This is a genomic window from Burkholderia sp. 22PA0106 (assembly GCF_047497155.1).
GTDB lineage: Bacteria > Pseudomonadota > Gammaproteobacteria > Burkholderiales > Burkholderiaceae > Burkholderia.
This window is the reverse complement of sequence record NZ_CP163162.1, coordinates 1,606,640-1,720,134: the sequence shown is the minus strand read 5'-3', so window position 1 is coordinate 1,720,134 and position 113,495 is coordinate 1,606,640. Positions and strand designations below refer to the sequence as shown.

106 protein-coding genes and 2 pseudogenes (2 of these 108 running past the window's edge) are annotated in these 113,495 nt (G+C 66.9%); 34 read left to right on the top strand and 74 right to left on the bottom strand.

Annotation, left to right across the window (positions count from 1 at the left end; translation table 11 throughout):
* The 4 genes in view from AB4850_RS07375 to AB4850_RS07360 are tightly spaced (at most 7 nt apart) and all read right to left on the bottom strand, a layout consistent with a single transcriptional unit that may run on beyond the window.
* Positions 1-728, bottom strand: partial view of an ABC transporter ATP-binding protein gene (locus tag AB4850_RS07375; protein ID WP_414439168.1) — the 5' portion only. The gene continues 286 nt to the left of window position 1, outside the view; only the first 728 of its 1,014 coding nucleotides appear in the window; it begins with the start codon at positions 726-728; its stop codon lies beyond the left edge, outside the window.
* Positions 725-1,702: an ABC transporter ATP-binding protein gene (locus AB4850_RS07370; protein WP_414439167.1), complete on the bottom strand. Its 978-nt coding sequence runs from the start codon at positions 1,700-1,702 to the stop codon at positions 725-727. Before AB4850_RS07370 ends, AB4850_RS07375 begins: the two co-directional genes overlap by 4 nt.
* Before the next feature lie 7 nt (positions 1,703-1,709).
* Positions 1,710-2,660: an ABC transporter permease gene (locus tag AB4850_RS07365; RefSeq protein WP_414439166.1), complete on the bottom strand. Its 951-nt coding sequence runs from the start codon at positions 2,658-2,660 to the stop codon at positions 1,710-1,712.
* Entirely contained in the window at positions 2,657-3,628 is a 972-nt protein-coding gene (locus AB4850_RS07360) for an ABC transporter permease (protein WP_414439165.1), read from the bottom strand. The genes AB4850_RS07365 and AB4850_RS07360 overlap by 4 nt, the downstream gene beginning before the upstream one ends.
* Before the next feature lie 136 nt (positions 3,629-3,764).
* On the opposite strand from AB4850_RS07360, the gene AB4850_RS07355 reads away from it, so the two are divergent.
* Positions 3,765-4,739 carry a LysR family transcriptional regulator gene (locus AB4850_RS07355; RefSeq protein ID WP_414439164.1) on the top strand — a complete coding sequence of 325 codons (975 nt, stop codon included), beginning with the start codon at positions 3,765-3,767 and terminating at the stop codon, positions 4,737-4,739.
* Here the strand turns inward: AB4850_RS07355 and AB4850_RS07350 are convergent.
* The 10 genes from AB4850_RS07350 to AB4850_RS07305 all read right to left on the bottom strand — a co-directional run bounded on the left by AB4850_RS07350 (position 4,710) and on the right by AB4850_RS07305 (position 13,269).
* Complete coding sequence (locus AB4850_RS07350) at positions 4,710-5,588, bottom strand: ABC transporter ATP-binding protein (protein ID WP_414439163.1); 879 nt, start codon at positions 5,586-5,588, stop codon at positions 4,710-4,712. The genes AB4850_RS07355 and AB4850_RS07350 overlap by 30 nt on opposite strands.
* Positions 5,585-6,649 (bottom strand): ABC transporter substrate-binding protein, encoded by a 1,065-nt coding sequence (locus AB4850_RS07345; RefSeq protein ID WP_414439162.1) that lies wholly within the window; start codon positions 6,647-6,649, stop codon positions 5,585-5,587. Before AB4850_RS07345 ends, AB4850_RS07350 begins: the two co-directional genes overlap by 4 nt.
* Positions 6,650-6,659: 10 nt before the next feature.
* Positions 6,660-7,652, bottom strand: a complete 993-nt coding sequence (locus AB4850_RS07340) for a FecCD family ABC transporter permease (protein ID WP_414439161.1) — start codon at positions 7,650-7,652, stop codon at positions 6,660-6,662.
* Positions 7,649-8,674, bottom strand: coding sequence for a FecCD family ABC transporter permease (locus AB4850_RS07335; RefSeq protein ID WP_414439160.1), 1,026 nt, complete (start codon positions 8,672-8,674; stop codon positions 7,649-7,651). Before AB4850_RS07335 ends, AB4850_RS07340 begins: the two co-directional genes overlap by 4 nt.
* A gap of 244 nt (positions 8,675-8,918) precedes the next feature.
* Positions 8,919-9,335, bottom strand: coding sequence for a RidA family protein (locus tag AB4850_RS07330; RefSeq protein ID WP_414439159.1), 417 nt, complete (start codon positions 9,333-9,335; stop codon positions 8,919-8,921).
* 2 nt (positions 9,336-9,337) lie between these two features.
* The gene (locus AB4850_RS07325) at positions 9,338-10,084 is read right to left on the bottom strand and encodes an amino acid ABC transporter ATP-binding protein (protein ID WP_414439158.1); all 747 of its coding nucleotides are present in this window, start codon (positions 10,082-10,084) and stop codon (positions 9,338-9,340) included.
* Positions 10,081-11,040 (bottom strand): agmatinase, encoded by a 960-nt coding sequence (locus AB4850_RS07320; RefSeq protein WP_414439157.1) that lies wholly within the window; start codon positions 11,038-11,040, stop codon positions 10,081-10,083. The genes AB4850_RS07325 and AB4850_RS07320 overlap by 4 nt, the downstream gene beginning before the upstream one ends.
* 33 nt (positions 11,041-11,073) lie before the next feature.
* Positions 11,074-11,736: an amino acid ABC transporter permease gene (locus AB4850_RS07315; RefSeq protein ID WP_414441934.1), complete on the bottom strand. Its 663-nt coding sequence runs from the start codon at positions 11,734-11,736 to the stop codon at positions 11,074-11,076.
* Positions 11,726-12,406, bottom strand: a complete 681-nt coding sequence (locus tag AB4850_RS07310) for an amino acid ABC transporter permease (RefSeq protein WP_414441933.1) — start codon at positions 12,404-12,406, stop codon at positions 11,726-11,728. The genes AB4850_RS07315 and AB4850_RS07310 overlap by 11 nt, the downstream gene beginning before the upstream one ends.
* Positions 12,407-12,417: 11 nt before the next feature.
* Positions 12,418-13,269, bottom strand: a complete 852-nt coding sequence (locus tag AB4850_RS07305; RefSeq protein WP_414441932.1) for a transporter substrate-binding domain-containing protein — start codon at positions 13,267-13,269, stop codon at positions 12,418-12,420.
* Positions 13,270-13,434: 165 nt separating this feature from the next.
* On the opposite strand from AB4850_RS07305, the gene AB4850_RS07300 reads away from it, so the two are divergent.
* Together AB4850_RS07300 and AB4850_RS07295 are read left to right on the top strand one after the other, a co-directional pair.
* Positions 13,435-14,352, top strand: coding sequence for a LysR family transcriptional regulator (locus tag AB4850_RS07300; RefSeq protein WP_414441980.1), 918 nt, complete (start codon positions 13,435-13,437; stop codon positions 14,350-14,352).
* Positions 14,353-14,596: 244 nt separating this feature from the next.
* Positions 14,597-15,625, top strand: a complete 1,029-nt coding sequence (locus tag AB4850_RS07295; RefSeq protein WP_414441931.1) for a hypothetical protein — start codon at positions 14,597-14,599, stop codon at positions 15,623-15,625.
* A 170-nt stretch (positions 15,626-15,795) separates the two neighbouring features.
* On the opposite strand, the gene AB4850_RS07290 is transcribed toward AB4850_RS07295, so the two are convergent.
* The 8 genes from AB4850_RS07290 to AB4850_RS07255 all read right to left on the bottom strand — a co-directional run bounded on the left by AB4850_RS07290 (position 15,796) and on the right by AB4850_RS07255 (position 25,045).
* Entirely contained in the window at positions 15,796-17,262 is a 1,467-nt protein-coding gene (locus AB4850_RS07290; protein WP_414441930.1) for an ISNCY family transposase, read from the bottom strand.
* A 222-nt stretch (positions 17,263-17,484) separates the two neighbouring features.
* Positions 17,485-17,889 carry a DUF305 domain-containing protein gene (locus AB4850_RS07285; RefSeq protein ID WP_414441929.1) on the bottom strand — a complete coding sequence of 135 codons (405 nt, stop codon included), beginning with the start codon at positions 17,887-17,889 and terminating at the stop codon, positions 17,485-17,487.
* 174 nt (positions 17,890-18,063) lie between these two features.
* Entirely contained in the window at positions 18,064-20,163 is a 2,100-nt protein-coding gene (locus AB4850_RS07280) for an ABC transporter permease subunit (RefSeq protein WP_414441928.1), read from the bottom strand.
* A gap of 10 nt (positions 20,164-20,173) precedes the next feature.
* A complete protein-coding gene (locus AB4850_RS07275) occupies positions 20,174-21,697 on the bottom strand; it encodes a sugar ABC transporter ATP-binding protein (RefSeq protein ID WP_414441927.1) in 1,524 nt (507 codons plus the stop codon).
* A gap of 17 nt (positions 21,698-21,714) precedes the next feature.
* The gene (locus AB4850_RS07270; RefSeq protein WP_414441926.1) at positions 21,715-22,842 is read right to left on the bottom strand and encodes a sugar ABC transporter substrate-binding protein; all 1,128 of its coding nucleotides are present in this window, start codon (positions 22,840-22,842) and stop codon (positions 21,715-21,717) included.
* A gap of 40 nt (positions 22,843-22,882) precedes the next feature.
* Entirely contained in the window at positions 22,883-23,662 is a 780-nt protein-coding gene (locus AB4850_RS07265; protein ID WP_414441925.1) for an N-acyl homoserine lactonase family protein, read from the bottom strand.
* Positions 23,663-23,758: 96 nt separating this feature from the next.
* Positions 23,759-24,421 carry a GntR family transcriptional regulator gene (locus tag AB4850_RS07260; RefSeq protein WP_414441924.1) on the bottom strand — a complete coding sequence of 221 codons (663 nt, stop codon included), beginning with the start codon at positions 24,419-24,421 and terminating at the stop codon, positions 23,759-23,761.
* Positions 24,422-24,826: 405 nt separating this feature from the next.
* Positions 24,827-25,045, bottom strand: a complete 219-nt coding sequence (locus AB4850_RS07255; RefSeq protein WP_414441923.1) for a hypothetical protein — start codon at positions 25,043-25,045, stop codon at positions 24,827-24,829.
* A 313-nt stretch (positions 25,046-25,358) separates the two neighbouring features.
* On the opposite strand from AB4850_RS07255, the gene AB4850_RS07250 reads away from it, so the two are divergent.
* Positions 25,359-26,468 carry a hypothetical protein gene (locus tag AB4850_RS07250; RefSeq protein ID WP_414441922.1) on the top strand — a complete coding sequence of 370 codons (1,110 nt, stop codon included), beginning with the start codon at positions 25,359-25,361 and terminating at the stop codon, positions 26,466-26,468.
* Positions 26,469-26,514: 46 nt separating this feature from the next.
* Here the strand turns inward: AB4850_RS07250 and AB4850_RS07245 are convergent, their stop codons facing one another.
* The 4 genes from AB4850_RS07245 to AB4850_RS07230 form a co-directional block, all read right to left on the bottom strand.
* Positions 26,515-26,730, bottom strand: a complete 216-nt coding sequence (locus tag AB4850_RS07245) for a hypothetical protein (RefSeq protein WP_414441921.1) — start codon at positions 26,728-26,730, stop codon at positions 26,515-26,517.
* 14 nt (positions 26,731-26,744) lie between these two features.
* Positions 26,745-27,215, bottom strand: a complete 471-nt coding sequence (locus tag AB4850_RS07240) for an RES family NAD+ phosphorylase (RefSeq protein ID WP_414441920.1) — start codon at positions 27,213-27,215, stop codon at positions 26,745-26,747.
* Positions 27,212-27,640 carry an antitoxin Xre/MbcA/ParS toxin-binding domain-containing protein gene (locus AB4850_RS07235; RefSeq protein WP_414441919.1) on the bottom strand — a complete coding sequence of 143 codons (429 nt, stop codon included), beginning with the start codon at positions 27,638-27,640 and terminating at the stop codon, positions 27,212-27,214. The genes AB4850_RS07240 and AB4850_RS07235 overlap by 4 nt, the downstream gene beginning before the upstream one ends.
* Before the next feature lie 95 nt (positions 27,641-27,735).
* Positions 27,736-28,629 carry a LysR family transcriptional regulator gene (locus AB4850_RS07230; RefSeq protein ID WP_414441918.1) on the bottom strand — a complete coding sequence of 298 codons (894 nt, stop codon included), beginning with the start codon at positions 28,627-28,629 and terminating at the stop codon, positions 27,736-27,738.
* Between the two features lie 90 nt (positions 28,630-28,719).
* On the opposite strand from AB4850_RS07230, the gene AB4850_RS07225 reads away from it, so the two are divergent.
* The gene (locus tag AB4850_RS07225) at positions 28,720-29,370 is read left to right on the top strand and encodes a 4-carboxy-4-hydroxy-2-oxoadipate aldolase/oxaloacetate decarboxylase (protein ID WP_414441917.1); all 651 of its coding nucleotides are present in this window, start codon (positions 28,720-28,722) and stop codon (positions 29,368-29,370) included.
* 50 nt (positions 29,371-29,420) lie between these two features.
* A complete protein-coding gene (locus AB4850_RS07220) occupies positions 29,421-30,779 on the top strand; it encodes an MFS transporter (RefSeq protein WP_414441916.1) in 1,359 nt (452 codons plus the stop codon).
* Between the two features lie 214 nt (positions 30,780-30,993).
* On the opposite strand, the gene AB4850_RS07215 is transcribed toward AB4850_RS07220, so the two are convergent.
* Positions 30,994-32,544, bottom strand: a complete 1,551-nt coding sequence (locus tag AB4850_RS07215; protein ID WP_414441915.1) for a methyl-accepting chemotaxis protein — start codon at positions 32,542-32,544, stop codon at positions 30,994-30,996.
* Positions 32,545-33,092: 548 nt separating this feature from the next.
* Between AB4850_RS07215 and AB4850_RS07210 the strand changes: the two genes are divergently transcribed.
* Positions 33,093-35,051, top strand: coding sequence for a glycoside hydrolase family 28 protein (locus AB4850_RS07210; RefSeq protein ID WP_414441979.1), 1,959 nt, complete (start codon positions 33,093-33,095; stop codon positions 35,049-35,051).
* 126 nt (positions 35,052-35,177) lie between these two features.
* Here the strand turns inward: AB4850_RS07210 and AB4850_RS07205 are convergent, their stop codons facing one another.
* From AB4850_RS07205 to AB4850_RS07140, 14 genes are all read right to left on the bottom strand, one after another.
* Positions 35,178-35,495: a DUF4148 domain-containing protein gene (locus tag AB4850_RS07205; RefSeq protein ID WP_414441914.1), complete on the bottom strand. Its 318-nt coding sequence runs from the start codon at positions 35,493-35,495 to the stop codon at positions 35,178-35,180.
* Positions 35,496-35,876: 381 nt separating this feature from the next.
* Entirely contained in the window at positions 35,877-36,875 is a 999-nt protein-coding gene (locus tag AB4850_RS07200; protein ID WP_414441913.1) for a T6SS immunity protein Tli4 family protein, read from the bottom strand.
* An 83-nt stretch (positions 36,876-36,958) separates the two neighbouring features.
* A complete protein-coding gene (locus AB4850_RS07195; RefSeq protein ID WP_414441912.1) occupies positions 36,959-38,539 on the bottom strand; it encodes a hypothetical protein in 1,581 nt (526 codons plus the stop codon).
* Between the two features lie 213 nt (positions 38,540-38,752).
* Positions 38,753-39,508, bottom strand: a complete 756-nt coding sequence (locus AB4850_RS07190) for an SDR family oxidoreductase (protein ID WP_414441911.1) — start codon at positions 39,506-39,508, stop codon at positions 38,753-38,755.
* A gap of 123 nt (positions 39,509-39,631) precedes the next feature.
* Positions 39,632-40,570: a LysR family transcriptional regulator gene (locus AB4850_RS07185; RefSeq protein WP_414441910.1), complete on the bottom strand. Its 939-nt coding sequence runs from the start codon at positions 40,568-40,570 to the stop codon at positions 39,632-39,634.
* A gap of 5 nt (positions 40,571-40,575) precedes the next feature.
* On the bottom strand, positions 40,576-40,980 hold the full coding sequence (locus AB4850_RS07180; protein WP_414441909.1) for an ester cyclase: 405 nt from the start codon (positions 40,978-40,980) through the stop codon (positions 40,576-40,578).
* Positions 40,981-41,102: 122 nt separating this feature from the next.
* Complete coding sequence (locus AB4850_RS07175; protein ID WP_414441908.1) at positions 41,103-43,934, bottom strand: EAL domain-containing protein; 2,832 nt, start codon at positions 43,932-43,934, stop codon at positions 41,103-41,105.
* Between the two features lie 377 nt (positions 43,935-44,311).
* Complete coding sequence (locus AB4850_RS07170) at positions 44,312-45,358, bottom strand: polyamine ABC transporter substrate-binding protein (RefSeq protein ID WP_414441907.1); 1,047 nt, start codon at positions 45,356-45,358, stop codon at positions 44,312-44,314.
* Positions 45,359-45,436: 78 nt separating this feature from the next.
* The gene (locus AB4850_RS07165) at positions 45,437-46,573 is read right to left on the bottom strand and encodes an NAD(P)/FAD-dependent oxidoreductase (RefSeq protein WP_414441906.1); all 1,137 of its coding nucleotides are present in this window, start codon (positions 46,571-46,573) and stop codon (positions 45,437-45,439) included.
* The gene (locus tag AB4850_RS07160; RefSeq protein WP_414441978.1) at positions 46,566-48,014 is read right to left on the bottom strand and encodes an FAD-dependent oxidoreductase; all 1,449 of its coding nucleotides are present in this window, start codon (positions 48,012-48,014) and stop codon (positions 46,566-46,568) included. Before AB4850_RS07160 ends, AB4850_RS07165 begins: the two co-directional genes overlap by 8 nt.
* Before the next feature lie 38 nt (positions 48,015-48,052).
* Positions 48,053-48,412: a (2Fe-2S)-binding protein gene (locus AB4850_RS07155; RefSeq protein ID WP_414441977.1), complete on the bottom strand. Its 360-nt coding sequence runs from the start codon at positions 48,410-48,412 to the stop codon at positions 48,053-48,055.
* Between the two features lie 38 nt (positions 48,413-48,450).
* Positions 48,451-49,245, bottom strand: coding sequence for an ABC transporter permease (locus tag AB4850_RS07150; RefSeq protein WP_414441905.1), 795 nt, complete (start codon positions 49,243-49,245; stop codon positions 48,451-48,453).
* Between the two features lie 48 nt (positions 49,246-49,293).
* A complete protein-coding gene (locus tag AB4850_RS07145) occupies positions 49,294-50,214 on the bottom strand; it encodes an ABC transporter permease (protein ID WP_414441976.1) in 921 nt (306 codons plus the stop codon).
* 4 nt (positions 50,215-50,218) lie between these two features.
* On the bottom strand, positions 50,219-51,304 hold the full coding sequence (locus tag AB4850_RS07140; protein WP_414441904.1) for an ABC transporter ATP-binding protein: 1,086 nt from the start codon (positions 51,302-51,304) through the stop codon (positions 50,219-50,221).
* Between the two features lie 298 nt (positions 51,305-51,602).
* Between AB4850_RS07140 and AB4850_RS07135 the strand changes: the two genes are divergently transcribed.
* A complete protein-coding gene (locus AB4850_RS07135; protein WP_414441903.1) occupies positions 51,603-52,538 on the top strand; it encodes an IclR family transcriptional regulator in 936 nt (311 codons plus the stop codon).
* A 33-nt stretch (positions 52,539-52,571) separates the two neighbouring features.
* Here AB4850_RS07135 and AB4850_RS07130 read toward each other — a convergent pair whose 3' ends face one another.
* On the bottom strand, positions 52,572-53,717 hold the full coding sequence (locus tag AB4850_RS07130; RefSeq protein WP_414441902.1) for an acyltransferase family protein: 1,146 nt from the start codon (positions 53,715-53,717) through the stop codon (positions 52,572-52,574).
* Between the two features lie 209 nt (positions 53,718-53,926).
* Between AB4850_RS07130 and AB4850_RS07125 the strand changes: the two genes are divergently transcribed.
* Positions 53,927-54,556, top strand: a complete 630-nt coding sequence (locus tag AB4850_RS07125; RefSeq protein ID WP_414441901.1) for an HAD hydrolase-like protein — start codon at positions 53,927-53,929, stop codon at positions 54,554-54,556.
* Positions 54,557-54,568: 12 nt separating this feature from the next.
* A complete protein-coding gene (locus tag AB4850_RS07120) occupies positions 54,569-54,700 on the top strand; it encodes a hypothetical protein (protein ID WP_414441900.1) in 132 nt (43 codons plus the stop codon).
* Positions 54,701-54,734: 34 nt separating this feature from the next.
* Here the strand turns inward: AB4850_RS07120 and AB4850_RS07115 are convergent, their stop codons facing one another.
* Positions 54,735-55,700 (bottom strand): GlxA family transcriptional regulator, encoded by a 966-nt coding sequence (locus tag AB4850_RS07115; RefSeq protein ID WP_414441899.1) that lies wholly within the window; start codon positions 55,698-55,700, stop codon positions 54,735-54,737.
* A 117-nt stretch (positions 55,701-55,817) separates the two neighbouring features.
* Here AB4850_RS07115 and AB4850_RS07110 point away from each other — a divergent pair, with 117 nt between their 5' ends.
* Both AB4850_RS07110 and AB4850_RS07105 read left to right on the top strand, forming a co-directional pair.
* Positions 55,818-55,991, top strand: a complete 174-nt coding sequence (locus tag AB4850_RS07110) for a hypothetical protein (protein ID WP_414441898.1) — start codon at positions 55,818-55,820, stop codon at positions 55,989-55,991.
* 78 nt (positions 55,992-56,069) lie between these two features.
* Positions 56,070-56,558, top strand: a complete 489-nt coding sequence (locus tag AB4850_RS07105) for a hypothetical protein (RefSeq protein ID WP_414441897.1) — start codon at positions 56,070-56,072, stop codon at positions 56,556-56,558.
* Between the two features lie 121 nt (positions 56,559-56,679).
* Here AB4850_RS07105 and AB4850_RS07100 read toward each other — a convergent pair whose 3' ends face one another.
* From AB4850_RS07100 to AB4850_RS07075, 6 genes are all read right to left on the bottom strand, one after another.
* A complete protein-coding gene (locus AB4850_RS07100; protein WP_414441896.1) occupies positions 56,680-57,009 on the bottom strand; it encodes a VF_A0006 family four-cysteine protein in 330 nt (109 codons plus the stop codon).
* 131 nt (positions 57,010-57,140) lie between these two features.
* Positions 57,141-58,166, bottom strand: a complete 1,026-nt coding sequence (locus AB4850_RS07095; protein WP_414441895.1) for an aldo/keto reductase — start codon at positions 58,164-58,166, stop codon at positions 57,141-57,143.
* A gap of 111 nt (positions 58,167-58,277) precedes the next feature.
* Positions 58,278-59,615 carry an ATP-binding protein gene (locus AB4850_RS07090; RefSeq protein WP_414441894.1) on the bottom strand — a complete coding sequence of 446 codons (1,338 nt, stop codon included), beginning with the start codon at positions 59,613-59,615 and terminating at the stop codon, positions 58,278-58,280.
* On the bottom strand, positions 59,612-60,358 hold the full coding sequence (locus AB4850_RS07085) for a response regulator (protein ID WP_414441893.1): 747 nt from the start codon (positions 60,356-60,358) through the stop codon (positions 59,612-59,614). Before AB4850_RS07085 ends, AB4850_RS07090 begins: the two co-directional genes overlap by 4 nt.
* On the bottom strand, positions 60,355-60,507 hold the full coding sequence (locus AB4850_RS07080) for a hypothetical protein (protein WP_414441892.1): 153 nt from the start codon (positions 60,505-60,507) through the stop codon (positions 60,355-60,357). Before AB4850_RS07080 ends, AB4850_RS07085 begins: the two co-directional genes overlap by 4 nt.
* Positions 60,504-60,899, bottom strand: coding sequence for a GFA family protein (locus AB4850_RS07075; RefSeq protein WP_414441891.1), 396 nt, complete (start codon positions 60,897-60,899; stop codon positions 60,504-60,506). Before AB4850_RS07075 ends, AB4850_RS07080 begins: the two co-directional genes overlap by 4 nt.
* Before the next feature lie 192 nt (positions 60,900-61,091).
* Here AB4850_RS07075 and AB4850_RS07070 point away from each other — a divergent pair, with 192 nt between their 5' ends.
* Positions 61,092-61,709 (top strand): thioredoxin family protein, encoded by a 618-nt coding sequence (locus tag AB4850_RS07070; RefSeq protein ID WP_414441890.1) that lies wholly within the window; start codon positions 61,092-61,094, stop codon positions 61,707-61,709.
* 106 nt (positions 61,710-61,815) lie between these two features.
* Here the strand turns inward: AB4850_RS07070 and groL are convergent, their stop codons facing one another.
* The 3 genes from groL to AB4850_RS07055 all read right to left on the bottom strand — a co-directional run bounded on the left by groL (position 61,816) and on the right by AB4850_RS07055 (position 65,007).
* Positions 61,816-63,453 carry a chaperonin GroEL gene (gene groL / locus AB4850_RS07065; protein ID WP_414441889.1) on the bottom strand — a complete coding sequence of 546 codons (1,638 nt, stop codon included), beginning with the start codon at positions 63,451-63,453 and terminating at the stop codon, positions 61,816-61,818.
* 17 nt (positions 63,454-63,470) lie between these two features.
* Complete coding sequence (locus AB4850_RS07060; RefSeq protein WP_414441888.1) at positions 63,471-63,761, bottom strand: co-chaperone GroES; 291 nt, start codon at positions 63,759-63,761, stop codon at positions 63,471-63,473.
* A 262-nt stretch (positions 63,762-64,023) separates the two neighbouring features.
* A complete protein-coding gene (locus AB4850_RS07055) occupies positions 64,024-65,007 on the bottom strand; it encodes an aldo/keto reductase (protein WP_414441887.1) in 984 nt (327 codons plus the stop codon).
* A gap of 152 nt (positions 65,008-65,159) precedes the next feature.
* Between AB4850_RS07055 and AB4850_RS07050 the strand changes: the two genes are divergently transcribed.
* The 4 genes from AB4850_RS07050 (at position 65,160) to AB4850_RS07035 (ending at position 69,458) form a co-directional block, all read left to right on the top strand.
* Complete coding sequence (locus tag AB4850_RS07050) at positions 65,160-65,633, top strand: hypothetical protein (RefSeq protein WP_414441886.1); 474 nt, start codon at positions 65,160-65,162, stop codon at positions 65,631-65,633.
* A 206-nt stretch (positions 65,634-65,839) separates the two neighbouring features.
* Positions 65,840-67,990, top strand: a complete 2,151-nt coding sequence (locus AB4850_RS07045) for a TonB-dependent siderophore receptor (RefSeq protein ID WP_414441885.1) — start codon at positions 65,840-65,842, stop codon at positions 67,988-67,990.
* Positions 67,991-68,000: 10 nt separating this feature from the next.
* Entirely contained in the window at positions 68,001-68,837 is an 837-nt protein-coding gene (locus AB4850_RS07040) for a DJ-1/PfpI family protein (protein ID WP_414441884.1), read from the top strand.
* Positions 68,838-69,104: 267 nt separating this feature from the next.
* Positions 69,105-69,458 (top strand): DUF1304 domain-containing protein, encoded by a 354-nt coding sequence (locus AB4850_RS07035; protein ID WP_414441883.1) that lies wholly within the window; start codon positions 69,105-69,107, stop codon positions 69,456-69,458.
* Between the two features lie 21 nt (positions 69,459-69,479).
* Here AB4850_RS07035 and AB4850_RS07030 read toward each other — a convergent pair.
* Positions 69,480-70,163 (bottom strand): annotated as a pseudogene (locus AB4850_RS07030) (TIGR01777 family oxidoreductase); the annotation flags it as partial.
* A gap of 25 nt (positions 70,164-70,188) precedes the next feature.
* Complete coding sequence (locus AB4850_RS07025) at positions 70,189-71,514, bottom strand: leucine-rich repeat-containing protein kinase family protein (RefSeq protein ID WP_414441882.1); 1,326 nt, start codon at positions 71,512-71,514, stop codon at positions 70,189-70,191.
* A gap of 316 nt (positions 71,515-71,830) precedes the next feature.
* On the opposite strand from AB4850_RS07025, the gene tkt reads away from it, so the two are divergent.
* A complete protein-coding gene (gene tkt, locus AB4850_RS07020) occupies positions 71,831-73,885 on the top strand; it encodes a transketolase (protein ID WP_414441881.1) in 2,055 nt (684 codons plus the stop codon).
* Positions 73,886-73,897: 12 nt separating this feature from the next.
* Here the strand turns inward: tkt and AB4850_RS07015 are convergent, their stop codons facing one another.
* The 9 genes and pseudogenes from AB4850_RS07015 to AB4850_RS06975 all read right to left on the bottom strand — a co-directional run.
* Positions 73,898-74,617: an amino acid ABC transporter permease gene (locus tag AB4850_RS07015; protein WP_414441975.1), complete on the bottom strand. Its 720-nt coding sequence runs from the start codon at positions 74,615-74,617 to the stop codon at positions 73,898-73,900.
* Entirely contained in the window at positions 74,617-75,333 is a 717-nt protein-coding gene (locus AB4850_RS07010; protein WP_414441974.1) for an amino acid ABC transporter permease, read from the bottom strand. The genes AB4850_RS07015 and AB4850_RS07010 overlap by 1 nt, the downstream gene beginning before the upstream one ends.
* 22 nt (positions 75,334-75,355) lie before the next feature.
* Positions 75,356-76,177, bottom strand: coding sequence for an ABC transporter substrate-binding protein (locus AB4850_RS07005; protein WP_414441880.1), 822 nt, complete (start codon positions 76,175-76,177; stop codon positions 75,356-75,358).
* 277 nt (positions 76,178-76,454) lie between these two features.
* Positions 76,455-79,904 (bottom strand): ImcF-related family protein, encoded by a 3,450-nt coding sequence (locus tag AB4850_RS07000; RefSeq protein ID WP_414441879.1) that lies wholly within the window; start codon positions 79,902-79,904, stop codon positions 76,455-76,457.
* A 107-nt stretch (positions 79,905-80,011) separates the two neighbouring features.
* On the bottom strand, positions 80,012-80,302 hold the full coding sequence (locus AB4850_RS06995) for a PAAR domain-containing protein (RefSeq protein WP_414441878.1): 291 nt from the start codon (positions 80,300-80,302) through the stop codon (positions 80,012-80,014).
* 84 nt (positions 80,303-80,386) lie between these two features.
* Positions 80,387-81,637, bottom strand: coding sequence for a hypothetical protein (locus AB4850_RS06990; RefSeq protein WP_414441877.1), 1,251 nt, complete (start codon positions 81,635-81,637; stop codon positions 80,387-80,389).
* Positions 81,638-81,647: 10 nt separating this feature from the next.
* Positions 81,648-82,691, bottom strand: coding sequence for a T6SS immunity protein Tli4 family protein (locus AB4850_RS06985; protein ID WP_414441876.1), 1,044 nt, complete (start codon positions 82,689-82,691; stop codon positions 81,648-81,650).
* Between the two features lie 202 nt (positions 82,692-82,893).
* On the bottom strand, positions 82,894-83,892 hold the full coding sequence (locus tag AB4850_RS06980; protein ID WP_414441875.1) for a T6SS immunity protein Tli4 family protein: 999 nt from the start codon (positions 83,890-83,892) through the stop codon (positions 82,894-82,896).
* Positions 83,893-84,164: 272 nt separating this feature from the next.
* Positions 84,165-84,515: pseudogene (locus AB4850_RS06975) on the bottom strand (type VI secretion system tip protein VgrG); the annotation flags it as partial.
* A 368-nt stretch (positions 84,516-84,883) separates the two neighbouring features.
* Between AB4850_RS06975 and AB4850_RS06970 the strand changes: the two are divergent.
* The 9 genes from AB4850_RS06970 (at position 84,884) to AB4850_RS06930 (ending at position 93,774) form a co-directional block, all read left to right on the top strand.
* Positions 84,884-86,263, top strand: coding sequence for an LLM class flavin-dependent oxidoreductase (locus tag AB4850_RS06970; protein WP_414441874.1), 1,380 nt, complete (start codon positions 84,884-84,886; stop codon positions 86,261-86,263).
* 120 nt (positions 86,264-86,383) lie between these two features.
* The gene (locus AB4850_RS06965; RefSeq protein ID WP_414441873.1) at positions 86,384-87,154 is read left to right on the top strand and encodes a GntR family transcriptional regulator; all 771 of its coding nucleotides are present in this window, start codon (positions 86,384-86,386) and stop codon (positions 87,152-87,154) included.
* A complete protein-coding gene (locus tag AB4850_RS06960; RefSeq protein ID WP_414441872.1) occupies positions 87,151-88,905 on the top strand; it encodes a fumarate reductase/succinate dehydrogenase flavoprotein subunit in 1,755 nt (584 codons plus the stop codon). Before AB4850_RS06965 ends, AB4850_RS06960 begins: the two co-directional genes overlap by 4 nt.
* Positions 88,906-88,917: 12 nt before the next feature.
* Complete coding sequence (locus AB4850_RS06955; RefSeq protein ID WP_206128487.1) at positions 88,918-89,163, top strand: ferredoxin family protein; 246 nt, start codon at positions 88,918-88,920, stop codon at positions 89,161-89,163.
* A 48-nt stretch (positions 89,164-89,211) separates the two neighbouring features.
* Entirely contained in the window at positions 89,212-90,654 is a 1,443-nt protein-coding gene (locus AB4850_RS06950) for an ABC transporter substrate-binding protein (protein ID WP_414441871.1), read from the top strand.
* 75 nt (positions 90,655-90,729) lie between these two features.
* The gene (locus tag AB4850_RS06945; protein ID WP_414441870.1) at positions 90,730-91,584 is read left to right on the top strand and encodes an ABC transporter permease; all 855 of its coding nucleotides are present in this window, start codon (positions 90,730-90,732) and stop codon (positions 91,582-91,584) included.
* Positions 91,581-92,393 (top strand): ABC transporter ATP-binding protein, encoded by an 813-nt coding sequence (locus AB4850_RS06940; protein WP_414441869.1) that lies wholly within the window; start codon positions 91,581-91,583, stop codon positions 92,391-92,393. The genes AB4850_RS06945 and AB4850_RS06940 overlap by 4 nt, the downstream gene beginning before the upstream one ends.
* A gap of 59 nt (positions 92,394-92,452) precedes the next feature.
* Positions 92,453-93,490, top strand: coding sequence for a HEAT repeat domain-containing protein (locus AB4850_RS06935; RefSeq protein WP_414441868.1), 1,038 nt, complete (start codon positions 92,453-92,455; stop codon positions 93,488-93,490).
* Complete coding sequence (locus AB4850_RS06930) at positions 93,487-93,774, top strand: gamma-butyrobetaine hydroxylase-like domain-containing protein (protein WP_414441867.1); 288 nt, start codon at positions 93,487-93,489, stop codon at positions 93,772-93,774. The genes AB4850_RS06935 and AB4850_RS06930 overlap by 4 nt, the downstream gene beginning before the upstream one ends.
* Positions 93,775-93,854: 80 nt before the next feature.
* On the opposite strand, the gene AB4850_RS06925 is transcribed toward AB4850_RS06930, so the two are convergent.
* The 5 genes from AB4850_RS06925 to AB4850_RS06905 all read right to left on the bottom strand — a co-directional run bounded on the left by AB4850_RS06925 (position 93,855) and on the right by AB4850_RS06905 (position 98,626).
* Complete coding sequence (locus AB4850_RS06925; RefSeq protein ID WP_414441866.1) at positions 93,855-95,834, bottom strand: family 2A encapsulin nanocompartment cargo protein cysteine desulfurase; 1,980 nt, start codon at positions 95,832-95,834, stop codon at positions 93,855-93,857.
* Positions 95,809-96,741 carry a family 2A encapsulin nanocompartment shell protein gene (locus AB4850_RS06920; protein ID WP_206127357.1) on the bottom strand — a complete coding sequence of 311 codons (933 nt, stop codon included), beginning with the start codon at positions 96,739-96,741 and terminating at the stop codon, positions 95,809-95,811. Before AB4850_RS06920 ends, AB4850_RS06925 begins: the two co-directional genes overlap by 26 nt.
* Positions 96,742-96,927: 186 nt before the next feature.
* Positions 96,928-97,158 (bottom strand): helix-turn-helix domain-containing protein, encoded by a 231-nt coding sequence (locus AB4850_RS06915; RefSeq protein ID WP_414441865.1) that lies wholly within the window; start codon positions 97,156-97,158, stop codon positions 96,928-96,930.
* Positions 97,155-98,120, bottom strand: coding sequence for a serine O-acetyltransferase EpsC (gene epsC / locus AB4850_RS06910; protein WP_414441864.1), 966 nt, complete (start codon positions 98,118-98,120; stop codon positions 97,155-97,157). Before epsC ends, AB4850_RS06915 begins: the two co-directional genes overlap by 4 nt.
* A 44-nt stretch (positions 98,121-98,164) precedes the next feature.
* Positions 98,165-98,626: a rhodanese-like domain-containing protein gene (locus tag AB4850_RS06905; protein ID WP_414441863.1), complete on the bottom strand. Its 462-nt coding sequence runs from the start codon at positions 98,624-98,626 to the stop codon at positions 98,165-98,167.
* Between the two features lie 577 nt (positions 98,627-99,203).
* On the opposite strand from AB4850_RS06905, the gene AB4850_RS06900 reads away from it, so the two are divergent.
* The 7 genes from AB4850_RS06900 (at position 99,204) to AB4850_RS06870 (ending at position 106,536) form a co-directional block, all read left to right on the top strand.
* The gene (locus AB4850_RS06900) at positions 99,204-100,391 is read left to right on the top strand and encodes a porin (RefSeq protein WP_414441862.1); all 1,188 of its coding nucleotides are present in this window, start codon (positions 99,204-99,206) and stop codon (positions 100,389-100,391) included.
* A gap of 217 nt (positions 100,392-100,608) precedes the next feature.
* Positions 100,609-101,712: an ABC transporter substrate-binding protein gene (locus tag AB4850_RS06895; protein WP_414441861.1), complete on the top strand. Its 1,104-nt coding sequence runs from the start codon at positions 100,609-100,611 to the stop codon at positions 101,710-101,712.
* Positions 101,713-101,732: 20 nt separating this feature from the next.
* Positions 101,733-102,590, top strand: coding sequence for an ABC transporter permease (locus AB4850_RS06890; protein WP_414441860.1), 858 nt, complete (start codon positions 101,733-101,735; stop codon positions 102,588-102,590).
* 50 nt (positions 102,591-102,640) lie between these two features.
* Complete coding sequence (locus AB4850_RS06885; protein ID WP_414441859.1) at positions 102,641-103,477, top strand: ABC transporter permease; 837 nt, start codon at positions 102,641-102,643, stop codon at positions 103,475-103,477.
* Entirely contained in the window at positions 103,474-104,325 is an 852-nt protein-coding gene (locus tag AB4850_RS06880; protein WP_414441858.1) for an ABC transporter ATP-binding protein, read from the top strand. The genes AB4850_RS06885 and AB4850_RS06880 overlap by 4 nt, the downstream gene beginning before the upstream one ends.
* 130 nt (positions 104,326-104,455) lie before the next feature.
* Positions 104,456-105,409: a TauD/TfdA dioxygenase family protein gene (locus AB4850_RS06875; protein WP_414441857.1), complete on the top strand. Its 954-nt coding sequence runs from the start codon at positions 104,456-104,458 to the stop codon at positions 105,407-105,409.
* Positions 105,410-105,597: 188 nt separating this feature from the next.
* A complete protein-coding gene (locus AB4850_RS06870; protein ID WP_414441856.1) occupies positions 105,598-106,536 on the top strand; it encodes a TauD/TfdA dioxygenase family protein in 939 nt (312 codons plus the stop codon).
* A 64-nt stretch (positions 106,537-106,600) separates the two neighbouring features.
* On the opposite strand, the gene AB4850_RS06865 is transcribed toward AB4850_RS06870, so the two are convergent.
* From AB4850_RS06865 to AB4850_RS06840, 6 genes are all read right to left on the bottom strand, one after another.
* Positions 106,601-107,917 (bottom strand): acyl-CoA dehydrogenase, encoded by a 1,317-nt coding sequence (locus AB4850_RS06865; RefSeq protein ID WP_414441855.1) that lies wholly within the window; start codon positions 107,915-107,917, stop codon positions 106,601-106,603.
* 39 nt (positions 107,918-107,956) lie between these two features.
* Entirely contained in the window at positions 107,957-109,315 is a 1,359-nt protein-coding gene (locus AB4850_RS06860) for an NtaA/DmoA family FMN-dependent monooxygenase (protein WP_414441854.1), read from the bottom strand.
* A 13-nt stretch (positions 109,316-109,328) separates the two neighbouring features.
* Positions 109,329-110,336: an NrtA/SsuA/CpmA family ABC transporter substrate-binding protein gene (locus tag AB4850_RS06855; RefSeq protein WP_414441853.1), complete on the bottom strand. Its 1,008-nt coding sequence runs from the start codon at positions 110,334-110,336 to the stop codon at positions 109,329-109,331.
* Between the two features lie 159 nt (positions 110,337-110,495).
* Positions 110,496-111,245 carry an ABC transporter ATP-binding protein gene (locus AB4850_RS06850; protein WP_414441852.1) on the bottom strand — a complete coding sequence of 250 codons (750 nt, stop codon included), beginning with the start codon at positions 111,243-111,245 and terminating at the stop codon, positions 110,496-110,498.
* A complete protein-coding gene (locus AB4850_RS06845) occupies positions 111,245-112,081 on the bottom strand; it encodes an ABC transporter permease subunit (RefSeq protein ID WP_414441851.1) in 837 nt (278 codons plus the stop codon). The genes AB4850_RS06850 and AB4850_RS06845 overlap by 1 nt, the downstream gene beginning before the upstream one ends.
* 271 nt (positions 112,082-112,352) lie before the next feature.
* On the bottom strand, positions 112,353-113,495 hold the 3' portion of the coding sequence (locus AB4850_RS06840) for an LLM class flavin-dependent oxidoreductase (RefSeq protein WP_414441850.1). Its footprint extends 222 nt past the window's final position; the window shows 1,143 of its 1,365 coding nt (coding positions 223-1,365); its start codon lies beyond the right edge, outside the window; the stop codon is at positions 112,353-112,355.

The window sequence follows — 113,495 nt, the reverse complement described above, 5'->3', positions numbered from 1 at the left end:
ATGATCGCCACGCGGTCGCTCAGGTGCTCGACCACGCCCAGGTCGTGGCTGATGAACAGGTAGGTGAGGCCGAGCTCGCGCCGCAGCCGCATGAACAGGTTGATGATCTGCGCCTGGATCGACACGTCGAGCGCGGCGATCGATTCGTCGCAGATCAGGAAATCGGGGTTCACGGCCAGCGCGCGGCCGATGCCGATCCGTTGCCGCTGGCCGCCCGAAAACTGATGCGGGAAGCGATCGCGGAAATCGGGGTTCAGCCCGACGCGCTGCATCACGTCCACCACGAACGCGTCGTAGCCGGCGCGATCGACCAGGCCATGCACCCGCGGCGCCTCGCCGATGATGTCGCGCACCCGCTTGCGCGGATTCAGCGACGACAGCGGGTCCTGAAAGATCAACTGGGTGGCGAGCCGTTGCGCGCCGTGCTTGGCTTCGGTTGCCGCGCCCGCCGCCGCATCGAACACGCGAATCGTGCCGTCGGACGGCGGCACCACACCGGCCAGCATCCGGCCGAGCGTGGATTTTCCGCAGCCCGATTCGCCGACCAGGCCGAGCACCTCGCCGCGCCGGATCGTCAGATCCACGCCGTCGACGGCGTGCACCACCGGCGCGGCCGGCTTCGCGCCGAGCCAGCCGGCGATCCGCTCGGCGTAATGGGGCCGCCGCGCGAAGCGCCGCGACAGTTGCCGCGCCTCCAGCAGCGGGGCGGTTTCGGGAAGGGGGCTCATTGAGTGTCTCCGTTGCGCGGATGGAAGCAGCGCCAGGTGTGATCGTGGTCGGCCGTCACGGGCGGCTCGGTGCTGCGGCACTGCGCGCTGGCGCGCGTGCAGCGTGGCGCGAACGCGCAGCCGGCCGGCAGCGTCAGCAGGTTCGGCGCGATGCCGGGAATCGGTTTCAGCGGCGCGCCGCGCGGCGCATGCTCGGGCAGCGATTCGATCAGGCCGATCGTGTAGGGATGGCGCGGGCGGTCGAGGATCGCGTCCACGCTGCCCGATTCGACGATGCGGCCCGCGTACATCACGCACACGCGCTGCGCGAGCCCCGCCACCACCGCCAGGTCGTGGCTGACCCACACCATCGCCGTGCGCGTGCGCTCGCACAGCGCCTGCATCTGCGCGAGGATCTGCGCCTGGATCGTCACGTCGAGCGCGGTGGTGGGTTCGTCGGCGATGATCAGGTCCGGCTCGTGCAGCAGCGCGATGGCGATCGCCACGCGCTGGCGCATGCCGCCCGACAGTTGATGCGGATAGGCGGCGAGCCGTTCGTCGGGCGCGGCGATGCCGACCTTCACGAGCGCGTCGCGCGCCCGCTCGCGCGCGGCGGCCTTCGACACGCGCGCATGGGCGCGCACCGATTCGATCATCTGCGTATCGATGCGCAGCACCGGGTTCAAGGTCATCATCGGATCCTGGAAGATCATCGCGATCCGGTTGCCGCGCAGGCGGCGCAGCGCATCGGGCGCGAGCGTGGTCAGGTCGCGGCCGTTGAACAGCACCTGGCCGCCGACGATGCGGCCTGGCGCATCCACCAGGCCGAGCACCGAGAAGCCGGTGATCGACTTGCCGGAGCCGGATTCGCCGACCAGGCCGACCACCTCGCCCGGCGCGACGTCGAAGCTGACGTCGTCGACCGCGCGCGCGATGCCGTCGCCGGTGAAGAAATGCGTGCGCAAGTGCTGCACGGAAAGCGTGGGCGTCGTCATGTCGATCCTATTTCTGCAAACGCGGGTTGAGCGCTTCGCGCACGCTGTCGCCGACCACGTTCATGCTGAACACCAGCGTGAGCAGCAGCAGGCCGGGCAGCACGCTGATCCAGTAGTTGCCGGCCAGCAGTTGCTGGAAGCCGTTCGCGATCAGCAGGCCCAGCGACGGCCGCGTGACCGGCAGGCCGATGCCGAGAAAGCTCAGGGTGGCTTCGGCCGAGATCGCCGAGGCCACCTGCACCAGCCCGATCACGATCACGGGGGGCAGGCAGTTCGGCAGCAGATGCCCGAACAGCACGCGGCGATGGCCGAGGCCCAGGCAGCGCGCGGCCTCCATGTATTCCTTGCGGCGCTCGACGGCGGCCACCGCGCGCACCGTGCGGGCGAAATAGGCCCATTGCACCGTGACCAGCGCCAGCACCACCTTGTCCACGCCCTGGCCGAGCACGGCCAGCACCATCAGCGCGACCAGGATGGTCGGAAAGCCCAGCAGCAGATCGACGGTGCGCATCACCAGCGCGTCGACGGTGCGGCCGAAGTAGGCGGCGCACAGGCCCAGCGTGGTGCCGAGCGTCATCGCCACCGCGCCGGCCAGCAGGCCGACGCCGAGGCTGATGCGCAGCCCGTACAGCATCGCGGCCAGCATGTCGCGGCCGAGCGCGTCGCTGCCGAGCAGGTAAAGGTGGCCGCTGCCGCCGCGCGCGAACGGCGGCAACCGCGCGTCGCTGACGCTCAACTGGGCGAGGTCGTAGGGGTTTTGCGGCGCGATCCATGGCGCGAGCAGCGCCACGGCGATCAGCACGATCAGCACCGCGCTGGCGGTGGCGATGCCGGGCGAGGCCGCCAGGCTGCGCGCCACGCGGCCGGCCGTGGTGTGCGGATCGAGCCGCGGCAGCCGGGGCAGCGCGGTGCGCAACGCGAGGCGCGTGCGCAGGGAACGGGCGAGCAGGCCGATCATGCCGCCTCCAGCCGCACGCGCGGGTCGAGCAGCGACTGGACGATGTCCACCAGCAGGTTCAGCAGCGTGAACATCGTCACGACGATCAGCAGATAGGCCACGATCACCGGGCGGTCGAGCCGCGTGATGCTGTCGATGATCAGCTTGCCCACGCCCGGCCACGCGAAGATCGTCTCGGTTACCGTCGCGAACGCGATCAGCGAGCCGAACTCCATGCCCACCACCGTGACGATCGGAATCAGGATGTTCTTCAGCACGTGCACGCCGATCACGCGGCGCTCGGGCAGGCCCTTGGCGCGCGCGAACTTCACGTAATCGAGCGGCAGCGTTTCGCGCACGCCGGCCCGCGTGAGCCGTGTGACCAGCGACATCTTGAACAGCGAGAGATTCAGCGCCGGCAGCAGCAGGTGCAGCAGCCCGTCGCGCGTGGCGAGACTCGTATGGATGCCGAACCAGTCGCCGAGCGCGCCGCGCCCGGCCGACGGCAGCCAGCCGAGCGTGACCGAAAAGATCAGCACCAGCATGATCCCCTGCCAGAAGTTCGGCAGGCTGAAGCCGAGGATCGAACCGGACATCACCATCCGGTCGAATCGCGAGCCGGCGCGCAGCCCGGCCAGCAGGCCGAGCGGCAAACCGATGCCGAGCGCCAGCACCAGCGCGACGAAGCCCAGCTCCAGCGTGGCCGGCAGCCGTTCGAAGATCAGACGAATCGACGGCTCGTCGAACACGAACGAGCGGCCCAGGTCGCCATGCAGCGCATGCACCACGAAATGCAGGTATTGCTGCCAGAGCGGCTGATCCAGCCCCAGCGCGCGCACCGCCTGGGCGATCTCGGCGGGGCTGGCGTCGGCCGGGATCAGGATCGCGACCGGGTCGCCGATTGCGTAGACGCCGCAGAACACCAGCAGCGACGTCAACCACAGGACGCCGGCGCTCTGGACGATGCGGCGGATGATGAAGGCCATCATTGCGTGTCGAACCTCGAATGTTGAGAATGCGATGGCCGGCGCCTGTCCGGTGCCGGTCGTTGGATGCGATGATTCGACGTCAATATGGCGGTCGCAAGCCTATGCGCGATCGGCATACGCCTATGCATAAACTGCGATGAACCTGAAACAGCTCGAAGCGTTCGCGGCGGTGGCCGCGCTGCACACCACGACGGCCGCCGCGCAGCGGCTGGGCCTGTCGCAGTCGGCGGTCAGCCGCTTGCTGGCCCAACTGGAAGAAGACCTCGGCCTGACCCTGTTCCAGCGCGAGCAGGGGCGGCTCGCGCCCACGCGCGAGGCCGACGCGCTGGTGGGCGACGCCGAGGCGATTCTCGAAGCCGCGCGCTGCCTGGAGCGGCATGCGCAGCAACTGCGGCTGGCCGGCACGCGCCGCAAGCTGGTGCGCGTGATGGTGCCGAACACGCTCGCGCAATCGCTGCTGCCCGCGGTGCTCGGGCGCTTCTACGAAACCTATGACGATGCCGTGCTCGAAGTGTTTTCGGGCACTTATCAGGCCGCCGAGCAGGCGCTGCGCAGCCGTGAGGTGGACCTGGCGATCGTGCGCCTGCCCGATCCGCAGCCGGGCCTGACGATGGTGCGCGAGTTCGTGAGCGAGGCGGTGTGCGTGATGCCGGCCGGCCATCCGCTGGCGGCGCTGGCGGAAATCGGCCCGCGCGACCTGGACGGCGTGCCGATGGTGCTGTTGTGGCGGCAGAGTTCGATGCGCCACGAAGTGGATGCGTCGTTTCGCAATGCCCGCATCAGCCAGGCGATCGCGGCCGAGGTGCATTCGGTCAGCGTGGCCTGCGCGATGGCCGAGCGCGGCATCGGCGTGACCATCGTGAGCCGTCTGATCGCCAGCACCTGCGCCGGTAACGGGCTCGTGATGCGGCCGTTCCGGCCGGCGCTGGCGTTTTGCGTGGCGATCGCGGCGCTCGACAGCGAGCCGCTCGGGCCGGTGGCGCGAGCGTTCGCGGAGCAGTTGGGGGAGGCGCTGGCGGCGCTCGATGCGCCAGGGGCGAGGTTTGAGCAGGACCCGGCGCGCGACGGCGCCGGCCCGGATTCAGCGGCTGGCGGGCTGGCCGATGGTTGATGCGGCGCGGCGCTTGCCGGCCAGCAGCGGCAGCACCAGCGGCGTGCCCGTGACCGGATCGGCGATCACCTGCGTATCCAGCCCGAACGCCGCGCGGATCACCGCAGGCGTGACGATCTCGCACGGATCGCCGCGCGCGACGAGGTGGCCGCCGCGCATCACGATCATGTCGTCCGCGTAGCGGCACGCCTCGTTGAGGTCGTGCAGCACCGCGACGATCGTCGTGCCGTGCCGCGCGTTCAACCGGTGGCACAGTTCGAGCACCTCGATGCGGTGCGCGAGATCGAGAAACGTGGTGGGCTCGTCGAGCAGCAGGATGTCGGTCTGCTGCGCCAGCGACATCGCAATCCATACACGCTGCCGCTGCCCGCCCGACAGTTCGGACACCCGACGATCGGCCAGCTCGGCCACATCCGTGGCGGCCATGGCTTCGGCAATCGCGGCGCGATCCTCGGCCGATTGCCAGCCGAACGCCGATTGATGCGGATAGCGCCCGCGCCCGACCAGCTCGGCCACCGTCACGCCGTCCGGCGCCTGCGACGATTGCGGCAGGAAGCCCACCCGCCGCGCGAACGGCTTCGACGCGTAATCGCGCACGTCGCGCCCGTCGAGCAACACGCTGCCCTGCGCCGGGCGCAGCAGGCGGCTCAAGGCCTTCAGCAAGGTGGATTTGCCGCAACCGTTCGGCCCGACGATCGCCGTGAAGCGGTGCGGCGCGATCGTCACGTCGAGGTTCTCGGCAATCGACGTGCCGCCCGGGTAGCGCAGGCTCAGGCCGCGGGCCTGCAGGCCGTCGTCGTTGGCGACCGTCACGGGCGGGGCGAGTGCGTCGGTTTCGGCCGCGTTCACGGCGTGGCTCCGTCGCCCGCGCCCGCGAGCGCGCGGTCGATGCGCGGCACGAGGTGGTCGAGCGAATAATCGATGCTGGCCGGCGAGCCGGTGGCGAAGGCCGCGCGCAGTTCGGCGTCGCGCCGGTTGTCGAGCAGCACCACGCGGTGCTGGCGGAACGCGTCGAGCGCCCGCACGGCCGGCTCGCCGACGATCGACGCGGCCGGGCGCGCGAACGCCACCAGCAGCACGAGGTCCGCATCGATCGCGCCGGTGCGCTCGATCGGCAGGTCTGCGAAATAGTTTCGGGCCGGCAGGCGCTTGACGGCCGGCGACAGCGTCAGGCCGATATCCTCCAGCAATTGCGGCCGCACATCGCCTTCGACATAGGAGTGCCAACCGTTCTGCACGCCCCAGTTGATCGTGAACGTCTTGCCCGCGAACGCCGGATGCGCGGCCTTCACGGCCTGGATTTTCGCGGTGGTGGCGGCGATCAGCGCGCGGCCCGCTTCGACCTTGCCGAGCGCCAGCGCGTCGATCATGACCTGGCGCTGCCACGGCAGGTTGTTGTTCGTCAGGCCGGGCGGCGAGGCCACCGTCGGCGCGATCCGCGACAGCAACTGGTAGTTCGCCTGCGAGCTGTTGTCGCGGCCGTTGACGTCGAGGATCAGGTCCGGGTGCAGCGCGGCGATCCGCCGGAAATCGAGGTCGCCGCGCGGCAGGATCACCGGCGCGGGGCCATGCACCAGCGATTGCGACCACGGGTTGACCTGGCCCGGCCTGAGGCCGAGTTGCTGCCAATCCTGGATCGCGACCGGCGTGACGCCGAGCGCGAGCACCACGTCCGCCTCGTTCCAGCCGAGCGCGACCACGCGCAACGGCTGGCGCGCGACGGTCGTCGTGCCCCATTGATGCGTGATCGTTACCGGAAACGCGGGCGCGGCGGCATCGGGGCCGGCTGCGGCGGCCACGCCCGTGCCAGCGGCCAGCAAGGCGAGGCCGGCCGCGGCCGCGCGCGCCTGGCGCGCCAGGCGGCCGAGGCGCTGGCGGGCGCGAACAGGAAACGGTGAAGCGGAGCGCATGACAATCCTTTCAGGAAGAGGGCGCGGCGGCGGATCGCGCGTCGGGCCGGAGCAACAGGACGAGGAGATAGAAGCCGCCGAGCGCGCCCGTCACGATGCCGACAGGCGGATGGACCGGCAGCGCGTTCGCGGCGATCGCGTCGCAGCCGGTGACCAGCACCGCGCCGACCAGCGCCGGCGGCAGCACGTTCGGCAAACGTCCGCGCCCCATGCGGCGCGCGATATGCGGCGCCGCCAGCGCGACGAACGCGATCGGCCCCGTAATTGCGGTGGCGATCGCCACCAGCAGCACGCCGAGCACGATCCACGACGCGCGTTGCAGGCCCGGGCGCGCGCCGAGCGTCGTGACCACCGCGTCGTCGAATTCGATCAGGCCGAAGCTGCGCTGCCGCAGCAGGCAGATCGCAAGCAGTGTGACCAGCGCCGCCGCGAGGCCCGGCACGTCCTGCCAGGACGCCGCGTTGAGGCTGCCCGACAGCCAGGTCAGCACGACCTGCGTGTCCTGCACGTCGGTATTGATCAGCAGATAGCCGTTCACCGCCGACAGCAGCGCCGAAATCATGATGCCGGACAGCACCAGTTGACGCGGCGAGCCTTGCAGGCCGCCCGACAAGCCGTAGACCGCCAGCCCCGTCGCCAGGCCGCCCGTGACCGCCAGCAGCGCGGCCGAGGCCGGCGAGCCGCCATTGATCAGGAGCGCGACGATCGCGCCGGTGGCCGAGCCCGCGCCGAAGCCCAGCACGTCGGGGCTCGCGATCGGGTTGCGTGTGACCGTCTGGAAGATCGCGCCCGACGCGCCGAGCGCTGCGCCCACCAGCGCGCCCACCACGTAGCGCGGCAGGCCGAGCGTGAGCACCGCGAAGCGATCCGGCGAGGCCGGGTTGGCCAGCGCGTCGAACACCGCGTGCGGCGCGAGGCCGAACGGGCCGAGGCAGAGCTGCGCCAGCAGCGTCGCGAGCAGGGCGGCCACGGCGGCGGCCAGTGCCATCGTCATGCGCGTCATGGCTTGAACCCTCGCCGCCGCACCATCGCGAAGAACAGCGGCGCGCCGATCACCGCCGACATCGCGCCGGCCGGGATCTCGCTGCCGGGAATCAGCACGCGGCCGAGGATGTCGGCCGACAACAGCAGCAGCGCGCCGACCAGGGCGCACATCGGCAAGGCCCAGCGCATGCCCACGCCGATCGTGACGCGCGCCAGATGCGGCGCCAGCAGGCCGACGAACACGATCGGCCCGGCCGCCGCCGTGGCCGCGCCGCACAGCATCGAGATCGTCGCGCCGCACGCGAGCAGCAGCCGGCCGCGATGAATGCCGAGCGCGCCGGCATGCTCGTCGCCCATCGCCACCACGTCGAGCGCGCGCGCCATCGCCACGCTGACCAGCAGGCCCACCGCCACGCAGGCGGCGAGCACCGGCAGCATGGCCGCGTCGCGATCGGCGACCGAGCCGACCGCCCACTGGCGAAACTGTTCGAGGCTGTTCGGCTGGAGCAGCGTGACGCCCGCCGTGATCGATTCGAGGCTCGCGCCGATCGCCGCGCCGATCAGCAGCAGCCGCACCGGGTCCGACGAGCGCGACAGGAAGCGGCCCGCGAACACCAGCGTCGCCACCACGCCCGCACCGGCGAAGGCCAGGCCGAACTGTTCGAGCGGCGCGATCGCCCCCGCGCCGATGCCGAGCACCACGAACAATCCCGCCCCTGAATTGACGCCGAGGATGCCGGGGCCGGCCAGCGGATTGCGCGTGACCGTCTGCACGAGGCAGCCCGACAGCCCGAGCGCCGCGCCGACGAGGATCGCCAGCGCGGTGCGGGGCAAGCGGTAATGGCGCAGGTAAAGGGCGGTATCGGCGTCCGGGCCGAGTGCGTGCGAGCCGACGGCGAGGCTGAGAAGGGCGAGCAGGGCTAGGACGCCGAGCGACACGCCGAGCACGGCGAAGCGCCGCCCGGATGCGGGTTGACGCTGGCGGCCCGCATTGCCTTGGCTGCCGCTGCCGGCGGCCAGGGTCCATCTTGGGGATTTCAATTGACTGCCGTTGCACGAGACGGCGCGGCGGGACGGCGACGTCGATGAGTGGGAATGATTGCTGTTACGGCAGCTATGGTAGGCGGGGAGATGTTAACGAAACGTCAAGATGAGGCACGGAATCGATTCGTTGTCCGGCGAGGTTGGCCATGCTCATGACTTGGCGTTGCGCTCGCGAGTCCGGACACGGCGCCCCCTCGGGCTGCCGAATCCGTCGAGCCGAAACTCGCGAGGCAAGCGGAACTCACGCGTCCGGTTTCACCGCGATGACGTCGATTTCGACGAGCCATTCGGGACGCGCGAGCGCCTGCACGACAATGCCGGTCGACACCGGAAACACGCCTTTCAGCCAGCGGCCCATCACGTTGTAGACGGCTTCGCGATAACGCGGATCGATCAGGTAGACCGTGACCTTGCAGATGTCCTCGAGCTTGCTGCCGCATTCGTCCAGCAGCAACTTGACGTTCGACATCGCCTTCTCGGTTTGCGCGGCCACGTCGCCGACGCCGACCGATTCGCGGGTGTCAAGATCCTGGCCGATCTGGCCGCGCAGATACACCGTGTTGCCGGCAACGACCGCCTGGCACAGGTCGTTGTCCAGCTTCTGTTCGGGATACGTTTCCCGGGTATTGAATTGGCGGATGCGGGTATGCGTCGTCATGTTCAGTGATGAAGAATCCTGGAAAGAAAGCGTTGCGCGGCGGCGCTGGCGGCGCCCTGAAAGAACGCGTCGGTGGGGCTGTCTTCGATGATCGCGCCGTCTTCCATGAACACCACGCGATGCGCGACCCGTTTCGCGAAGCCCATTTCGTGCGTGACGACCATCATCGTCATCCCTTCGCGCGCGAGTTCGACCATCACGTCCAGCACCTCGTTGACCATCTCCGGGTCGAGCGCCGAGGTGGGTTCGTCGAACAGCATCGCCATCGGATCCATCGACAACGCGCGTGCAATGGCCACGCGCTGCTGCTGTCCGCCCGACAACTGGCCCGGGTACTTGTGCGCGTGCGCCGACAACCCCACGCGGTCGAGCAGTTCGCGCGCTTTCGAGCGAGCCGTGCCTTCGTCGCGGCCGAGCACGATGCGCTGCGCGAGCGTGAGATTGCGCGTCAGGTCCAGATGCGGAAACAGTTCGAAGTGCTGAAACACCATGCCGACGCGGCTGCGCAGCTTCGGCAGATTGGTCGACTTCGCGGCGAGCGAGGTGCCGTCGACCACGATATCGCCGCGCTGGAACGGCTCCAGCGCATTGACGGTCTTGATCAAGGTGGATTTGCCCGAGCCCGACGGCCCGCACACCACCACGATCTCGCCCTTGTTCACCTGCGTCGAGCACTGCTTGAGCACGTGATGGCTGCCGTACCATTTGTCGATGCCGCGGATCTCGATGACGGCCTGGTTCGCACTCATTTGTCGAAATATCCCGCGCGGATCGACGCGCCGATCAGGTTGAGAATCAGACGGCCCGCCGTCACGCAGGAAATCAGGTTGGCGTGATCTTTCTCCGGCTGGATCTCGACGATGTCCATGCCGACCACGCGGCCTTTCTTCACCAGCCCGTGAATCAGCTTGCGCGCCTGCACGAACGTCACGCCGCCCGGTGCCGGCCCGGCCACGGCCGGCATCACCGATGGATCGAGGCCGTCGGCGTCGATCGTCAGGTAGTAGTTGCCGCCGTCTGGAATCCGCGCGAGCACCGCATCCATGCCGATGTCGTGCAGCTCGTACGCGGTGACGAGTTCCGAGCCATAGGCGCGCGCGGCGACCAGTTCCTCGGTGCGGCCGCTGCCTTGCGCGCGCAGGCCGATCTGGATGATGCGATCGACGTGCGCCATCTCCGAGGCGCGGCGTATCGGGCTCGACAGGCCTTCGCGAACGCCGTTGACGTCGTCGCGCCAGTCGAGGTGGGCATCGATATGCACGAGCGTGATCGGCCCCTTGGCGTCGAGCCCGCGCAGCACCGGCGTGGTGATGCCGTGGTCGCCGCCCAGCACGATCGGCATCGCGCCACCGGCCACGATGCGGCGCACCGCCGCCTCGGCGCGCGCGTAATGCTCGCCGGGTTGGGTCAGATCGGGAACGATGTCGCCGCAATCGACGAAGCGGATGTCGGTACGGCCTTGCAGCAGCGGGCCGTCGATATCGAAGTCGTAATGATCGGGCTTGCGCACCACGCGGTCGGTCGCCTGACGAATCGCGGACGGCGCGTTGGTCTGGTCGTTGCTGAAATCGGACGGCGCGTAGGGCGCGCCATACGGCATGCCGAGCACCGCGATATCGGCCTTCAGGTTGTCGATGTCGAGATCGAGTTCCGAATAGAGCAGGGTGGGGTGGCCGATACGCGGCGCAACGGTGTATTGGGTCATGCGAAACTCTCCAGAAAAATGGCCTGATCTGCGTCAGGCGTGGTGCGTGAGCCGCCCGATCGCCGTCTCCACACGCCGGCCGATGCCGGCCATCAGAACGCTGCAGATCCAGTAGATCAATGCCGTCGTGCCGAGCACTTCGACATAGGCAAAGGTGTTGGCGGTGAGCAGATTGCTCTGGTACGTCATCTCCGGCAGGCTCATCACCGAAAAGATGGCGGAGTCCTTGAACATCATGATCACGAGGCTCGTGGTGGGCGGCGTGATGTAGCCGAACAACTGCGGCGCGACCACGTGGCGCTGCGTCTGCCAGAACGTCATGCCGAGCGAGAGCGAAGCCTGCGTCTGGCCGCGCGGCACGCTGCGCAGCGCCGCGCGCAGGATTTCGCAGAAATAGCCGCCCGTGTAGAACGCCGTGCAGCCGATCGCGACGGTCATCGCCGAAGCGCCGATGCCGAGCTTCGGCAAGCCGAAGAACGACAGGTACACGAGAATCAGGTAGGGAATGTTGCGCACCAGTTCGACATAGGCGAGCGCCGCCGGCCTCAGCAGCGTGCGCGATTGCGCCGCGTACGCCGCGACGATCCCGGCCACCACGCCGAGCGGAATGCCGATCACGCTGACCAGCGCGGTGATCCGAAGCCCGTCGAGCAGCACCGGCACCGCTTCGCGAACGATCGAGAAATCAATGGCCATGGGGCAGCATCCTTGCGACGCGGCGCTCGCACACTCGCGAGCCGGCCGAGATGCAGAACAGGATCAGGAAATAGACCACCGCGGTGATCGAGAAGACCTGCAACGGCAAGTCGGTTTGCAGCGTGGCGTTGCGCGCGACCGTGGCGAGTTCCGGCACCGCGATGATCGACATCAGCGAGGAGGCCTTCAGCAACAGCGTGAACTCGCTGGTAAGCGGCGGAATCGCGCGATAGATCATCTGCGGCAACAGCACGTGGCGCCACACCTGGGCGGGGCGCATCCCCATCGCGTAACCGGCCGCGCGCTGCCCCCACGAGATCGTGCCGAGCGAGCCGCGCAGGATTTCGACGATGTACGCGCTGGTATTGCAGGCGAGCGCGGCGATGCCGGCCGTGATCGGCGAGATCGAAATGTCGAGCAGGGCCGGCACCATGTAGTACGCGATCAGCATGTGGATCAGCGCCGGCGTGCCGCGGATCAGGCTGACCCAGAGCACCACCAGCGCGCGCAGCGGGCCGAACGGCGAGATCCGTGCGAGCAGCAGCACGATGCCGAGCGTGAGCCCGATGACGAACGCACACGCGGAGGCCGCCAAGGTGAGCGCCGTTCCCGACACCACGCCGTCGAGAAACGGCGCGATCACGCCGCCTTTGTCGAGCCAGTTCAGCATGATGGCGCGCGTCAGATCGCGCCGGCCGGCAGATAGTCGGCGTGCGGCGTGTCCATCGGGGCGCCGAACCACTTCGTCTGCAGCGCGGCGAGCTTGCCGTTGGCGCGGAATTCATCGAGCGAATCGTTGATGAACTTGCGGATCTCCAGATCGTTCGGATTCGCGACCCACGCGAGCAGCTTCGGCTGGCCGATCGTGCCGGCGATACGAAACACGTTCGGCTGCCGCTTCATTTGCACGGCGGCGATGTTCGACGGCATCAGCGCGACGTCCACGGTCTTGTTCGCCAGCGCGTTCGACACGTCCGGATAGGCCTGGAACAGCTTGGTACCCGCGTAGCCCTTGCCGGTCTTTTCCTTCAGTTCCTTCTCGAACTCGTCGGCAACCGGCTGCGACGACGAACCCATCTGCGTGCCGATCGTCTTGCCGCCGATGTCGAGATCGCGCTTGACCGACGCATCGTCGGCGCGCACCAGCAGCACCGAGCGAACCACGCCCACCGGTTCGCTGAATGCGAAACGCTTCGCGCGCTCCGGCGTGATCCCGACGCTGGTCGCGACGAAGTCGAACTTGTGCGACATCAGGCCCGGCAGCAGCCCCTGGAACGGCAGATTCATCTGCTCGAGCTTCACGCCGAGCTTGGCCGCCATCAGTTCCAGCACGTCGTGTCCGTAGCCGACGATCTGGCCGTTTTCGACGAATTCGAACGGCTCGTACGCGGCTTCCGTGCCGACCACCAGCTTGCCGCGTTTCTTGATATCGGCCAGCGTGCCGCCTTCGGCCAGCGCGAGCTTGGGCAGCGCGAGCGCCATGCCCGAGGCGAGGGTGGTTCTGATGAAGGATCGTCGGCTCAGTTGTTTCATTGCGTTCTCCGCGGAGTGGCGTGGGGTCGTGGTCGGGTCTTGTGGCCGGCGCATCGTGGACCTGCTGCTCCGCGCGATTTGCCTGACGACCCAATGTATTTCGCCATAAAGAGGGTGAAAAATGATTTTTTTGGCGGTATGGTTCCGAAAAATGAAACCTTCCGAATGCGCGATTTTTCGTCATTCGCCCCGCCCCCAGGAGCCGTTCAAGTGTCCCGACCCGATTTCACCGAACGCGACTTGCGCTCGCTGCGCATTTTCTGCGCGGTCACGCAGGCCAATGGTTTCGCGGCGGCGGAAAAGCAGTTGAACATGTCCAAGGCGTCGATCAGTCGCCATATCCGCGAAGTCGAGGAGACGCTCGGCGCCCGGCTCTGCGAGCGCGGCCCATCGGGATTCGTGCTGACGCACGCGGGGAAAGTCGCGCTCGATCTCGCGCGCGACGCGATCCGCTCGCTGGAACGGATCCGGCCGGAAATCGACGCGGTGCGCGGGGTGTTGTCCGGCACGCTGTCGATCGGCATGGTCGAGCACATCATCCGCGATGAAGGCTGTCATCTGCCCGAAGCGCTGGCCGCGCTGAAGGAGCAGGCGCCGGACGTGAGCGTCGAATTGCAGGTGATGACGTTCAACGAACTCGACCTGGCGTTGCGGGAGCGTCGCGTGCAGGTCGGCATTCGCGGGATGTACCGGCGCGAGGCCGGCCTCGATTACCTGCCGCTGTTCATCGAGCGGCAGGCGCTGTATGTCGCGCGTCGCAAGATGGCCGAAGCCGCGACGCTGCCGCTCGTCTATCGCGAGCAGCCGTTCGTGCACGAAGCGCTCAACATGCTCGGGATGCAGCGCGGGCCGTCCGCATCGGGGCTGGAAGCCGTTGCGATGCTGGTGTTGTCCGGGCAGTACGTGGGGCTGCTGCCGCAGTTTTACGCGGCATCATTCGCGAAGCGGCACGCGCTCGCGCAAGTGCCGTCGGGGCCGGTTTATGAAAATACGATCAGCGCGATCATCGAGATTTCGCGGCCGAGAACACGAGCGCTCGATCTGTTCCTCGATATTGCGCAACAGCTTCATCAGGTGACGTGATCGCGAGGCGCGCAAAAATATTCTTCATTGAACTTATTAACGACACGGAAGCGCCTGCCGCAGTTTCAGCCACTCGGCCTTGGTGATTGACGGTGCAATTCAATTGAAATAAATCTATCGGTTCGGTAATCGGCCAGAGTAAGCTTGCGAGCCGGAGGCCGATTTTCAATCGGCAAGGCGTGCCGGCAAACGGGAAAGCTGGATTTCAAAATGAAGATCGGGCCACACATTAAGGAGATCCCCGATGCCTACCGCTGAACAATTGAACAAAGTGAAGGAAAACGTCGCGAACCTGATTGATTTCACCAATCATGTTCATCCCTTCTTTTCGGATAAGGTGAGCGAAGTCTATCTGAACCTGAAAGCGAACCAGGAAAGCGATCCGGGGCAGACATTCCTGTGTACGCTTTTTGATGCGGCGTTCTGGTCGATCGGCTCGTTGGAATTTGCGGGCGCCGGGGTCTTTTCATCGTTTCTCGGAAGCTTCTTTGGCGCTTATGTTGGCCCCAATCCGCCGCCGAACCTCGAAAAAACCTTCGCTGGCGTGGTAGAGCGGCTCGATGCCACGCTTTCGCAGGCGCTCGATGACCTGGCCGCCATCCATGAAAATCCGGCCGCCTATTGGGACAAAACGTATACCAATCCGCTCAATCACAAGACGATCGCGATATCGAGCCTCGGCGACGCGTCGGCCAGCTTTCCGTCCCGATACACGCCGCTGTTCCAGCGTGTTACCGACACCACGGTGTTTCAGTTTCGTCAGGAATTGACCAAAGCCGTGTTGCCCACCGTCTACTACGTCTACTTTTCGGATTACTACAGTTCCTGGCAGTATCAGAACAAGGAAGCATTCTTCCGCGACGCCTCTGACTACATTGCCAAGTATCCGGCCTATTTCTTCAAGTACCGCGAAACCTGGAAATTCCGCGGCGGCCAGAAGGCCGACGTGATCCAGTATTTCAATTTCAGTCTCGTGATGGAGGGCAGCATCACCACGGTCGCACCGGACGATCTGTGCCAGTGGTTGTTCGAGGACGACGGGTATGGTCACCAGACCAACGCCGACGGCGTCGCGAAGCGCCGGGACGTGTTCTTTTCATGGGGGCTGCGCGAATACTTTCCGAGCGGCAAACCGTTCGGGCTGGATCAGGCGGTGGCTACGCTGACGGCATCGGCGGCCGGCGGGAGCGAACCACCGGAGCTCGATGATTCGCATCTGCCGGATGGTGGGCCGAAACCGTTGCCGATTCCTTCAGCGACTGGAGCGGGTTGAGGCGGACGGCGTGCTGTGAACCGTGGCTGGGCGGTCTGTTTGGCTGTCCCGGCTGCGGCTGGCCGCGAATCGATCGAGGTTGAGGCGGATATTTCTAACTGGCTCAAACCAGACATTACTAAATAGCCCTGACACAATGTCTGCGCCAAGTTCAAATGTCGGGGTCTGCGCTAAATAGAAATGTCGGGTTTTACGGTACTTTTCCTCGTGTTTTTGGGCTGGGCGGCGTAGCCGCCCAGCCCCCGTTCTTGATGCTTTTTGCTGCTCACTTCGTGCACGGCCTGTGTGACATCCGCCAGCGTGATCGCCCGCTGTTTCTTCATACCCACCAGCGCTTTCTTCGCTCGAACTTCCTCGCCAATATGAGTGCGGGAAGGGGAGCCCGATGCGCGTCGATCGTCACGCATTTCCTGCACGGAACGCGCCACCGCAAGCGCATGTGAGAGCCGCTTGTTTTCGACCTCCGCACCCTGATCGATCTTCGTGATCCGATCGTATTCCGTGTACGGCAATACAACACCATCAGCCTGAATCTCGATCGTGCCGTCGGGATATTCAACGACTTCCACGTACTGATGAATAAGCTTGCGATTGGGCACCGTATCCTGCAGTAAATACATCACCCGGTCGTACTGGACGGTCAGCGCATTCGTGACCTTGCGCGGCACCCGATAGGCCAGAATCTGCCGCAGATCCTCGTCATCGCGCAGCGGCCGATGTGCGTTGTGATCGCTCTTCGGTGGCTTGCCGAAGCGCCGATTGAAATCAGCGATGAAGGAGGGCGCATACGCATTGGCCGCTTCGCGCGTGCTGATATTCCGCAACCTCAGCTCCTTGACGAGTCGGTCCTGCAACGTCAGGTTGGCCCGCTCGACACGCCCCTTGGCCTGACTCGTGTTCGCACAAAACGCTTCGATATTGAGTTGGTACAGGGCCCGGCCAAACTGCGTCACGCCTTTGCCAGCCGTACTGGCACGATCCTTTATATAGAACACGCTGAACTTGTCGCTGTAATACGCGACCGGTTTGCCGTGCGCTGCCAGGTGCTTGCCCAGCGCCTCGAAATAGCTGAACGTCGACTCGGTTGCCGTGAAATGCAGCGTCATCAGCCGGCCAGTCGCATCGTCGATGAATACCAACAACGTGCAGGCTGGCGCACGTTCCTCGAACCATCGGTGATCGCTGCCGTCAATCTGGATCAGTTCGCCCAGACACGAACGCCGGTTCCTCGGCTGATGGATCTTGGGCGGACGTTGTCGGCGCGGTGTCCATAAGCGCGCGTCGATCATCAAGCGCCTGACCGTCTCCTTGGCCAACTTCAGGTCGTGGCACTCGCGCAGCTTCTCGCAGGCCAAAGTCGGGCCGAAATCAGCGTAGCGCTCCTTGATGATGGCTACGGCTCGCACCGCGACTCCTGCATCGATCCGGTGATTGCTCGGCTTGGCGCATCTGCCCGAGATCAACCCCGGCGGTCCTTGTTCGCGCAGACGTGCTGCGAGGCGTCGAACCTGGCGCGTAGTCAACAATAATCGCTCGGCGGCTCGCCACGGCTTGAGGTGCCCGTCGACCACCGACTGAATCACTTTGAACCGGTCCAACTCGCGCATCGTCATGGTGATTCTGTCCGTCGCCGCCATCGTAGCCTCCAGCGCCGTGGGAATCGACGCCGGCTAAGCTTAAGCCGCCGAGAAGCGGACATTTGAATATGGCTAGAAGCGGACATTACAACTTAGCTGCTACACACAAATATTCGTTAATTTACCTTATGTCAAATAACGAATTCACCGCAAACCCCTCACCACCCAGCGCCGCCAACCGCTCCCACGATCCAGCGGCGCCTCCAACAATCTTCCTGAGCCTCACATCCCCGAATGGTGCTTCACCTGCCACCGTTTCATCAAAGCGATCTCATCCTTCTGCGCCTTGACGATTCGCCCAGCCAGCGCACGCATCTGCGGGTCCTTCCCGTACTTGAGCTCGACCTCCGCCTGATCGACCGCCCCTTGATGATGCGGAATCATGTGCGCGACAAAATCCGCGTCCGGGTCCCCCGTATAACCAGGCGCGCTCATGTTGCTCATCATCGATTTCGCGTTGCGCTCGAACGCCTGGGTTGCCGGCGATGCGTCGGCCTTGGCATCACCCGGCATCGCCATCTTCATCGAATTCGAATCGGCCTGCTGCGCGTAGACGCCGCCCGGCACGACGATCAATGCGATTCCCGCGGCAATCGACACAACGGCGGCAATGGAACGGATTTTCATAGGAATGCTCCCGAATGACTGACTGGTGAATGACCAAAACATCATCAAGCTTCCCACCATGGGAAGGTCAAGCGCCACGGCATCCCCGACAAAAAAAATGCCGCCCGAAGGCGGCACCAAGAAACCCGGGGGGCTTGCTCCGGGTCCCGAGAGATCATCCAGTCACGCGTTCAATCAAGCGCGCTTGTCCCGCAACGTGATCACGGCGGCCAGCACCACCAGCCCGTTGATGATGTCGCGCACGGCCGGCGGCACGGTCGTGCCGGCCAGCAGCGTGCCGAGCGCGGTCAGCAGCAAGGCGCCGCCGAACACGCCGAGGTAATGCCCGCGCCCGCCGGTGATGAGCGCCCCGCCCACCACCACCACCGCGATCGACGGCAGCAAGTACGGATCGCCCATCCCGAGGAACGCCTGCGAACTGAAGCCCGCGAGCAACACCCCGACCATCGCGGCGCACAGCCCCGACAGGCAATACACGGCGATCAGCGTCGAGCCGACCCGCACGCCGGACAGCTTCGCCGCCACCGGCGAATTGCCGACGGCATACACGCGGCGCCCGAACGGCGTGCGATGCAGCAACAGCAACGCCACCGCCAGGAACACCGGCACGCTCCACGCGGCCATCGACAGCGGCCCGACGTGCCCGTTCGTGAATGCGCTGATGGCGGACGGCGCCCAGCCCTGCGGCGAGCCGTTGCAATAGATCAGCGTCAGCCCTTGCAGCAAGCCGTTGGCCGCGAGCGTCACGACGATCGGCGGCAGCCCGAGCATGACCACGCCCACGCCGTTGAACACGCCCACCAGCAGCCCCGCGCCGAGCACGGCCGGTACGGCCCACACGGCGGCCTCGTTCAGGCCGTGCGTGAGGCCCGTCAGCAACACGCCCGACAGCGTGATCAGCCACGGCATCGACAAATCCAGCCCGCCGGTCAGGATCACGGCGCCCTGGCCGAGCCCGAGAATCGCGAGAAACAGCGTCAGCGTGAGCAGGCTGCTGTAGAAGTTGCCGCTGACCAGCACACCCGGCCCGTACACCACGCCGGTGAACGCGACGACCGCGATAAACAGCAGATACGCCGGCACCACGTACTTCACCCATTCGCGGTTGCGCTCGATCCAGTCGGCGATGGCGCGCCCTTTCAGCTCGGTGTTCTCGATCGGCCGGAAATCGCTGACCTCGAAGCTCACGTGCCGCACGTCGCGGCCGCTGCGGGCGCGCGTGCCGGTGCGCACCGCCTTCAGCCATTGCGCGGCATGGCGCAAGGTGGCGTGCGCGGCCGATTGCTTGCCGATCGACGAGCCGAGCACGGCGAGAATCAGGATCAGCGCTTCGGCGATGGTCGTGAAGAACGCGGACACGTTCAGCACCAGCAGGATGTTCACGGTGATCATCAGCGTCATCGCGGCGAACACGGTGCCGACGCTGCCGCCCCGCCCGCCGCCGAGCAAGGTGCCGCCGAGCACCACCGCCGTGAACATCGACAGCAGCAGCGGCCGGCCGACCAGCGGATCGGCGGAGCCCGTCTGCGCGGACACGTACAGGCCGGCGGCGGCGTAGAACATGCCGGCCAGCGCGTAGGTGGCGATGCGGTAGCGCGTCACGGGCATGCCGTTGGCGAACGCGCCGTCGGCGTCGCTGCCGATCGCGTACAGGCCGACGCCGAAGCGCGTGCGCCGCACGAACGACCAGATCAGCAGCGCGACGATCAGCACCCCGGCGGACATCGGCAGCCGGTCGGGAATCAGGTCGGACGTGAGAAACGCGCCGAACTGCTCGCCGACGCTGCCGCCGGGCGTGCTCTGGATCAGCAGCGTCAGGCCCTGCACCATGAACATGGTCGCGAGCGTGACGACGATCGACTGCAGCCGAAACCATGCGATCAGCGCGCCGTTCAGCAGGCCGATGCCGCCGCCGATCGCGATGATCAACGCAGCGCCCAGCCACTGGTCGAGCGGCGAACCCTGCACGAACCGCACCGCGAGCACGTTGGCCAGCGACACGACGGCGGACGCCGACAGGTCGAACCCGCCCGACAGCACGACGATGGTCTGCCCGATCGCGGCGAGCGCGAGCGTGGTGGCGCTGGAAATCACCGAGCCGACGTCGTACAGGCCCACCGGCGTGGCGGACAACGCGGCCCACGCGATCAGCATCGCCAGCAGCGCGCCGATCGCGATGATCAGCCCGCGATGGTGATCGATGCGCGCGCCCCAACCCGCCCGCGCGTCCGGTCCCGCCATCCCGCTGTCGGGAGATGCAACGGCAATCTTCATGACAAGCCTCTCAACTGGAAAGCATCTTGCGCATCACGTTTTCTTCCGTGAGCGCGTCGCCGGACAGCTCGCCGACATTGCGGCCGCGATACATCACCGAAACGCGGTCGCACACGTTGACGAGCTCGGGCACGTCGGTGGAATAGAACAGCACGGCGCCGCCGGCGGCGGCGAACGCGCGCATCAGCACGAAGATCTGGTGCTTGGTGCCCACGTCGATACCGCGCGTGGGATCGAACATCAGCCACACGCGGCTCTGGGTCAGCAGCCATTTCGCCATCGCGATCTTCTGCTGGTTGCCGCCCGAAAACGACAGGCATGGCTTGTAGAGCGCGCGCGGATTCACTTCCATCTGCGCGAGCGAGCGCCGCACCGCCGCCTGCTCGCGCTTGCGGTCGATCAGGCCGAAGCGCGTGTAGCGGCCGATCACCGGCAGCGACACGTTCTGGCCGCCCGGCAGCTTCAGGAACAACCCTTCGGTCTTGCGATCCTCCGGCAGCAGGCTGGTGGCCACGCCGGCCTTCAGCGAATCGGCGGTGGAGGTCAGCGTGACGGGCTGGCCGTCGATGCGGATCTCGCCGTCGTCGAGCCAGGCCGCGCCGAACAGCGCCTCGAACAGCTCGCGCTGCCCCATCCCCTGCAACGCGGCGACGCCATGCACTTCGCCGGGTTGCAGCGCCAGATCGAACTCGCTGACGGCGCTGCCGACGCGAATGCCGCGCGCCGCGATCGCGGCGGGCTTCGTGGCCCCTTCGCGCAGCGCCGGCGATGCGAGCTTCGGCGGATACTTCGCCTCCATCGAGCGGCCGATCACGAGCCGGATGACTTCGTCATCCGAAATATCGGCGGCATCGAACGCGCCGACATCGCGCCCGTTGCGGTACACGGTCAGGCTGTCGCAAAACTCGCGCACCTCCTGCATGCGGTGCGAGATGAACACGAACGTCACGCCGCTCGCCTTCAGTTCGTCGATGCGGCGCGACAGCCAGGCGACGTCGCGCCCGGACAGCGCGGAGGTCGGCTCGTCGAGCAGCAGCACCTGCGGCCCGCGCACGATGGCCTTCGCGATTTCGATCTTCTGCCGCACCGGCAGCGACAGATCGCGCACATACGCGCCGGGCCGGATGTCGGACAGCTCCAGCCGGTCGAGCCATTCGGCCGCCTGGCGCTGCGCCTCGCGCTTCCTGATGCGGCCGAACAGGCCGGTGGGTTCGTACGACATCAGCAGGTTCTGCGCCACGGTCAGGTCGCGCACCAGGGTCATCTCCTGGAACGCGGTCTGCACGCCGGCCCGATGCGCGTCTTTCGGCCCGCGCATCGTCACCTCGCGGCCCATCACGCGGATCTGCCCTTGATCGGGTTGCATGAGGCCGGACAGCAGCTTGACGGTGGTGGACTTGCCCGCGCCGTTCTCGCCGAGCAGCGCGTGCACGGCGCCGCGCTTGACGCGGAACGACGCGCCGTCGAGCGCGACCGTCGCGCCGAAGCGCTTGGTCACGTCGTGCAGATCGATTGCCAGGGATGCGTCGTTCATGGTCGCGTCTCGCCGGCTCAGTCCTGCGTGCCGCTCAGCGCGGCGTTGAAGCCCACTTCGCGGGTGTCGTCCGAGAAGATGTCGGCGAACCAGCCCGGCGGCACCTTGTCCGGCATGAACGCGGTGCAGCTGGCCTTCAGTTCCTCGAGGCTGCCCGTCTTGCACAGCTTCGATTGCGGCGTTTCGACCAGCGGCAGCTTCAGCGTGACGCGCTGCGGGAAATCCTTGCCGTCGAGCTTCTGCACGGCCAGCTTCAGCGCCATCGCGCCCGAGTACGGCGGTGCGCCGTACGAGATCGAGCGATAGCCGATCGAGCGGTACCCGCCCGGCCCCTTCACCTCGCCCGGCGGCAGCATCTGCACGCGGTGGCCGTTCGACGATTCGCCCGCGCACGGCTTGACCTTGTTGTCGGGGATGCCGGCTTCGAGCTGCATCGACGCCGCCGTGAAGCAGCCGACCTGCATCCACAGGCCGTCGATCTTGTCCCAGCTGTTGGTGGCGAGGATCTTCGACAGTTCGGTCTTGGCGGTGGCCTGGCTCCACATGCCGGTGCCTTCGGCGACCACCTTGATGCCGGGATATTTCGCGAACACGGCCTTGGCGGCGTCGGTGCGCGCACGGTCCACCGAGGTGCCCGGCACGCCGTTGATCATCACCACGTTGCCCTTGCCGTTGATCGTCTTGGCCAGCCATTCGGCGGTGACGGTGCCGGCCTGATGCTGGTCGATCGTCACGTTGTGCGCGCACGGCTCGGTCACTTCGCCGTCGTAGGCGGCCACCACCACGCCCTTCGAGCAGGCGTTCTTGATCGCGCGGTTCAGTGCGGTCGGCGAAATCGGGTAGAGGATGATCGCCTTCGCGCCGGCCTGCACCATCGAATTGATCTGCTGGATCTGCTTTTGCGCGTCGGTGCCGGCTACCTGCACTTCGAGATCGACCTTGTCCTTGAGCGCCGGCGTGTTGGCCATCGCCTTGATCATGTTGGTGGCTTCCGTCTGCCAGTCGTTGCCGACATAGCTCATCGACAGGAACACCTTGTACTTGCCCGCCGCCATCGCGTTGCCCGACGCGGCCAGCGATGCCGCGACCGCCATGCCCAGCGCCACTCGGCCCGCATTCTTGATCGCAGTCCTGATTAATTTCATGTCTTCCTCCGGTTCTTCGTCATGGTCTTGCGAAATCGGTTTAGTCGGCGTTCCTGACGTGCGGCAAGCGCGCGCTCGCCGGCAGCGCGATGCCTGCGCTGCCCGGCACCACGTTCGGGTCGTGGCCGGGAATCACGAAATCGGCGATCTGGCGAATGCGCGCGAGCGAAGTCATTTCGGCCAGCGTTTCGTGCACGATGCCTACCGGCACCAGATCGACGATGTTTTCCATGCAGTTCGCGCAATCGCCCGCGATCAGCACCACGCCCGCCTCGGTATCCACGGCCACCGACTGGTGCCCCGGCGTGTGGCCCGGCGTGGGCACCACGCGCACGCCCGGCACGATGTCGGCCACGCCGTGCACGAACTGCCAGCGGAAATACGCGAGCGGCTCGCGGCCGATCAGGAATTCCTGGTAATAGGTCGCCTGCGTCGGCAGCGGATGGCCGGCGTATTCCCATTCCTTGGCCTGCACGATGAAGCGCGCGTTCTTGAACAGCGTGTTGCCGCCCGAATGGTCGTAGTGCAGATGCGTGTTGATGACGATGTCGACCTCATCCGCATGCCAGCCCACGTATTCCTTCAGCGCGCGTTCGAGCCGCTCCTCGGGCGCCTGGTCGCACGGGCACACGAAATTCGACACCCAGCCCGGATCGTGGATGCCGGTATCGACGACGATCTTCTTGCTCGCGCCCACGATGGCCGTGGACCACACCGGCACCCGCATCTGCTGGCCGAAGCCGCGCCCGTATACCTGCGACGAGCGATCGACGGTCAGCCAGCCGGTGGGCATCGCCACTACCTTCAGCTTCGCGCTCATGCCGCGGCCCCGCTCGTCGGCAACACGCGGCCGGCCGGGTTCGATTCGGTGTGAAGCATCGTCATGGTGGGTCTCCGTGTCAGGGGTCGAATCATGTCAGGCATGCGCCTGGTCCAGGCCGCCGCCGCTGTCGGCATGGCGCAGGCGTTCCTGCAGATCGGCAGCCGCATCGCCGATGTCCTCCTCGATGCCGGCGCGCGCGCCCTCCCCGTCGCCACGCCACAGCGCTTCGACGATATGGCGGTGCGCCGTCATCGAACGGCGCATGTGCGGAATGTCGGGGGCCACCAGGTTCAGGAACGGGCCGATGCGCATCCAGAGGTTGCGGATCGTCGAGAGCGTGATGTCGCTCGCGCCGTGCGTGTAGATCGCGATATGGAACGTGAAATTGCTGCGCAGGTAGGCCGGCACGTCGCCGGCTTCGACGTGCGCGTCCATCTCGTCGAAGATGGTTTGCAGTTCGGTCAGATGTTCGCGCGTCATGCGCGTGGCGGCCCGCCTGGCCACCGCGCCTTCGAGCGCGATGCGCACGTCGCGCAGTTCGTCGAGCAACTCGAACGTCATCGGCGGCACCATCAGCGCGCGGCCGGGGCCGTCGATCAAGGCGCCCTCGGCCTGCAGGCGCGTGAGCGCCGCGCGCACCGGCATGGTGGACGAGCCCACCGCCTCGGCCACGCTGCGCAGGCTCAGCAACTGCCCCGGCGCGAAGCGGCCGGTCATGATCGCTTCCCGGAGTTGGGCGTAAACGCGGCCCGCCATCGTTTCTCGCGCCACGAGTTCGAGTGCCGGCAAATCCGATGTCGTGCGCGTTGCCACTGCTGCCCCTCCGTCCGAATTAAGCGTGTGATTCAGAGCTGCGATCTGTGATCACACTGCACGGAGCGAAGTTTGGAAGCTGTGCAAGCGGGCGTCAACCGCTATTGCCTAGGTGAAAACACGCAGCGTTGTTCAGGATGCCGGAATGTTTTTCGTGCTCACGAAGGCAAGGTCCGGATCGGTTTTGGAGGGAGGTATCCGCGCACTGTTTTGGGGATGATGTGACAGCCATATGAAGCTGATTCGGTTCAATTCAAAGGCGCAAGTTTTTTTATATATTCAGTGTTGCTTATCGATTATCAAAGCATGAAATCTTGAATTGGTAATATTTACTCCATTGGATAATATTTAAGTCAATCCAATTCTTTCCGGTTGCCTACAATGCAATCTCGCCCTTTTTTCAAGGAACAAAATTGCCGAGATTTTGGCATCCGCCGCGTGGCTGGCCAACGCGCGAAATTCATCCTCGCCGAGTCTCGATTCTGCAACGGAAATTTGTTCAAACACAAACATCATGTCACTGATTTTATTGAATAAATTTATTCGAACGACAGCTTGAGTCTTCACGGTAAATCATCGTGGAATTGGCTTCGTCCGACTTCGTTCCAGTGCATAAAAAATCCCTCCAATCAATTCGCAACTCCATCAATTCATTCAATCCGACAGTCATCATTTAATCCATAAATTACCGCATAATCAGCGTTACATTTTGATACTAAAGGCAAAATAAAAGCCCCCTACAATGTGCGCTCCCGTACTTACATCGGAAATAATTGCAGTGCCGAAACTCACTCTCCTCTCAAAATCAGCCGATATCGGCAATAATTCCTCCAACGCTACGGAATCCTCTACAAAGTCACGTCGCAGTTTCCTCTCCTACATGCTGGCCGGCGCCGGTGGCCTGACCCTCGCCGGCTGCGGCGGCGCCAGCGACGCGGCCGAACGCTGGCCGCACTCGCAGCGCACGCCCACCGGCTCCACCACCACCTCGAGCAGCAGCACAACCACGACGCCGCCGGCCACCTCCGCATCGACGTCGACCTCCACGTCGACATCGAGCACGCCGTTCTTCTACGGCCTCAACGGGCACATGGCCTACAACTCGGGCATTTATCACACGCTGTCCGCCGCCGCGCAGCTCGCGATGATCAAGGACCTGGGCGCGACGATGTACCGGTGCGACGTGGCCGGCTCCGACATGGCGAAGGTGCTCGCCACCGCGCTCACCGGCCCGTTCGCGAAGAGCGGCGTGTCGATCTTCCCGGTGCTCAACCCGAGCTCGGCCGGCTGGAGCACCTCGCTCAGCGAATCGGCCGCCTATACGCTCGGCTACAACCTCGGCACCAGCGTGACCACGCCGCTGAAGGGCCTGGTGTCGTACATCGAGTGCGGCAACGAACTCGACGTGCCGGTGGTGAACAACGGCGACGGCAGCAACACCATCAACTACAACCCGGCGGCCTGGCCCGCATTCCGTGGCGTGATTCGCGGCATGATCGATGGCGTCAAGGCGATCGATTCGACCATCAAGGTGGGCGTGAACGTGGGCATTCCGCTCGCGTATCGTGCGTTGCAGATGCTGTGGAGCGGCATCACGCCGAACGGCACCACCAACGGCGTGACCGGCGCGGCTTCGGTTCGCTGGGACATCACCTGCTATCACTGGTACGAAAGCTCGGGCGATATCGTCTGCGGCTGGCGCAACAACGCCTGCTACGACGTGCTGCAGGCGCTCAAGGATTCGTTCGGTGTACCGATCTTTCTGACGGAATGGGGCTGGACCGGCCCGATCGACACCGCGACGCAGCAGGCTGCCTACGTCACCCGCGCGCTGACCGAGTACAAGTCGATCAAGGACAAGTACAACATCCAGTCGGTCATGATGTACGCGATGATCGACGACCAGTACGGCCTCGTGAAATCGGACGGTGTCACCAAACTGCCGGCCTACTCGGCGTTCAAGAGCTTCGTCGCAGCCAACCCGGTGTAACGGGTCGAACACGATCCGGCATGAGCGGGCCGCCGCGGCGCCCGTCTCATGCCGGTTCGATCACGAAATTCGCAGCCGCGTAGAGCGCGCTGCAACTCCAGATTTCCTCGTCGTCGCGGGTGAACGTCGCCCAGCCGTCCTTCACGTGCATGAGCGCGTGCGGAAACACCGGGCGGTGCCCGTTCGCGGCGGCCGACAGCGCGTTACGCTCGCGGCAGGTGGCGCGGTAGGCGCCGTCGGGAAGTGCAAGTTGAGTCACCACGTTTCGATTCCGGTTCAAGCCTCGCCGCGCGGCGCCACGAACAGCCGCTCATCCCAGATCACCGGTTGCGGATCGCTGGCGATAATGCCGGCGGCCTCGGGGTGCAGCGGATTGATCAGTGCGTTCCATTCCGCGCGCGTGACGACCGACGGCACCAGCAGAATCGCGCTGCGCAGTTCCGTGAGCCATGCATCGCCCACGCCGCGCGCGACATGCGGCGACGACGAATCCCATCCGGCCGGCAAGTGTTGCGCAGACAGCCGCTCCACCGGCAACGACGCCGGCACCTCGGCCTCCACCCACACATGCGTACGCGGCACCTTGCCGATACGCGCATGCACCAGCACTTCGAGCATGGCGCCGGCGAAGGTCGTGCCGGCATAAATGACGGCGCGCCCCGGGCTGTTGAAACGCCCGCCCAGCAACATCGCGCCGGTCCCGCTCCAGACGGGATGCCGCCCGTCCGCAATCCGGTAAAGCTTCATACCGGCAGGCCGTAGAACAGTTGCCACAGCGTTTCCTCGACGCGGCGCGCGCCGAGTTCGGTCAGCGCGACGTCGAGCGGCGTACGGCCTTCGAGCAACGGATTCGGTGCGGACAGGAAGGCGCGGGCGTCTTCGGCGTCGTTCCACACGTAGGTGGCGGTGGCCACCACGCGCGCGAGGCGCTCGGCCTTTTCGGATTCGTCGCGCGTCAGCCGATCGCGCCGGCGCTTGTAGGTCGCCTCGGGGATGATGCTGGCCAGCAGTGTGCGACGCGCTTCGGTACTGCCCACCGCGTGCGCCACGCCGGCTCGCAACGCCGATTTCGGCAGGCCGTCGCGCACCCGGCTTTCCAGCTCGGCCAGCGTGTGCGGCACGGGAGAGAGGTCCATGACCGCTGCGATCGCTTCCGGCGTCACGAATTGCATGAGAATTTCTCCCGTATCATTTGAACCAAAAATATAGGCCAAATGATACCCGAAATCAAACCTCGCTCGCAGGCCGGGCCACGCTGACACGCCGCTCATTCGTTGCGCATCGACAGCAGGCTGTCGCGAAACGTCTCCACCAGCCGGTTGTCGTCGCGCGCCCGCGTGATGGTCACCAGCTTGGTCCGCAGCTCGAAGCCCTTCACCGGCAGGAAACGCACGTCGCGCCGGTTGTTCTTGGCCGTCGAGCGTCCCACCAGCGTCATGCCCAGCCCCGCACCCACCAGCGCCAGCGCGGTGTGAATCTCGATCGCGTCGTGCCCGGCGCGCGGCTCGCCGCCAGCGGCCTTCAGGGCGGTCAGCAACTGCTGGCCGAACGGGCTGCGCGCATCCTTCGGATAGTGAATGAACGGCAGCCGAGACAGCTCGGCGGCCGTCACCGAGCGCTGCCGCGCCAGCGCGTCGCCGATCGGCACGGCGGCCACGAACGGCTCGTCGAGCATCACCGTGTAGACCAGGTCCGGGCTGGTATCGAGCGGGCCGATGAAGCGCGAGATGCCGATGTCGATGCGCCCCTGCCGCAAGCGCTCGGGCTGATATTCGGACAGCGCCTCGACCAGATCCAGATGCACGTCCGGGCAACCCTCGCGAAAGCGCCGCACCGCCGCCGGCAGCACCGAATACGCCACCGACCGCACGAAACCGATGCCGAGCCAGCCGCGCTGGCCCGAGGCGATGCCGCGCGCCTCGTCGTCGAGCCGGCCCGCGTGCGACAGCAATTCCTTGGCGCGCGGATAGAAATACTTGCCGAGCGAGGTCAGCTCCATCGGCCGGCGCGAACGGTCGAACAGCTCGCCGCCGAGGTGGGCCTCGAGCTGCGACAACTGCATGCTGATGGCGGTGGGCGCGATGTGCAACGCTTCCGCCGCGCCGGTGGCGCTGCCGGCTTCCACCACGGCGCAGAAATAGCGAACCTGTCGAAGATTCATTTTTATTGAACTTAAGCTCAAAAAACGCTGATTGATAGCGGTGAAACTTTAACTAAAACTGGCACGGCCTACAAACTTCGCAGAACGAACATGAGCCGTCACGAGCCTTCCACCGATCCGATCGCGGCGCTGCGCGCCCTCGGCAGCGCCACTGTCTACGAAGCCCAGGGCGCCTACGGCGCGCTCGACAGCGGCATCAAGCCGATCCATCCGTCGATGTGCGTGGCCGGGCCGGCCGTCACGGTCGACATCCGCCCCGGCGACAACCTGATGCTCCATTACGCGATGCTCAAGGTGCAGCCGGGCGACGTGCTGGTGGTCGACGCGAAAGGCTTCCTCGAAGCCGGCCCGTGGGGCGACGTGTTTACCGAACTGGCGCTGCACAAGGGGCTGGCCGGCCTCGTCATGCACGGCGCGGTGCGCGACGCGCGCACCATCATCGAGATGGGGTTTCCGGTGTTCGCGCGCGGCCTCTGCATCAAGGGCACCGGCAAGAACCAGCCGGGCCGGCTCAACGTGCCGGTCACGATCGGCGACGTGCAGATCCAGCCGGGCGACATCGTGGTCGGCGACATCGACGGCGTGGTGGTGGTGCCGCGGCACGACGTCGAGCGCGTGGTGCAGGTCAGCCAGGCGCGCGAGGACAAGGAACTGGCGTTCCGCCAGCAAATTCGCGAAGGCGCGACCACGGTCGAGCTGCTCGGGCTGGAGGCGACGCTGCGACGTTTCGACCTGACCTAGCGCCTGCACCGGGCAGCACCGACAACACCATGAACACGGAGCGAGACACCATGAGAAAAGACAGCAGCCTGGCCGCGCCGGGCGCCCTGGCCGATGCGGCGCGCCCCACCCGCTACCGCTGGGTGGTCGCCACCCTGTTCTTCCTGATCTACACGGTGGCGGCGGCGGATCGCGCCAACCTCGGCATCGCGCTGCCGTTCCTGCGCAAGGAATTCGCGATGAGCAACGCCGAAGCGGGCGCGCTGGTCAGCGTATTCCTGATCGCCTACGCGCTCGCGCAGTTGCCGTCGGCCTGGCTCATCTCGCGTTTCGGCGTGCGCCGCGTGCTGCCCGTTTCGATGATCCTGACGTCGATCGCCACCGCGCTCACGGGCGTGGCCGGCTCGCTGTTTTCGCTGAAGCTGTGCCGCCTCGCGCTCGGTTTCGCCGAGGGGCCGCTGCCGCTCGGCATCGCCGCCACCATCAATGGCTGGTTCCCGGCCAGGGAGAAAGGCACGGCGTCGGGCATCTTTCTCTCGGCCGTGAAGTTCGGCCCGGTCATCACGCCGATCCTCGGTGCTGCGATCATCGGCACCTGGGGCTGGCAGGCGATCTTCCTGGTGTTCGCGCTGCCGGGCGTGCTGTTCTCGATCGTCTGGTATGCGATGGTGGCCGACAAGCCCGCCGACAGCCGCGCCGTCAATCGCGCGGAGCGCGAGCTGATCGATGCGGGCAGCCCGCAGGCCGGCACGCCGATGCGCATCGAGCGCACCCGCGCAATGCCGTGGCTCGACCGGCTCACGCGCGTGCGCAGCGAGCCGCCGCTGGCCTCGACGCGCGCCGTGATCACGTCCTGGAACGTGTATGGCTGCGCGCTCGGCTACTGCTGCCAGTTGGGCATTTCGAGCGTGATGCTGGCGTGGATTCCCACTTATCTGCTGACCGTCAAGAAGTTCAGCGTGACCGGCACCGGCTTCGTGGCGGCCGCGCCTTGGGTGGGCGCGGTGGTCGGCAACATCCTCGGCGGCTGGCTGTCGGACCGCGTATTCGGCAAGCGCCGCAAGCCCGGCATGATGTTCTCGGCGGTGGCCACCGCGCTGATGATGGTGGTGCTGATCCGCACGCCGGCCTCGCCGCTGTTGTACGGATTCCTGATCTTCACGGCGGGCGTGGCGTTGAGCATCGGCTTCTCGGCGTACATGGTGTATCCGACCGCGTTCGTGGCGAAGGCGCAGTTCCCGCTGGCCAACGCGATCGTCAACATGGGCGGCCAGCTAGGCGGCGCGGCCACGCCGTTCATCGCCGGGCTGCTGCTCGATCACTACGGCTGGGATCATGTGTTCGGCTTCATGTCGGCGATCTCGGCGCTGGCCTTCGTGCTGCTGCTGACGATCTCGGAGCCGTTGGATACCGAGCCGGTGCGACGCTGAATGGGGGCGGCGAGCGAGCGGCGTTGGCGCGGCCGTATCGCTTCTCGCCTGGCGCGGATCGAACGGGCGTGTGCCGGGACGACAACAACGCTGCTTCCAGTTAGCGCTCCTGCATTCCCAGCGGACCAGCCGCAGATCAAACGGCCGCGTGCCTGAACGATGACAATGCCGCTCCGAGCCGGCACGCCCGCATCGCCGGCAAACCCGCCACCGATCAAACCGCCGCGAGCCTGAACGACGACACCGCCGCCTCCAGCTGACGCGCCTGCGTCTCCAGCGAACCGGCCGCCGCCGCAGCCTGCTCGACGAGCGCCGCGTTCTGCTGCGTGACCTGCTCCATCTGCGCGACCGCCTGCCCGATCTGCACGATGCCGCTGGCCTGCTCGCTCGATTCGGCCGAAATCTCCTGCACGATGCCGGCCACGCGGCGCACCGCCTCGACCGTCTCGGTGATTGCCGTGCCCGCCTGCGCCACCTGCGCGTTGCCGGCCTGCACGCGGCCGAGCGAGGCGTCGATCAGTTCGCGGATCTCGCGCGCCGCACCCGCGCTGCGTTGCGCCAGCACGCGCACTTCGCCGGCCACCACTGCGAAGCCGCGGCCCTGTTCGCCCGCGCGCGCCGCTTCCACCGCCGCGTTGAGCGCGAGGATGTTGGTCTGGAACGCGATGCCGTCGATCGTGCCGATGATGTCGGCCATGCGCGTCGAGCCGGTGCTGATCTCGTTCATGGTCGTCACCACGCTGCCCACCATGTCGCCGCCGCGCGTGGCCAGTTGCGCCGCCTCGCTGGCGAGCGAGCTGGCGGTGCGGGCGTTGTCGGCGTTGCGCGTCACGGTGTCGGTCAGCTCCTTCATGCTGGCGGCGGTTTCCTCCAGCGCGGCCGATTGCTCCTCGGTGCGCGACGACAGATCGAGGTTGCCCGCCGCGATTTCCTTCGCCCCCACGTTGACCGAATCCGAACTGCTCAACACCTGGCGCACGGTGCGCGTCAGGCCCGACTGCATGCGCGCGATGGCGGCCAGCAGGCGGCCGACCTCGTTGTTGCCGCCGGCCGGGATCGACAGATCGAGGTCGCCGTCGGCCACCTTGCCGAGCAGTTGCGCCGCGTCTTCCAGCGGCCGCACCACGTTCCTGCGCAGTGCGAAATGCACGGCCACCACCAGCGCCAGCGCGATCGCCACGCCGATCACCACCAGCGCCAGCACGATCTGGTAGCGCGCCGCTTCCTGCTCGGCCTCGTCCTGCGCGAGCTGGTTGGCCTGCTTCTGAAAGCGTTCGAGCGCAACCGAATAGGCCGCGCCCGAGGTGGTGATGTCGGTGGCGTTGAGCGCCGAATACTTGGTCGGATCGTTGGCGCGCAGCGCGTCGAGCCCGGCCTGCACGGTGGCCGTATGTGCGCGGCCCAGTTGCACGATGTCCTGCAGCAGCGCGGCGTCCTGGCCGTCGATCGGCCTGGCGTCGGCGAACGCCTTCAGCTCCGTGCTCGACTTGTCGATGCTGCCCTGCCCGCTGTCGATCGCCGCGGTGTTGACGCTCGATTGCTCGCGCGCCGTGCTGTAGGCACGCACCAGCGCGCTGCGGGCGCGCGTCATGTCTTTATAAGCGTCGTTCAGCAGGATCACGCGCGACGAGATCGCATGGACCCGATTCGTCGAATGATTGGCTGCGTGCAGCGAGACGACGCCGGCCACCCCGCCGACGACGATCATCGTGCCGAACAACGCGAGGATGAACAGCAAGCCGGTACGGATGCTGACGTTTTTCATGCTGTGGTTTTCCCCTGGATGCAATTTTTTTACGTATTCCTCCGACGAACGCGCTGCTCCCCTGTTCGTACGGATTACCTTCAGTTTTCGACACGTTCGACGGCAACTTGAGCGTGCGACGAACGTGCTGCGCTCGCCCTCGCCGACTTGTCCGATCACGCGTTGGCGGCACCGCTGCGAGGCTGGCCGGCACGCTGTCGTATCCTGCATTTTTCGTCGTTTTCAACATCGGACATCATATATGTTGAGGCGTTTTTTGGCAGATTTTTCGCGCGCTCGGGGTGGCCTTGAGTGCCACGACGCAACAGTCGAAAATTCCCAAAAATCAGCGATGATTCCTTTCCAGCCTTGCCTTTCCACCCTATCCCTCCTAGGGAATGCACGGACATCATGGCAGCAGCATCGTGCTTATTATCATCGTGTCATCGTATGACGACAGCCATTGCAGCACCGTAGCGCCCTCATCGACACAATCACAATATCCAGGACGGAGACAGGCAGTGAGCGCACCCGAATTCGACGCGGAAGACAACGCCCCCAATCAGCAGATGTTTAGGATTACTCGACGACATTTCCTCGGCTACGGCGGTGCGCTGGTGGGCAGCACGCTGCTCGGCGCTTGCGGCGGCGGCACCGATGCGGCGCCGGCCGCGGGCGGTGGCGCGTCCATCGCGCCGGCCGATCCGATCTGGGGGCCGAGCGGCCTGGCGACCAACATCATCGCGTCGCTGAACGGCATCGCGCAGTCGTCGTTTCCCGCCGTGGATTTTCAAGTGGAGGCCTACGGCGCGCAACCGTGCTCGGTCATCGCGCAAACCAGCCCGTACACCGACGCGACCAAATCGCCGGTCAGCCCCGGCGCGGGCGCAACCCAGGGCGCTGGCGCGTTCGATTCGCGCCCGGCGTTCCTGGCCGCGATCGCGGCCTGCTCGGCGGCGGGCGGCGGGCGCGTGGTGGTGCCGGCCGGCGCGTGGTATTGCGCGGGGCCGATCGTTCTGCAGAGCAACGTCAATTTCCACCTGAGCGCGAACTGCACGATCTTCTTCAGCGCGAACCCGGCCGATTACGCGAAGGACGGCCCCGTCGATTGCGGCGCGAACGGCAAGCTGTTCTACAGCCGCTGGCAGGCCAACGACTGCCTGAACTTCGGCACGCCCGTGTATGCACGCAACGCCAGCCATATCGCGCTGACCGGCGAAGGCGCCACCTCGATCCTGAACGGCCAGGCCATGACGGCGTTCGCCGGCACGGGCAACACGGCCACTTGCTGGTGGACCTACAAGGGCACTACCGGCGCCTACGGCTGCGCCAGTTCGTCCACGCCGTCGCAGGCCTACACGAACCCGAACAACGTCGACCTGAAGACGGCCGTGCCCGGTATTTCGGATGCCTTGTATACGATGTTGACCAACCCGGCCACGCCGTGGCAGCAGGATCAGAACTACCTGCCCGCGCTGTCCGAGGCCGGCGTGCCGGTGGCGCAGCGCATCTTCGGGCTCGGCCATTACCTGCGCCCGTGCATGGTGGAATTCCTTGGGTGTACGAACGTGTTGATGGAGAACTATCACACCCAGAACACGCCGTTCTGGCAGCACCATCCCACCGACTGCACGAACGTCGTGATTCGCGGCGTGATGGCCGACAGCATCGGCCCGAACAACGACGGCTTCGATCCCGACGCCTGCAACAACGTACTGTGCGACGGCATGATCTTCAACACCGGGGACGATTGCATCGCCATCAAGTCGGGCAAGGATCTCGACACGCAATACGGCCCGGCGCAGAACCACGTCGTGCAGAACTGCACGATGAACAGCGGCCACGGCGGCATCACGCTCGGCAGCGAGATGGGCGGCGGCATCGAGAACGTCTACGCGCGCAACCTGACGATGCTGAACCAGTTCTGGGCGACCAATTCGCTGAACATCGCGATCCGCATCAAGACCAACATGAATCGCGGCGGCTTCGTGCGCAATTTCTACGTAAACGGCGTGACGCTGCCGAACGGCGTGAGCCTGACGGGCGCCGGCTACGGCAGCAAGATGCTGACCGGCAGCCCGATCAACAGCACCGTGCCGCTCGGCGTGGCGACGTCCGCGTCGGGCAACCCGTCGGCGTCGCAGGGCGGCCTGATCACGTTCGATTGCGACTACCAGCCCGCCAGCGATGCGATCCGCACGCGCCCCGCGCTCGTGCAGAACGTCAACATCACCAACGTGAAGGCCAGCAACGTCACGCTCGGCAGCGCGACCGGCTCGTGCTTCCAGGCGATCGTCGCGCAGGGGCCGGTGGCGTTCGACTACAACGGCCCGGCGCCGACGCCCGCGATTCCGGCGATCACCGGCGTGACGATCTCGAACTGCGATTTCGGCACGCCGACCGCGGCAGGGCCGGCCAGCGCGCAAACGCCGGGGCCGATCTACGCGTGGAACGTGAACGGCATCGCGCTGCAGAACGTGACGATCGCCGGGCAGGTGTTCAACTCGACGATTACCGATTTGCTGTAAGGCGGGGGGATGGGTCGAGGTGGCCCGGCTTCGGGGAATGGAGCCGGGCTGCCTGTGTTGACGCCTGCCCGTGCGGGATCAGGCGATGCGGTGTTCAGGGCGCGCGATGGCCTGCAAGGCGATGCCTTACTTCGAAGCCTGCAACATCACGCCGGCTTGCGACGTCGAAACCGGCTCCAGCGCCATCACCTTGTCGGCAGCGGCCGCCGCCCGACGCCGGGCAATCACCGCCTCCGCCTCTTCCATGCGCCGATGCAGCCGCCCGTCATACCCGGCCGGGTTGTACCCCGCCTGCTCCAGCTCGACGAGTTCCGCCCGCACTTCGGCGCGCGTGATCGCGTGATTCGCGCCCTCGGCGAACGCGGGCGCCGACGCCACGCTCAAGACGGCAAACACGCCGGCAGCGGCCAGCGCAACGATACGGTGGGGGGCAGCAAATTTCATCGCGATCCTTGAGGGCAAGTGTCTGAGCCCGAAGCATGAGGGTTAACGCGATAAGGGTAAATGCGGACGACATCGAATTAATGGCCTCGCCGGAAAACTTATCACCCGCGTCTGCCTGCCCCGCCTTCAACGAAACCGCCCGAGCCAGTCGAGAAACGTCCGATCGTGCCCGTAGGCGACGTTCACGCGCTCGCCGCCGCGGTGTGCCTGGAAGCGCTGGTGGCCTGCGGTTTTGCGGACCGGTCGGCAACAGCGTGACGGTGCAGGCCGTCAGCGGGCTGGTGTCGGTGGGGTTTATCGCGGTGCTGTTTCGGTTGCGGGTGTGGCGGCGGAAGGCGGCTCGGGCAGCATGACGCTCCGCGAACGCCGGGTGGCTCAGGCTCACCCTGCGCTCGGCTTGAGTCTCAGTGTTCTCGACGCGGCGTCCCATAGCGCGACGGCGGCACCGGTGGTGAGCGACGGCGGGTCGAATTTCACGAACTGCCCCTGAACCATGTACTGACCGCCGGTACTGAACTCCATCGAGAAATAGGGTGTGGCCGGCTTGCTCGTGGTTTCGTTGACGGCCATCGAGAAGGTGTCGCCACGTCCGCCACCCGGCATCGCACTTTCGTACAGCCATTCCGTGGCCTTCATTCCCGACAATTCCCAGGCGCCCTTGCGGACATCCTTGCCGTCCATGCCCCTGAGCGCCTCGCGCGCTTCGGCGCTATCGGCGTGCTCCGATACGGTCGTATCGTCAACGAAATTCGGCAACGTGAACATGGTCCAGATGACGTCTTGCCGTTGAGTCAGGTTGACGAACGTGGCGTTCACTTCTTCGTCGTACCCCACTGCGCCAGGCAGGAAGCCGCCCGCGAAGCACACGCCGGCTTCCGTCGGAATGTCGTCCGGAGAGCGCCCACGCAGCTTTTCCAGCAGGCTGAACACCACCGCTGTTTTCTGGGGAACCTTGTTCTTCAGCTCGAAACGTTTGACGATCGGTTCGTCGGTTTGGTCGGGGTGGAGGTAGTCGTAGGTTTCGATCTCGAGCAGGAGCCGATAGCCGTTGTCCCACTTGTAGCCCTCGATATGTCGCGTGGCAGGATCATCGTAGATGGAGCCTCGATGAATAAAGTAGTAGGTGTTGTCTCCGCGCGCCTTGCCGGCTTCGTACAGGAACGGATACGCATCCCGGCTCCTGGTTGCCTTCAATTCGGCCTCGCGTTGCGCGATCTCCTGCCGCCAGGCATCTTCCGTCATCGCCTTCGCCCTGATGACGACCCCGTGAATCTTCGCGCGGCCGGATTCCTGAACCTCCCCCGGCATGTCGATCAGATAGCGTCCCACACACCGCGTTTTCAGGTTCGTAGTCAGTTCGGTCACGATCTGCTTTTCCATTTGGCTCATCGGTGCAGGTTTGTAATCGCACCCGGCAACGGTCGATATCAGGCAGACAAGCGCGAATGTTGCGCGCATTTTCCTCATGCCTTGTAGTCCAGCGTCGTGCCCTTCACGCTTTGCGCGATGCGGGTAATGGCGTGAAGCGTAAAGCGTCGGGTTGCGTCCAGCTTGTAGGCGCCTTCGTGCTCGATACCCGCGAAGGAGACGCAGGCTCGGGCGTGATGGGCGGGCGCACGGCCCGAACGCACCGGCACGGTGCCATCTCCATGTTCGTCGGCGTCACGCAGAACGAACGTGGCGAACGCGGCTTTGCCATCGAGCATCACCGTGACCAGTTGCCCGGCGGTCGCGGGATCGTCGCTGCCGCGTGTTTCGAGAAGATCGGCCATCGGTGGAATGCCGCCGCGAAACCGCGGTGGCGTTTGCTGCGCCCACGTGACGTTGCCGTATGCCTTGTGCGTCTCATCGTCGCCGTAAAAGACATAGGTGTTGGCGTGATATTTGCCACTGATGTCTTCGTGAAAAGGTCGAACCTGGCGTTGAATCAAGTCTTCGAAATCACTCCAATCCTTGTCGATGGTTTTCTTTTCCGGATCGAGCGGATTCAACAGCGTGTCGTCGCATAACCCCCACCAGGTGCTGCGCACGGTATAGATCTGGCTATACGGATCGACTTGATTGTTCTTGTCCGGTTGAGGCAGCGCGACGAACCGCTCGCCGTCCCGGATCTGCAGCCAGCCCACGCTGTAATCGGGGCTCGGCAACAACTGCAAGGGCCCGGGTGCACTGCCCACCACGGCGGTCATGCTTGCGGCGGTCGGGCCCAGCGCCAACCCGGCAATGCCCTCCGTGCCGGTCTTCATCCGCTTGTAGGTCGCGGCCGCCCCCGTGGCGGGCATCACGCCGTGCACGATGCCCAGTACCTTGTCGCGCAAGCCCATCACTTCCGAGTAGTAGCGGGCCACCAGCCCGCCCATCGAGTGGGTGACCAGGATCACCCGGTCGCACCGGTAGTTGAACTGCTTGCGATACCAGGCCGTGATTTCATCGATTCGGGTCGCCAGGCGCCGCGCCGATACCGCGTTCGATTGCAGCCAGTTGTAGCCCACCGCATGCACTGGAAACTGGTACTTGTACGAGAGCGCCACTTCGTCGCGCGCCAGTTTTTCGAGGCCGGGCGTGACGAGATGACAGAGACTCTCTCGCAAACCCTTGCGACCGTAATCCGTGCCGGCATGCGCATCGTTCAGTGCGTTTTCGAGCCACACCAGCCACTCTCCGTAGCTCATGCAGCCTACTTCGCCCCAGCCTCTGCGGCGCAGTTCGGCTTCCGTCTGCGCGGTGCCGGGCAGGATATTGCCGCCCGGGTGGACCTGGGTTTTGCCAGGATCGAGCAGCGCTTTGCGCTCCTTCGGCTTTCTTGCCATCCACGGCATCACCGACTTCATGTCGTTGAGAAGCCAGACCGGTTTCGGTCCCGTTGGTTCGTTGATTGCCAGATTCGTCCCCATGATGCCCGGCACGAAGATCACCGGGATGACACGCTGCGGAACCATGTAGCAGATCGCCTTGCTGTCATCCGGCGCAGAGGTGATCGATGAAAAATGGACCGAGCCGTCGGCGGCGATCGTGGGGGAAAGGATGCGTTCTCGAGTGGCCAATACAGGGTTCTCCGCGTCACAGACATGAAAAAACCGACTGCGGATAATACGGCGTGCCATCGCACGCCGGCCTGCGTCAGATCAATCAGGGCGCCCAGCCGCGGGCAGATCGCGCGGCGGCGCCTGAAATTCCCGCTCAACGCGCGTTCGGGCTTCGGGCGGATCGGCCAAGGGCGGTGTATCGCGGCAGCCCTTCCACCTCCCCGCTCTCCCTCAGATCGCCTGCCCGCCCGACACCTCGATACGTTGCGCCGTCAGCCAGCGGTTGCCCTCGCCGAGCAGGCTCGCGATCATCGGGCCGATGTCGTCGGCCACGCCCACCCGGCCCATCGCCGTCATGCTTGCGAAGAAGCGGTTGAATTCGGGCGTATCGCGCACCGCGCCGCCGAAGAAGTCCGTCTCGATCGCGCCGGGCGCGACCACGTTGACGGCGATGCCGCGCGAACCGAGCTCCTTGGCGAGATAGACGGTCAGCACTTCCACCGCGCCCTTCACGGCCGCGTAGGCGGCCCAGCCCTCGGCACTCACGCGCGTCAGCCCGCTCGACAGGTTGACGATGCGGCCGCCGTCCGCGAGCAGCGGCAGCAACGCCTGCGTCAGGAAGAACACGCCCTTGAAATGCACGTCGACGAGCCGGTCGAACTGCGCTTCGGTGGTGTCCGCGATCGGCGCGAAATCGCCATGGCCCGCGTTGTTGACGAGGTGGTCGAACGTGGTGCGCTGCCAGGTGGCCTGAAGCGCGCCGCGCAGGCGCTGCACGAAATCGGCGAAGCCGGACACGCGGCCGGTGTCGAGCTGCAGCGCCACCGCCTTGCGGCCGAGCGCCTCGATCTCGGCGACAACCGTATCGGCGGCCTCGCGGCTGCCCAGGTAGGTCAGCACCACGTCGCCGCCCTGGCGCGCGATATGGAGCGCGGTGTTGCGGCCGAGGCCGCGGCTCGCGCCGGTAACGAGAGAAAGCGTGGTCATGTCGGGCTCCTGTTTCGGTTGAACGTGGAGCCATTGTGTCGATGCGGCACGCCGCGCAGTAGTCACGAACCGGGTGTTTGATTGACAACCGTCGGTTGGCAAATGGACGCCAGCCGGTCAGCGTCAGCGCGCCATCGCCTTCAGCGCGGCGGGCGGCACATGGAACTGCGTCGTGCCGTGCAGCCGTTCGACCGAGAAATCGATGAAGCGGCGCACGCGGCGCGGCATGTTGTTGCGCTGCGCGTAGAACAGATACAGCCCCATGCGCTCGCTGGTCGAGCCGGGCAGCAACGGCACCAGTTCACCCGCGCGCAGCGGCGCGGCGGCATTGATGCTGTCGATCTGGCCGATCCCGATGCCGGCCAGCACCGCGTGCATTTCCGCCTCCGGGTCGCTGCAACACACGGCGTACGAGAGGCTGCGGAATTCCGTCTCGCCCTTCACGCGAAATTCCCACGGCGTGGGCTGCCCCGCGCCGGGCTGGCGATAGCCGATCAGCGGATGCGCGGCGAGATCGTCGATCCGGCGCGGTGCGGCGTGCGCGGCCAGGTAGGCCGGCGTGGCGCACACCAGCAACTGGATCGGAAACAGCCGGCGCGATACGACCTGCGCCACCGGCGCATTGCCGGCCCGGAACCCGACGTCGATGCGCTCGTCCACCGCGTCCGTATAGCGGTCCTCCAGCACCAGCTCGAACTGGACCTCCGGGTACATCGCGCGAAACTCGGCGATCACCGGCATCAGCACCTTGCGCGCCACCGCGCCGCCCGCGCTGACGCGCACCAGCCCTTGATCCTGATGGGCCGCGCCACGCGCCTCGTTGATCGCGCTGCGAATGCCGTCGAGGTTGCCGCGCACCGCGTCGAGCAGCCGCGTGCCCTCGTCGGTCAGCGCGTTCTTGCGCGTGGTGCGATGGAACAGGCGCACGCCGAGATGCGCCTCCAGCTGACGGATCGCCTTGCTGACGGCCTGCGGCGTGCTGCCCTGCGCCTGCGCGGCGCGATGGAAGCTGCCGAGTTCGGCCGCACGGATGAAGGTGGCGATGGCGCGCAGTTCGTCCACGTCGGCTACCGCCCTGCCTGGCACTGCGCCTCGACGGCCGCGCGATCGAGCAGCGACCACACCTCGGCGATCTTGCCGTCACGGAACCGGTAGAACACGTTTTCGGTGAACACGATGCGCCGACCGTTGACGGGCACGCCGAGGAAATCGCCCTGCGGCGTGCAGTCGAAGCGCAGGCGGCTGGCCACCATCGGCGGCTCGGCCACCAGCAGGTCGATCTCGAAGCGCAGATCGGGGATCTGGAGCACGTCGCGTTCCAGCATCCGGCGGTAACCGGCCAGGCCGAACGGCTGGCCGTTGTGGGTGGCGTCGTCGGCCACGAATTCGCCGAGCGCCGGCCAGTCGCGGCGGTTCAGGCAATCGAGGTAACGGCGGTAGAGGCTGCCGAGATCGGCTGCGGTGGGATTCACGGCGAACTCCTTGTTCCGGTGGGCAGGTTCCGGGCCGCAGCCGCGCCGCTCAGGGGCGAACGCCGAGCGGTTGCCGGGGCCGCCGCGTCAAGCTCGGCACACCCCGGCCCCGCCCGCGCGGCTCAGGCCACCGCTGCCTTGTACCACGGCAACTGCTCGACCGGCATCGGCCGTGCGAACAGGAAGCCCTGGAATTCGCTGCACCGTTCGGCCAGCAGCGCGAGCCGCTGCTCGTCGGTTTCCACGCCCTCGGCGATCACCGGGATGTCGAGACGCTGGCACAGCCCCGCGATCGCGCTGACGATCGCCGTGGATTTGCGCTTCTTGCCGATGTTCTGCACGAAGCTGCGGTCGATCTTGATGCGCGAGAACGGAAAATCCTGCAGCAGGCTCAACGACGAATAGCCGGTGCCGAAATCGTCCATCGCGATGCCCACGCCCATCGAGCGGATCGTGCCGAGCACGGCGCGCGAGCGGGCCGACGATTCGAGCAGCGCGGTTTCGGTGATTTCCAGCTCCAGCCGGCGCGGCGGCAGCCGGCTGACCTTCAACGCGTAGATCACCGTGTTGAGAAAGTCCGGATGCACGACCTGCGCGGGCGACACGTTCACGCTGATGCGGATCTCGTCGGGCCAGCTCATCGCGTCGCGGCACGACTGCACCAGCACCCACGCGCCGAGCGCCGGCATGTGGCCGCGCTCCTCGGCCAGCGGAATGAACGCGGCCGGCGTGATCGGGCCGCGCACCGGGTGGGTCCAGCGCAGCAGCGCCTCGGCGGCGGTGGTGCGCCCGGTGATGGCGTCCACGATCGGCTGGTAGTGCAGCCGAAGCTGGTTGCCGGCCATCGCACGGCGCAAGTCCACTTCCAGCTCGTTGCGCTCGCGGATCGGGCCGTGCATCTCGTCGCGGTACACGCGGTAGCCGTTGCGGCCGCCCTGCTTGGCCGCGTACAGCGCGATATCGGCGCATTGCAGCGCGACTTCCGCGCTGGCCAAGCCGCACGGCAGCGCCGCGATGCCGATGCTGACACCGATCGACACCTCCGCGCCGCGAATCACGAACGAATCGGCCAGCGTGCGAATGCACCGCTCGGCCAGCGCGATCGCCTCGTCCAGCCCGCGGCTGCGGCTTTGCAGGATCGTGAATTCGTCGCCGCCGAGCCGGGCCAGTTGGTCCGATTCGCGCAGGCTCGCGCTGAGGCGAGCCGCCACCGCCTGCAACAGCTCGTCGCCGGCCTGGTGGCCGAGCGTGTCGTTGACGGCCTTGAAGCGGTCGAGATCGAGATACAGCAGCGAGAACTGGTGCCCCGGCTGCGCCCGCTCCAGCATCCGGTGCAGGCGCTCCTGGAACGCCAGCCGGTTCGGCAGCCCGGTCAGCGGATCGTGGTGCGCCAGATGGTGGATCTGCGCCTCGGCATGGCGGCGCTCGGTGACGTCCTCGAACGTGGTGACCCAGCCGCCGTGCGACAACTGGCGCGTCACGACCGACACGTAGCGGTCGAGAAACCCCACCACCAGCGATTTTTCCTCCGTATGCCCCGACATCACGGCCTGGCGGAACTGCGCGGCCATGCTCGCGCGCGCGCGCCCGGCGAACCGCACTGGCCGGCCCAGCAGACGCAGCAGCCGGCTCGGCTCGATGCCGGACGGCAGTGTTTCGGACAGGTCGAACAGATGGGAAAACTGGCGGTTGCTCAACACCAGCCGGCCGTTGCGATCGAACAGGCACAGGCCCTGGAGCATGTTGTCGAGCGCGAGATCGAGGTTGCGCGTGGTCGCTTCGAGCGCCAGCGCGGCCTGACGCTGCTCGGTGCAGTCGCGGGTGATCTTGGAATAGCCGTACAGCTCGCCGTCGTCGTCGTAGATCGGATGGATCACGACGTGCGCCCAGAAACGCTGGCCGTCCTTGCGCATGCGCCAGGCCTGCGCTTCGAACTTGCCGGTTTCGCGGGCTGTCTGCAGGCCACGCGCGGGCAGCCCCGCCTTGCGGTCTTCCTCGGTGAAGAACACCGAGAAATGCCGCCCGATGATTTCCGACGCCGTGTAGCCCTTGGCCCGCTGCGCGCCCGCGTTCCAGTTCGAGACGATGCCGTCGACGTTGAGCATGTAGATGGCGTAATCGGTCACGCCTTCCACCAGCAGCCGGAAGCGGCGCTCCTGGTCTATGGTCTGCTGCTGGAGCCGGCGCGCCTCGGTGCGGTCGCGCGTGACTTTGGCGAAACCGAACAGCTCGCCCATGTCGTCGAAGATCGGATCGATCACCACGTGCGCCCAGAAGCGCTCGCCGTTCTTGCGCACGCGCCAGCCTTCGGTTTCGAAGCGCCCCTCGCGCAGCGCGGTGTCGAGCGCGCGCGCCGGCGCACCGGCTTCCCGCTCCTCGTCGGTGTAGAAGCGGCTGAAGTGCTGCCCGACGATCTCGTCGGCCGAGTAGCCCTTGGCGGCCTGCGCCCCGGCGTTCCAGTTCGACACGATGCCGTTCACGTCGAGCATGTAGATCGCGTAATCGGTCACGCTCTGCACCAGGAACCGGAAGCTCTGCTCGCGCTGGCGCGACTGGGTCTCGACCATGCGCCGCTCGGTGCAGTCGCGCGTGATCTTGGCGAACCCGAAAATCTCGCCGTCTTCGTTGCGCAAGGCATCGATGACGACATGCGCCCAGAAAATCGTGCCGTCCTTGCGCACCCGCCAGCCGTGATCCTCGAAACGCCCTTCGTTGCGTGCAATCTGCAGATTGAATTCCGCGAGGCTGCGCGCGCGGTCGGAACGGGTATAGAAACAGGAAAAATGGCGCCCGACGATCTCGTGCTCCAGATAGCCCTTGGCGCGTTGTGCGCCCGCATTCCAGGTGGTCACATAGCCATCGATGTCGAGCATGTAAATTGCATAATCGGCGATGCTCCGGATCATGCGCTCGTAGACCTTGCCTTCAGGCCGGACAAAATGACTCGTGCTCATGCATTCATATCTGAGAGAAGCGACTGCGTCTCGCGCGGAAACCGCAACGGCGTTCCGGCGCGTCGCTAGTCGACAAACCACTACCCTTTAACGGCAACGATCCGCGTTCCCTTGAGCGCCACCGAGGCACGCGAACGGGGCGCAAGCGCACCCGATTCCACGTGACGGAACGTTCGAGCCGTCGCGGATCGGGGCTCAGTTTGCCAGACGAAACGCTGGCGCGCACGGTGCACCATAGGATCATTTGGGGTTGCGACGCGCTCAGGCGCTTCCGGAGCGGAACCGGGCCATTTATTTCGACATGTTGTCAGGCCCGCACGCACGTGAATGAGAATCGCTCCGGTGCGCCACAACGGGGTAGCGCCACCTCTCCCGGCTTACTGCTCGATCTGGCGGTTCCAGCGCGCATCCCATTGCGCGCGGCGGGCGTTGATCGCATCCCAATCCACCACCGTGACCTTCTTCACGAGCTGGTCGAGAGCGCCGAGGTTCTTCTGCATGTCGGCCGGCATGGTCGCCTGGCGGTTGGTCGGGATCTGCTTGCCGGCCACCGCGGCCTGGGTTTGCGCCGGTGCGGACAGCAGGAACTGCGCGAGCTTTTGCGCGAGCGCCGGATCGGGGTTGTTCTTGACCACGCACAGATCCACCAGCAGCAGCACCGCGCCTTCCTTCGGCGCCGCGTAGGCCACCGGCAGCCCCTTGTCCTTCAGGTCGCCCACGCCGGTGGGCGTCAGCGGGAAGATCGCCGCGTCGCCGGTCTGGATCATTTCCGAGAGCTTGGCCGAGTTCGGGATGTATTCGAGGACGTTCGGCCCCACCGTGGTGGCCCACTTCGAGAAGCCCGGCTCGACGTTGGTTTCGCTGCCGCCGAGGATCCGGTTGATCGCCAGGAAGCCGTGCAGCCCGAACGTGCTGCTGGAGGCGGACTGGAACACCACCTTGCCCTTGTATTTCGGATCGGCGAAATCCATCCACGAGGTCGGCGGCGCCCAGCCCTTGGCGCTGAACACCTTGGTGTTGTAGCCGATGCCGGTCATGCCGAGCTGCACGCCCGCGCCGATGTCGCCCTTCATGCGCGCGAACGGATACAGCTCCTTGAGCACCGGCGCGTCGTCGAGCTTCTGGCACACGCCCAGGCTCACGGCGCGCGCCATCACGCCGTCGTCGAGGAACACCACGTGCATCTGCGGGTGATCGCGGTTCGCCAGCAGCTTGGCCAGCACGTCCGACGAGGTGCCGGGCACCACCACCACGTGCACGTTGTTGGCCTTCTCGAAATCGGGCAGCACCTGGCCGGTGTAGGCCTTCTCCATCGGGCCGCCGTTCATGCCGATGTAGATCGTCTTGGTCTGGGCGAAGGCGGGCGAAGCCAGGCCGATGGCGAACAGCGCCGCGAGCGACGCGAATGTGCGTGACAGTTTCATCGTGGTTCTTCCTTGGAGCTTGCGTGGGGTGTCGGACTGGGAACGGAAACGGTACGGCGGGTGCATGCGGGCCTCGCCTCAGGCGGCCGCGAACGCGTCGCGGCTGTCGCCGGCCGCGAAGCGTGCGATCGAGAACGCGTCGATCGGCGTGTCGGTCGCGCCGCGCAGCACGAGATCGGCCAGCACCTCGCCCACGCCGGGCGCGAGCAGGAAGCCGCCGCCGGAAAAGCCGAACGCGTGCAACAGGCGCGGCGTGGTGCCGCTCGGGCCGATCACGGGATGATTGTCGGGCGTCTCGCCCTCGACACCGCTCCAGGTGCGGATCAGGAGCGCGTCGCGCAGAGCCGGCAGCAGCGCGCAGGCATCGCGCATCACGGCGCGCGTGGTGTCGCTGGACGGGCGCGCGTATTCGCCGTCGCCGTGGCCGCGCCCGCCGCCGATCACGCAGTTGCCGCGCGCCACCTGCCGTGCGTAGATGCCGCCGCCCACCACGCCGAGGTTGTGCTCGACGAACCTCGGCAGCGGCTCGGTGACCCACATGTTGGGATAGATCGAGCGCAGCGGCACGGCCTCGCCGAAGCGGCCGGCCACGGTATTGCCCCACGCGCCGGCCGAATTGATCAGCCAGTCGGCGCTGAACGCCTGCCCGCCCGCGCGCATCGTGAAGCGGCGGCCGTCGAACGCGATATCGGTCAGTTCGGTCTGCTCGAACACCTGCGCCCCGGCGCGGCGCGCGGCGGCGGCGAACGCGGGCGACACGAGCCGCGGGTTGGCCTGGCCGTCGGTGGCGCACAACGCGCCGCCGATCGCGGCCGGGCCGAGCCACGGATAGCGGCGGCGGAACGCCGGCCCGGACATCACCACCGACTGCGCGCCGTGGCTGCACGCCATCGCGGCCCAAGCCTCGAGCACGTCGAGATCGGCCTCGCGCCGCGCCAGCCGCAAATGGCCCGACACGACGAATTCGCCGTCGCTGCCGATCAGCGCCGGCAGGCGATCCCAGATCTTGCGCGCGCGCATCGCCAGCGGCAGTTGCACCTCGGGCCGGCCGTGCGTGCGCACGCCGCCGTAATTGACGCCGCTCGCCTGCGCGCCGCAATAGCGCCGCTCGAACAGCGCCACGCTCGCCCCTTGGCTGGCCAGCGCCAGCGCGGCCGACGCGCCCACCAGCCCGCCGCCGACGATCGCCACCTGCACATGACGCACGTCACTCATCGTGGGCCTCCGCTTCGTGCACCTGCACTGCGTCGTCGAACAGCATCGGCGAGATCGGGATCGGCTTGATCGGCGCCTGGCCGCGCGGGCGGCCCACTTCGTGGAGCGGCCGGCCGGTTTCGGCGGCCAGCAGCGCCATCGCCGATTCGCCGCACATGCGGCCCTGGCAGCGGCCCATGCCGATCCGCGTCAGGGCTTTCAGCCGATTCACCTCGGTGGCCATTCCCGAGCGGATGCATGCGCGCAGCGTGCTGGCCGTCACCGCTTCGCAGCGGCACACCAGCAGATCGTCGTGCCAGCCGGCCGCGGCTTCGGGCGGCGGCGGCGCGAAGGCCTGTTCGAGCCCGGCGCGAAACACGCGGATGCGCGCCAGTTGCGTGTCGATGGCCGCCGCGGCGGGGCCGGCGAGGCTGCGCGGCGCGCCCGCGCCCAAATCCTCCAGCAAGGCCAGCGCCGCGCGCCGGCCGGCCAGCTCGGCCGCATCCGCGCCGGCGATGCCCGCGCCGTCGCCGGCCAGATACACGCCCGGCACCGAACTGCGGCCCGCCACGTCCTTTTCCGGCAGCCAGCAGCGGTTCACCGTGTCGAACGTGAAATTGCAGCCGGCCAGGTCGGCCAGTTGCGTTTCAGGGCGCAGCCCGAAGCCCAGGCCCACGGCATCGCAATCGAGCCGATGCACCGCGCCGCCGGCCGAACGCCAGCGGATCGCGGCGACGCCATCCTGGTCGGCATCGCTGCCGACGCCGTCGATGCCGTCGAGCGTCACGCCGCGTTCCACACGCACGCCGTGCGCGCGCAGCCAGCCCAGATAGAACATGCCCTTGGCGAACGTGCCGGGCTGGCGCAGCAGCTTGGGCGCGGCGGCGGCCTGCCGCGAGAGCGGGTTGATGTCGAGCACGGCCGCCACCTCGGCGCCGGCCCGTGCGTATTGATAGGCCACCAGATACAGCAGCGGCCCGGTGCCCGCGAGCACGGTGCGCCGGCCGATCGCGCAGCCCTGCGATTTCAGCGCGACCTGCGCGCCGCCGAGCGTGTAGACGCCCGGCCGGGTCCAGCCCGGCACCGGCGAGATGCGGTCGGTAGCGCCGCTGGCGATGATCAGGTGGGTCCAGCGCAGGCGCGCCTCGCGGCCCGCGCGCATCATGTCGAGCACGCCCGGCTCGCACGACCAGACCAGCGCGTCGGGCCGGTAATCGATCTGCGGCAGCAGTGCCGCCATGCAACGATGCAGCGCGTCGGCCTTGCCGGCCTCGAAGCCGTACAGCGTGGATTTCGTGCGCGTGAAGCCTGCGTCGGCCGGTGGTTGCCGATAGATCTGGCCGCCCCAGCGCGCGTTTTCGTCGATCACCACCGGGCGGATGCCGGCCGCCGCCAGCACCTCGGCCGCGCGAATCCCGGCCGGCCCCGCGCCCACGATCACCACGCGCGGTTCGTTCGTCATCGCGCCCGCGTCCGGTTCGTCGAGCCAACTGTTGGGGCTCATGCCGCGCTCCCGTGCGCCGCGTCGGCCGCCTCGCCGCCGCCGATGGCCGTCGCGGCGCTCGTCACGATCCGCATCCCGGCGCGCAGCGGCGTGGAGCACGCGCGCAGCCGCGCCCCGCTCTCCTCGCGCACCCAGCAATCCTGGCACGCGCCGATCAGGCAGAAGCCGGCGCGCGGCCCGTCGCCGAATTCGCTGACGCGCAGGCGGCGCTGCTGCGTGAGGATCGCGGTCAGCACGGTATCGCCGGCCAGCGCCGCGACCGGCGCGCCGTCGAGCACGAACGGCATCGGCGCCCGGGTGGTTTCGGCCACGCGCACGAGTTGCGGCGTGGAAGGCGGCGTCGGGCGGTCGGTCATCGTAGAGGGTGCGAGGCGCGTGGAACGGGTGTGCATGCTCAGTGCTGTCCGATCAGGATCCGGTTCAGGCCATAGACGCGATCGAGGATCAGCATCGCGCCGGCCGTGATGGCGATCACCAGCGTCGACACCGACGCCATCATCGGATCGATCGATTCGGTCGCGTACATGTACATGCGCACCGGCAGCGTGACGGTTTGCGGCGAGGTGACGAAGATCGACATCGTCAGCTCGTCGAAGCTGTTGATGAACGCGAGCAGCCAGCCGCCGGTGATGCCGGGCACGATCATCGGCAGCGTGATGCGGCGAAAGGTGGTCCAGGCGTTGGCGCCGAGCGAGGCCGCGGCGTGCTCGACGCTGCGGTCGAGCCCGGCCACCGAGGCCAGCACCAGCCGCATCGCGAACGGCGTGACGATGATCACGTGCGCCGCCACCAGCCATGCGAACGAGCCGGTCGCGCCGATCAGCGCGAAAAAGCGCAGCAGCGCGATGCCGAGCACCAGGCCCGGAATCACCAGCGGCGAGAGCAGCAGCGCGTTGAGGAATGCGCGGCCCGGAAAGCGCGAGCGGCCGATCGCGAGGCCCGCCGGCAACGCGATCAACAGCGAGATGGTGGCCGAGGCCACCGCCAGCTTCAGGCTGTTGCCGAACGCCGCGATGAAGTCCGGGTAGTCGAGGATCGCGCGGAACCAGCGCAGCGACAGGCCGTGGGTGGGCAGCGTCAGCGTCTCGTCGGGCGTGAACGCCACCAGCACCACGATCGCGAGCGGCGCGAGCATGAACAGGATCACGAGCGTGTGGAACGCGAGAGCGAGCGGGCCGTTTTTGCGCATGTCGGATGGTCGTGGAAGCGTGAGGAAGTGGGCCGGAACGGGGCGGCGTCAGCCGAGGCTGCGCGTGTAGCGCCGTTCGAGCACGCGGTAATACGTGAGCATCACGATCAGGTTCGCGACCAGCAGCAGGATCGCGATGGTCGCGCCGAGCGGCCAGTTCATCGAGCTGAGGAACTGGTCGTACACCGCCGTGGCCGCCACCTTGAGCCGGCGCCCGCCGAGCAGGCCGGGAATCGCGAACGCGCTGGCCGACAGCCCGAACACCATCAGGCTGCCCGACAGCACGCCCGGCATCAGTTGCGGCAGCACGATCCGGCGCAGCACGGTGGCGGGCGACGCCATCAGCGACAGCGCCGCGTTCTCCGTTTGCGGATCGAGCCGTTGCAGGCAGGTCCACACCGGAATCACCATGAACGGCAGCATCACGTGCACCAGCGCGATGACGATCGCGAACGTGGTGTATTCGAGCTTGAACGGCCCGAGCCCGAACAGCGCGAACACCTGGTTCACCAGGCCGCCGGTATTGAGCAGCATGCTCCAGCCGAACGCGCGCACCACCACCGACACCAGCAGCGGCGCGAGGATCACCAGCAGGAACAGCGAGCGCCACGGATCACGCATGCGCGACAGGATGTAGGCCTCGGGCGTGCCGATCGCGACGCACAGCAGCGTGGTCAGCGCGGCGATGCCGAACGTGCGCAGGAAGATGGTGTGGAAGTAGGTCTGGCCGAGCACGTCCAGGTAGTGATGCGGATCGAACGCCGGGATCGGGCCGACCGACGGATCGAAGCGGTAGAACGACAGCGCCAGCGTCATCGCGAGCGGCACCAGCACCAGCGCGACGAACAGCAGCGCGGCCGGCGCGCTCATCAGCCACATCGGCAGCCAGGCGCGCCAGCGTGCCCGGGCGGCGGGGGGCGGCGCGCCGCCGTCGCTGTCCCGTGCGTCGCCGGGCGAAACCGTGCTCAGTGCGTCATCCACGGGCGGCCTCCTGGCGAATCACGCGCACCGCCTCGCTGCGCCAGTCGATGCCGACCGCCGCGCCTTCCGCAAGCGGCTCGCCGCCTTCGTTCTGGCAGCAGGCCAGCATTTCGCCGGCATCGCTGTCGAGCCGGTACAGCCACTGGCTGCCCAGAAAGAAGCGGCTCGTCACGCGGCCGGCCAGCCGGCCGGTGCCCGGCGCGCCGAGCGACAGCTTTTCCGGGCGGATGCACAGCGTGACCGCATCGCCGGCGCGCATCGCGGCGGCGTCGGCCTGCGCGGTCGCGCCGGTTTCCTGCAAGCGGCTGCCGAGATCGACGCGGATCTGGCCGCCCTCTTGCGCCAGCACCGTGCCGTTCAGCAGGTTGGTCTTGCCGATGAACTGCGAGACGAACGCGTTGCCCGGATGTTCATAGGCGCGATACGGCGTATCGACCTGGGTGATGCGCCCCGCTTCCATCACCACCACGCGGTCGCTGATCGACAACGCTTCCGACTGATCGTGCGTGACCATCACGGTGGTGGTGCCGAGCTTGCGCTGGATCTCGCGCAACTCGAACTGCATGTCCTCGCGCAGCTTGGCGTCGAGGTTCGACATCGGCTCGTCGAGCAGCAGCACCGGCGGCGCGATCACCACTGCGCGGGCTATCGCCACGCGCTGGCGCTGGCCGCCCGACAGCTCGCGCGGAAAGCGCTGCGCGTATTTGTCGAGCCGCACCAGCGCGAGCGCCTCGCGCACCCGCTCGGCGCGCTCCGTCTTGCCCACGCCGCGCATCTCCAGCCCGAAGCCCACGTTCTGCTCGACGCTCATGTGCGGGAACAGCGCGTAGCTCTGGAACACGATGCCGAGGCCGCGCCGGTTCGGCGCCATGCGCGTGATGTCGCGGCCGTCGAGCGTGATGGTGCCGCGCGTGGTTTCGATGAAGCCCGCGATCATCTGCAGCGTGGTGGTCTTGCCGCAGCCCGACGGGCCGAGCAGCGAGACGAACTCGCCCTTCTCGACCGACAGGCTGATGCCGGCGACGGCGTGCAGCTCGCCGAACGATTTCGAAACATCCGTCAACGTGAGGAACGACATGATCTGGCCCTTCGGTGCATCGGCACCGCCTGAAGCGATTGCATTCGATGCTGCCGACTCTATCCGGCCAATTTTTTCGACGTCAACGCAGAATTCCGGACACCGACATTAATTTTCTATTTATTCCATTCAATAGAATATTTACCGTTTGATTGACTTGTGATGTTTCGCTGAGCGGGTTCAGGGACATCCCGGATGGTCAGCACCGATGCGCGCCGGGCCGCGACGCGGTAGAGTCGGTGCCGCGCTCGGCATGGTTCGGGCAGGATTCCGAAGAGTGGAATACGGAGAGGCAAAAGTGAAAGCTCGGAAGCAGGAAAACGGAACGGGGAACGACACGGCAGGGAGCGATGCCACGGAAGCCAGCGGCACGGCCCGCGCGCCGGCCGATGCGCCCGGCGAGAATTCGTGCGGCCCCGGCGTGCTGCAACGCGCGTTCGCGCTGATCCGCGCGCTCGGCGCGAACCAGGTCGAGGGCAGCCGCGTCACCACGCTGGCGCGCAGCGTGGGGCTCACGCAGGCCACCGTCCACCGGCTGCTGCAAGGGCTGATCGCCGAACAGGTGGTCGAGCAGGACGAGCGCACCAAGCGCTACCGGCTCAGCGTGGTGTTCTTCGCGATGGCCGCGCAGGCCGGCAACCCGAACGGCATGCGCACGCTGTGCCGCCCGGCCCTGCTGCGGCTGTGCGCGAGCCTCGGCGACACGATCTTCCTGCTGGTCAAGAGCAGCTTCGATGCGGTGTGTCTCGACATCTGCGAGGGGCCGTTCCCGATCCGCTCGTTCACCGGCACGATCGGCGGGCGCGTGGCGCTCGGCGTCGGCCAGGGCAGCCTGGCGATCCTGGCGTTCCAGCCCGAGGCCGAACGCGAGGAAATCATCCGCTTCAATGTGCCGCGCATGCGCGGCTACGGCGTGCTCGACGAGGTGTACCTGCGCACCGAGATCGACCGCGTGCGCGCGCTCGGCTACGCGGGCCGCAACAGCGGCGTGCTGGAGGACATGGCCGGGGTGGCCGTGCCGATCTTCGACCAGAACCGGGTGGCGGTGGGCGCACTCAGCGTCGGCACGCTGTCCACGCGGCTGACCGACGAACGGCTGCCGACCGTCGTGCAATTGCTCAAGCGCCAGGCCGACCTGCTCGGGCCGCAGATGAACCCGTTCGACGCGGCGATGCGCGACCCGATCCAGGGGCTCACGCAGGTGTATTCGACGCGCGCGGCCAATGCGGTGTGAACGGCGGCGGTGTGAACAACGCCGCTCGTCAGTTCAATCGCCCGATTTCGGCAAGCTCGCGCGCGCGCCGCGCAGCCGCGCGTTCAGGGGCTCCGAGAACCGTCGAAACACCAGTTGCGCCACCACGCTCGCCACCGCCACGTAGAGCAGCAGCCACACCGGCTTCCAGGCCGCGACGATATTCGCGCGCGTCAGCGTCTCGCGCAGCACGCCGAGCACGACGATATGGAACAGATACAGCTCGTAGCTGCGCACGCCGAAGAAACGGATGAAGTTCGACACGCCGCCGTGCTCGTCGCCGTAGATGCCCGAGGCCGGCGCGCTCGCGCTCACCACGCGGTTCGCCATGCCGTACAGCAACGCGCCGGTGCCGAGCGCGATCACCGACACGCCCCACACCACCTGCCGCATGATCGGCCCCGACAGCCAGGTGGCCGCCATGACGAGCGCCGCGCCCCACGCGAGCCGGCCAAACGCGCTCGCCGACAGCGGCCGCGCCGGCAACAGGGCCACCCCGCAACCGATCGCGATCGCATCGAAGCACGACAGATAGCCATACAACGCGACGATCTCGTCGCCGGCATGCAGCCAGCGCCACACCGGCCCGACGAGCATCGGCACGACGAGCAACGGCAGCATGAAGCGCCGCCGTCGCAGCAACACGCAAAGCAGCGGAAACGCCAGATAGAACACCTCCTCGACCGACAGCGACCAGAGGATGTTCATCGCGTAGTTGAAATAGCCGAGCTTCGCCATCAGCACGTTGTGCCAGAACGTCAGCACCGACAGCACGGCCAGCGCCATGCTCGCGGTGCCGGGTTTGTTGGTGAACGAATGCAGCCCGAGCGCGCCGAGCGTCGCCATGATCGCGAGCGCCAGCAGCAGGCACGGCAGGATGCGCGCGGCGCGGGTGCGATAGAACGCGAGCGGGCGCACCGCGCCGAGCGAGCCGAAGCGCCGCAGCGAGGTGGTCGTGATCAGGTAGCCCGACACCACGAAGAACATCGTCACGCCGTAGTTGCCGTTGCGCGCGACGGCGCGGATCGCGGCCGACAGCCACGGCGCGTCGAACGGCGTGACGTCGAGCCGGTACGTCAGATGGAAGTGCAGCAGCAGCACCGTCAGGATCGCGATGCCGCGCAGGAGATCGATGCCGGTGCTGCGGGAAGTCGAGGCCACTCGGTTGCCCTTGGAGATGGTGAGAGAGTCGCGTCGTGCGCCGCGCATTGTCCGTCATGCGCGGCGGGCGGGCCAGCGCGGCGCCGACCTGACGTCGAAAGTGGCGTGGAGCGACGTTGACGAAGCGCGCCGCGCACCGGAAGATACCGGCTCTCGCCGGCCGCGGCCACCCCGCCCCGGCTGTTCGCCCCGCTTTTGCCCTTCCCGCCATGACGCTTCGCCTTGCCATTTTCGACTTCGACGGCACCCTCGCCGATTCCTACCCCGTGTTCGCCGATGCACTGAGCGGCCTGGCCGAACGGCACGGCTTCCGCGCGCCCGACGCCGCCACGCTCGACCGGATGCGCGGCATGAGCGCGATGGAAGTGCTCGGCGAACTCGCGCTGCCGTTCTGGAAGGCGCCGGCCGTCCTGAGCGATGCCCGCAAGCGGATGGCCGAGCGGATCGGCGAAGTCGCGCCGGTCGCCACCGTGATCGACACGCTCGGCACGCTGATCGACCGGCAGGTCGCGGTGGCCGTGGCCACCTCGAATTCGGTCGAGAACGTGCGCGCCGTGCTCGGCGACGCGCTGGTCGACCGTTTCGCGGCCGTCGAATGCAGCTCGTCGCTGTTCGGCAAATCGCAGCGCCTGCGCACCGTGCTCGATGCGACCGGCATCGACGCCGCGCAGGCGATCTTCATCGGCGACGAAGTGCGCGACGCCGAAGCGGCCGCCGGCATCCCCGGGCTGCGCTTCGGCGCGGTGGCGTGGGGCTATACGAAGCTCGACGCGCTGCTGGCGGCCAAGCCGACGGCGGTATTTCACGCGCCGGCCGACTGGCTCGCGCTGGCCGCTTGAGTTGAGACCACCGTGCCCGGTATTCCGGCCGGCACCTGGCTCGACGAGCACGCCGGCTGGCGCGCGGGGTTCGCCGCGATGACGATCCTGAGCCTGTTGGCGTTTGGTGCCGCGCTCGGCTCGGTGCCACGGGCGTCGATGTAAGTAGCGGCAGGCCCGTTCGGCCCCGCCACGGCCCTCACAGCAAATCGGCGCGCAATTCCCGCACGCCGCGCCCGAGCCGCTGCCGCAACAACGAGCGCAGCGTCGCCCCATCCCCGTAGCCGACCTCGGCCGCGATCGCCTCGAGGTCGGCGTTGCCGCCGCGAATCAGCGATTGCGCGTGCTCCACGCGCAGGTCTTGGAAATACGCGAGCGGCGACTTGCCGAGCACTTCCTGGCACCGCCGCTGCAACGAGCGCGTGCTGATCGCGAGCGCGCTGGCCGCCTCCTGCAGCGAGAAGCCGGTGCGCAGGTTCTGGCGCGACCACTGCTCGAAGCGCTGGATCAGCGGATCGGCCTGCGCGAGGTGGTTCGGGATGATGTACGCGGCCTGCGACGAGCGGATATCGGCCAGCAGATAGCGCGAAACCAGCGTCGCCAGCTCGGGGCTGACCGTGCGCACCAGCCACAGCGCCAGATCGAGGTGGCCCAGCGCCGCGCCGGCCGTCGCGCCGATGTCGGTCGGCACCAGCATCCGCGATTCGTCGAGCCGCACCGCCGGATAGCGCTGCCGGAACAGCGGCGCGAGCCCCCAGTTGGTGGTGGCCTCGCGGCCATCGAGCAGCCCCGCTTCCGCCACGATGAAGGTGCCGAGGCACGAGGCCGCCAGGCGCACGCCATCGGCATGCCACGCCACCAGTTGCGCACGCGCATCGAGCACGTCGGGCCGCGACAGCGACTCGATCAGCTCGTCGGGCATGGTGGTGGCCAGCGCCGGCACGATCGCCCAATCGGGCTTCGGCCGATCCGCGATCGGCTGCACCGGCACCACCAGCCCGTGGCACGAATGCACCTTCTTGCGCACCCCCACCACGGACACATCGAAACTCGGCGTGCCGCCCATCAAGCGGGCCGACAGTTTGTTGGCGACGAGAAACACGTCGAGCGTGACGGACAGCCCTGTATCGAACAATCCATCGAGGGCGAGCACGGCGATGCGCATGGCGTAAATGCCTCCAAAGTTGGCGTTTGCGACTGTACCAGCGAAGCGCCCCGCTGCCTATACTGGCCTCCATTCCGAGCCGCACATTCCGTTGCGGCCCGCATTCGAGGAGCCACCATGACCGATCTCGTCAGCACCACCATTGCCGCGCACGGCGGCCTCGACGCCTGGCGGGGCGTCGAGCGGGTTTCGGCGAACTTCCACGCCTCGGGCGTGAGCCTCAAGCAGCGCGGGCCGGTCGCGGAAGCGGACAACGACCAATCAGCAGCTCATATGCCTCATGAGCTTTGACCTCGCGGCAGAGAACCGGCATATGATCCAGCCTTCATCGCTTCGTTTCGACAGCCGATTCAAGAAAAGGAAAAGAACATGACATTGACGTTTAGGCGCAAGGACGGCACCTTTCTTCAGCCGGTTGCCGACGAGGGCGCAGCAGCGACAGGTAAGGCCCGCGACGCTCTCATGCTGGACGGGGCGCTCACCATCGCTTCACCGCAAGCGGCGGCGTCACTCTACAAAGAGCAGGCAGTGGACCCGGTGGCCAACGTCGCGACAACGGCGGACGACACACCGCGCAAAGCATGGCTCGGCGGGGCTAAGAATGCATACGATCCATTCATCCTGAACTGGTCGGGCACGCTGAGTTCGCGGTATGACTGGGTCGCGCTAGGGTTCTACCGAGGCAGTGTCGGCTACGTATTTTCGGGCTCGCTCCAGAACGGCTGGCAGTGGGCCACCAAGGGTAGCCCCTACGTCACCAGCTATTCACCCTACGACATCTCGCAACGCGGCGGCGGGGCGGAGCAGGCGATTTATTTCATCTGGAGCGCCGCCTACAACATGTACATCGAGGTGTAAGCGCCGCTTGGATGGCGTGACCACTTTTCGTGGTCTCCGAGCGCTGCCGGCATGGTTTCCTGTTAGGTAAAACCAGACGGGATGTTAACCGGCCCCAAACTTGATTTCGCAACGGCGCTTCTCAATCGAAGTGCACCGAATCGGCGCTTTGGCGGCGGCACGCCGAGAGGATCGGGCCGATCGCCGCCGAGCTTTGCACCCCGGGCAGGTATTGCAGCAGGCAGCTGTGATAGGCCTGCTCGGTGGGCGTCAACATGCTCCACTGGCGGTAAAGCTGGTCGCAGGAATTGCGCAGCAGCCCGACGACGTTGCGGTTCCAGGTGGTCGACAGCGAACGCAGGATGCAGGCGTCGTAATTGGCTTGCTCGTTGAACGCGAAGGCCGGGCTGGCGGCGGCGGCGAGCGCCGAAACCAGCACGGCGCGGACGATGGCTTGACGAAGCGGAATCATGAGCGCGGGGTGTCCCTGTTCGTGGATCGACAAGGCGCGCCGGCAAGGTGGCGCGCCTCGTCTGTTCCGAACGCCTGAGCGCCCCGCGTTATTCCCTGAACGGGGCGTTTTTTACACCGCCCCAACCCGCCTCAAACCGGCGACGGATTGCGCTCCGCGAACCCTTCCTGATGCCAGTACGGATAAGCCGGCCGCGTGCGGCTCGCCTCATCGAGCTTCTTGACCTGCTCCGGCGTCAGATTCCAGCCCACCGCGCCCAGGTTCTGCCGCAACTGCTCCTCGTTGCGCGCCCCGATCAGCACGGTCGCCACGGTCGGGCGTTGCAGCAGCCAGTTCAGCGCGATCTGCGTGATCGTCTTGCCGGTTTCCTCGGCCACTTCGTCGAGCGCGTCGATCACGCGGTACAGGTATTCGTCCGGCACCGGCGGGCCGGCGTCGGCCGTCTTGTGCAGGCGGCTGGTGGCCGGCAGCGGCTGGCCGCGACGGATCTTGCCGGTCAGGCGCCCCCAGCCGAGCGGGCTCCACACCACCGCGCCCACGCCCTGATCGGCGCCGAGCGGCATCAGTTCCCATTCGTAATCGCGGCCGATCAGCGAGTAGTACGTCTGGTTCGCCACGTAACGCGGGTAGCCGTAACGATCGGCCACGTCGAGCGATTTCATCAGGTGCCAGCCCGAGAAGTTCGACACGCCCGTGTAGCGGATCTTGCCGGCGCGCACCAGATCGTCGAGCGTCGATAGCACTTCCTGTACCGGCGTGCGCGCGTCGAAACCGTGCAATTGGAACAGATCGATGTAATCCGTTTGAAGGCGCTCGAGCGCGGCGTCGACGGCCTTGATCAGATGGAAGCGCGACGAGCCGACGTTGTTCGGACCGTCGTCGAAGCGGAACGTCGCCTTGGTCGAGATCAGCACCTTGTCGCGGCGGCCCTTGAGCGCCTCGCCGAGAATCGATTCGGACACGCCTTTCGAATAGATGTCGGCGCTGTCGAACAGGGTGAGCCCGGCGTCGAGGCAGATGTCCACGAGCTTGCGGGCTTCGGCCACGTCGGTCGCGCCCCACGCCTCGAAGAATTCGCCGGAGCCGCCGAACGTGCCGGTGCCGAAGCTCAGTACCGGAACCTTGAAACCTGATGCGCCGAGATGTCGATATTCCATGCCAGTTCCCGAATGGTGAGAGGTGGACGAGCGGGCGACGGCAGGCTGCCGTCGCCGGGGCTGTAAACCTAGCGCAACTCGGAAAATCGTGCAGGCGGCGCGCGAGCCCGCTCAGGCGCGCGGCTTCAGCGTCAGCCGCGCGGCGAGGCCGCCGCCGTCGCGATTGCGCAGCGTGAGCGTGGCGTTCATGGCCTGCGCCAGTTGCCGCGCGATCGCCAGCCCCAGCCCGGTGCCGCCGGTGCCGCGATTGCGCGACGTCTCGATCCGCACGAACGGCTCGAACACGGCCTCGAGCGAGGCCTCGGGGATGCCCGGCCCGCGATCGAGCACGGCGATCTCCGCGCCGCCGGCGGGCGTCGAGGTCAACTCGACCTGCGCCGCGCCGCCGAACTTCAGCGCGTTGTCGACCAGGTTGCCGATCACGCGCCGCAGCGCCTGCGGCGGCGCGTCGAGCGATAGGTCGGTGCGCTTCGCGAAATCGACGTCCTGCCCGGCATCGAGGTAATCGCACACGATGCTGTCGAGCAGCGCGTCGAGATCGATGCGGCGCGCCGTCTCGGACGTGCTGTGCACGGTTCGCGCATAGGCCACGCCTTCCTTCACGAGCTGGCCCATTTCCTCCAGGTCCTGCCGCAGCTTGGCGGCCTGCGTTTCGTCGTCCATCACGTCGACGCGCAGCCGCATGCGCGTGATCGGCGTCTGCAGATCGTGCGAGATGGCGGCCAGGATCTGCATGCGCTCGGCCGTATACGTGGCGATGCGGTCCTGCATCGCGTTGAACGCGCGCGCGGCGCGCGCCACCTCGGACGGCCCCGATTCGGGCAGGCGCTCGCCCTTGAGGTCGGGGCCGAGCGCATCGGCGGCGTCGGCCAGCGCGTGCAGCGGCCGGGTGGCGAGCCGCACCGCGAGCCAGCAGCAGGCGGCCAGCACGGCAAGCTGCAACAGCAGCACCACGGGCAGCCAGCCCGACAGCGGAATGCCCGACATCGGATGCATGTCGATCGTCAGCGGCGTGCCGTCACTGAGCTTCAGGTGCACCTGCATGTGTTCGGTGTCGCCTGGGATCTCGTTGGCGGTGACGGCGTAGGTGCGGCCGATGCCGTCGGTGATCGAGCGCTCGACGCGCGCCGACAGCGCGGCGTCCACCGGGCCGCCCGGCTCGCCCGGCCCGAGTTCGAAGCGGTAGCTGCGGCGCGCCAGGCGCGGCAGCCAGGCGGCGCGCTCGCCGGGTGGCAGATGGTCGAGCAGCGCGACCGACGCCACCACCTCGCGCTCGATGTAACCCATCATCAGCGTGGTGGTGGCCTGATCGCGCTCGGTCAGCGTCAGCCAGAACGACAGCATCTGCGCGACAGCCAGGCCCACGCAGAGGATCAGCGCGAGCCGCGCGAACATCGAGCGCGGCCCGTGCAGGCGGCGCAGGCGGCGGAAACCGGGGAGCGGATTCATGCGGGCTCGTCGATCGACGTGACCGACGACGAGAACACATAGCCCTCGCTGCGCAGCGTCTTGATGTAGCGCGGCTCGCGCGCGGTGTCGCGCAGGCGCTGGCGCAGGCGGCTGACCAGCAGGTCGATCGAGCGGTCGAACGCGTCGGCCTGGCGGCCCTGCGTGAGGTTCAGCAACTGGTCGCGCGTCAGCACGCGTTGCGGGTTGTCGAGGAACACGCGCAGCAGCCGGTATTCGGCGCCGCTCAGGGCCACCATCGTGCCGGCCTCGTCGAGCAGATGGCGGCCGGTGGTGTCGAGCCGCCAATCGCCGAACGCGAGCCATTGCGCGGCCTCGCTGACCTGCATGCCGGGCGGCAGCATGCGCGTGCGGCGCAGCACCGAGCGGATCCGCGCATACAGCTCGCGCACCGCGAACGGCTTGGTCAGGTAATCGTCGGCGCCCATTTCGAGGCCGACGATGCGGTCGGTTTCCTCGTCGCGCGCGGTCAGCATCACCACCGGCACGGCGCGATGCTTGCCGGCGCGCAGTTCGCGGCACAGCACCAGGCCGTCATCGCCGGGCATCATCACGTCGAGCACGATCAGGTCCGGCGCGCCGTTTTCCAGCGCGGCGCGCATCTCGCGGCCGTTGGCGGCCAGCGAAATGCGCATGCCGTTCTTCTCCAGATACTGGCCGACCAGTTCGCGGATGCCGCGATCGTCGTCGACGATCAGCACATGGTCCGGGCGTTCGGCGTTCATGCGCGGGCCTCGCGGCGGCGCGTCACGGCCGGGCCGCGCGAGCCGACGGTGTGGCACGCGAGCGGATGCGCCAGTTCGGCGGCGAACCCGCCGGCCAGGAACGCGACGATCGCGAGCAGGCGCTGCAACGGGTGACGGGCGGGTTTCATGCGTCCTCCACGACGGATTGCGCCGCGCCGTTGGCCACGCTGAATGCCAGCGCGTACGGATCGACGCCGTCGAGGCAGCCGATGTTCACGCGCCAGCGCAGCGGATCGAGGCGCGTCTGGTGAAACGGGTAGATGCCGCAATGGCGGCAGAAGTAATGCTTCGCCACGCGGGTGTTGAACTGGTATTCGGTCAGCGCGTCCTCGCCGGCCAGGATCGTCAGGTCCTCGCGGGCCACCATCGACGACATCAGCGCGCCCTTGCGGCGGCACAGGCTGCAATTGCAGCGCACGGCCGGATCGAGCGCGGCGCGCACCGAGAAACGCACCGTGCCGCAGTGGCAGGCGCCCAGATAGGTTTCGACATGGGGTTCGGCGTGAGACTCGGTATTCATCGTGTGCACTCCTTGGCGATCGGGAATGGACCGATTTATAGCCGATCGCGCCCTGCGTTTTGTGTCGCAATGTATCTGAATTCCGCTCCGACACACAACATTGCACGGGCGTGGCGCGGCGCAAACATGGCCGATACAACCGGGCGTTCCAATGGCTCCATCGCCACTCGACGCCCAAGGAGGCTCCCCGTCATGCGACCGCTCACCCGCTTCTGGCCCTTCGCCGCGGCCCTGGCCGCCTGCTTCGCCGTGATCGCGGCCAGCCGCCCGCCGGCGCTTGCCGCCGGAACCACCGGCCTCGCCGCGCCGGCCGGCGTCGCCACCACCGCGCCCGAACTGACCGGCATCGGCCACTGGCTCAACGGGCCGCCCCAGACCCTGGCGAGCCTGCGCGGCAAGGTGGTGCTGGTGGATTTCTGGACTTATACCTGCATCAACTGCATCCACACGCTGCCGCACGTCGAAGCGTGGTACGAGAAATACCGCTCGCAGGGGCTGGCGGTGATCGGCGTGCATACGCCCGAATACCCGTTCGAGCGCAGCACGGCGAACGTGGGCGACGCGATCGGCCGCTTCGGGCTGACTTATCCGGTCGCGCAGGACAACGACTACGCCACCTGGCGCGCCTACGGCAACCAGTATTGGCCCGCGTTCTATCTGATCGACAAGACGGGAAAGATCGTCTATCGCCATTTCGGCGAAGGCGACTACGAGCAAACCGAGGCCGAAATCGTGCGGCTGCTGGGACAACCCGCCAACCCGGCGGCAGCCACGACGGAGAACCCGCCCGTGGCCCGGATCGCAAGCTGATCGCGGCCCGAAATGCAACACGGGCGGCCGGCCTTGTCGGCCAGCCGCCCGTGGCGGATCGCTTGCCCGAAGGTTCAAACGTTCGAACCTTCAGGCGTGCGGCGCTTCAGAACCCGAGATCCGGGCCGCCCGGCGCGCCGCCGTGGCCGGCCGGCGCCGTGGCCGGCTTCGGCGCTTCGAACACGCTGGCGTCGGTCGTCAGCAGCAGGCCCGCCACCGAAGCCGCGTTCTGCAGCGCCGTGCGCGTCACCTTGGTCGGATCGAGCACGCCCGATTCGACCAGATCGCCGTACTCGCCGGTCGCGGCGTTGTAGCCGAAGTTGCCCGAGCCCTCGGCCACCTTCGCCACCACCACGCTGGCTTCCTCGCCGGCATTCGCCACGATCTGGCGCAGCGGTTCCTCCAGCGCGCGCAGCACGATCTTCACGCCGGCGTCCTGGTCCGCATTGATGCCGCGCACCTCGCGGATCGCCTGCCGCACGCGGATCAGCGCCACGCCGCCGCCCGGCACGATGCCTTCCTCGACGGCCGCGCGCGTGGCGTGCAGCGCGTCGTCCACGCGGTCCTTCTTCTCCTTGACCTCGATCTCGGTCGCCCCGCCCACCTTGATCACGGCCACGCCGCCGGCCAGCTTGGCCACGCGTTCCTGGAGTTTCTCGCGGTCGTAGTCGGACGAGGCATCCTCGATCTGGATGCGGATCTGCTTGACGCGCGCCTCGATCGACGCCTTGTCGCCGGCGCCATCGATCACCGTGGTGTTTTCCTTGCCCACCTCGATGCGCTTGGCCTGGCCCAGTTCGGCCAGCGTCGCCTTCTCCAGCGTCAGGCCGGTTTCCTCGGCGATCACCTGGCCGCCGGTCAGGATCGCGATGTCCTCGAGCAGCGCCTTGCGGCGGTCGCCGAAGCCCGGCGCCTTGACGGCCACCGTCTTCAGGATGCCGCGAATGTTGTTGACCACCAGCGTGGCCAGCGCCTCGCCTTCCACGTCCTCGGCGATGATCAGCAGCGGACGGCCCGCCTTGGCGACCTGTTCGAGCACCGGCAGCAAGTCGCGGATGTTCGACACCTTCTTGTCGTGCAGCAGGATGTACGGGTTGTCGAGAATCGCGACCTGGCGATCCGGGTTGTTGACGAAGTACGGCGACAGGTAGCCGCGATCGAATTGCAGGCCTTCCACCACGTCGAGCTCGTCGGCCAGCGATTTGCCGTCCTCGACGGTGATCACGCCTTCCTTGCCCACGCGGTCGATCGCCTCGGCGATGCGCTGGCCGATCGATTCCTCGCCGTTGGCCGAGATGGTCGCAACCTGCGCGATTTCGAGGCTCGTGGTGGTCGGCTTGCTGATCTTCTTCAGTTCCTCGACGGCGGCCAGCACGGCCTTGTCGATGCCGCGCTTCAGGTCGAGCGGGTTCAGGCCCGCCGCCACGTATTTCTGGCCTTCGCGCACGATCGCCTGCGCCAGCACGGTGGCCGTGGTGGTGCCGTCGCCGGCCGTGTCGCTGGTCTTGGAAGCCACTTCCTTGACCAGTTGCGCGCCGATGTTCTGCAGCTTGTCGGCCAGTTCGATTTCCTTGGCGACCGACACGCCGTCCTTGGTCACGATCGGCGCGCCGAAGCTGCGCTCCAGCACCACGTTGCGGCCCTTCGGCCCGAGCGTGACCTTGACGGCATCCGCCAGCACGTTGACGCCTTCGATCAGCTTCGCGCGGTTGACGTCGCCGAATACGATTTCTTTTGCAGCCATATGGGTTTCTCTCAGGTTCAGACGTTGACGACCGCGACGATGTCTTCCTCGCGCAGCACCAGCAGTTCGATGTTGTTGACCTTGACCGTCTGCCCGGCGTACTTGCCGAACAGCACGCGATCGCCGGTCTTCAGATCCGGTTCGATGCGGCGGCCGTCGGTGTCGCGCCGGCCCGGGCCGACGGCGATCACTTCGCCCTGGTCCGGCTTCTCGGCGGCGCTGTCGGGCAGCACGATGCCCGACGCCGTCTTGGTTTCCTGGTCGAGCCGTTTGACGATCACGCGATCATGCAGCGGACGAAGACTCATCGTTGCGTTCCTCTCGGTTGGATGCGGTGGGTTTGGCACTCGTCATGGGCGAGTGCTGATGAGGCCCAGTATAAAAACGGGGCGTTCGCCGATCCAATAACGGATACGCGGATGGATATGAAGGCGCGGAAGTATCGTTATCGCGGGCGGCGATAAGCGGGGGGCGCGGCGGCGGCTTGGAAGCGCGGACCGATCGGGGCCGCCGTGGAGAACGAACGCGGCCCCGGCACGCGAGACGCGCCGGGGCCGCCGACACCCAGGCTCAGGCCGTGAAGCCGGCCACCGCATGCGGCACGTACGGCGCTTCGAGCGTGGCGATCTCCGCCTCGGTCAGCTTCAGTTCGAGCGCGGCCAGCGCGTCCGTCAGGTGATGCGGCTTCGAGATCCCGACGATCGGCGCGGTCACGCCCGGCTTCTGCGAGACCCAGGCCAGCGCGACCTGCGCGCGCGGCACGTTGCGCGCGGCGGCCACCTCGGCCACGGCCTCGATCACGGCACGGTCGGCATGCGCCGTGGCCGCGTACAGGCGGGTGCTGACGTTGTCGCTGTCCTGGCGCGCCGAGCTTTCGTCCCAGTTGCGCGTGAGGCGGCCGCGCGCCAGCGGGCTCCACGGGATCACCGCGACGCCCTGATCCACGCACAGCGGCATCATTTCGCGCTCTTCCTCGCGGTACAGCAGGTTCAGGTGGTTCTGCATGCCGACGAATTCGGTCCAGCCGTTCTGGCGCGAGATGTACAGCGCCTTCGCGAACTGCCACGCCGCCATCGACGACGCGCCGATATAGCGCGCTTTGCCCGCCTTCACCACGTCGTGCAGCGCTTCGAGCGTCTCCTCGATCGGCGTGCCCGGATCGAAGCGGTGGATCTGGTACAGGTCGACGTAATCGGTGCCGAGCCGCTTCAGGCTGTGGTCGATCTCGGAAAGGATCGCCTTGCGCGACAGGCCCGCGCCGTTCGGCCCCGGGCGCATGCGGTTGTAGACCTTGGTGGCGATCACCACGTCGTCGCGCTTCGTGTATTCGCGCAGCGCGCGGCCGACGATCTCCTCCGAGGTGCCGTCCGAGTACATGTTGGCGGTGTCGAAGAAGTTGATGCCGGCTTCGATCGCCTGGCGAATGATCGGGCGGCTGTCGTCTTCCGACAGCGTCCACGCGTGGTTGCCGCGTGTCGCGTCGCCGAAGGTCATGCAGCCGAGCACCAGCTTCGAGACTTCCAGGCCGGTCCGGCCGAATTTCACGTATTCCATCGCTACCTCGTTGAAGGGTGATTTGCGCGAAATCATGCCCGATTCCGCGAATGGCTGCGTCGGTGTGACGCAGCAAGAGCGGTGCGATACGCGCAAGGCACAGCCGACTAAATCTTTTCCGAAAGCTTTCGATTCATCTACAATCCGCACCCATGATTCGACTTCGCCATCTGCTCACCCAGCGCATGACGAATCCGGCAGTGGCTGCGTTGCTGCTGCTGATCGTCGCGTTCCGCCTGTTGTTTCCGCCTGGCCTGATGCTCGCCACGAGCACGCGCGCGGAAACGGCCGGCTTCGTGATCTGCAGCGGTCATGGCGCATTGTTCGACGAGGCCACCACCGGTGGCGTCAGCGTCAGTCCCGCCGCGCAGGCTGCCGCCGACGATCTGGCGAAGGCGCTGGCCGGCTCCGCGCCGCCGGCGGCCCACCCGCATGGCGGCGATCTCTGCCCGTTCAGCGCGGCGCCGGCCGTCGGCCTTGCCGCCGCACTGCCGCAGCCGGCCTACTGGCTGCGCATCGCCACCGGCAACCACCCGCCGTGCCCCGACCACCTCATCCTTCCGAACAGCGGCCCCGCCCTCGGCCCGCTCGGCGCCCGCGCGCCACCTTCCCCGCGGCATTCCTGACCCCAACGTCCGGACCCTGAACGTTCCGTAGCATCGCGCGTGCTCGATCGCCGCGCGACGGGCCGTCGTGTCCGCGCCATCCATCGCCTCCGCCTCGATCGTCGTGCGCGGCTCGGCGTCGCTGGCCGACGCCATTGGGCGTCCGCCCGCGCACGTCCGGACTTCGACGTGCGAGATCTCGCAGGGCTTTCGCAAGCCCACACGCCATGCTGAATTTGAAAAGGATCACGGCCGCCGCACTGGCCGCTTTCGCGCTCTCGGCGCAGGCCCAATCGATTCCGCCCGACGCGGCGAAACCGGCCCGGCCGCCCACGCCCGATTCACCGCCGTCGGCCACCGTGGCGCTGCCTGCGGTCGGCGTCACGGGCCGTTCGAGCGGCGCCGCGGCGTCCGATACCGCACTCGATTCCACCTCGGCGACGCGCACCGACACGCCGCTGATCGAAGTGTCCCAATCGGTCCAGGTGCTCACGCGCCAGCGGATCGAGGAACAGGACGCCCGCACGCTCGCCGACGCGTTGCGCAACGTCTCGGGCGTGATCCCGAGCGAGCCGGCAGAAAACACCATCGTCGGCAACCTCGTGCGCGGCTTTCCCGCCGACATTTACGTCGACGGCCTGCCGACCATCGGCATGAACGCCACCAACAGCCCCGCCAGCCTGGTCGGCATCGACCGGATCGAGGTGCTGAAGGGGCCGGCATCGACCTTGTACGGCGGCGGCCCCGGCGCGCCGCTCGGCGGCCTGATCGATATCGAAACGGAGCGGCCGAATGCAAAGCCCGGTGGGTACGTGGCGATGCGCACCGGCAGCGACGGTACGCTCAACCCGTATTTCGACATGACCGGAGCGCTGGCGCGGTCGATCGACGCGCGGCTCGCGGGCGAATACGCCCACGACGGAAACGCGATCGACCACGTGAAGGGCGAGCGTTGGGCGCTCAAGCCGAGCGTGTTGTTCAAGCTCGCGCCAAGGACGCGCCTGCTCGTTCAAGGGCAGTTCGACCACCGCAGCCAGCGCGAATATTCGGGCCTGCCGGCAGCCCAGGCGCTGGCAGGCCAGCTCGATCGTTACGCGTTCCCCGGCGCGACGACGGGCCAGCCGCGCACCGCCTTCGACAGCCAGATGGCGACGGTGCGGCTCGAGCACGCGTTCAACGACCGCCTGCGCCTGACCGTCAGCGGCCGGTATTACAACAGCCGCACCCCCGAATACGGCAGCTTCGTCGAACCGGACCGCTATCCGCCCGCCCCGGCCACGCCGACCACCTATCCGATCCTCGGGTTCGGCATGTTGACACGCACCCGCAACGCCACGCTCGACGCGAATCTCGCCGCCGATGTCGATGCGCTCGGCGGCCAGCACCTGCTGCTCGCGGGCGTGAGCTACGACCACACCGATTTCTCCTCGGACATGGGCCTGACGAATGCGCCGATCGGCATGCTCGATCTGGCCCGGCCGGCGTACCAGGTCGCGTTCGGCACGCCGGTGCCGCTCTCGATGACGATGACCGACCACGATCGGACGCTCACCGCCTACGTGCAGGATCAGGCCACCTATGGCCGGCTCCATGTGACCGGCTCGCTGCGCTACACGCAGCTCCGTTTCCATGAGGTCGAGCTGGGCACGGACGCGACCTATCACCACGTCTCGCCGCGCATCGGCGCAACCGTCGATCTGGCGCCCGGCGTCGCCGCCTATGCCGCCTATGCCACGGCGTTTCGTGCCCCGGCCGGCTTTGTCGGGCTGGCCGCGCCCAAGCCCGAAACCTCGCGCAACGTCGAAGCCGGCGTGAAGCTGGCGCTGAAGCACCTCGGCCTGTCGGGCACGCTGGCCGTCTTCGATCAGACGCGCGAGAACGTCGCCACGCCCGATCCGGGCCATCCGCTTTTCCAGGTGCAGTCGGGCCGGCAGCGGGCGCGCGGCGTCGAAACCGATCTGACGTGGGAGCCGGTGCCGGCGCTCTCGCTGTTCGTGAACTACGCCTACACGCGCGCGACGGTGACCGAGGACAACGCGATCCCGGTGGGCGACACACTCGCGCGCGTGCCGAAACACAGCGGGCGCGTGGCGTTCCGCTACCGCGTGACGGGCGGCCCGGCGCACGGGCTGTCGTTCGGTGCCGGCATGACCGCGTTCGGCGCGCGCGAACTCACGCTGCCCAACAGCGTGTCCGTACCCGGCTACGCCCTGTTCGACGCGCAGGCCGAATACCGCCTCGGCCGCTACACCGTCGGCCTCTCGATGCTGAACCTGACCAACCGTCACGTGTACGCGCCCTATCAATACTTTTCCTACCCCGTCGTGATGCCGGTGCAACCGCGCACCGTCTACGTGACGCTCAAAGCCCTGATCTGAGGACACTGCCATGACCGATATCCAACGCCGCCACGCCCTGTTGATGACCCTGTTCGCCCCGCTCGCGGTGCGTTCCGCCGCCGCGCAAACGCCGGCGCCCGGCCCCGTCCCCATCGCAACGATGCCCGAAATAGACCCCGCCATGCACGGAAGTGGCAGCGAAGCAATCGCCATGCTGATCTATCCGGGCATGACCGCGCTCGATCTGATCGGGCCGCAATGCATGTTCGCCTTGCTGATGGGCGCGAAGATTTACCTCGTTGCGAAATCGCTCGACCCGGTGACGAGCGATTCCGACGTGACGATCACGCCGACCGCGACCTTCGATACCTGTCCAGTCGATCTCACCGTGCTGTTCGCGCCCGGCGGCACCGACGGCACGCTGGCCGCCGCGCGGGACCCGGAGACACTCGCCTTCATGCGCGATCGCGGCGCGCGCGCGAAATACGTGACCAGCGTCTGCACCGGCTCGCTGATCCTCGGCGCAGCCGGCTTGCTGGACGGCTACAAGGCCACCTCGCACTGGTCGGTGCGCCACGTCCTGTCCGAATACGGTGCGATCCCGACCGAAGCGCGCGTGGTGCGCGACCGCAATCGCGTCACCGGCGCGGGCGTCACGTCGGGGCTCGATTTCGGCCTGACGATGTTGGCCGAATTGCGTGGCCGGAGTTACGCGGAGTGCACGCAGCTCATCACCGAATACGACCCCGAGCCGCCGTTCAATGCAGGCTCGCTGCAAACCGCGCCGCCGGCCGTCGCGGTGGCGGTGAAGCAGTTGCTGGCGGGCTTCACGAAGGACACCGAAGCGCTCGCCGCAGCGCAGACGCGCCGCCAGCCGGCCGGTTGACGACGCCGGGCCGGGCTCGACAGGCGCCGTACGCGGAGCCTGTCGAGCCCGGAGCCCTTGGCCCGGCACCACGCGTTCGTCGTCTTGACGGCCTGCGCGATCCTCGCTCGATCCGGGAAACCCCCAAGGCCCGAGGCGCCCCGAACCTCCCGATCCGGCCCCGCCCCCGTGTTACGCTCGCAGCGCCCGCTCGTGGGCAAGCGGTGCCTATCTCGCATCGCCGCTTCCCATCACAACAACGCAGAACGACACCGAGTCGCCCAATCCATGATCGCCACTATCCTGATCGGCCTGGTTGCCCTGATCCACGTCTATATCGTGGTGCTCGAGATGTTCCTGTGGACCACGCCGAAAGGCCGGCGCGTGTTCGGGCTGACCGCCGATTTCGCGCAGCAGACGCGCGTGCTGGCCGCCAACCAGGGCCTCTACAACGGCTTCCTGGCGGCGGGCCTGATCTACGGCCTCGTCTCGGCTGTCGATGGCTACGCGTTCAAGCTGTTCTTCCTGATCTGCGTGATCGTGGCCGGCGTGTTCGGCGCGGCCACGGCGAACCGCCGCATTCTGTTCGTGCAGGCGCTGCCGGCCGCGCTGGCGTTGATCGCGCTGCTGATCGGCGTCTGAGCCGAAGCCGGTCACGCGGCCTCAGCGCTGCGTCACCTCGCGCAGCGCCTGCTCGGCGGTCTCGAAGCGGAACGCGAAGCCGCGCGCCTGCAAGCGCGCCGGCACGACGCGCTGCCCGTCGAGCAGCAACTGCGCCATCTCGCCCGCCACGGCCCGCAGCGGCGCGGCCGGCAAATGGCACCACACGGGCCGCCGCAACACCTTCCCCGCCGTGCGCGCGAACTCGGCCTGCGTGAGCGCGCCGGGCGCGACCGCGTTGTAGACGCCCGCCATGCCGGGTTCGGCCATCGCCTCGGCAACGATCCGCAGCACGTCGTCGCGATGGATCCAGCTCATCACCTGCGCGCCATCGCCCAGCCGCCCGCCGCAACCGAAATAGTGAGGCATCAGCATCGGCGGCAACGCGCCGCCCGGCCCGAACACCACGCCGAGCCGCAGCACCACGGTGCGCACCGGCTGGCCGGCCAGCGGCGCGATCGCCGCCTCCCAGCGCCGGCATAGCTCGGACATGAAGCCGCCGCCCGGCGCGCTCGTCTCGTCAAGCCGCTCGGTCGCCGCGCGCACGCCGTAATAGCCGATCGCCGAGGCCTGAATCCACACGGCCGGCCGGTGCGAAGCAGCATCGAACCAGCGCAGCAGCGCCTCGGTCACGCCCACCCGGCTCGCCAGCAATTGCGCCTGCCGCTTCGCGCTCCACCCGGCTCCCGGCTTCAAGCAACCGGCAACGGCATCAATTCAGATGCGCCTTCAAGCGCTCGACGATCTCGTCGAACGTCGGCCGGCGTTCGACGCCCACGCTCAGGCAAGCGGCCGCGAGCGCGGTCAGCGTGGCCGTGGCCGACGAGCTGCCGGGTTCGCTGCGCGCCAGCAGTTCTTCCAGCAGGCAGCCGAACGCGCGCACCTCGATGCGCTGCAGCAACGCGCCGTGCGCGGCGTCGTCGCCGTACAGCGAGGCCGCGCCGAAATCGCCGAGCAGCGCGTGCCCCGCACCGTCGTGCAGGATGTTGTGCGCGTACAGATCGCCATGCACGATGCCGCGCCGGTGCAGATGCGCGGCGGCCGACGCGATGCCGTGCGCGATCCGCAGCGTCGCGCTCAGGTTGAAGCGCACGTCCTCGGCATACACGTCGCGCGTGCAGGAATCGAAGCTTGGCGGCGCGGCGAGGTTCTCGAAATCGTGTTCGATCAGCGGCATCACCAGCCCCTGCTCGCCGATCGGATGGCCGGTGAGCCGGCCGAGCGCGCCGATCAGGTTCGGATGCGTGCCGGCATGCAGGCAGGCGGCCATTTCGCGATCGGGCAGGCCGTCGCTGGTGACCGCGCCCTTGTACAGCTTCACGGCCACCGGCTGCTGCGGATGATGATCGGCCGACAGCCGGTTCGCGCGGTAGATCACGCCCGACGCGCCCTCGCCCAGCTTCTGCCCGAGCGCCAGCGTGCTCCAGGCGATGTCGCCCACCGAGCGGTCGGCCTCCGCCGTGGCCTCGATCGTGGCGGCAAACGGGTTGCCGGCGTAGGCGATCCACGCCAGCCGCGGCATGCGCAGCAGCCAGTCGGGCAGCCGCTCGAACCGGTTCGCCGCGAGCCGCACGAGTTCGAGCCGCGTGCAGGCGGCCATCTCGTTCGGCAAGGCGCTCAAGCGGTTGCCGGCCAGCATCAGCTTCTGCAGATCGGGGCAGCCGCCCAGCTCGGGCGGCAGCGCCTCGATCGCGTTGTCGGTCAGGATCAGCCAGCGCAGGCGCGGCGGCAGCGCACTGCCCGGCACGTCGGTGATGCGGTTGGCCTTGAAGCCGACCATGCTCAGTTGCGCGCATTGGCCGAGCACGGGCGGCAATTCGGTAAACGGATTGTTCGAGGCGAACAGCACGCGCAGCTTGGCGAGGCGCGGCAGGTCGTCGGGCAGGCGGGTCAGCGCGTTGCCCGACAGGTCGAGCACTTCGAGCGTGTCGGCCAGATCGAAGATCTCGCGCGGGAATTCGGTGAGGCCGCCGGACAGCTTCAGGTGCTGTGCCCCCGCAAGCTTGCCGGCTTTCAGTTGATCGACGGTGGTGGTCACGGTCGGTGGCGGCGTGGGCCGCGAGAGTGGGGAACGTCCCGATTCTAGCGGGATCGGCGGCGGCTCAACACGGGATACAACCCGATATACGGCCGGCTCGTTCGCCCGACAGGCCACAGGAAACGCCGCGCTCCGGCCCGCAATTCGCCGGTCCGCGGGCACGCCGTTTGCGCTGCTTCCGCGTACACGCAGGGCGCAGCATGGCACGGCGGCGAATCGCCCGGGCCACCGACCGTCTCATCCGGCCCCGCGTGTTAGCTTGACCGATTACCCGACGTGCAGGTCATCCACCGACACCGAGAGAGGGCTTCCCGACATGACATCCGATTCGTCCACCGCATCCACCGCCACGCCCAAGACCGTCCCCGCCCCGCGCGACCCGCATTTGCGCGAGATGGCGAACTGCATCCGTTTCCTGTCGATGGACGCGGTGCAGAAAGCGAACAGCGGCCACCCCGGCGCGCCGATGGGCATGGCCGACATCGCCACGGTGCTGTTCCGCGATTTCCTCAAGTTCGATGCGGCCGATCCGCACTGGTTCGACCGTGATCGCTTCGTGCTGTCGAACGGCCATGGCTCGATGCTGCTGTACAGCCTGCTCTACCTGACCGGCTACGAGGACATGACGATCGATCAGATCGAGCAGTTCCGCCAGGTCGGCAGCAAGACGGCCGGCCACCCCGAATACCGCCATGCGAACGGCATCGAGCTGACCACCGGGCCGCTCGGCCAAGGCATCGCCGAATCGGTCGGCATGGCGCTGGCCGAGCGCATCCTCAACGCGAAGTTCGGCGACGCGCTGGTCGATCACCATACCTACGTGTTCCTCGGCGACGGCTGCCTGATGGAAGGCATCAGCCAGGAAGCGATCTCGCTGGCCGGGCACCTGAAGCTCGACCGGCTGATCGCGTTCTGGGACAACAACTCGATCTCGATCGACGGCCCCACGAGCCTCGCGGTGTCCGACAACGAGATCGAGCGGTTCCGCGCGTCGGGCTGGCGCGTGATCGAGATCGACGGCCACGACACCGATGCGATCCGCGACGCGATCACGGCCGCGCGCCAGGGCACCGGCCAGCCGACGCTGATCGCCTGCCGCACCATCATCGGCTTCGGCTTTCCGACCCGCGCCGGCACGCAAAAGGCGCACAGCGACGCGCCCGGCCCCGAGGAAATCGCCGGTGCGCGCAAGCTGCTCGACTGGAAATCGCCGCCGTTCGAGATTCCCGAGCCGTTGTTGAAGGAATGGCGCGAGATCGGTGCCAAGGGCCGCCACGCACGGCTCGGCTGGGCCGCGCGCGTCAAGGCGACGCCAGCGCCGCTGCGGCAGGATTTCGAGCGGCGCAACCGCGGCGAGCTGCCGGACGGCTGGCGGCAGGCGATCGCCGACGCGCGCGCCGCGTTCGTGCAGGACGGTGAAGCGATGGCCACCCGCAAGGCCAGCGGCGCGGTGCTCGAGCGCCTGTTCGACATGATCCCCGAACTGCTCGGCGGCTCGGCCGACCTCACGCCGTCGAACAACACCAAGACCCAGCACCAGACCGAAATCGCGCCGGGCCGCTACGACGGCTCGTACGTGCACTACGGCGTGCGCGAGCACGGCATGGCCGCCGCGATGAACGGCATCGCGCTGCACGGCGGCCTGATCCCGTACGGCGGCACGTTCCTGTGCTTCTCCGATTACTGCCGCCCGGCGATCCGGCTGGCCGCGATGATGCAGATCCGCACCACCTTCGTCATGACGCACGACTCGATCGGGCTCGGCGAGGACGGCCCGACCCACCAGCCGGTCGAGCATCTGGCCGCGCTGCGCGCGATTCCGCACTTGGGCGTGTACCGGCCGGCCGATGCCGTCGAAACGGCCGAATGCTGGGAGTTGATCCTCGACCAGCCGCGCCGCGCGGCCTTGCTCGCGCTGTCGCGCCAGCCGCTGCCGCTGCTGCGCACCGAAGCCGGCAACGAAAACCGTTCGGCGCGCGGCGCCTACGTGCTGCTCGCGGCCGAGGGCGGCCCGCGCCGCGTCACGCTGCTGTCGACCGGTTCGGAGGTGCATCTGGCCGTGAAGGCGCGCGAGATCCTGCAGGCCGAAGGCGTGCCGACCGCCGTGGTGTCGATGCCGTGCCGCCTGCTGTTCGAGGAGCAGGACGCCGAATACCGCCACGCCGTGCTCGACGACACGCCGGCACGGGTGGCCGTGGAGGCCGCCGTCGAACTGGGCTGGGAGCGTTATCTCGGCCTCGAAGGCCGCTTCGTCGGCATGCACGGCTTCGGCGAGTCGGGCAAATTCGAGGAGGTGTATCGCAAGTTCGACATCACCGTCGAGGCCGTGGTGAGCGCGGCCAAGGCGATCCTCGAACACACCGGCACCTGAGCCGCCGGCAAATCAGACAGCCGCCGCCCGCGCCTTGGCTGTATCGGGCGCGGCGTCCGGCCGCCGGCGGGCCAGCGCCGCCATCGCCACGCGATCGAGCGCCGTGCACAGCACGAGGTAGAGAAACGCGACGAACAGGAACACCGGAATCGGATAGATCATCAGCCGGTTGTTGACCTGCGTCGCGACGAAGGACAACTCGTTGACGCCGACGATATAGGCCAGCGAGGTGTCCTTGACCAGCGACACCCACTGGTTCACGAACGACGGCGCCATGATCCGCACCGCCTGCGGCAGCACCACCTCGCGCAGCGTCTGCCAGCGCGTCAGGCCGAGCGACAGCCCCGCCTGCCATTGCGCCGCGCCCACCGCCACGATGCCTGCGTGCACCGAATGCGCCAGATACGCGCCGCCGATCAGCGACAGCGCGCACACCACCGCCACCAGCCCCGGCACGTCCACATGGAACAGGATCGGCAGCAGGAAATACGTCCAGAAAATCAGCATCAGCACCGGAATCGCGCGGAAAAACCCGATCGTCACGAGCAGCACGGCGCGCACCGGCCGCCCGGCCATCGCCAGCGCGATGCCGGCCGCGAAGCCGATCACGCCCGAGGCGATCGCCGACGCGATCGCCAGCACCAGCGTGAGCGCCGCGCCGCCGAGCGGGCCGTCGGGAAACGCGCCGATCATCAGGTAGCGCAGGCTGCCGGTGAACATCTCCCACGGCATCATCGCGGCGCTCCCGGGCTGGCGTCGCGCAGGTGGCGAACGGCATGCAGCGCCGCCTCCAGCACCGCGATCGCGCCGATATACAGCAGCGTGGCCACGCCGAACGCGGCGAAGGTCTTGAACGTTTCCGTCTCGACCTGCCGCGACGCGTACGACAGCTCGGCCAGCCCGATCGCCATCGTCAACGAGGAATTCTTCACGAGGTTCATGTATTGCCCGAACAGCGGCGGCAGCGCGATCCGCACCGCCTGCGGCAGCACGATATGGCGAAACCCTTGCCACGGCGTCAGCCCGAGCGCGGCCGCGGCCTGCCACTGGCCCTCGCGTACCCCCGCGATGCCGGCCGAGAATTCGCCGGCGATGAACGCCGAGCTGTAGCAGGTCAGGCCGAACCAGCCGGCCAGGAATTCGAACGACGGCCAGTGCAGCACGCCGAGCGCGTGCGGCGCGTTGAGCCACGCGACCGCCGCATCGGGCAGCAGCGTGGCCGCGCCGAAATACCAGAAGAACAGTTGCACGAGCAGCGGCGTGTTGCGGAAGCCGCCGATGTAGAGGCCGGCGACGCGGCGCACCCAAGCGCGCCGTGCCCGGCAGGCCAAGGCCAGCCCCGCGCCCGCGAGCGTGGCCGCGACGGCCGAGCTCAACGCCAGGCCGACCGTCACGCCGAAACCCTGCCAGAGCCACAGCAGGTATTTCGGCGCCAGGAAGCTGTCGATCATCGTCTCGAACCGCGGTGCGTCAGGTCTTGTCGCCGATCTTGAAGGTGCGCGTGAGCGGCGTCTTGGTGGTCGGACCGAACCAGCGGTTGTAGATCGCGGTGGCCTGGCCGTTCGCCTCCAGCCCCTTCAGCGTGTCGTTGACGAACGACACCAGGCGCGGCTCGCCCTTCGGAATGCCCACGCCCATGTAGTCGTTGGTGATCGTAAACGCCGGGATTTCGTACTTCTGCTTGTCCGGCACGTTGGCCAGCAGGCCGACCAGCTTCGGGCCGTCCTGCGTGATCGCCTGCACGTTGCCGGCGCGCAGCGCAGCGAACGCGAACGGCGTGTCGTCATAGGCCACCACGGTTGCCTTCGGGAACTGCTCGCGCACCGCGATCTCGTTGGTGGTGCCCTTGTCCGCGCCGATGCGCAGGCCGCTGATCTGATCCTTCGAGGTCAGCACGCCCTTCTTCGCCAGGAACTGCTGGCCCGACGAGAAATACGGAATGCTGAAATCCACCTGCTTGGCGCGCTCGTCGGTGATCGTGAAGTTGGCGAGCACCAGATCGACCTTGCGTGAAGTCAGGAACGGAATCCGGTTGGCCGGGTTGGTCGATTGCAGTTCGAGCTTCACGCCGAGCTTGTCGGCCAGCGCCTTCGCGTAGTCGACGTCGAGGCCGACCGTCTTGTTGCTGGTCGGATCGACATAGCCGAACGGCGGATTGCTGTCGAAGGTCGCGACGCGCAGCACGCCGGCCTTCTTGATGTCGTCGAGGCGATCGGCGTGCGCGAGCGCCGGGAACAGGGCGGTGAGGCTGGTCAGGCTGACGAGCGTGGCGGCGAGCAGGGTCTTTTTCATTGGAGGTTCCGTGTGCGGTGGTCGTACCGGGCCGCGACCGCTGCGTGCGCGCCGATCGTGTCGATGCGGGCAGGCGATCCGGCGACCCGATGGGGCGCAAAAGTAGCATTGCACCGCGCTGGTGCGAAGCGATCAATTCTCCTGATCTAAGCAGGAAAACGGATAAGGGCGGCGATGACGAAGCGCTGGCGCCGACGTGTCGTCGCGCGGCGGGCATCGACCGAGCAAACGCACGGCGTCGTGCCGTGGCCGATGGCCTTCGCGCTCGGTGCGTCGATTACTCGATCTCCGACATCCCGCCCTGTTCTGCTGCCGGGTTCGCGGCAGCCGGCAACGGATGAAAGGAAGCACGCTTCGGCGCGGCACTTGTCATGAAAACCCGAGTCGGCAGCGTAAAGTGCCGCAATTCCAGTACGTCGAGCGGGCCTGCCCCCGCTTCGCTGCGCAGTTGCATCTTGAGCGGAACGCCCTGGCTCGTATCGGGCATCCATGTCAGCAGGTAGCGCGCGTTGTCCTGCTTCGACACCTTCGCCTGTTCGAGCAGCCGGATCAGGCCGAATCGGCCCTGCGAATCGAGCGCCGTGCGCAGGCCGCCGTGCGCGGTCTGCCATTCGATGTGCGACCGGTTCTCGATCGACTGGCCAGGCCATTCGAACGACGTCCATTCCTGCTTCTGGTTGAAATAGTGCAGCTCACGCCCCGACAGCACGAGTTTCAGATCGGTGACCCCGGGTATGGGCACCGCCTGCAGGTCGTATCGCATATGGGCATCGCCCGACGGGAACAACGCGATCGACAGGCGCATGAGCTTGTTCAGGCCGGCAAGGAACGCGGGATCGACCGTCAGCGCGCCGTGGTCGGCGCCCTGAGCCGCCACCCAACGATCGCCCCGCCGTTCCACCACGCCGGCCAGTTGCGTCGCGACGAACTGCGTGACGACACCGTTATCCGGCCGCATGAAGCGCGCCATGTCGGGCAGCGATGCATCGTTGTCGGAGTCGGCGAACGGATAGCGTCCGCCGAACGTCCCGTTCCAGTCGGCCAGGATGGCGGTGCGCCAGATTTCGTTCAGGTTCGATGCCGCCGGCTGCACCACGACTTGCCAGGCCTGATCGAACGGTGCCCGGAACAGTTCGCCGAAACCCGCCCACTGATCGCCCAGGCTCGCGGCCACGCGGCTCGCGTAGTCACGGCTGTCGCCAAGATCGGAGGTGCGGCCCTGCAGGACGGATTGCGCGGCGACACGCGCCATCGCATCGGGATCGGCATTCGACGCAATCTGCGACACCTTGAGGCGCACGGCGGTGACCCGTTCGAGATATCGCGCGAGACTCAAGTCCCCTGTCGCGGCGAGCGGCGCGGAGGTTTTGCTGCCCGCGGATACGCCGGAGCCCAGATCGCTTCCCGTCAGGCGCAGGATCGGCCCGAAGGCCGCGGCAAGTGGCGGCAGCGGTGCCGAAGGCTGCCTGGACGGATCGTGCTCGGTGGGACCGACAAGCTGCTGCGCTTTGCTGATCAAGGTATTGGACAGCGATTGAACCTGCATGCCCGCCCCCGCCTGGTAGACGACGGCGTTCATCAGGGCAACGAGCGGCGAGCGTTGCGGGTCACCCAGGAGCGTCAGTTGGTCCGCCGTGTCGGATAGTGTCCGTGCCGGCTGCCAGCGCAGGCCGTTGAGGAACACCGCCCATGCAAGCGCGTAATCGTCGAAGTAGCGCTGCCGCAACTCGGCTTTCAGCGTTGAAGGAGCGGCTTGTGTCGCCTTGGCATCGGACAGTACCCAATCTCCTGCCGCGTCATGTTGCTCGCCTGCTTTGTCGATCGCCTTCGAGATGCGCTCATCCCACGCTGCGCGAGTGAACACACCGGGCACGGTCACTGTCGTATTGAACAGCCCGCGACTGCTCGAATCGCCAAGCAGCATCGCGAGCGAGACAGGCGGGTATTTGGCCGTCGCATCGTCGAGGAGCTGCTGGTACACCCGATCCGTCGAGTTCTGGATGCCGCGTACGCCGATGATCGTCTGGCGAGTCGCGGCAACGAGCGCGAGATCCGGCGACATGGCAGCCACGCGGCCTTGGCTCCAGTGATCGGTCAGGAATGCGATCGTGTGCTGGCGCAGGTCTTCCCACGCACCGGGCCGCAGCGGCGCAGGGTTCAACCTGCTCGGCGCGGCTGTTGCAACGAGCTGCTGGGTCAGAAATGCCGAATCCGCCCGCTCGGGCTTCGCGAGCATCAGGTAAGCCTTGAGCGTGTCGTAAGCGGCTTGCAACCGGGCGTTGCCGCTGCCGGCGATTTCAGCGTCGGACCGGGACGCGAGTTGGCGCAGGCTTTCTTCGAGCTGCTGCTGTATCGGAGCCACGAGGATGTGGCTCGCCGCGCCGGCGTAGTGCGGCCACAGCGCATCGAGCAGCACGCCGTCACGATTCAAGCCGAATCGGGCCGACCACGATGCGCCGTCACGCCGATGGATCTCCAGCGTCTCGATCTGTCGATCGAGACCATCGAGGGCTTGCATGGCGCGTGTGCGATCCTCGGCAGCCGCCAATGCCGCGACCTGCTCGGACGCGCCCCGGATCGATGCGCGATTGATGAATCCCGACACCATCGCGCCCGCAATCCAGCAACCCACCAGCGCTGTCACAAGCCATGCCGCCGTAACCGAAAGCGATAAACCGACATGGCGGCCCCGGATCCCGCGGCTGTGTTCGGCGACCGTCCGCCAGATCGCCCGGTGTTGAAGGTCGGCCGGCGTTTGCGACGTCGGTTCCTTGGAGAGGGGAACGAACAGCAGCCCGTGAACCGCGTGCCGCCAGATACGCGATTGGGCCGTTTGCAATACCAGGCTCGACAACGCGCCTCGAAGATTCGAAACATGCTGCGACAGTTCGGCGGGATAGCGGTCGCGAGCGTTCTTCGCGAGACGCGCGACGCCCGCATCCGACAAGGTGTAAACGAGGTTTTGCAGCGACGTGTCGATGTCGTCGGCGCTGACGCGCGCATTGGCCCACGTAAAACCGATCGACTCGTCGAAGCTCGATACTTCGCCATTGAAATCCGTGACGTTGAGCAGATACACGGGCGCGGCCCAGCGCAAGGCACGGGCGTGCCGTGAGAGCCGGTGGGCGAGTTCATCGGCATCGAACGGCGCATTGCTTGAACTGCGGTGACTGGCCACGGCCACGATCGCATCGACCGGACGACGGCGACGGCGCAGGCGGCGGATCTGGTCGAGCCATTCGATCTCGAGCGTGTCGCGGGTTTGCCGGGCATACAGCAAGACCGTGTTACCCGTGATGCAATATCCCGCTTCGACCAGCCCCGGAGCCAGGCGCTCGACCTGCGACGCATCACCCGCAACGAGCACCCACCGGTCGCGAAAGCGCCAACGCCAGCCATGGCGAGCGCGGAGCTTATCGCGCAAACCAGCTGCACGAGATTGTTGTGCGGCCGGCGCCGTGCCATCGCTCTGTTCGCTCGACGAACCGAATTGATTTTTGAGCCAATGCCGAACGCGCCGCATCGCGATCGCCGGTCGGGACGATGCATCGAAACCGAGCCACAGATACAACAGCACCAATACGCAACAAAGCACAACGATGCATTCGGCGCGCTGTTCAGGCGAATGAAGGCCGATCAGCGCATCGCCTTTGAACCAGATCGTCAGGCCTGATAGAAAAAATGCAATGACGATGCTCAGGGTGTCGATCCGAAACTTTCGAAGCATAGTTGATCAAAGTTGAAGCGGGATGCCGGGGCCGGGAGTTCCCTGCATTCCGCGAGTGGGTGGCGACGTGGCCGAAATGCGTCCGGCATCGGCATTCGATGGTTTGCTCAACCATCCACATACGAGGTGGTCTGGGACGGAAGCAGACGCGGAGGAACATCGCATTGGCACACGCACAGATCGCCATCGAGCGCGGCTTCCCGGCCGGCCGGTCCCTTCATCGACAAGCGTGCGCCATAACACACGATGCGCCCGATCGACTGGCAGGCCGGACACCAAACGTCATCCTGTTCATACGCTTGCTCGCGATCGCCGACCCTGTCATTGAAATCGCCGCCCAGCACCGTGCCGTCCGATGTCGTTCGATCGCCTTTCAGAATGTCGTAGCGCCTGACCATGATGTGATGTCCTATTGATATGAAAATCGTGCGTTGGGTGTTGACTTGCTTGAAATGGCCCGTCCGATATGCGTGCCCGTGGCGTCATCGTTTGATATTGCGCAGGACAGCGAAGCAGGCACCGGCCTTGTCCGTGGTCACGACGAGCTGGGGTGCGCCATCCCGAGCCGCCGCGCAAGCCGCATAGGCTGCAACGAGCCACGGTGCGGCTACACCGGCGTGGCCAACCGTATGGTCGACATTCGCAAGCTTCGCACCGATACCCGCCTTGACCAGCGCTTTGGTGACTTCATTACCCGTAGCAGTATCCAGCCCGCCTCGCCAAACGCGTTTGACCTCAGTCGCGTCAACGCGCCCCCATTGCAAAGCCCGTGCGAGCGCATCGTCAATCGGGCAGTGCGCTACGCCGTTTGGTCGGTGCAACATGGCGAGTGGCGCGAGTTTGAAGCTTCGACACGCCGCTTCCGGCGCGAGAAGCATGGCGACAACCGCTTCCGCGCTGCCGTCGGGAGGGAGGGCTTGATAAATGTCATTCAGCCTCACACAGGCGATCAACCGCGCCTCTTCGTCGCGCTTTGGGTCGATCCGATCGAGCCATGCATCGACATGCATCAGATCCGGGGGCGCATCGAAGATTTTCACGGGCACCGGGCGAAAATTCGACTTGTTCCATTGCTGATTCCAGATCGCTTGCACCTCGTCCGGATTCGTCATACCCGGCAACACCAGTTCAACCTTCAGCTTCAATTCCACCGGTAACGAATGCAATGATTCGGCAAGCGCATCCATCACCGCGCTGAATGCCCACGCCAACACGTAAGGCCGACGCTCGTCATCTTGCGTAAAGCGGATATGATTTTCGTTTGCGTCCGGTTTTTCGAACCACCGTGCATTGACTGGCGGTGCGTCCGGCTTCGGGAGCGCTTGTGGTTCAAGCTTGACGGAGCCATACATCACCTTGTCGAAGTGATCGTCGCTCGCATCGCTTGAGAACCTGCATGCGGTAGCAAGGACTGCGATCGGCCGACTTGCCTCGTCGAAGACATTGTTCATGTGGTCATGTCGAGCCTGGTTCCAGGCGATGGCATCGAGTCGACGCCCTTCGTAAGCGCTATAGCGACGCAAGACAACGAACGCGGCAAGACCGAACGGATAGACCGTTACGCAGATCCAGAACCAAGGTGTCTGGGCAGGTTCATCCTTGGGCCAGAAAAGCAGGACCGCAAATACGCCGGCAGTCGCAAGCACGAAAAAGACAATCGTCCAGACGAGCGTGGATGGTGGTGTATCGGGAACGGGCGCTTCTGGTGGGAACCTGGTGAAGTCAACGGCCATCTGCCCTCCTTCAGAACCCGTTGGGTCGTGGGCGCAAGGTGCGCGAGATAACGTCCCATAGGGCGACTGCTTCGCCCTCGCTCATCGATGCGGCTTTGATTTGATCGTGCATTACGCCGTTGGGAGAACCCGTTGACATATCCAGGGTCAGCAATGGCGACTGCGGACCGCTTGTCATCGAGTTCGCTTCGAGGGTGAATATGTTCCCCGGCACCCTTAACGCGGTTTCCCCGCTGATCAGCCATTCTTCCGCATGGATTCCTTGCAATTCGACAGCGCCTTTACGAATGCTTCTGCCGCCTTTGATCGACCTCAGTGCGGCAGCGATCTGGCCACCACGCTGCAAAAGCGTGTCCGCTTCGCGGATTTCGGAATTGCTTGAAAAGCCGAGATTGACGTCTCGGTTGTTGTTAAACACGAACTGTGCTCCCACTTCCTCTTTATCGCCTGCTTTGCCGGGTAGGAATGCGCCGGGGAAACAGATGCCGGGTTCTGCGGGAATTTCATTTTTGTCGCGCCAGCGTAATCGTTTTATTAGATCGAATATGAGATGGGTTTTTTGGGGGACGTCGTTATAGATTCCAATTTGCTTGACAATCGGGTCCTGCGTCTGATCCGGGTGAAGAAAATCACTGCCAACAATTCCGAGCTTGAAGCGATATCCGTGATCCCATTTATACGCCTCGAAAATTCGATTTCCGGGGTCGTCGCTTACATTCCCCCGATGTACAAAGTAATGTGTATCCGGCCCATCCACTTCATCATCAACATAGAGCAACGGATAAGCGTCAATGCTTTTCTGCTTTTTCAGTTCCGCCCGGCGACTCGCGATCTCCTGACGGTAGGCCTCATGTGACATGGCGTCCGAATCGATCTCCACACCCTGAACTGTGGCACCACCGGAAACCAACATATCTGCAGGCATATCGATCAGATATCGACCAATGCAGTATGTTTCAAGGTTTTGAGTCAACTGACTCACGTTATGTTTTTCCTGTTCGGTCAATGGCGCCGGCGATCGACTACATGCGGCAATGAAGAGCAACGGCAGCAAGAAAATCCATTTTCCTAGGCAAATTTTCATTTTATGTCTTCCAGTGTTGCTTATCACAATAGGCAGCAAGCAACATTACTTCTCAGAGACCGACCAAAGACCGATGTATCCGGAAGCAACTTGGTGAAATCACGCCACCTAAAAATTAACTAGCCATTCATTTTTGTGACGACACGATCACTCAATACCCCATTTAATTTATTCAAAACGCGCCGGGCCGAGGGCGTAGCGTTCGGGAAATTCGATCCCACAATTCAACCGCCTCGCCTTCCGTGAGCGAAGCTTGCTTTATCGAATTCCCAGTGAAATTATTACAATCTCCATTACTCATATCCAGTCCAATATATGGGCTCATGGCACCACTGGTCGCAGCATTGGCTTGCAGCGCAAAGCTATGCCCTGGAACACGACTGGCCGTCACACCAGAGAGCAGAAGTTCTTCCGCTTTAATTCCGTTAATATCAACCGATCCGGATCGAACAATATGTCCATTAGTGTTCGGATCTCTTATCAACGCTCGGATTTCAGGCAAGCGACTCAGCAGCGTATCTTTTGGCAGCTCCTTCAAATCGGTATCCGTACTCAACTTAAAAGATACGTCAGTGTTGCTCTTTAACGCAAAAAAGGCGCTTACATCTTCACCAATCGCTGCCTTGCGCGGCAGAAAGCCACTCTCGAAGCACACGCCAGGATCCTGGGGAATTTCGTCATCTGAACGACCGCGAACGCTCGCAGCGAAGCTGAGAATCAGAGATTTTTTTTCGGGAACATCGTTTACCTTCCAATTCTTCATTTCATAAGGCGCCCCCTTCATCCTTACCTCAAATTCAGAATTAATGGAATCGACCGCATCTGTCCAAATTTTTATCGAATAGCCGGCATCCCATTTATACGCCTCAATTTTACGACCTGAATCAGACGTAGCATCGGGATCATCTAAGGCAACAAAATAGCGACCATTCTGGAGGCCTGGTACGCGCCCATAGTCGTATAAAACTCGATAACCATATCGATTTTTCCTCGACTTCAAACTGAGCTCATAAGCGTTTAGTTCACGAGAAAACGCATCAAGCGTCACACGCTTGGCCTCAAAGGAAATTCCCTGAATGGTTGCATCACCTCTAGATAAGGCATCGTCCGGCATATCGATTAGATATCGACCAATGCAGTACGTCTTAAGGCTTTGGGTCAACTGATTCACGCTATACGTCTCCTGTTCGGTCAATGGCGCCGGTGGTCGACTACATGCAGCAATGAACAGTAATAGCAGCAAAGAAATACACCTTCCCAGACAAAGTTTCATTTCATGTATTCCAGTACCGCTCGCCGCGAGAGGTCGCGAGAAATATTGCATATCAAAAACTATCGAACACTGGATGCTTCTGAGGGCAACCTGGCGAAGTCAACGCCATCTCAGAATGCATTGGGTCGCGGGCGCAACGTACGCGAGATAACGTCCCATAGCGCAACCGCCTCGAGCCGGACTCGATAGTGGGTCTGATCGGCCGACGTCGCAAACTCGTCGAATTCCGTGATGACGCCGTGGATCGTATGCGCCGGCGGCATCTTGCTGAACTTCTGTGCATTTTCCCCGAACATTTTTTGCAGATAATCCATGTCGGGATCAACTGGCGCAATAATGAATTTCGCCGGTCGGCCAACGACCTGAACCATTGGGATTCCGGCCACGGGGCTCGTGAATTCGATGTCGTATCGGTATAGCTCGCTCACCGCATCCCGGCCGCAGAATCTGAGCACGGAAAACGGCGCCGGGTGCGGTGCCAATTTCAATTCATAGGCCTGGACAGGCAGGATCGATGACATACGGCAACTCCGTCGAGAGCAAAAATGCACCAATATTCACGGCAGCCGCCATTAAACATATTTGAATTATTTTCGTCAAATTTTTATCGTTGTTTTAATTGACATGCCTATATTATTGGATGATTCTCAATCCAGTGATTAAGAAAAAACCTATAACCATCCAATCCATTTATTTTAATTTTCACTTCTTCTGTTTTTTAAACTCGTCCAGATAGCCAGCACCCACGCCCGTCCGGCGTGCAACCTGCCTACCCGTCTTCCCTTCAAAGCAAACCCCAATTCCTTCGTTGTCCGCCCAACCCCAGCCATGCGACGCTAACCGGTTTCGACCACCCTCACGCGGCGCCCACCGCCGCGCCGCCCCGACGATGACTGGCAAGCCGATCCGCCTCAACGCGTTCAACATGAACTGCGTCGGCCACATCAATCACGGCCTCTGGACGCACCCGCGCGACCGATCCGCCGACTACAACACGCTGTCCTACTGGACCGATCTCGCCAGGCTGCTCGAACGCGGGCTGTTCGACGGACTGTTCATCGCCGATATCGTCGGCGTCTACGACGTGTACGGCGGCTCCACCGACCTGACGCTGCGCGAATCGATCCAGTTGCCGGTCAACGACCCGATGATGCTGGTGTCGGCGATGGCCGCCGCCACGCAGCACCTCGGCTTCGGCATCACCGTCAACCTGACCTACGAAGCGCCCTACCTGCTCGCGCGCCGCTTCTCGACGCTCGATCACCTGACGCAGGGCCGCGTCGGCTGGAACATCGTGACCGGCTACCTGGACAGCGCCGCGCGCGCGATGGGCCTCGCCGGCCAGATCGAGCACGACGAGCGCTACGATCGCGCCGACGAATATCTCGAAGTGGCCTACAAGCTGTGGGAAGGCAGCTGGGAGCCGGGCGCGGTGCGGCGCGACCGCGAGGCGCGCGTGTTCGCCGATCCGGCCAAGGTGCATCGCATCCGCCATCAGGGCCGCTATTACGACGTGGATGGCTATCACCTGGCCGAGCCGTCGCCGCAGCGCACGCCGGTGCTGTTCCAGGCCGGTTCGTCGGGGCGCGGCCAGCAGTTCGCGGTGCGCCACGCCGAATGCGTGTTCGTGTCGAGCGGCAGCCGCGACGGCACGCGCACGCTGGTGGCGGCGCTGCGCCGTCAGGCGGCCGAAACCGGGCGCGATCCGGCCAGCCTGAAGATCTTCATGGGCGTGACGGTGATCGTCGGGCGCACCGAGGCCGACGCGCGCGAGAAATACGCCGAATACGCGCGCTACGCGAGCCCCGAGGCGGGCCTCGCGCATTTCTCGGCCGGCGCCGGCATCGACTACGCGGGCCTCGACCTCGACGACGAACTGGCCGCCAACGGCAGCCCCAAGCCGCGCGGCATCGAATCGTCGGTGCAGCGCGTGACGGATGGCCGCCAGGGCTTCACGGTGCGCGACCTGCTCGGCCAGATGGCGCTGGGCGGGCGCTACGCGACGATCGTCGGCGACCCGGTGCAGGTGGCCGACGCGCTGACGGGCTGGATCGACGACACCGACATCGACGGCTTCAACCTCGCACGCACGGTCACGCCGGAAAGCTACGAGGATTTCATCGACCTGGTGATCCCGGAGTTGCAGGCGCGCGGGCGGTACAAGACGGCTTACGAAGCGGGCACGCTGCGCGAGAAGCTGTTCGGCGGCGCCGCGACCTTGCCGCCAACCCATGCGGGCGCGGCTTACCGGCACGCCCCGACGCGATAACGCCCATTCCGCCACCGCAACGTCACCCCTGCCAAACCCGAAATTCTTAGCAGAATTGATTGGTTTGGCGGCCCGGGGCCGGTCACTACACTCGTCATGTCTTGTCATGACAAGTGGATCATGCCCAATACCAATATCGTCCCGCTGTCCCCGCAGCCGCTTTACGAACAGATCAAGGACGCGTTGCGCGCGCGCATCCTCGACGGCACCTACGCGCCCCACGCGCGCATGCCCTCGGAACACGAACTCTGCGCGCTGTTCGGCGTGAGCCGCATCACCGTGCGGCAGGCGCTCGGCGACCTGCAGAAGGAAGGCCTGGTGTTCCGCATCCACGGCAAGGGCACCTTCGTCGCCAAGCCGAAGGCGTTCCAGAACGTGGCGTGGCTGCAAGGCTTCGCCGAGGCGATGTCGTCGATGGGCTATGAAATCCTGAACCAGTTGCGCAGCCTGCGCGCCGTCAAGGCCGATCGCCACGTGGCGGCAAAACTTCAGTTGCCCGAAGGATCGGACGTCACCGAAATCCGCCGCGTGCGGCTGCTGAACCGCGAGCCGGTGTCGCTCGAAATCACCTGGGTGCCCGAGGCGCTCGGCAAGCGCCTCGCCAACACCGACCTGAGCACCCGCGACATCTTCCTGATCCTCGAAAACGACTGCGGCGTGCCGCTCGGCCATGCCGACCTGTCGATCGACGCGATCCTCGCCGACGACGAGATCGTCGAGGCGCTGCGCGTGGAAGACGGCAGCCCGGTGCTGCGCATCGAACGCCTGACGCATGACGAGGCCGGCCGGCCGGTCGATTACGAATACCTGTATTTCCGTGGCGACGCGTTCCAGTACCGGCTGCGCGTCGACCGTCAAAAACCGCGCGCCCACCGGAGGACCCCGCGATGAATACCCAAGTGCTCGATTACGATCTGATCGTGGTCGGCGGCGGCACGGCCGGCCCGATGGCCGCGATCAAGGCGAAGGAACGCAACCCCGCGCTGAAGGTGCTGCTGCTCGAAAAGGCCAACGTCAAGCGCAGCGGCGCGATCTCGATGGGGATGGACGGCCTGAACAACGCCGTGATCCCGGGCCACGCCACGCCCGAGCAATACACGCGCGAGATCACGGTGGCCAACGACGGCATCGTCGATCAATCGGCCGTGTACGCCTACGCGAAGCACAGCTTCGCGACCATCGAGCAGCTCGACCGCTGGGGCGTGAAGTTCGAGAAGGACGGCAACGGCGAATACGCGGTCAAGAAGGTCCACCACATGGGCGCCTACGTGCTGCCGATGCCGGAAGGCCATGACATCAAGAAGATCCTGTACCGCCAGTTGAAGCGCGCCCGCATCGCGATCACCAACCGGATCGTCGCCACCCGCGTGCTGACCGACGCGCAAGGCCGCGCGGCCGGCGTGCTCGGCTTCGACTGCCGCACCGCGCAGTTCCATGTGCTCCGCGCCAAGGCCGTGATCCTGTGCTGCGGCTCGGCCGGCCGGCTCGGCCTGCCCTCGTCGGGCTACCTGATGGGCACCTACGAGAACCCGACCAATGCCGGCGACGGCTACGCCATGGCCTATCACGCCGGCGCGGCGCTCGCGAACCTCGAATGCTTCCAGATCAACCCGTTGATCAAGGACTACAACGGCCCGGCCTGCGCCTACGTGACCGGCCCGCTCGGCGGCTTCACGGCCAACGGCAACGGCGAACGCTTCATCGAGTGCGACTACTGGAGCGGCCAGATGATGTGGGAGTTCTACCAGGAGCTGCAAGGCGGGCGCGGCCCGGTGTTCCTGAAGCTCGACCACCTGGCCGAGGAAACCATCCGCACCATCGAGGAGATCCTGCACACCAACGAGCGGCCGAGCCGAGGCCGCTTCCACGCCGGGCGCGGCACCGACTACCGGCAGCAGATGGTGGAGATGCATATCTCCGAGATCGGCTTCTGCAGCGGCCACAGCGCCTCGGGCGTGTATGTGGACGAACACGGCCTGACCACCGTGCCGGGCCTCTACGCGGCCGGCGACATGGCGGCGGTGCCGCACAACTACATGCTCGGCGCGTTCACCTACGGCTGGTTCGCGGGCGAGCACGCGGCCGACGACATCGCGGGCCGCGAGCTGTCGCCGGTCGACGAACAGCAGGTGGCCGCCGAGCGCGCGCGCGTGCTGGCGCCGCTCGAACGCGAGCACGGCCTCGCGCCGTCGCAGGTCGAATACAAGCTGCGCCGCATGGTCAACGACTACCTGCAGCCGCCGAAGGTCACGCGCAAGATGGAAATCGGCCTGCAGCGCTTCGGCGAGATCGGCGAGGACATCGAAGCCATTCGCGCGGCGAACCCGCACGAGCTGATGCGTGCGGCCGAGGTCAGCGTGATTCGCGATTGCGCCGAGATGGCCGCGCGCGCCTCGCTGTTCCGCACCGAAAGCCGCTGGGGCCTGTATCACCATCGCGTCGATTTCCCCGAGCGCAACGACCGCGACTGGTTCTGCCACACGCACCTGCGCAAGGATGCCGACGGCCGCATGACCAGCGAGAAGCGCGAGATCGAACCGTATTGCGTGCCGGTGTCCGACCTCGAACTGGGCGCATATTCGCGGCTGCGCGTGCGCGAACCCGGCAACGCCCAAGCGGCCGACACCGCTACCGCTCTCTGAGGATACCGAACCATGCCGACCACCCCGCACGACATTCTCCAGCGCAGCAGCGCGCCCGTGACGATCGACGAATCGCTGTGCATCGCCGAAAAGGGCTGCACCGTCTGCGTCGATGTCTGCCCGCTCGACCTGCTCGCGATCGACACCTCGAAGGGCAAGGCCTACATGCAGTTCGACGAATGCTGGTACTGCATGCCCTGCGAACGCGACTGCCCGACCGGCGCCGTCACGGTCGCGATCCCTTACCTGCTGCGCTGACGCCCGGCTCGCCGCCGCTCCCCACACCTACGCCCAAACGAAAACGATATGTCGCTCTCCTCACGATTCCTGCGCCGCCTCGCGGCGCCGGCCCTGCTCGCAGCCGCCGCCGCGGCACACGCCGACACCATCCGCATCGCGATCGGCACGCAGGACACCACCATCAACTGCGCGGCCGGCGGTTTGCTGATCCGCGAGTTGCATCTGCTAGACAAATACCTGCCGCACACCGGCAAGTACGCCGACGTCAAATACGACATCGAGTGGAAGGACTTCACGTCCGGCGCGCCGATCACCAACGAGATGGTCGCCGGCAAGCTCGATTTCGGCGTGATGGCCGATTTCCCCGGCGCGCTGAACGGCGCGGCGTTCCGCAAGGCCGGCAAGCGCAGCGAGTTCATCACGGTGCTGTCCGGCAGCGTGGACGGCAGCGGCAACGGCATCGTGGTGCCGAACGATTCGCCGGTGCGCGGCATAGCCGACCTGAAGGGCAAGACGATCTCGGTGCCGTTCGCCTCCACCGCGCACGGCATGCTGCTGCGCGCGATCCGCGCCCAGGGCTGGAACCCCGATACCGACGTCAACATCATCACGCAGGCGCCCGAAGTGGCCGGCAGTGCGTTGAAGGCCGGCAAGATCGCCGCGCACGCCGATTTCGTGCCCTACGCGGACCTGTTCCCGTATCGCGGCATCGCCCGCAAGATCTACGACGGCTCGCAGGCGCACGCGCCGACCTTCCACGGCACGCTGGTCGATGCCGATTACGCGGCGCGCTACCCCGAGGTGGTGGTGGCCTACCTGCGCGCGGCAATCGAGGCCAATCAGCGGCTCGACCGCGAGCCGGAGAAAACGGCGCTGCTGATCGAGAAGGTGACGGGCATCGAAGCGCCGGTCGATTACCTGTACCTCGGCCCGCTCGGCCTGCAAACGCGCGACCTCAGCTGGAAGCCGGCCTACCGGCAGGCGGTGGCCACCGCGATCAACACGCTCAAGCTGCTCAAGAAGAGCGATAGCGAACCCGATCCGGCCACCTTCATCGACGACCGGTACATCCGCGAGGCGTTCAAGCAATCGGGCCTCGATTACGCGGCGGCGCTCAAGAACACCGCGCCCACCCCGCTCGCGGCCAACGACGCGAAAACCGGCAAGCCGCTGCGCGATGCGCGCGATCTCGCCCAGCTGTGGCCGGCCGGCGACGCGCCGATCCGCAACTACGCACAACCGGCCGACGCGTTCGCCGAGGCGCGCCGCATCGAGCAAGGCGGCGGCAAGCCGCGCGCGCTGTTCGTGCGCGATCACGACAGCGGGCTGAAGCTGTTCGCCAATCAGGCCTGGTACGTGAAGGGCGCGCACGGCGAGATCGCCGCGTTCCTGCTGAAGTCGGAGGCCGAAACCTATGCGCAGCGCGCCGCCGGCACCGTGGCCGACTACGCGGCCGTCTCGGGCCTCGCGGGCACGAGCGCGGCCACGGCCACCACCGCCGCGCGTTGAACGCTGAACGCACGCGTTCCGCCTTTCCTTCGCATCTTCGTATCTCCGCACCTTCGTATCCGCAGAGGAGCCCGCATGGCCGTCACCTTCGATGTTTCCGAACCGGCACGCGCCGAGGCGCGGCCCGCCGCGCAGGCGCCCGGCCGCCGCGTGGCGTGGCGACGCCGCGCGATCCGCACCGCCTCGCTCGCGGCGTGCATCGCGCTGTGGCAGGCCGCCGTCCACTTCCGCGTGTCGCTGGGGCTGATCACGTTCGCCAACGTGCCGTCGCCGGCCGATGTGCTGCCCGCGCTGTGGGCGCTGCTGCAATCGCCGAAGCTGCCGATGCACCTGGCCGCCAGCCTCACGCGCGTGCTGGCCGGCTTCGGCGCGGCGGCCGTGACGGGCGTGGGCCTCGGTCTCGCGATCGGCCGCTACCGGCTGCTGGAGGACGTGCTGCTGACCCCGCTCGAAGTGCTGCGGCCGATTCCGGCGGTGGCGTGGATTCCGCTCGCGATCCTGATGTTCCCGTCGTCGGAACTGAGCATGATGTTCATCACGTTCATCGGCGCGCTGTTCCCGATCCTGCTGAACACCGTGCACGGCGTCGAGGCGCTCGACCGGCGGCTGGTGGCCACCGCGCGCGGGCTCGGCGCGCGCTCGTTCGCGCTGTATCTCGAAGTGGTGCTGCCCGGCGCGGCGCCGGCGATCTTCACCGGCCTGTCGATCGGCATGGGCACCGCGTGGTTCTGCCTCGTGACGGCCGAGATGATCGCCGGGCAATACGGCATCGGCTATTTCACGTGGGAGTCCTACACGTTGCAGAACTATGCGGACATCGTGGTCGGGATGGGGCTGATCGGCGTGCTCGGCATGGGCAGCAGCCTGCTGGTCAAGCGGCTCGGCACGGCGCTCACGCCGTGGTATCGCCAGCGCGGAGGCCTGCGATGAACGCCGCGCTGCCCGCCGCCACCTTGGCGGCCCCATCGCTCGACACCGCCGCCGGCCGCATCGAGGTGCGCGGCCTGACCGTCGAGGTCGGCCCGCCGCAAGCGCGCATGGCCGCCATCGACACGCTCGATCTAAGCATCGCGCCGGGCGAGTTCGTCTGCGTGCTCGGGCCGTCCGGCTGCGGGAAATCGACGCTGCTCGGCGCGATCGCCGGCCACCTGCGCGGCGCGCACGGCGCGGTGGAGGTGGATGGCGCGCGTGTCGAAGCGCCGTCGCCCGAGCGCGGGCTGGTGTTCCAGCAACACACGCTGTTTCCGTGGAAGCGCGTGCTCGACAACGTCGCGTTCGGCCCGAAGATGCGCGGCGTGTCGGCCGAGGCCCGCCGCCGCGACGCGGCCGAGATGCTGGCGCTGGTGGGCCTGGCCGGCTACCAGGCGCATTACCCGGCCGAGTTGTCGGGCGGCATGCAGCAGCGCGTCGAAATCGCCCGCGTGCTGATGAACCGGCCGCGCGTGCTGCTGATGGACGAGCCGTTCGGCGCGCTCGACGCGCAAACGCGCCGCATGATGCAGGCGTTGCTGCTCGACGTGTGGGCGCAGGTGCGCACCACCGTGGTGTTCGTCACGCACGACATCGACGAGGCGCTGTTTCTGGGCGGGCGGATCGTGATGCTGTCGGCGCGGCCGGCGCGCATCGTCGCCGACCTGCCGGTGCCGCTGGCGCGCCCGCGCGGCGACGACAGCACGATCGATCCGGTCTTCGTCGACCTGAAGCGGCGCTGCCTGGCCTTGCTGCGCGAGGCGGCCTGAATCGAATGCACGAAACGTTTCGCTTCCCCCTTTTACGATCCGTCCCGAGAGACCGATAGATGACCGCCCTTTCCCCGCCCGCCGCGCCGCCCGCACTGCCCGAATTGCCGGCGCTGCTCGACCTGTCGGCCGTCGATCCCGATGCGCTGCAGCTGCTCGCGCGCCTGACCGATGCCGACGCCGCCGTGCGCCGCATCGCGATGTTCGAACTGGCCGATCTGGAGGACCCCGAACTGGTGCCGGTGTTCGTCGCCACGCTGGGCGCGGACCCGGCCGCCGAGGTACGCCGCGAGGCCGCGCTCGCGCTGGCCGCCTGGGAACAGCACGACGCCGTGGACGCACTGTGCGCCGCGCTGCTCGACGCCGACGACGGCGTGCGCGAGGCCGCCGCGCAAAGCCTGTCCGAACTGAAGGAACCGGCCTCGGGGGCCACGCTGCGCCGTTGGGCCGAGCGCCCCGAGCCGTTCGTGGTGCGCGCGGTGCTGCGCGGCCTGCGCGAATTGCGCTACGCCGATGCGTGGCAGCCCGCGCTGGCCGCGCTCGATGCCGACGATGCCGGCGTGCGGCTCGAAGCGGTGGCCGTGCTCGGCTGGCTCAAGGATGCGCGGGCCTTGCCGAGGTTGGCCGCGCTCGCCACCGGCGACGCGCAAGCCGAGGTACGGCGCGCGGCGGCCGGGGCGCTGGGCTTCGGCGTGGACGCCGACGACACGGCCGCGCCCGTTGCCGCCGCACTTCTGGCCGCGCTGGCCGACGACGCCTGGCAGGTCCGCGAAGCCGCAGCCGTCACGCTCGGCCGGCTGCGTGCCAGGGCCGCCGTGGCCGCGCTGGAGCACGCGCTCGACGATCCCTATTGGCAGGTGCGGCTGCGCGCGACCTGCGCGCTCGGGTTGATCGGCGAACGCGCATCCGGCCCGAAGATCGCCGCGCTGCTCGTCCATTCGATCAGCAACCTGCGCAAGGAGGCCGCGCTCGCGCTCGGCGAATTGCGCGACCCGGCCGCGCTCGACGCGCTGCGCAGCGCGCTCGACGACGCCGATCCCGAAGTGCGCAAGGCCGTGCGGATCGCGATCGGCCAGATCGAGCAAGCGGGCGCATGAGCGCCGCGCCGCTCGAACTGCGCAGCGACGCGGCCAGCCGCACGCTGACGCTGCGCTGGGCCGACGGCCGCCTCGGCACGCTCGCTCACGCCGCGCTGCGCGACGCCTGCCCGTGCGCAGGCTGCCGCGCACGGCGGCTGGCCGGCGAGCCGGTTGTTACGCATCCCGAAGTGAGCGTGACCGACGTCCACCCGATGGGCTATGGCGTACAACTGGTGTTCGACGACGGCCACGATCGCGGCATTTTCCCGTGGCCGTTCCTGGCGGCGCTGGCCGCCGCTTGAACCCGAAACGTCAAGTCAACGACAACGCCGCGCAGGCTGGTGGCCCGCGCGGCGTTTGACCGGCTCATGACGAACGCGCGTCAGCGACGCCCGGCGAGCCGCCTCACCACGTCGACGAACAGATCGATTTCGCCATAGGTGTTGTAGAACGCCAGCGACGGCCGCACGGTCGCCTCCAGGCCGAAGCGGCGCAGGATCGGTTGCGCGCAATGATGCCCGGAGCGCACCGCGATGCCCTCCTCGTTCAGCGCACGCCCCACTTCCTCCGTCTCATAGCCCTTCAGCACGAACGACAGCACGCTGGCCTTGTCGCGCGCCGTGCCCACCAGCCGCACGCCCGGCACCGGCGCGAGCTTCTCGGTGGCGTAGGCGAGCAGGTCGTGCTCGTAGCGCGCGATCCGCTCGATGCCGACCCGCTCCACGTACTCCAGCGCCGCCCCCAGGCCCACCGCGTCGGCGATGTTGCCGGTGCCGGCCTCGAAGCGGTTCGGCGCGGGCTGGAACACCGTGCGCTCGAACGTCACGTCCGCGATCATGTTGCCGCCGCCTTGCCACGGCGGCATCGCATCGAGAATGCGCCGCTTGCCGTACACCACGCCGATCCCGGTCGGGCCGTAGATCTTGTGGCCCGAGAACACGAAGAAATCGGCGTCGAGCGCCTGCACGTCCACCCGCATGTGCGAGATCGACTGCGCGCCGTCCACCAGCGCCACCGCCCCGGCACGATGCGCCAGCTCGATGATCTCGCCCACCGGCACCACCGTGCCCAGCGCGTTCGACACCTGCGTGACCGCGACGATCCGCGTGCGCGCGTTCAGCAGCTTGCGGAACTCGTCGAGCCGTACCTGGCCCGAATCGTCCACCGGAATCACGCGCAGCGTCGCGCCCTGCTGCGCGGCCAGTTGCTGCCACGGCACGATGTTCGCGTGGTGCTCGAGGTTCGAGACGATGATCTCGTCGCCCTCGCCCACGTTCTGCACGCCCCAGGTCTTGGCGACCAGGTTGATCGCCTCGGTCGCGCCGCGCGCGAAGATGATCTCGTCCGACGACGCCGCGCCGATGAAGCGCCGCACCGTGTCGCGCGCGTGCTCGTAGGCATCGGTGGCGCGGCCCGCCAGCGCGTGCGCCGCGCGGTGGATGTTCGAGTTCTCGTGCGCGTAGAAATGCGCGAGCCGGTCGATCACCGCCTGCGGCTTGTGGGTGGTGGCCGCGTTGTCGAACCAGACCAGCGGCTTGCCGTTCACGCGTTCGGCCAGGATCGGGAAATCGCGGCGAATCGCATTGACGTCGAACGGCGGATGCGCGCCAGCGAACGGTGACGTGCTCGTCGATGCTGCCGGCGCACCGTCGCTCACGAAATAACGCGCGCCGCTGCCGCCCGGTGCTTTCCCTGCATCGTGCAGTGCCAACAAGTCACGCAGCGCGTCGGCATCGGGCAGCCCGTAGCTTTGCGCAGACGGCGCGCCCGACACCGGCGCGGCGACCGGCTGCGGCGCGGCATGCCAGCCGTGCGCGGCATCGTCGACGAAATAGAACGGCGACGCGCCCGGCACAGCCGCCGCACGCGCCGGGCCTGCCGACGACACCGGCGGCACGCCGAGCAGCGCACCGCCGCCGCGCGGTTCGAGCGCGGGCGCGGCGACCGTGGCCGTATCGGGCAGGCCGTTGGCCGCCGCCGCGTGCGGCGCGAGCGCCGGCGCGCGGTTGCCGAGCGACAGCACCTGAGTGGGCGCGGCCGGCAGCAGGTTCGCGCCCGGCGCCTTGCCGGCCGGCACGCCCTGCGACGGCACGCCAGTGCCCGTGCCACCCGGGCCGGCGAGCGGCGAACCGGCCGGCGCGGGGTTGGCAGCCAGCGCCAGGGCCTGCGCGGCGGCGGGCAGCGTGGCGGGCGCGATGCCGGCCGCGCCGCTGCCGAGCGCCGCACCCGGCGCATCCGCGCGCCCCGGCAACGCCGAGAAGAACGCGTTCGCCAACTGCGCGAGCGCCGCCGGATCGGGCAGCCCGACGGGCGCGCGCGCGCCCGGGGCCGCCAGATCAGCGGTAGGTGTCGGGGTAGTCATGGTACTTGCCGATCTCCACGTCATCGAGAACCGCGAGCGCGTCCACCGAATGGACGGCCAGCGAGCAGTAGAGCGAAATCAGGTACGACGCGATCGCCTGGTTGTTGATGCCCATGAAGCGCACCGACAGGCCCGGGCCCTGTTCGCCGGCCACGCCCGGCTGGTAGAGGCCGACCACGCCCTGGCGCTTGTCGCCCACGCGCAGCAGCAGGATCTTCGACTTGCCGTCGGCCACCGGCACCTTGTCCGACGGAATCAGCGGAATGCCGCGCCACGTGATGAACTGCGAGCCGAACAGGCTGACCGTGGGCGGCGGCACGCCGCGCCGCGTGCATTCGCGGCCGAACGCGGCGATCGCCAGCGGGTGCGTCAGGAAGAACGCCGGCTCCTTCCAGACCTTGGTCAGCAGCTCGTCGAGATCGTCTGGCGTGGGCGCGCCGGTCAGCGGAAATACGCGCTGTTCCTCGGCCACGTTCGCCAGCAAGCCATAGTCAGGATTGTTGATCAATTGGCTTTCCTGCAGCTCCTTGATCGTCTCGATCGTCAGGCGCAGTTGTTCCTTGATCTGGTCGTGCGGGCTGCTGTAAAGGTCCGAAATGCGCGTATGCACGTCGAGCACGGTGCTGACCGCGTTCAGAAAATACTCGCGCGGCTGTTCCTCGTACGGCACGAACGTCTTCGGCAGTTCGCGCTCGTCCTCCAACTGCGTGCAGGCGGCCCGCACGGCTTCCGGGTCCTTCACCTGGTTCAGGCGGTAGATGCCGGCCTCGACCGGCACCCACTGCAGGAAATGGGTCAGCCAGCGCGGCGTGATGGTGGAAAGCTGGGGAACGGTCTTGGTGGCATTCGCAAGCTGGCGTGCGGCGTGATCGCTCAGCGTGGTCGGGCCGTTTGCTACGGTCGACATGTCGGGCTCCGGGTTTAGAAGAAAATCGGGAATGCTTATGACGCTCGGCGATTATGGGGACGCAGCCCGTCGACGCTCAACATGCTATAGGCGTCAGACGCGCACCGGGCGTGGCGGCCCGGCGCGGCGAAACGAGAAGAGGACGAGAAGCGCGGCACGGTCGCGCCGCGCGATGCAAGCCGAGGCTCAGGCCGTCAGTTCGTCGGCGGCCGGCCGTAACAACAAGGCGATCGGCACCTCGAACGCGTTGGCGAGCTTCTCGACCGTGACCAGCGAGGCGATCACCTCGCCGCGCTCGATCTCGCCGACATACGAGCGGTTCAGGCCCGCGTGCTCGGCCAGCAGCTCCTGCGACCACGCGCGCGTCTCGCGCAGGCGCCGCACGGCAGCGCCGAATTGCCGGACCAGTTGCGTCATGAGGCGGCCTCCGACGTGGCGGCTTGCGTCGCCTGGGCGGCTTGAGCGGCCTTCGGTGCCGGCCGCGACACATCGGTGGACGGCACGGCCTGCGTCACATGGCTGCCCGGCGGCACGTCGTGCGTGAGCCAGACGTTGCCGCCGATCACCGAGCCGCGCCCGATCGTGATGCGCCCGAGAATCGTCGCGCCGGCATAGATCACCACGTCGTCCTCCACCAAGGGATGACGCGGCAGCCCTTTCTCCAGGTTCCCGGCCGCGTCGCGCGGAAACCGTTTTGCGCCGAGCGTCACCGCCTGATAGATGCGCACGCGCTCGCCGATGATGGCCGTCTCGCCGATCACCACGCCCGTGCCGTGATCGATGAAGAAGCCCGCGCCGATCCGCGCGCCGGGGTGGATGTCGATGCCGGTATCGGCATGCGCGCGCTCGGCCAGCATCCGCGCGAGCAGCGGCAGGCCGAGCCGATACAGTTCGTGCGCGAGCCGGTAGTGCAGGATCGCGAGCACGCCCGGATAGCAGAGCAGCACCTCGTCCACGCTGCCGGCGGCCGGATCGCCGTGGAAGGCGGCCAGCACGTCCTCGTCGAGACGCGTGCGGATCTCGGGCAACTGTTCGGCGAACGCCTGCACGGCTGCGCGCGCGGCGGCCTCGGTGGCGTCGCCGCTGTCGCGGTAACGCGCCGCGTAGCGCAGTTCGAGCCGCGCCTGCGAGAACAGCGCGTTCAGCGCCGCGTCGAGCGCGTGCGCTACGTAGAGGTCCTCACTTTCCTGGCGCAGGTCGGGCGGCCCGAGCCGCATCGGAAACAGCACGCCCTTGAGCGCGTCGACGATGCCGCCGAGCGCCTCGCGCGACGGCAGATCGCGCCCGCCCGGCTCGATCAGGCGCCGCTGGCGCTCGCGCCAGCCATGCCGCGCCGCATGCAGCGAGCGGACCACGTCGTCGATGTCGAATGCTGCCACGTTGGGATCCTCGTTCAATCAGATGCGCGATCTGCGCGGGTTCATCAATCCTGTATCCACGGCAGGCCGCGAAACCGCCAGCCGTTGTGGGCGCCGCGCCGCTGCGCGTCGTCCAGTTCGCCCTCGAAGCCTTCGAGCACGTTGTAGACCTGCGTGAAGCCGGCCTTGGCCGCCGCGTCGGCCGCCAGCGCCGAGCGCTTGCCGCTGCGGCACAGCAGCAGGATCACGGCGTCCTTGCCGCCGGCCTTCGCTTCCAGCTCGCGCACGAAGCGCGGGTTGCGCGTCAGGCTGGTGCCGGTGGCCCAGGCCACGTGCTGCGAGCCGGGCACGTGCCCGACGAACTTGCGCTCCTCGCCGGTGCGCACGTCGATCAGCAGCGCCTCGCCGGCGGTGGCCAGCGCCCAGGCCTGCGCCGGGGCAATGCCGCCGCCGTAGCGCAGGCCCTGCTCATGCGCCGCCGTGCGGGCTTGTTCAAGAATGTCGTGCGCTTCGGTCGTCAATGTCATGGGTTCCTCCTTGCGGTCCGGTTCCGTGCTGTCGCACGGCAACGTGACGGTCCGGGTGCGGCATCGCTGCCGTCTATAGCCGTCAACGCCACTGTGCTATCGCGAGGCGCCGGATGAGAACCAATCAATTGTCATTTCCAAAGCAGCAACGTACGAAACGCCGCGCGGCCCTGGCCACGGCCGCCTCGATGCCTCGACGCTTCATCACGCCATCACGATATGACGCGCCGTGGTGACCGCGAACCAATCAATTCGCCTAAGGTTATGCGGCGCGCCAGCCGCGCCACGGCACCCGTCGCATAAAAACGTCAACGCGCCCCGTTTCGCTTCATTGTGTTTTCGATAAGGAATTCTCAAGACCTTCGGAAGCGGATGTTCGATTTCCATTATCGATGCGGGCGCAATCATTTCATTCGGCATCCATACGTTTTATCCAGCGTCGCGCGAGCGCTGCGAGAAGCATGCCCACAACCATGAAATTCTGCTTTGCTATTCCCGGAACATTGCTTCGTGCAGCGGCGGCGCGTCCCTAGCATCGGGTTCCTTTCCCACTCGCGATCAAGACAAAAGGAATCGTATGTTGAAGAAAACCCTGGCGCTCGGCCTCGTCTCCGCCACTTCCGTTGCGGCGCATGCGCAAAGCTCGGTCACGTTGTACGGCATCGTCGATGCGGGCATTGCGTATACCAATAACCAGAAAGGCGGCTCGAACATCCAGCAGTCGAGCGGCAAGCTGTCGGGCAGCCGCTGGGGCCTGAAGGGCACCGAGGATCTCGGCGGCGGCCTGTCGGCCGTGTTCACGTTGGAAAGCGGCTTCCGCACCAACGACGGCACGCTGGGCCAGGGCGGCCGCATCTTCGGCCGCCAGGCATTCGTCGGGATTGCGAAGCAAGGCATCGGCACGCTGACGTTCGGCCGCCAATACGAGCCGCTGTCCGACCTGGTCGCGCAATACTCGGGCTCGGGCTTCTGGTCGCCGGCCACCCACGTGGGCGACAACGACAACCTGAACCAGACGTTCCGCATCAACAATGCCGTGAAGTTCCGCAGCGATACGATCGCCGGCTTCACCGTCGACGGCCTGTATGCGTTCAGCAACCAGCCCGGCTCGGGTGCGGGCACCGGCTTCGGCAACAACCGCGCGTGGGGCATCGCCGCCAACTACGCGAACGGCCCGCTCTCGCTCGGCGCGGGCTACGTGGTGCTGAACCATCCGAATTCGACCAGCAATACCGGCGGCGCCGTGGGCGGCGCCAGCACCACCGCGGGCGACGACTACAGCGGCGGGTTCTTCTACGGCCTGAACGGCGGCGTGGCCAAGCAGCAGATCACGGTGGCCGGCGCGAACTATACGTTCGGCGCGACGATCCTCGGTTTCGCGTGGAGCCACACGCAACTGAACTATGTTGACGGCTCCTCGCGCCGCCTCAACAACTACGACGTCAACGCGCGCTACCGCGTCACGCCGGCCACCACGCTGATCGGCGTCTACACGTTCACCGACGGGCGCGCGAGCAGCTTGCCCGGCTCGGGCGGCGGCACGCTCAAGCCGCGCTGGCACCAGTTCACGCTGGGCGTGGATTACGCGCTGTCGAAACGCACCGAGCTTTATCTGTCGGGCGTCTACCAACTGGCGTCCGGAAGTGGAAGCACGGCGGTGGCGGGCAACGGCTATCAGTCGATCGCGGCGATCGCGGACGCGGGCACCGCCTCGTCGAACAACCGCCAGGTGGCGGTATTCAGCGGCATCCGCGTGAAGTTCTAAGCGAACAGACGAGCCGGCGCAATCGCGCCGGCTCGCTGCATGTCGTTGAGTTCTCCTGCGCTTTTCTCCATTTCCCGGCGCGAAAGCAAATCAGAAATGCTTGTTTGCGATCGGGCAAACGCTCGACAAGAATGATTCGTCCCGGTTGATCGACACCGCGAATCGATCCGACTTCCTCCCCATTCCGCATCCGGCCTCACCGCCGCTCCGAGGATCCATGCCGCTCCTTTCCACGCCCCGCTTTCAGTCCCGTTCGTTGATCCGCCTGCTGCTGCGCCCCGTGCTGCTGGCCACCGCCCTGACCCTGAGCGCTGCCGTGGCCCACGCCGCCGCGCTGGACACCATCCGCATCGGCGTCGCCGAACAGGGCGCGGGCGACCCGCCCACCTTCGGCAGCAATCCCGGCGCGGTCGTGCAGCAACAGAAGCTGCTCGAAAAGGAGTTCGCGCGCGAGGGCATCCGCATCCAGTGGCTGTTCTTCAAGGGCGCGGGGCCGGCCGTCAACGAGGCGATCGCCGACAAGTCGATCGACTTCGCGCTGCAAGGCGACCTGCCGGCCGTGCTGGCCCGCGCCAACGGGCTGAAGACGCACCTGATCGCGGCCGTGGGCGTGCGCAGCGGCATCAAGATCGGCGTGCCGACCGGCTCCGACATCCACACCGTGAAGGACCTGAAGGGCAAGCGCGTCGCGATCTTCCGGGGCACCAACCTGCAACTCGTGATCGACAACGTGCTGGCCGCCAACGGCCTCGACGAGCGCGACCTGCGCGTGATCAACCTCGATACGTCGAGCGCGCTGGCCGCGCTGGCCTCGAAGGGCATCGACGCGTCCGTCACCGATTACCACCTGTCGAAGCTGGTCGATTCGGGGCTGGCCAAGATCATCTATCAATCGCAGGACCAGGGCCTGCAGTTCACGCGCCAATCGCACTTGCTGGTGCTCGACGATTTCGAGCAGGCGCACCCCGACATCGTGCAGCGCGTGGTCAACGTGTTCGTGACCGCCGCGCGCTGGGCGTCCGACGAAGGCAATCGCGACGCGCTGCTGAACACCTGGGCGAAGACCGGCATCCCCGTATCGTCGTGGGCCGCCGAATTCCCGGCCGGCACGCTGAAGTCGCGCGAGTCGCCGCTGCTCGACCCGTTCTTCGTGGCGCGCTACACGGCCGTCGCGCAGGACGCGTTGAAGCTCAAATTGATTCGCCATCCTGCCGATGTCAACGGCTGGATCGAACCGAAGTATCTCGACCAGGCGCTCAAGGCCCAGCATCTCGAACACTACTGGCCGAGCTACGACGCGTCGGGCAAACCGCAAACCTGAGCACGCCCCCGGGAGCCGTGATGAGCGATACCGCGATTTCGATACGCGAGCGCGGCGACCAGGCCGCTGCTGCTGACGCACCGCGCGCGAAAGCCGGCCTGCGCCGCCGTGCCGCCGCGCTCGGCTGGATCATCGCGCCGTGGCTGCTGCCGGCCGTGCTGTTCGCGCTGTGGACGATCGGCTGCGAGCGCGGCTGGATCGCGCCGCAAATCCTGCCGCCGCCCGAGGCGGTGTGGCAGACGCTCGCCGAACTCGCACGCAGCGGCGATCTTCTGAGCAACACCAGGATCAGCCTGCAACGCGTGCTGTTCGGCTTCGCGGCCGGCTCGCTGGCCGGCTTCGCGATCGGCGCGTGGCTCGGGCTGTCGCGCACCGCCGAGGCCTACGTGCTGCCGAGCTTCAACGCGATCGTGCAGATTCCGGTGCTCGGCTGGCTGCCGTTCCTGCTGTTGCTGGTGGGCGTGGGGGAGCCGCTCAAGATCATCCTGATCGCCCACGCGGCGCTGGTGCCGGTGGCGATGAGCACGCTGCAGGGCTTTCGCGAAACGCCGCCCGCGCTCGACGAGGCCGCACGCGTGTTCGGCTACAGCCGCCTGCAACGCATCGTCCACGTGGTGCTGCCGGCCGCCGTGCCGACGCTCGCGACCGGCGTGCGGCTCGGGTTCACGAAGGCCTGGCTCGCGCTGGTGGTGGTCGAACTGGTGGCGTCCTCGGAAGGCCTCGGCTACCTGATCGTGTACGGGCGGCAGTTGTTCCAGCTCGATCTCGTGATGGCGGCCGTGGTGATCGTCGGCGCGATCGGTTATGCGATCAACCGCCTGCTCGATGCGCTGGAAGCACGGCTGCGGCGCGGCCGAGCCTCCGCGTTCCGGGCCTGAATCGCGCCCGCATCGAATCGTTCCGTTTTCCAGGCCGGGAGCCTTGCGTCATGACATCGTTCGCATTCCTCAAATCCTCGCCGGGCCGCTGGCGCGTGCCCGACCTGCGCGGCCTCGTGCTGCCCCTCGCGGCGCTCGCCGCCTGGTGGCTGATCGCCGCCACGCATCGCGGCCACGCGGGCCTGCTGGTCAGCCCGGCCGATGTGCTGCACACCGCGCGCGAGCAGATCGCGAGCGGCGCGCTGGCGCGGGCGCTGTCGGCGTCGCTCGCGCGCGAGTTCGCGGGCTTCGCGATCGGCACGGCCGCCGGCCTGCTGCTCGGCACGGCGCTCGGCCTGTCGCGGCTCGCCGCGCGCGTGATCGGCCCGACCTTCGATACCTTCAAGCAGATCTCGCTGTTCGCATGGATTCCACTGATTTCCGTGTGGTTCGGGCTCGGCGACACCGCCAAGGTGGTGTTCCTGTCGCTGGCCGCGCTGCTGCCGGTGGCCGCGCACACCTGCGACGGCATCCACGCGGTGCCGCGCGCCTACGTGGAAGTGGCGCGCACGCTGCGCTATTCGCGCTGGCAACTGATCCGCCATGTGATCGTGCCGGCCGCGCTGCCGTCGATCTCCACCGGCCTCTATCTGGGCCTGATCTATTCGTGGCTCGCCACGCTCGGCGCCGAATACCTGCTGGTGGCGGGCAGCGGCATCGGCAACACGCTGATCGACGGCAGCGAGCAGTTCCGCATGGATCTCGTGCTGTTCGGCATCCTCGTGGTCGGCATCACCGGCTGGGCGCTCAATGCGGGCGCACGCGCCATCGAGCGCCGGCTGCTCGCGCGCGGCCGGGCCGCCCGCACCGCCATCGATTCGTCCTCGCCACTCAGGGAAGCCGCATGACTCTCGACCTGTCCGATTCGCTCGATTCGCTCGACATCCAGCATGTCCGCAAACGCTACGCGCCGCACGGCGCGGGCACCCAGGCGCTCGACGTGCTCGACGACATTTCGTTGCACGTGCGCGGCGGCGAATTCGTCAGCATCGTCGGCGCGAGCGGTTGCGGGAAATCCACGCTGCTGCGCCTGATCGCCGGGCTCGACGTCGATTACGACGGCGAGATCCGCGCCGGCGGCGAGCGCGTGCGCGACACTTCGCTGCAGCGCGGCATCGTGTTCCAGGATCACCGGCTGTTTCCCTGGCTGAACGTCACGCAGAACGTGGAGGCCGCGCTGCGCAATTCGCCGCTCGACGCGAAGGCGCGGCGCGCGGCCGTGGCCGAGCACATCGCGCTGGTGGGCCTGAACGGCTTCGAGCAAGCCTACCCGAGCCAGTTGTCGGGCGGCATGGCGCAGCGCGTGGCGATCGCGCGCGGGCTCGTGAACCGGCCGCGGCTGCTGTTGCTCGACGAGCCGTTCGGCGCGCTCGATGCGCAAACGCGCACGCGCATGCAGCACGAATTGCAACGGATCTGGCAGCAGGAACGCATCACCATGATTCTGGTCACGCACGACGTGGACGAAGCCGTCTGGCTCGGCGATCGCGTCGTGACGATGGCGCCGCGCCCGGGCCGCATCGCGCGGATCGTCGACGTCGGCCTGCCGCGCTCGCGCGACCGCAATGGCGCGGCGTTCGCGCAGTTGCGCGACGCGATCCTCAGCGATCTCGGCGACGACGACGCCACCGCGCGCATCACGCCGCCCGTGGCCGCCCCGCCGCTGCCGGCCGGCAACTGGCGGCTGGCCTGGTGAGCACCGCCCTCTGCACACAGCCGCTCGTTCGCGCGCCGGCGTCTATCGATACGACGAATCGTCAGTTCCGGTTTGCCGCGCGCGCTGCTTGAATATCCGAACCGCTTTCCCCACCGAAGGAGACACCCCGATGTCCGACGTTCAGATCGCCCCCTCGTCGCAACACGCCGCCCCCCGCCACGCTGCCCGCACGCAGGCCTCGCCGCTCGAATTGCGGCGCGTCGCCGGCCGGATCGGCGCGGAAGTTTCGGATGTCAAACTATCGGGCGAGATCGACGACGCCACGTTCGACGCATTGCTCGATGCCCTGCACACGCACAAGGTGCTGTTCTTCCGTGGCCAACAGCACCTCGACGACGCCGCGCAGGAAGCGTTCGCGCGCCGCTTCGGCGAGACGGTGGCGCACCCGACCGTGCCGTCGGTCGACGGCAGCGCCGGCCTGCTCGAACTCGATTCGGCCCACGGCGCACGCGCCAATTCCTGGCACACCGACGTGACGTTCGTCGACGCCTACCCGAAGGTGTCGATCCTGCGCGCGGTGGTGATTCCGCCGGCCGGCGGCGACACGGTGTGGGCCAACACGGCCGCCGCCTACACCCACCTGCCCGCCTCGCTGCGCGAGCTGGTGGACACGCTCTGGGCGCTGCACACCAACGCCTACGATTACGCCGCCTCGCATGTGAACGCCGATCCGGATCAGCTCAAGCGCTACCGCGAGGTGTTCACGTCCACCGTCTACGAAACCGAGCACCCGGTGGTGCGCGTGCACCCGGTCACGGGCGAGCGCACGCTCGTGCTCGGCCACTTCGTGCAGCGCCTCAAGGGCCTGTCGGCCAGTGATTCGGCGCACCTGCTGCAAGTGCTGCACGAACACGTGACGCGCCTGGAAAACACCGTGCGCTGGAGCTGGCGCGAAGGCGACGTGGCGATCTGGGACAACCGCGCCACCCAGCACTACGCGATCAACGACTACGGCGACGCGCGCCGCGTGGTGCGCCGCGCCACCGTGCACGGCGACGTGCCGGTCAGCGTGGACGGCCGCCGCAGCGTCGTGCTGAAGGGCCGCGACGCCACGCTGCAATGACGCGTGCGCGCGATTCGGCCGCCAGCCGCGCCGGGCCGGCGCGGCGGCGTCCGCCCTTGCCGCGCGTTGGCGCGACGGCCCGCTGCCGTACCACGGCGGGCCGCCGCATGATGTTTCGGTTGACTGAATTGTCTGGCGACGCCGATCCCGACGCCGCCTGTCCGCCCCGCCCCGAACGGAGAATCCGCATGAACCAGGCCGTATCGTCGTCGCTCGACGTGATTCCGCTATCCGCGCATATCGGCGCGGAAATTCACGGCGTCGACCTGACCCGCCCGCTGGAGGCGCTGGAAATCGCCGCGATTCGCGGCGCGTTGCTGAAGTGGCGCGTGGTGTTTTTCCGCGAGCAGTTCCTGACGCACGAGCAGCACGTGGCGTTCTCCGCACAGTTCGGAGAACTGACGCTCGGCCACCCGGTGTTCGGTCATGTCGACGGGCATCCCGAGGTCTACTCGATCGGCAAGCATCGCCAATCGACGCGTTTCGAGGGGCAGCCGGTGCGCCGCCCGTGGACGGGCTGGCACACCGACGTGACGGCCGCCGTCAACCCGCCGTGGGCGTCGATCCTGCGCGGCGTGACGATTCCGCCGTACGGCGGCGACACGCAATGGACCAACCTCGTGCGCGCCTACGAAACGCTGTCCGCGCCGATCCAGCGCCTCGTGGACGGCCTGCGCGGCATCCACCGCTTCACTCCGCCGGCAGGCGCCAGCGCCACGGCCGGTTACGCCGAGGCGGTCGAGCGGCGTGCGCTCGTGACCGAGCATCCGCTGGTGCGGATTCATCCGGAGACGGGCGAGCGCGCGCTATATGTCAGCCCGAGTTTCCTCAAGTCGATCGTCGGCGTGAGCGCGCGCGAAAGCCAGGCGTTGCTGGAATTGCTGTGGGAGCACGTCACGCGGCCCGAGTTCACGGTGCGTTTCAAGTGGGAGCCGCGCAGCCTGGCGTTCTGGGACAACCGCTCGACCGCGCATCTCGCGCCGACCGATATCTTCGATCTCGACTTCGACCGGCAGTTGTATCGCACCACCCTGGTGGGCGACGTGCCGGTGGGGCCGGACGGGCGGGCCTCGGTGGCGATCGAGGGCACGCCGGTGGGCGCCGCCGCCGCGGTGGCGTTGAATTGACCCGACCGATTGACTCGATGACCCGGCATCGAGGCACGCGCGATGCGCGCCTCGATTCACTCGATCAGAAGAACGCGCCGGTCGGCGGCAGCACGCCGTTCAACTGGTTCTGCCCGAGAAAGCGCTCCTTGTAGAGCCGCGGATTGTGCGAGGCGATCACCTTGATGTTGCGCCAGTGGCGGTCGAGCCCGTTGCGGCGCGACACCACCGAGCCGGAGCCGAGATCGATCAGCCAGCTCGCGATTTGCGGTGCCAGTTCGTCGATCACCACCTTGGCCTCGGCAGCCGACAGCGAGGCCGCCAGCACCGCGTCGTATTCGGCATCGGTGCCGATCGCATCCCACGCCTGCTGGAGCTTCGCGATGGTGCGATCGATGGTCGCCTCGACGCTCGCCGCATACGCGCGAATCCGCCCGAGTTGCGCCTGCAACACGGCCTCGTCCGACGGATGCGCGGCCTCGCCGTGATAGAAGTTGCGGCCCCGGCTGCGCAGTACATCGGTGGCGTCCGCCGCGATGCGCCGCACAATCCCGGCGATGCAGTTCGTCAGGTACACCTGGTGGAACGTGAATTTCCACGGCGCGGCGCCCTCGCGATCGGGCGGATCGAGCGGGTGCACGTTCGACGCGGGCACCGCCACCTCGCGAAAGCGCGCCGTGCCCGAGCCGGTCAGGCGCTGGCCGAAGCCCTGCCAGTCGTCGTCGTTCGCCACGCCCTCGCCGCGCGCCAGCACGTACTGCACCGTTTCGCCGCGCCGGCTTTCGACCGCCGTGCCCACGAATGCATCGTTGTACAGATTACCGGTGGCGTATACCTTGTCGCCCGAGCCGATATAGGCGTCGCGCTGCGCATCCCATTCGAGGCGGTTCAGCACCCGCGTCGGGCGCGCACCGGCTTCCTTGACGTCGCTTTCGGTAAAGCTCAGGCCCACCGTCTGCCGCCGCCCGGCGATGCCGAGCACCTGCGCATGGAACGGATGCGCGGGCCGACGCAGCGCCGCCTCGATCTGGAAGAAGTGATTGCGGAACGCGTGCGCGATGTTCGAATCGGCCGCGGCGATATCGCGCGCCACCGCGAACAGCTCGGTCAGCGACAGCCCGTGGCCGCCGGCATCCGTGGCCAGCCGCAGCGCGCCCGCGCCGGCCGCCTTCAGCGCGGCGATCTCGGCATGAGGCAACGCCTGCGTCAGGTCGCGCGCGGCGGCGGTGCGGCCGATCTCGGCCAGTTGCGCGGCGAAGCCGAGCCGCACGGACAGCGCAGAAAGGTACGGCGGCACGCTCGCGGCGGCATCCGCCACGGGCAAAGCCACCGGTTCCGCCTGCGGCTGCGTCGCCTGCACGCCGGGCCGTTCGAGATCGGCGGTGAAATCGGTATCGGACATGATCGATCGGTCTCCGTGAAATGTGAGAGCAACGGCCGCTCAGGCGGCCGCGTCGAGCGCGCCGTTGCCCACCCGCGCGTCGTAGCGCGGCAGCCCGAGGTTGTCGCGCAGCGTCGTGCCTTCGTAGGCGGTACGGTAGCGGCCGAGCTTCTGCAATACCGGAATCACCTCGTCGGCGATCAGGTCGAGGCCGGTGGGCTGCACGTCGATGTTCAGGTTGAAGCCGTCGGTGGCCTGCGTGTCGAGCCAGTGCACCATGTCGTGCGCGAAACCTTCAGGCGTGCCGACGAAAATCCGGTGCCCGCCCGTGATGTTCGAGAACAGCAGCTCGCGGATATTCCATTCGTTCTGCTTCGCTTCGTTGAGCATCTCGTTGCGATGCCAGCGCGACGCCACCGGCACCTGGTCGGCGTTCGCCTCGGTGGCCGCGTACGGGATCGGCCCGTCGAGGTCGGCCAGCAACGCCGGATCGACGGCCAGATGGCGCGCCAGCTCCTTGCGCAGCGCGACCGAATCGAGCAGGTCGTCGAGCCCGCGCTTGTGCCGGCGCGCTTCCTCGTCGGTCGAGCCGAGGATCGGGAACAGCCCCGGCATCACCAGCAGATGATCGGGATTCCTGCCATAACCGGCCGCCAGCGTCTTCACCTCGCGGTAGAACGTGCGTGCGCCTTCGATGATCCGTTGGCCCGTAAACAGCGCATCCGCGTAGCGCGCGCCGAACGCGCGGCTGTCGGCCGACTGCCCGGCCTGGAAGATCACCGGGCGGCCCTGCGGCGTTTCCGGCACCGACAATGCACCGCGTGCCGAGAAATGCTCGCCGCGAAAATCGAGCTTGCGCAGCTTCGACGGGTCGAGATACACGGTGGTGTCAGGGTCCGCCACCACGGCCTCGTCGGGCGTGCTGTCCCAGAACGCCGTGACGATCTTCACGAACTCCTCGGCGCGCTGGTAACGCACTTCCTGATTCCAGCCGTGCTCCACGCCGTACGCGTCGAGCGCGGGCGGGTTTTGCGAGGTGATCACGTTCCAGGCCGCGCGGCCGCGGCTCATGTGATCGACCGACGCGATCTGCCGCGCGATCGTATACGGATGGCCGAACAACGAGGTGGTCGTGCAGACCAGCCCGATGTTGCGCGTGTGCGCGGCCAGATGCGCGATCAGCACCGCCGGATCGAGCGCGCGCCACGGCCGTATGTAGGATTCCGATACAAGCCCGCCGGGGCCGTCGGCCAGGAAGATCGCGTCGAGCAGCGCGCGTTCGGCCGATTTCGCGATCGTCACGAAGTGATCGATGTCGGTCGACAGGTGGCGCTTGTCGTCGAACGTCTTCCAGGCCGCGTCGTGGCGGCCCGAGGCGAGGACGTTGACGCCGAGGCGCAGATGGCGAGGTGCGGTCATGGTGATCTCCCGGTCAGACGCGAACGCAGTAATCGCCGACATTGACCTTCGAGCGAATGATCTGGCGCTCGGCCAGCCAATCCGCGGCGCGCTGGAAGCGGGCACGGAACTCGGTGTCGTCGGCTTCGTAGAACTTGTTCTGGCGCTTCAGGCTCGTCAGGTAGTCGCGCACCGGGTTCGGATAGCCCGCATCCTCCTGGGCGATCTTTTCGGACTCCACCGCATGCGTCGATTGCCAGTTGCCCACGCTCACGTAGGCGTCGATCACCGCGCGCACCAGCGCCGAATTCTCCTCGCTGAACTTGCGGCGCGTGACAAGCGAATTGAAATCGATCAGGAAATTCAGGTCGCGGCCTTCGTTGAAGATGTCCTTCGAATCGGTCGCGAAGCGCGCGATATCGACGGCCGGCGACCACATCGACCACGCATCCACCTTGCCTTGCGCGAAGGCGGGGCCCGCATCGGGCGGGTTCAGATAGACGAACTCCACCTTGCTGCGGTCGATGTGGTTCTGCTCCAGCGCCGCCACCAGCAGGAATTCGCCAAGGCCCGAGCGGTTGATCGCCACCTTCTTGCCGACCAGGTCGGCCACAGAATTGATGCCGCTCGACTTCTTCACGATGATCGCGGTCGAACGCGGCGAGTAGATGTTGAACTCGTTGAACACCAGCGGCGCGCCGGCCAGCATCGCGGCGAGAGCCGGCGTCGTCGAGCCCCAGAAGCCGAAATCGGCGCTGCCGCCGATCACCGCCTGCAGCGACGGCGCGTGGTTCGGGAACGGGCCGACCCATTCGACCTTGATGCCCTGCCCGGCCAGCGTCTTCGAGAAGGTGTCGCTCTGCTTGGCCAGCAGCGACAGGCTGCCGTGGCCCCAGCCGATCCGCACCGTGTCGGTGTTGCGGGTCAGCTTGGCGGGGGCTGCCGCGAACGCGGCGGCGGGCAGGATGCCGGTGGCCGCGCCGGCCAGCAGGCCGCCCGCGGTGCGCAGCAGATGGCGGCGGCTCAACGTGAAATCGTTCATGCGTGTTCCTTGGTCTACTCGGATGCGTGTTGCGATATCGGGTTCGGGCGGCCACACCATGCGAATGAGCAAGGCGCGACTCGCCACGCGGCCGCAGGGGCCGTGGTTCGATGACATTCGGGGAGCGCGCCGCGGTGTGCGATGCGCGGCGCGCGGGCGTCAGTGCAGGTGCACGCCGAGCGAAGCCAGCAGCGCCTCGCGCAACGCCTTCGGCTCGGTATGCGCCGGCACGTGCACGTCAGCGATACGGCCGGCGCGCATCACGAGGATGCGGTCGGCCAGCGCCACGGCTTCGTCCACGTCGTGCGTGACGAGCAGCACGCCCGGCCGGTGCCGTGCGACCAGTTCCTTGACCAGCGCATGCATCTTGATGCGGGTCAGCGCGTCGAGCGCGGCGAACGGCTCGTCGAGCAGCAGCAGCTTCGGGTCGTGCACCAGCGCGCGGGCCAGCGCCACGCGTTGCGCCTGGCCGCCCGACAGGTTGCGCGGCCAATCTTCCTCGCGCCCGGCCAGGCCCACTTCGGCCAGCGCGCGATCCGCGCCGGCACGGCCCACCGTGCGTTCATTGCCGAGCACGACGTTCTCGTGCACGCGCGCCCACGGCAGCAGCCGATGCTCCTGGAACACCACGGCCGCGCGGCGCGGCGTATGAATCCGGCCCGCATCCGCCGCATCGAGACCGGCCAGCGCACGCAGCAAGGTGGTCTTGCCGCAACCGCTTTCGCCGAGCAGCGCGACGAACTCGCCTTCGCGAATCTGCAGATCGAGCGCATCGATCACGACGCGCGCGCCATACCGGCGGCGCAGCCCCGAGACGGACACCGCCAGCGGCTCGCCCGCGAAACGGTCGTCGGCGGCATCGCGCGCCGGCGCGGCTGCCACCGGCGCGGCGAATTCAGTGGTGCTCATCAACGGGACTCCTTCGCAAAATTCGGATGCCAGGCCAGCAGGCGCGTTTCGAGCGCACGGGCCAGCGCGTCGGCCACCACGCCGATCACGGCGTAGATCACGATCGTCAACACAATGATGTCGGTCTGCAGGAATTCGCGTGCGTCCATCGCGAGGAAGCCGATGCCCTTGGTGGTCGCCAGCGTTTCGGCGATCACCAGCGCCAGCCACGCATGAGCCAGCGCATAGCGCACGCCGGTCAGGATCGACGGCATCGCGCCCGGCAGGATGATGCGGCGCACGACGGCCGGCCACGACAGCCCGACCACCTTGCCGAGTTCCATCAGCTTCGGGTCGATCTGGCGGATGCCGAGCACCGTGTTGATATAGATGGGAAACAGCACCGCGAGCGCCACCAGGAAGATCTTCGCCGTCTCGCCCACGCCGAACCAGACGATCACGAGCGGCAGCATCGCCAGGAACGGCACCGCGCGCAGCATCTGGATCGAGCGGTCGAGCAGCGCCTGGGTGAGCGGCGAGAAGCCCACCGCCACGCCGAGCACGAAGCCGGCCGTGCCGCCGATCGCGAAGCCGGTGGCCGCGCGCAGCAGCGACACGCCCAGGTGAACGAACAGCGCGCCCGATTCGATCAAGCCCCAGGCGGTGTCCGCCACGCGGCTCGGCGCGGGCAGCACTTGCGGGTCGATCAGGCCGGTGCGCGCGCCAATTTCCCAGAGCACCACCAGCACCAGGGGAACGGCCCAGGACAGCCACCAGTAAAGCGCCGCCCGGGACAGGCCGCGACGCCGCGCGTCGGCAGGCACGCTCGCCGGGAGGGATGAAGTCAGATCGGTCATGGGCATCTTCGCGAAATCGTGCAGGCGGCGGCGTTGGGGGGCGCTGCCGCATGCGGTGTGTCGGTTCGTTATTAGAGCCGGTCGATTTCGCCACGACAAATAAGCGATTCGGGTTTGCTTTTCGGGCGGAGGGGTATGGAGCGAGGAATTGTCTGTTGCGGTGACCGAGGGTGGCGCTGCGATGGCGGTTTCGATGGTGTGGCGGGTGGGCGACCCATCGGCATTTTCCGGGGCCGGTTTGGGCACGGCGCCCGGAAAATATCGGCTTGGCTCAGGCCGCCACCACCCCAGGCTCGCTCACCCGTTCCACGCGTGCCGGCCGCGCCAGCCCCAGATGCTGACGCAAGGTCGTGCCTTCGTATTCGTCGCGGAACAGGCCGCGCCGCCGCAACTCGGGCAGCACCAGCGTGACGAAATCCTCCAGCCCGCCCGGCAGCGTCGGCGCCATCACGTTGAAGCCGTCCGCGCCATGGTTGACGAACCGCTCCTCCAGCGCGTCGGCGATCTGCTTCGGCGTGCCGATCAACTGCCAGTGGCCGCGCGCGCCGGCCACGCGCAGCGCCAGTTGGCGGATCGTCAGGTTCTCGCGGCGCGCGAGATCGAGCGTCAGCGCCTGGCGGCTCTTGCTCGCATTGGTTTCCGGCAACTCGGGAATCGGCCCGTCGAACGGATAGGGCGACAGGTCGAAGCCGCCCGTCAGCCCCGACACCAGCGCGAGCCCCACCACCGGATCGATCAGTTGCTGAAGCGCCTCGAACTTCTCGCGCGCCTCGCTCTCGTCGCGGCCCACCACCGGGAACACGCCCGGCATGATCTTCAGTTCGTCGGGATGGCGGCCCCACTCGGCCATGCGGCCCTTCACGTCGGCGTAGAACGCCACCGCGTCGTCGAGCGTCTGCTGCGCCGTGAAGATCACCTCGGCCGTGCGCGCCGCGAGCCGCCGCCCGGCATCCGACGAGCCGGCCTGCACCACCACCGGGTGCCCCTGCGGCGCGCGCGCCACGTTCAGCGGCCCGCGCACCTGGAAGAACTTGCCGCGATGCCGCAGCACATGGCGCTTGGCCGGATCGAAGAAGCGCCCCGACGCCTTGTCGCGCACGAATGCATCGTCGTCCCAACTATCCCAGAGGCCGCGCACCACGTCGGCGAATTCCTCGGCGCGCTCGTAACGGTCGGCGTGCGCGATGTGCTCTTCGCGATTGAAGTTCTCGGCCTCGTGGCGGTTCGACGACGTGACCAGGTTCCAGCCCGCGCGCCCGCTGCTGATGTGGTCGAGCGAGGCGAACTTGCGCGCCACGTGATACGGCTCGTTGAAGCTGGTGGACGCGGTGCCCACCAGGCCGATCCGCTCGGTCACGGCGGCCAGCGCCGACAGCAGCGTCAACGGCTCGAACTGCGCGTTGTAGCTGTGCGC

Excerpts from the sequence above, each read along its gene's own strand:
- AB4850_RS07370 (WP_414439167.1), bottom strand. The coding sequence starts at position 1,702 with ATGACGACGCCCACGCTTTCCGTGCAGCACTTGCGCACGCATTTCTTC.
- AB4850_RS07365 (WP_414439166.1), bottom strand. The coding sequence starts at position 2,660 with ATGATCGGCCTGCTCGCCCGTTCCCTGCGCACGCGCCTCGCGTTGCGC.
- AB4850_RS07360 (WP_414439165.1), bottom strand. The coding sequence starts at position 3,628 with ATGATGGCCTTCATCATCCGCCGCATCGTCCAGAGCGCCGGCGTCCTG.
- AB4850_RS07355 (WP_414439164.1), top strand. The coding sequence starts at position 3,765 with ATGAACCTGAAACAGCTCGAAGCGTTCGCGGCGGTGGCCGCGCTGCAC.
- AB4850_RS07345 (WP_414439162.1), bottom strand. The coding sequence starts at position 6,649 with ATGCGCTCCGCTTCACCGTTTCCTGTTCGCGCCCGCCAGCGCCTCGGC.
- AB4850_RS07340 (WP_414439161.1), bottom strand. The coding sequence starts at position 7,652 with ATGACGCGCATGACGATGGCACTGGCCGCCGCCGTGGCCGCCCTGCTC.
- AB4850_RS07330 (WP_414439159.1), bottom strand. The coding sequence starts at position 9,335 with ATGACGACGCATACCCGCATCCGCCAATTCAATACCCGGGAAACGTAT.
- AB4850_RS07325 (WP_414439158.1), bottom strand. The coding sequence starts at position 10,084 with ATGAGTGCGAACCAGGCCGTCATCGAGATCCGCGGCATCGACAAATGG.
- AB4850_RS07320 (WP_414439157.1), bottom strand. The coding sequence starts at position 11,040 with ATGACCCAATACACCGTTGCGCCGCGTATCGGCCACCCCACCCTGCTC.
- AB4850_RS07315 (WP_414441934.1), bottom strand. The coding sequence starts at position 11,736 with ATGGCCATTGATTTCTCGATCGTTCGCGAAGCGGTGCCGGTGCTGCTC.
- AB4850_RS07310 (WP_414441933.1), bottom strand. The coding sequence starts at position 12,406 with ATGCTGAACTGGCTCGACAAAGGCGGCGTGATCGCGCCGTTTCTCGAC.
- AB4850_RS07305 (WP_414441932.1), bottom strand. The coding sequence starts at position 13,269 with ATGAAACAACTGAGCCGACGATCCTTCATCAGAACCACCCTCGCCTCG.
- AB4850_RS07300 (WP_414441980.1), top strand. The coding sequence starts at position 13,435 with ATGCGCGATTTTTCGTCATTCGCCCCGCCCCCAGGAGCCGTTCAAGTG.
- AB4850_RS07295 (WP_414441931.1), top strand. The coding sequence starts at position 14,597 with ATGCCTACCGCTGAACAATTGAACAAAGTGAAGGAAAACGTCGCGAAC.
- AB4850_RS07290 (WP_414441930.1), bottom strand. The coding sequence starts at position 17,262 with ATGGCGGCGACGGACAGAATCACCATGACGATGCGCGAGTTGGACCGG.
- AB4850_RS07285 (WP_414441929.1), bottom strand. The coding sequence starts at position 17,889 with ATGAAAATCCGTTCCATTGCCGCCGTTGTGTCGATTGCCGCGGGAATC.
- AB4850_RS07280 (WP_414441928.1), bottom strand. The coding sequence starts at position 20,163 with ATGAAGATTGCCGTTGCATCTCCCGACAGCGGGATGGCGGGACCGGAC.
- AB4850_RS07275 (WP_414441927.1), bottom strand. The coding sequence starts at position 21,697 with ATGAACGACGCATCCCTGGCAATCGATCTGCACGACGTGACCAAGCGC.
- AB4850_RS07270 (WP_414441926.1), bottom strand. The coding sequence starts at position 22,842 with ATGAAATTAATCAGGACTGCGATCAAGAATGCGGGCCGAGTGGCGCTG.
- AB4850_RS07265 (WP_414441925.1), bottom strand. The coding sequence starts at position 23,662 with ATGAGCGCGAAGCTGAAGGTAGTGGCGATGCCCACCGGCTGGCTGACC.
- AB4850_RS07260 (WP_414441924.1), bottom strand. The coding sequence starts at position 24,421 with ATGGCGGGCCGCGTTTACGCCCAACTCCGGGAAGCGATCATGACCGGC.
- AB4850_RS07250 (WP_414441922.1), top strand. The coding sequence starts at position 25,359 with ATGCTGGCCGGCGCCGGTGGCCTGACCCTCGCCGGCTGCGGCGGCGCC.
- AB4850_RS07240 (WP_414441920.1), bottom strand. The coding sequence starts at position 27,215 with ATGAAGCTTTACCGGATTGCGGACGGGCGGCATCCCGTCTGGAGCGGG.
- AB4850_RS07235 (WP_414441919.1), bottom strand. The coding sequence starts at position 27,640 with ATGCAATTCGTGACGCCGGAAGCGATCGCAGCGGTCATGGACCTCTCT.
- AB4850_RS07230 (WP_414441918.1), bottom strand. The coding sequence starts at position 28,629 with ATGAATCTTCGACAGGTTCGCTATTTCTGCGCCGTGGTGGAAGCCGGC.
- AB4850_RS07225 (WP_414441917.1), top strand. The coding sequence starts at position 28,720 with ATGAGCCGTCACGAGCCTTCCACCGATCCGATCGCGGCGCTGCGCGCC.
- AB4850_RS07220 (WP_414441916.1), top strand. The coding sequence starts at position 29,421 with ATGAGAAAAGACAGCAGCCTGGCCGCGCCGGGCGCCCTGGCCGATGCG.
- AB4850_RS07215 (WP_414441915.1), bottom strand. The coding sequence starts at position 32,544 with ATGAAAAACGTCAGCATCCGTACCGGCTTGCTGTTCATCCTCGCGTTG.
- AB4850_RS07210 (WP_414441979.1), top strand. The coding sequence starts at position 33,093 with ATGTTTAGGATTACTCGACGACATTTCCTCGGCTACGGCGGTGCGCTG.
- AB4850_RS07205 (WP_414441914.1), bottom strand. The coding sequence starts at position 35,495 with ATGAAATTTGCTGCCCCCCACCGTATCGTTGCGCTGGCCGCTGCCGGC.
- AB4850_RS07200 (WP_414441913.1), bottom strand. The coding sequence starts at position 36,875 with ATGGAAAAGCAGATCGTGACCGAACTGACTACGAACCTGAAAACGCGG.
- AB4850_RS07190 (WP_414441911.1), bottom strand. The coding sequence starts at position 39,508 with ATGACCACGCTTTCTCTCGTTACCGGCGCGAGCCGCGGCCTCGGCCGC.
- AB4850_RS07175 (WP_414441908.1), bottom strand. The coding sequence starts at position 43,934 with ATGAGCACGAGTCATTTTGTCCGGCCTGAAGGCAAGGTCTACGAGCGC.
- AB4850_RS07170 (WP_414441907.1), bottom strand. The coding sequence starts at position 45,358 with ATGAAACTGTCACGCACATTCGCGTCGCTCGCGGCGCTGTTCGCCATC.
- AB4850_RS07165 (WP_414441906.1), bottom strand. The coding sequence starts at position 46,573 with ATGAGTGACGTGCGTCATGTGCAGGTGGCGATCGTCGGCGGCGGGCTG.
- AB4850_RS07160 (WP_414441978.1), bottom strand. The coding sequence starts at position 48,014 with ATGACGAACGAACCGCGCGTGGTGATCGTGGGCGCGGGGCCGGCCGGG.
- AB4850_RS07155 (WP_414441977.1), bottom strand. The coding sequence starts at position 48,412 with ATGACCGACCGCCCGACGCCGCCTTCCACGCCGCAACTCGTGCGCGTG.
- AB4850_RS07150 (WP_414441905.1), bottom strand. The coding sequence starts at position 49,245 with ATGCGCAAAAACGGCCCGCTCGCTCTCGCGTTCCACACGCTCGTGATC.
- AB4850_RS07140 (WP_414441904.1), bottom strand. The coding sequence starts at position 51,304 with ATGTCGTTCCTCACGTTGACGGATGTTTCGAAATCGTTCGGCGAGCTG.
- AB4850_RS07125 (WP_414441901.1), top strand. The coding sequence starts at position 53,927 with ATGACGCTTCGCCTTGCCATTTTCGACTTCGACGGCACCCTCGCCGAT.
- AB4850_RS07115 (WP_414441899.1), bottom strand. The coding sequence starts at position 55,700 with ATGCGCATCGCCGTGCTCGCCCTCGATGGATTGTTCGATACAGGGCTG.
- AB4850_RS07110 (WP_414441898.1), top strand. The coding sequence starts at position 55,818 with ATGACCGATCTCGTCAGCACCACCATTGCCGCGCACGGCGGCCTCGAC.
- AB4850_RS07105 (WP_414441897.1), top strand. The coding sequence starts at position 56,070 with ATGACATTGACGTTTAGGCGCAAGGACGGCACCTTTCTTCAGCCGGTT.
- AB4850_RS07100 (WP_414441896.1), bottom strand. The coding sequence starts at position 57,009 with ATGATTCCGCTTCGTCAAGCCATCGTCCGCGCCGTGCTGGTTTCGGCG.
- AB4850_RS07095 (WP_414441895.1), bottom strand. The coding sequence starts at position 58,166 with ATGGAATATCGACATCTCGGCGCATCAGGTTTCAAGGTTCCGGTACTG.
- AB4850_RS07090 (WP_414441894.1), bottom strand. The coding sequence starts at position 59,615 with ATGAATCCGCTCCCCGGTTTCCGCCGCCTGCGCCGCCTGCACGGGCCG.
- AB4850_RS07085 (WP_414441893.1), bottom strand. The coding sequence starts at position 60,358 with ATGAACGCCGAACGCCCGGACCATGTGCTGATCGTCGACGACGATCGC.
- AB4850_RS07080 (WP_414441892.1), bottom strand. The coding sequence starts at position 60,507 with ATGAAACCCGCCCGTCACCCGTTGCAGCGCCTGCTCGCGATCGTCGCG.
- AB4850_RS07075 (WP_414441891.1), bottom strand. The coding sequence starts at position 60,899 with ATGAATACCGAGTCTCACGCCGAACCCCATGTCGAAACCTATCTGGGC.
- AB4850_RS07070 (WP_414441890.1), top strand. The coding sequence starts at position 61,092 with ATGCGACCGCTCACCCGCTTCTGGCCCTTCGCCGCGGCCCTGGCCGCC.
- groL (WP_414441889.1), bottom strand. The coding sequence starts at position 63,453 with ATGGCTGCAAAAGAAATCGTATTCGGCGACGTCAACCGCGCGAAGCTG.
- AB4850_RS07060 (WP_414441888.1), bottom strand. The coding sequence starts at position 63,761 with ATGAGTCTTCGTCCGCTGCATGATCGCGTGATCGTCAAACGGCTCGAC.
- AB4850_RS07055 (WP_414441887.1), bottom strand. The coding sequence starts at position 65,007 with ATGGAATACGTGAAATTCGGCCGGACCGGCCTGGAAGTCTCGAAGCTG.
- AB4850_RS07050 (WP_414441886.1), top strand. The coding sequence starts at position 65,160 with ATGATTCGACTTCGCCATCTGCTCACCCAGCGCATGACGAATCCGGCA.
- AB4850_RS07045 (WP_414441885.1), top strand. The coding sequence starts at position 65,840 with ATGCTGAATTTGAAAAGGATCACGGCCGCCGCACTGGCCGCTTTCGCG.
- AB4850_RS07040 (WP_414441884.1), top strand. The coding sequence starts at position 68,001 with ATGACCGATATCCAACGCCGCCACGCCCTGTTGATGACCCTGTTCGCC.
- AB4850_RS07035 (WP_414441883.1), top strand. The coding sequence starts at position 69,105 with ATGATCGCCACTATCCTGATCGGCCTGGTTGCCCTGATCCACGTCTAT.
- tkt (WP_414441881.1), top strand. The coding sequence starts at position 71,831 with ATGACATCCGATTCGTCCACCGCATCCACCGCCACGCCCAAGACCGTC.
- AB4850_RS07015 (WP_414441975.1), bottom strand. The coding sequence starts at position 74,617 with ATGCCGTGGGAGATGTTCACCGGCAGCCTGCGCTACCTGATGATCGGC.
- AB4850_RS07005 (WP_414441880.1), bottom strand. The coding sequence starts at position 76,177 with ATGAAAAAGACCCTGCTCGCCGCCACGCTCGTCAGCCTGACCAGCCTC.
- AB4850_RS07000 (WP_414441879.1), bottom strand. The coding sequence starts at position 79,904 with ATGCTTCGAAAGTTTCGGATCGACACCCTGAGCATCGTCATTGCATTT.
- AB4850_RS06995 (WP_414441878.1), bottom strand. The coding sequence starts at position 80,302 with ATGGTCAGGCGCTACGACATTCTGAAAGGCGATCGAACGACATCGGAC.
- AB4850_RS06990 (WP_414441877.1), bottom strand. The coding sequence starts at position 81,637 with ATGGCCGTTGACTTCACCAGGTTCCCACCAGAAGCGCCCGTTCCCGAT.
- AB4850_RS06970 (WP_414441874.1), top strand. The coding sequence starts at position 84,884 with ATGACTGGCAAGCCGATCCGCCTCAACGCGTTCAACATGAACTGCGTC.
- AB4850_RS06965 (WP_414441873.1), top strand. The coding sequence starts at position 86,384 with ATGCCCAATACCAATATCGTCCCGCTGTCCCCGCAGCCGCTTTACGAA.
- AB4850_RS06960 (WP_414441872.1), top strand. The coding sequence starts at position 87,151 with ATGAATACCCAAGTGCTCGATTACGATCTGATCGTGGTCGGCGGCGGC.
- AB4850_RS06955 (WP_206128487.1), top strand. The coding sequence starts at position 88,918 with ATGCCGACCACCCCGCACGACATTCTCCAGCGCAGCAGCGCGCCCGTG.
- AB4850_RS06950 (WP_414441871.1), top strand. The coding sequence starts at position 89,212 with ATGTCGCTCTCCTCACGATTCCTGCGCCGCCTCGCGGCGCCGGCCCTG.
- AB4850_RS06945 (WP_414441870.1), top strand. The coding sequence starts at position 90,730 with ATGGCCGTCACCTTCGATGTTTCCGAACCGGCACGCGCCGAGGCGCGG.
- AB4850_RS06940 (WP_414441869.1), top strand. The coding sequence starts at position 91,581 with ATGAACGCCGCGCTGCCCGCCGCCACCTTGGCGGCCCCATCGCTCGAC.
- AB4850_RS06935 (WP_414441868.1), top strand. The coding sequence starts at position 92,453 with ATGACCGCCCTTTCCCCGCCCGCCGCGCCGCCCGCACTGCCCGAATTG.
- AB4850_RS06930 (WP_414441867.1), top strand. The coding sequence starts at position 93,487 with ATGAGCGCCGCGCCGCTCGAACTGCGCAGCGACGCGGCCAGCCGCACG.
- AB4850_RS06925 (WP_414441866.1), bottom strand. The coding sequence starts at position 95,834 with ATGACTACCCCGACACCTACCGCTGATCTGGCGGCCCCGGGCGCGCGC.
- AB4850_RS06920 (WP_206127357.1), bottom strand. The coding sequence starts at position 96,741 with ATGTCGACCGTAGCAAACGGCCCGACCACGCTGAGCGATCACGCCGCA.
- AB4850_RS06915 (WP_414441865.1), bottom strand. The coding sequence starts at position 97,158 with ATGACGCAACTGGTCCGGCAATTCGGCGCTGCCGTGCGGCGCCTGCGC.
- AB4850_RS06905 (WP_414441863.1), bottom strand. The coding sequence starts at position 98,626 with ATGACATTGACGACCGAAGCGCACGACATTCTTGAACAAGCCCGCACG.
- AB4850_RS06900 (WP_414441862.1), top strand. The coding sequence starts at position 99,204 with ATGTTGAAGAAAACCCTGGCGCTCGGCCTCGTCTCCGCCACTTCCGTT.
- AB4850_RS06895 (WP_414441861.1), top strand. The coding sequence starts at position 100,609 with ATGCCGCTCCTTTCCACGCCCCGCTTTCAGTCCCGTTCGTTGATCCGC.
- AB4850_RS06890 (WP_414441860.1), top strand. The coding sequence starts at position 101,733 with ATGAGCGATACCGCGATTTCGATACGCGAGCGCGGCGACCAGGCCGCT.
- AB4850_RS06885 (WP_414441859.1), top strand. The coding sequence starts at position 102,641 with ATGACATCGTTCGCATTCCTCAAATCCTCGCCGGGCCGCTGGCGCGTG.
- AB4850_RS06880 (WP_414441858.1), top strand. The coding sequence starts at position 103,474 with ATGACTCTCGACCTGTCCGATTCGCTCGATTCGCTCGACATCCAGCAT.
- AB4850_RS06875 (WP_414441857.1), top strand. The coding sequence starts at position 104,456 with ATGTCCGACGTTCAGATCGCCCCCTCGTCGCAACACGCCGCCCCCCGC.
- AB4850_RS06870 (WP_414441856.1), top strand. The coding sequence starts at position 105,598 with ATGAACCAGGCCGTATCGTCGTCGCTCGACGTGATTCCGCTATCCGCG.
- AB4850_RS06865 (WP_414441855.1), bottom strand. The coding sequence starts at position 107,917 with ATGTCCGATACCGATTTCACCGCCGATCTCGAACGGCCCGGCGTGCAG.
- AB4850_RS06860 (WP_414441854.1), bottom strand. The coding sequence starts at position 109,315 with ATGACCGCACCTCGCCATCTGCGCCTCGGCGTCAACGTCCTCGCCTCG.
- AB4850_RS06855 (WP_414441853.1), bottom strand. The coding sequence starts at position 110,336 with ATGAACGATTTCACGTTGAGCCGCCGCCATCTGCTGCGCACCGCGGGC.
- AB4850_RS06850 (WP_414441852.1), bottom strand. The coding sequence starts at position 111,245 with ATGAGCACCACTGAATTCGCCGCGCCGGTGGCAGCCGCGCCGGCGCGC.
- AB4850_RS06845 (WP_414441851.1), bottom strand. The coding sequence starts at position 112,081 with ATGACCGATCTGACTTCATCCCTCCCGGCGAGCGTGCCTGCCGACGCG.